Annotated in this window: 90 protein-coding genes and 4 pseudogenes (1 of these 94 running past the window's edge); 50 read left to right on the top strand and 44 right to left on the bottom strand. The window is 71.8% G+C overall.

Features of this window, described 5'->3' with window-relative positions; genetic code table 11:
- The 8 genes from ACH4E7_RS28535 to ACH4E7_RS28500 all read left to right on the top strand — a co-directional run.
- On the top strand, nt 1-8972 hold the 3' end of the coding sequence (locus tag ACH4E7_RS28535; protein WP_396251924.1) for a non-ribosomal peptide synthase/polyketide synthase. Its footprint begins 15334 nt before the window's first position; the window shows 8972 of its 24306 coding nt (coding positions 15335-24306); its start codon lies off the left edge, out of view; it ends in the stop codon at nt 8970-8972.
- Nucleotides 8973-8975: 3 nt separating this feature from the next.
- The gene (locus tag ACH4E7_RS28530; protein ID WP_380615536.1) at nt 8976-9191 is read left to right on the top strand and encodes an MbtH family protein; all 216 of its coding nucleotides are present in this window, start codon (nt 8976-8978) and stop codon (nt 9189-9191) included.
- Between the two features lie 10 nt (nt 9192-9201).
- Nucleotides 9202-10461, top strand: a complete 1260-nt coding sequence (locus tag ACH4E7_RS28525; RefSeq protein WP_396251923.1) for a cytochrome P450 — start codon at nt 9202-9204, stop codon at nt 10459-10461.
- A gap of 30 nt (nt 10462-10491) precedes the next feature.
- Nucleotides 10492-11241: an SRPBCC domain-containing protein gene (locus tag ACH4E7_RS28520; protein ID WP_396251922.1), complete on the top strand. Its 750-nt coding sequence runs from the start codon at nt 10492-10494 to the stop codon at nt 11239-11241.
- 8 nt (nt 11242-11249) lie between these two features.
- Nucleotides 11250-11462: a hypothetical protein gene (locus ACH4E7_RS28515; protein ID WP_396251921.1), complete on the top strand. Its 213-nt coding sequence runs from the start codon at nt 11250-11252 to the stop codon at nt 11460-11462.
- Between the two features lie 268 nt (nt 11463-11730).
- Nucleotides 11731-12183, top strand: coding sequence for a cupredoxin family copper-binding protein (locus ACH4E7_RS28510; RefSeq protein WP_396251920.1), 453 nt, complete (start codon nt 11731-11733; stop codon nt 12181-12183).
- A gap of 163 nt (nt 12184-12346) precedes the next feature.
- Complete coding sequence (locus ACH4E7_RS28505) at nt 12347-14023, top strand: FAD-dependent oxidoreductase (protein ID WP_396251919.1); 1677 nt, start codon at nt 12347-12349, stop codon at nt 14021-14023.
- A complete protein-coding gene (locus ACH4E7_RS28500) occupies nt 14020-15477 on the top strand; it encodes an ATP-binding protein (RefSeq protein ID WP_396251918.1) in 1458 nt (485 codons plus the stop codon). The genes ACH4E7_RS28505 and ACH4E7_RS28500 overlap by 4 nt, the downstream gene beginning before the upstream one ends.
- Before the next feature lie 264 nt (nt 15478-15741).
- Here the strand turns inward: ACH4E7_RS28500 and ACH4E7_RS28495 are convergent, their stop codons facing one another.
- The 3 genes from ACH4E7_RS28495 to ACH4E7_RS28485 all read right to left on the bottom strand — a co-directional run bounded on the left by ACH4E7_RS28495 (nt 15742) and on the right by ACH4E7_RS28485 (nt 18695).
- The gene (locus ACH4E7_RS28495; RefSeq protein WP_396251917.1) at nt 15742-16137 is read right to left on the bottom strand and encodes a plastocyanin/azurin family copper-binding protein; all 396 of its coding nucleotides are present in this window, start codon (nt 16135-16137) and stop codon (nt 15742-15744) included.
- Between the two features lie 400 nt (nt 16138-16537).
- The gene (locus ACH4E7_RS28490) at nt 16538-17965 is read right to left on the bottom strand and encodes a sensor histidine kinase (protein WP_396251916.1); all 1428 of its coding nucleotides are present in this window, start codon (nt 17963-17965) and stop codon (nt 16538-16540) included.
- Between the two features lies 1 nt (nt 17966).
- Entirely contained in the window at nt 17967-18695 is a 729-nt protein-coding gene (locus ACH4E7_RS28485) for a response regulator transcription factor (RefSeq protein WP_396251915.1), read from the bottom strand.
- 177 nt (nt 18696-18872) lie between these two features.
- Here ACH4E7_RS28485 and ACH4E7_RS28480 point away from each other — a divergent pair, with 177 nt between their 5' ends.
- From ACH4E7_RS28480 to ACH4E7_RS28460, 5 genes and pseudogenes are all read left to right on the top strand, one after another.
- A complete protein-coding gene (locus tag ACH4E7_RS28480) occupies nt 18873-20072 on the top strand; it encodes a cytochrome P450 (protein ID WP_396251914.1) in 1200 nt (399 codons plus the stop codon).
- A gap of 67 nt (nt 20073-20139) precedes the next feature.
- Complete coding sequence (locus tag ACH4E7_RS28475) at nt 20140-20334, top strand: ferredoxin (protein ID WP_396251913.1); 195 nt, start codon at nt 20140-20142, stop codon at nt 20332-20334.
- An 8-nt stretch (nt 20335-20342) separates the two neighbouring features.
- On the top strand, nt 20343-21593 hold the full coding sequence (locus ACH4E7_RS28470; RefSeq protein WP_396251912.1) for an NAD(P)/FAD-dependent oxidoreductase: 1251 nt from the start codon (nt 20343-20345) through the stop codon (nt 21591-21593).
- A pseudogene (locus ACH4E7_RS28465) lies at nt 21551-21754 on the top strand (putative T7SS-secreted protein); the annotation flags it as partial. The gene ACH4E7_RS28470 and the pseudogene ACH4E7_RS28465, both read left to right, overlap by 43 nt.
- 175 nt (nt 21755-21929) lie before the next feature.
- Nucleotides 21930-22226, top strand: coding sequence for a hypothetical protein (locus ACH4E7_RS28460; RefSeq protein ID WP_396251911.1), 297 nt, complete (start codon nt 21930-21932; stop codon nt 22224-22226).
- A 58-nt stretch (nt 22227-22284) separates the two neighbouring features.
- Here the strand turns inward: ACH4E7_RS28460 and ACH4E7_RS28455 are convergent, their stop codons facing one another.
- Nucleotides 22285-23847 carry a Mur ligase domain-containing protein gene (locus ACH4E7_RS28455; RefSeq protein WP_396251910.1) on the bottom strand — a complete coding sequence of 521 codons (1563 nt, stop codon included), beginning with the start codon at nt 23845-23847 and terminating at the stop codon, nt 22285-22287.
- Between the two features lie 1489 nt (nt 23848-25336).
- Here ACH4E7_RS28455 and ACH4E7_RS28450 point away from each other — a divergent pair.
- From ACH4E7_RS28450 to ACH4E7_RS28425, 6 genes are all read left to right on the top strand, one after another.
- Nucleotides 25337-26767 (top strand): hypothetical protein, encoded by a 1431-nt coding sequence (locus ACH4E7_RS28450; RefSeq protein WP_396251909.1) that lies wholly within the window; start codon nt 25337-25339, stop codon nt 26765-26767.
- Between the two features lie 175 nt (nt 26768-26942).
- Nucleotides 26943-27953 carry a ricin-type beta-trefoil lectin domain protein gene (locus tag ACH4E7_RS28445; RefSeq protein WP_396251908.1) on the top strand — a complete coding sequence of 337 codons (1011 nt, stop codon included), beginning with the start codon at nt 26943-26945 and terminating at the stop codon, nt 27951-27953.
- A gap of 336 nt (nt 27954-28289) precedes the next feature.
- Entirely contained in the window at nt 28290-28475 is a 186-nt protein-coding gene (locus ACH4E7_RS28440; protein WP_396251907.1) for a hypothetical protein, read from the top strand.
- A gap of 464 nt (nt 28476-28939) precedes the next feature.
- Complete coding sequence (locus tag ACH4E7_RS28435; protein ID WP_396251906.1) at nt 28940-29245, top strand: hypothetical protein; 306 nt, start codon at nt 28940-28942, stop codon at nt 29243-29245.
- A 267-nt stretch (nt 29246-29512) separates the two neighbouring features.
- Nucleotides 29513-30058 carry a hypothetical protein gene (locus ACH4E7_RS28430; protein ID WP_396251905.1) on the top strand — a complete coding sequence of 182 codons (546 nt, stop codon included), beginning with the start codon at nt 29513-29515 and terminating at the stop codon, nt 30056-30058.
- Between the two features lie 265 nt (nt 30059-30323).
- Nucleotides 30324-31652, top strand: a complete 1329-nt coding sequence (locus ACH4E7_RS28425) for a hypothetical protein (RefSeq protein WP_396251904.1) — start codon at nt 30324-30326, stop codon at nt 31650-31652.
- Between the two features lie 272 nt (nt 31653-31924).
- On the opposite strand, the gene ACH4E7_RS28420 is transcribed toward ACH4E7_RS28425, so the two are convergent.
- From ACH4E7_RS28420 to lepB, 5 genes are all read right to left on the bottom strand, one after another.
- Nucleotides 31925-33622 carry an RICIN domain-containing protein gene (locus tag ACH4E7_RS28420; protein WP_396251903.1) on the bottom strand — a complete coding sequence of 566 codons (1698 nt, stop codon included), beginning with the start codon at nt 33620-33622 and terminating at the stop codon, nt 31925-31927.
- 369 nt (nt 33623-33991) lie between these two features.
- Nucleotides 33992-35407 (bottom strand): sensor histidine kinase, encoded by a 1416-nt coding sequence (locus ACH4E7_RS28415; protein ID WP_396251902.1) that lies wholly within the window; start codon nt 35405-35407, stop codon nt 33992-33994.
- On the bottom strand, nt 35404-36117 hold the full coding sequence (locus ACH4E7_RS28410) for a response regulator transcription factor (protein ID WP_396251901.1): 714 nt from the start codon (nt 36115-36117) through the stop codon (nt 35404-35406). Before ACH4E7_RS28410 ends, ACH4E7_RS28415 begins: the two co-directional genes overlap by 4 nt.
- A gap of 450 nt (nt 36118-36567) precedes the next feature.
- Nucleotides 36568-38415 (bottom strand): hypothetical protein, encoded by a 1848-nt coding sequence (locus ACH4E7_RS28405; RefSeq protein ID WP_396251900.1) that lies wholly within the window; start codon nt 38413-38415, stop codon nt 36568-36570.
- 266 nt (nt 38416-38681) lie between these two features.
- The gene (gene lepB / locus ACH4E7_RS28400) at nt 38682-39620 is read right to left on the bottom strand and encodes a signal peptidase I (protein WP_396251899.1); all 939 of its coding nucleotides are present in this window, start codon (nt 39618-39620) and stop codon (nt 38682-38684) included.
- A 211-nt stretch (nt 39621-39831) separates the two neighbouring features.
- Between lepB and ACH4E7_RS28395 the strand changes: the two genes are divergently transcribed.
- From ACH4E7_RS28395 to ACH4E7_RS28375, 5 genes are all read left to right on the top strand, one after another.
- On the top strand, nt 39832-41514 hold the full coding sequence (locus ACH4E7_RS28395; protein WP_396251898.1) for a protease pro-enzyme activation domain-containing protein: 1683 nt from the start codon (nt 39832-39834) through the stop codon (nt 41512-41514).
- Between the two features lie 439 nt (nt 41515-41953).
- A complete protein-coding gene (locus ACH4E7_RS28390) occupies nt 41954-42409 on the top strand; it encodes a hypothetical protein (RefSeq protein ID WP_396251897.1) in 456 nt (151 codons plus the stop codon).
- Nucleotides 42410-42588: 179 nt separating this feature from the next.
- Entirely contained in the window at nt 42589-42987 is a 399-nt protein-coding gene (locus ACH4E7_RS28385; protein WP_396251896.1) for a hypothetical protein, read from the top strand.
- A 169-nt stretch (nt 42988-43156) separates the two neighbouring features.
- Complete coding sequence (locus ACH4E7_RS28380) at nt 43157-44587, top strand: hypothetical protein (protein ID WP_396251895.1); 1431 nt, start codon at nt 43157-43159, stop codon at nt 44585-44587.
- Complete coding sequence (locus ACH4E7_RS28375; RefSeq protein WP_396251894.1) at nt 44584-46095, top strand: NADH-ubiquinone oxidoreductase-F iron-sulfur binding region domain-containing protein; 1512 nt, start codon at nt 44584-44586, stop codon at nt 46093-46095. Before ACH4E7_RS28380 ends, ACH4E7_RS28375 begins: the two co-directional genes overlap by 4 nt.
- Nucleotides 46096-46356: 261 nt before the next feature.
- Here ACH4E7_RS28375 and ACH4E7_RS28370 read toward each other — a convergent pair whose 3' ends face one another.
- Nucleotides 46357-47493, bottom strand: a complete 1137-nt coding sequence (locus ACH4E7_RS28370; protein ID WP_396251893.1) for a PP2C family protein-serine/threonine phosphatase — start codon at nt 47491-47493, stop codon at nt 46357-46359.
- A gap of 596 nt (nt 47494-48089) precedes the next feature.
- On the opposite strand from ACH4E7_RS28370, the gene ACH4E7_RS28365 reads away from it, so the two are divergent.
- Together ACH4E7_RS28365 and ACH4E7_RS28360 are read left to right on the top strand one after the other, a co-directional pair.
- Nucleotides 48090-50750, top strand: coding sequence for a SpoIIE family protein phosphatase (locus ACH4E7_RS28365; protein ID WP_396251892.1), 2661 nt, complete (start codon nt 48090-48092; stop codon nt 50748-50750).
- On the top strand, nt 50747-51889 hold the full coding sequence (locus ACH4E7_RS28360) for an ABC transporter substrate-binding protein (RefSeq protein WP_396251891.1): 1143 nt from the start codon (nt 50747-50749) through the stop codon (nt 51887-51889). The genes ACH4E7_RS28365 and ACH4E7_RS28360 overlap by 4 nt, the downstream gene beginning before the upstream one ends.
- Nucleotides 51890-51992: 103 nt before the next feature.
- On the opposite strand, the gene ACH4E7_RS28355 is transcribed toward ACH4E7_RS28360, so the two are convergent.
- Nucleotides 51993-52589, bottom strand: coding sequence for a TetR/AcrR family transcriptional regulator (locus ACH4E7_RS28355; protein ID WP_396251890.1), 597 nt, complete (start codon nt 52587-52589; stop codon nt 51993-51995).
- A gap of 115 nt (nt 52590-52704) precedes the next feature.
- On the opposite strand from ACH4E7_RS28355, the gene ACH4E7_RS28350 reads away from it, so the two are divergent.
- Nucleotides 52705-53292: a multicopper oxidase domain-containing protein gene (locus tag ACH4E7_RS28350; RefSeq protein ID WP_396251939.1), complete on the top strand. Its 588-nt coding sequence runs from the start codon at nt 52705-52707 to the stop codon at nt 53290-53292.
- Between the two features lie 53 nt (nt 53293-53345).
- On the top strand, nt 53346-54407 hold the full coding sequence (locus tag ACH4E7_RS28345; RefSeq protein ID WP_396251889.1) for a lipase: 1062 nt from the start codon (nt 53346-53348) through the stop codon (nt 54405-54407).
- Nucleotides 54408-54512: 105 nt separating this feature from the next.
- Here the strand turns inward: ACH4E7_RS28345 and ACH4E7_RS28340 are convergent, their stop codons facing one another.
- The 7 genes from ACH4E7_RS28340 to ACH4E7_RS28310 form a co-directional block, all read right to left on the bottom strand.
- On the bottom strand, nt 54513-55469 hold the full coding sequence (locus ACH4E7_RS28340) for a helix-turn-helix domain-containing protein (RefSeq protein ID WP_396251888.1): 957 nt from the start codon (nt 55467-55469) through the stop codon (nt 54513-54515).
- A gap of 120 nt (nt 55470-55589) precedes the next feature.
- Complete coding sequence (locus ACH4E7_RS28335) at nt 55590-56408, bottom strand: carbohydrate ABC transporter permease (RefSeq protein ID WP_396251887.1); 819 nt, start codon at nt 56406-56408, stop codon at nt 55590-55592.
- Nucleotides 56409-56419: 11 nt separating this feature from the next.
- Nucleotides 56420-57343, bottom strand: a complete 924-nt coding sequence (locus ACH4E7_RS28330) for a carbohydrate ABC transporter permease (RefSeq protein ID WP_396251886.1) — start codon at nt 57341-57343, stop codon at nt 56420-56422.
- On the bottom strand, nt 57315-58568 hold the full coding sequence (locus ACH4E7_RS28325) for an ABC transporter substrate-binding protein (RefSeq protein WP_396251885.1): 1254 nt from the start codon (nt 58566-58568) through the stop codon (nt 57315-57317). The genes ACH4E7_RS28330 and ACH4E7_RS28325 overlap by 29 nt, the downstream gene beginning before the upstream one ends.
- A gap of 64 nt (nt 58569-58632) precedes the next feature.
- Nucleotides 58633-59370, bottom strand: coding sequence for an alpha/beta fold hydrolase (locus tag ACH4E7_RS28320; protein WP_396251884.1), 738 nt, complete (start codon nt 59368-59370; stop codon nt 58633-58635).
- Between the two features lie 102 nt (nt 59371-59472).
- Nucleotides 59473-62220, bottom strand: a complete 2748-nt coding sequence (locus ACH4E7_RS28315) for an ATP-binding protein (protein WP_396251883.1) — start codon at nt 62218-62220, stop codon at nt 59473-59475.
- A gap of 124 nt (nt 62221-62344) precedes the next feature.
- Nucleotides 62345-62803, bottom strand: a complete 459-nt coding sequence (locus tag ACH4E7_RS28310; protein WP_396251882.1) for an SsgA family sporulation/cell division regulator — start codon at nt 62801-62803, stop codon at nt 62345-62347.
- A gap of 625 nt (nt 62804-63428) precedes the next feature.
- Here ACH4E7_RS28310 and ACH4E7_RS28305 point away from each other — a divergent pair.
- Complete coding sequence (locus ACH4E7_RS28305; protein ID WP_396251881.1) at nt 63429-64292, top strand: helix-turn-helix domain-containing protein; 864 nt, start codon at nt 63429-63431, stop codon at nt 64290-64292.
- Nucleotides 64293-64527: 235 nt separating this feature from the next.
- Nucleotides 64528-65583: an alpha/beta hydrolase gene (locus tag ACH4E7_RS28300; RefSeq protein ID WP_396251880.1), complete on the top strand. Its 1056-nt coding sequence runs from the start codon at nt 64528-64530 to the stop codon at nt 65581-65583.
- Nucleotides 65584-65629: 46 nt separating this feature from the next.
- On the opposite strand, the gene ACH4E7_RS28295 is transcribed toward ACH4E7_RS28300, so the two are convergent.
- Together ACH4E7_RS28295 and ACH4E7_RS28290 are read right to left on the bottom strand one after the other, a co-directional pair.
- Nucleotides 65630-66550 (bottom strand): VOC family protein, encoded by a 921-nt coding sequence (locus tag ACH4E7_RS28295; protein ID WP_396251879.1) that lies wholly within the window; start codon nt 66548-66550, stop codon nt 65630-65632.
- A 160-nt stretch (nt 66551-66710) separates the two neighbouring features.
- On the bottom strand, nt 66711-67547 hold the full coding sequence (locus ACH4E7_RS28290) for an alpha/beta fold hydrolase (RefSeq protein ID WP_396251878.1): 837 nt from the start codon (nt 67545-67547) through the stop codon (nt 66711-66713).
- 252 nt (nt 67548-67799) lie between these two features.
- Here ACH4E7_RS28290 and ACH4E7_RS28285 point away from each other — a divergent pair, with 252 nt between their 5' ends.
- Together ACH4E7_RS28285 and ACH4E7_RS28280 are read left to right on the top strand one after the other, a co-directional pair.
- Nucleotides 67800-68354, top strand: coding sequence for a Dps family protein (locus ACH4E7_RS28285; protein ID WP_396251877.1), 555 nt, complete (start codon nt 67800-67802; stop codon nt 68352-68354).
- Between the two features lie 173 nt (nt 68355-68527).
- Complete coding sequence (locus ACH4E7_RS28280) at nt 68528-68989, top strand: SsgA family sporulation/cell division regulator (RefSeq protein ID WP_396251876.1); 462 nt, start codon at nt 68528-68530, stop codon at nt 68987-68989.
- A 146-nt stretch (nt 68990-69135) separates the two neighbouring features.
- On the opposite strand, the gene ACH4E7_RS28275 is transcribed toward ACH4E7_RS28280, so the two are convergent.
- The 4 genes from ACH4E7_RS28275 to ACH4E7_RS28260 all read right to left on the bottom strand — a co-directional run bounded on the left by ACH4E7_RS28275 (nt 69136) and on the right by ACH4E7_RS28260 (nt 72841).
- Nucleotides 69136-69903, bottom strand: a complete 768-nt coding sequence (locus tag ACH4E7_RS28275) for a GPR1/FUN34/YaaH family transporter (protein WP_396251875.1) — start codon at nt 69901-69903, stop codon at nt 69136-69138.
- Between the two features lie 191 nt (nt 69904-70094).
- A complete protein-coding gene (locus ACH4E7_RS28270) occupies nt 70095-71519 on the bottom strand; it encodes a dihydrolipoyl dehydrogenase family protein (protein WP_396251874.1) in 1425 nt (474 codons plus the stop codon).
- Nucleotides 71520-71665: 146 nt separating this feature from the next.
- Nucleotides 71666-72148 carry a DoxX family protein gene (locus ACH4E7_RS28265; protein WP_396251873.1) on the bottom strand — a complete coding sequence of 161 codons (483 nt, stop codon included), beginning with the start codon at nt 72146-72148 and terminating at the stop codon, nt 71666-71668.
- A 30-nt stretch (nt 72149-72178) separates the two neighbouring features.
- Nucleotides 72179-72841: a hydrolase gene (locus ACH4E7_RS28260; RefSeq protein WP_396251872.1), complete on the bottom strand. Its 663-nt coding sequence runs from the start codon at nt 72839-72841 to the stop codon at nt 72179-72181.
- A gap of 294 nt (nt 72842-73135) precedes the next feature.
- Between ACH4E7_RS28260 and ACH4E7_RS28255 the strand changes: the two genes are divergently transcribed.
- The 12 genes from ACH4E7_RS28255 to ACH4E7_RS28200 all read left to right on the top strand — a co-directional run bounded on the left by ACH4E7_RS28255 (nt 73136) and on the right by ACH4E7_RS28200 (nt 87425).
- Nucleotides 73136-74218 carry an LLM class flavin-dependent oxidoreductase gene (locus ACH4E7_RS28255; RefSeq protein WP_396251871.1) on the top strand — a complete coding sequence of 361 codons (1083 nt, stop codon included), beginning with the start codon at nt 73136-73138 and terminating at the stop codon, nt 74216-74218.
- 17 nt (nt 74219-74235) lie between these two features.
- Nucleotides 74236-74859, top strand: a complete 624-nt coding sequence (locus ACH4E7_RS28250) for a CE1759 family FMN reductase (protein ID WP_396251870.1) — start codon at nt 74236-74238, stop codon at nt 74857-74859.
- A gap of 65 nt (nt 74860-74924) precedes the next feature.
- Nucleotides 74925-76802 (top strand): amidohydrolase, encoded by a 1878-nt coding sequence (locus tag ACH4E7_RS28245; protein WP_396251938.1) that lies wholly within the window; start codon nt 74925-74927, stop codon nt 76800-76802.
- 83 nt (nt 76803-76885) lie between these two features.
- Nucleotides 76886-77593, top strand: coding sequence for a YoaK family protein (locus ACH4E7_RS28240; RefSeq protein ID WP_396251869.1), 708 nt, complete (start codon nt 76886-76888; stop codon nt 77591-77593).
- 360 nt (nt 77594-77953) lie between these two features.
- Nucleotides 77954-79636: an ABC transporter substrate-binding protein gene (locus ACH4E7_RS28235; RefSeq protein ID WP_396251868.1), complete on the top strand. Its 1683-nt coding sequence runs from the start codon at nt 77954-77956 to the stop codon at nt 79634-79636.
- Nucleotides 79633-80514 (top strand): ABC transporter permease, encoded by an 882-nt coding sequence (locus ACH4E7_RS28230; protein WP_396251867.1) that lies wholly within the window; start codon nt 79633-79635, stop codon nt 80512-80514. Before ACH4E7_RS28235 ends, ACH4E7_RS28230 begins: the two co-directional genes overlap by 4 nt.
- Nucleotides 80511-81503 carry an ABC transporter permease gene (locus tag ACH4E7_RS28225; RefSeq protein ID WP_396251866.1) on the top strand — a complete coding sequence of 331 codons (993 nt, stop codon included), beginning with the start codon at nt 80511-80513 and terminating at the stop codon, nt 81501-81503. Before ACH4E7_RS28230 ends, ACH4E7_RS28225 begins: the two co-directional genes overlap by 4 nt.
- Complete coding sequence (locus ACH4E7_RS28220; RefSeq protein WP_396251865.1) at nt 81500-82312, top strand: ABC transporter ATP-binding protein; 813 nt, start codon at nt 81500-81502, stop codon at nt 82310-82312. Before ACH4E7_RS28225 ends, ACH4E7_RS28220 begins: the two co-directional genes overlap by 4 nt.
- Before the next feature lie 90 nt (nt 82313-82402).
- The gene (locus ACH4E7_RS28215) at nt 82403-83437 is read left to right on the top strand and encodes an ABC transporter ATP-binding protein (RefSeq protein ID WP_396251864.1); all 1035 of its coding nucleotides are present in this window, start codon (nt 82403-82405) and stop codon (nt 83435-83437) included.
- Nucleotides 83434-84717 (top strand): alpha/beta fold hydrolase, encoded by a 1284-nt coding sequence (locus ACH4E7_RS28210; protein ID WP_396251863.1) that lies wholly within the window; start codon nt 83434-83436, stop codon nt 84715-84717. Before ACH4E7_RS28215 ends, ACH4E7_RS28210 begins: the two co-directional genes overlap by 4 nt.
- Nucleotides 84718-84760: 43 nt before the next feature.
- On the top strand, nt 84761-85924 hold the full coding sequence (locus ACH4E7_RS28205; protein WP_396251862.1) for a M6 family metalloprotease domain-containing protein: 1164 nt from the start codon (nt 84761-84763) through the stop codon (nt 85922-85924).
- A gap of 283 nt (nt 85925-86207) precedes the next feature.
- Nucleotides 86208-87425, top strand: a complete 1218-nt coding sequence (locus tag ACH4E7_RS28200) for a M6 family metalloprotease domain-containing protein (protein WP_396251861.1) — start codon at nt 86208-86210, stop codon at nt 87423-87425.
- A gap of 25 nt (nt 87426-87450) precedes the next feature.
- Here ACH4E7_RS28200 and ACH4E7_RS28195 read toward each other — a convergent pair whose 3' ends face one another.
- Nucleotides 87451-88410, bottom strand: coding sequence for a LysR family transcriptional regulator (locus ACH4E7_RS28195; RefSeq protein ID WP_396251860.1), 960 nt, complete (start codon nt 88408-88410; stop codon nt 87451-87453).
- Between the two features lie 402 nt (nt 88411-88812).
- On the opposite strand from ACH4E7_RS28195, the gene ACH4E7_RS28190 reads away from it, so the two are divergent.
- Both ACH4E7_RS28190 and ACH4E7_RS28185 read left to right on the top strand, forming a co-directional pair.
- On the top strand, nt 88813-90231 hold the full coding sequence (locus ACH4E7_RS28190) for an APC family permease (RefSeq protein ID WP_396251859.1): 1419 nt from the start codon (nt 88813-88815) through the stop codon (nt 90229-90231).
- A 36-nt stretch (nt 90232-90267) separates the two neighbouring features.
- Nucleotides 90268-91905 carry an amidohydrolase gene (locus tag ACH4E7_RS28185; RefSeq protein ID WP_396251858.1) on the top strand — a complete coding sequence of 546 codons (1638 nt, stop codon included), beginning with the start codon at nt 90268-90270 and terminating at the stop codon, nt 91903-91905.
- A 103-nt stretch (nt 91906-92008) separates the two neighbouring features.
- Here ACH4E7_RS28185 and ACH4E7_RS28180 read toward each other — a convergent pair.
- A pseudogene (locus ACH4E7_RS28180) lies at nt 92009-92588 on the bottom strand (FAD-dependent oxidoreductase); the annotation flags it as partial.
- Nucleotides 92589-92740: 152 nt separating this feature from the next.
- On the opposite strand from ACH4E7_RS28180, the pseudogene ACH4E7_RS28175 reads away from it, so the two are divergent.
- A pseudogene (locus ACH4E7_RS28175) lies at nt 92741-93208 on the top strand (class II fructose-bisphosphate aldolase); the annotation flags it as partial.
- 68 nt (nt 93209-93276) lie between these two features.
- On the opposite strand, the gene nagA reads toward ACH4E7_RS28175, so the two are convergent.
- Nucleotides 93277-94464, bottom strand: coding sequence for an N-acetylglucosamine-6-phosphate deacetylase (gene nagA / locus ACH4E7_RS28170; protein WP_396251937.1), 1188 nt, complete (start codon nt 94462-94464; stop codon nt 93277-93279).
- A gap of 73 nt (nt 94465-94537) precedes the next feature.
- Between nagA and ACH4E7_RS28165 the strand changes: the two genes are divergently transcribed.
- Nucleotides 94538-94678: an alpha/beta hydrolase family protein gene (locus tag ACH4E7_RS28165; RefSeq protein ID WP_396251857.1), complete on the top strand. Its 141-nt coding sequence runs from the start codon at nt 94538-94540 to the stop codon at nt 94676-94678.
- Between the two features lie 6 nt (nt 94679-94684).
- Here ACH4E7_RS28165 and ACH4E7_RS28160 read toward each other — a convergent pair whose 3' ends face one another.
- From ACH4E7_RS28160 to ACH4E7_RS28095, 14 genes are all read right to left on the bottom strand, one after another.
- Nucleotides 94685-95104, bottom strand: coding sequence for an arsenate reductase ArsC (locus ACH4E7_RS28160; protein WP_396251856.1), 420 nt, complete (start codon nt 95102-95104; stop codon nt 94685-94687).
- A gap of 43 nt (nt 95105-95147) precedes the next feature.
- Nucleotides 95148-95894 carry an aquaporin gene (locus tag ACH4E7_RS28155; RefSeq protein WP_396251855.1) on the bottom strand — a complete coding sequence of 249 codons (747 nt, stop codon included), beginning with the start codon at nt 95892-95894 and terminating at the stop codon, nt 95148-95150.
- Nucleotides 95891-96271, bottom strand: coding sequence for an ArsR/SmtB family transcription factor (locus ACH4E7_RS28150; protein WP_396251854.1), 381 nt, complete (start codon nt 96269-96271; stop codon nt 95891-95893). The genes ACH4E7_RS28155 and ACH4E7_RS28150 overlap by 4 nt, the downstream gene beginning before the upstream one ends.
- A 255-nt stretch (nt 96272-96526) precedes the next feature.
- Entirely contained in the window at nt 96527-96811 is a 285-nt protein-coding gene (locus ACH4E7_RS28145) for a hypothetical protein (protein WP_396251853.1), read from the bottom strand.
- A gap of 11 nt (nt 96812-96822) precedes the next feature.
- Nucleotides 96823-97260, bottom strand: coding sequence for a hypothetical protein (locus ACH4E7_RS28140; protein ID WP_396251852.1), 438 nt, complete (start codon nt 97258-97260; stop codon nt 96823-96825).
- Nucleotides 97261-97409: 149 nt separating this feature from the next.
- Nucleotides 97410-98927, bottom strand: coding sequence for a sensor histidine kinase (locus tag ACH4E7_RS28135; RefSeq protein WP_396251851.1), 1518 nt, complete (start codon nt 98925-98927; stop codon nt 97410-97412).
- Nucleotides 98924-99661, bottom strand: a complete 738-nt coding sequence (locus ACH4E7_RS28130; RefSeq protein WP_396251850.1) for a response regulator transcription factor — start codon at nt 99659-99661, stop codon at nt 98924-98926. The genes ACH4E7_RS28135 and ACH4E7_RS28130 overlap by 4 nt, the downstream gene beginning before the upstream one ends.
- A gap of 533 nt (nt 99662-100194) precedes the next feature.
- A complete protein-coding gene (locus tag ACH4E7_RS28125) occupies nt 100195-100674 on the bottom strand; it encodes a hypothetical protein (RefSeq protein WP_396251849.1) in 480 nt (159 codons plus the stop codon).
- 106 nt (nt 100675-100780) lie between these two features.
- Complete coding sequence (locus ACH4E7_RS28120; protein WP_396251848.1) at nt 100781-102073, bottom strand: protein kinase; 1293 nt, start codon at nt 102071-102073, stop codon at nt 100781-100783.
- Nucleotides 102074-102699: 626 nt separating this feature from the next.
- A complete protein-coding gene (locus ACH4E7_RS28115) occupies nt 102700-104754 on the bottom strand; it encodes a glycoside hydrolase (protein WP_396251847.1) in 2055 nt (684 codons plus the stop codon).
- Nucleotides 104755-104867: 113 nt separating this feature from the next.
- On the bottom strand, nt 104868-106244 hold the full coding sequence (locus ACH4E7_RS28110) for an ATP-binding protein (RefSeq protein ID WP_396251846.1): 1377 nt from the start codon (nt 106242-106244) through the stop codon (nt 104868-104870).
- A complete protein-coding gene (locus ACH4E7_RS28105; protein ID WP_396251845.1) occupies nt 106241-106927 on the bottom strand; it encodes a response regulator transcription factor in 687 nt (228 codons plus the stop codon). The genes ACH4E7_RS28110 and ACH4E7_RS28105 overlap by 4 nt, the downstream gene beginning before the upstream one ends.
- A gap of 190 nt (nt 106928-107117) precedes the next feature.
- Entirely contained in the window at nt 107118-108581 is a 1464-nt protein-coding gene (pntB, locus tag ACH4E7_RS28100) for a Re/Si-specific NAD(P)(+) transhydrogenase subunit beta (protein WP_396251844.1), read from the bottom strand.
- A 5-nt stretch (nt 108582-108586) separates the two neighbouring features.
- Nucleotides 108587-110158, bottom strand: coding sequence for a Re/Si-specific NAD(P)(+) transhydrogenase subunit alpha (locus ACH4E7_RS28095; protein WP_396251843.1), 1572 nt, complete (start codon nt 110156-110158; stop codon nt 108587-108589).
- 487 nt (nt 110159-110645) lie between these two features.
- Here ACH4E7_RS28095 and ACH4E7_RS28090 point away from each other — a divergent pair, with 487 nt between their 5' ends.
- The gene (locus tag ACH4E7_RS28090) at nt 110646-110858 is read left to right on the top strand and encodes a hypothetical protein (RefSeq protein ID WP_396251842.1); all 213 of its coding nucleotides are present in this window, start codon (nt 110646-110648) and stop codon (nt 110856-110858) included.
- A gap of 96 nt (nt 110859-110954) precedes the next feature.
- Here the strand turns inward: ACH4E7_RS28090 and ACH4E7_RS28085 are convergent, their stop codons facing one another.
- Both ACH4E7_RS28085 and ACH4E7_RS28080 read right to left on the bottom strand, forming a co-directional pair.
- Complete coding sequence (locus ACH4E7_RS28085; RefSeq protein ID WP_396251940.1) at nt 110955-111719, bottom strand: hypothetical protein; 765 nt, start codon at nt 111717-111719, stop codon at nt 110955-110957.
- Nucleotides 111720-112001: 282 nt separating this feature from the next.
- Nucleotides 112002-112217: pseudogene (locus tag ACH4E7_RS28080) on the bottom strand (helix-turn-helix domain-containing protein); the annotation flags it as partial.
- A 322-nt stretch (nt 112218-112539) separates the two neighbouring features.
- Between ACH4E7_RS28080 and ACH4E7_RS28075 the strand changes: the two are divergent.
- Entirely contained in the window at nt 112540-113799 is a 1260-nt protein-coding gene (locus tag ACH4E7_RS28075) for an Ig-like domain-containing protein (RefSeq protein ID WP_396251841.1), read from the top strand.
- Between the two features lie 221 nt (nt 113800-114020).
- On the opposite strand, the gene ACH4E7_RS28070 is transcribed toward ACH4E7_RS28075, so the two are convergent.
- Nucleotides 114021-115343: IS200/IS605 family accessory protein TnpB-related protein (locus ACH4E7_RS28070; protein ID WP_396251840.1), on the bottom strand; the 1323-nt coding region annotated here is incomplete at its 5' end.

Here is a 115343-nt window from a genome sequence, read left to right as displayed (position 1 = left end):
GCGACCTGGTGCGGCGCCGGGCTCGGGCCGCTGGGGGAGGCGAGCTGGAGTACGTCGGCCGCGCCGACGAGCAGGTGAAGGTCCGCGGCTTCCGCATCGAACTCGGCGAGGTCGAGGCGGCGTTGGCCGAGCACCCAGCGGTCGCCCAGGCCGCCGTCCTCGCCCAGGACGACCGGCTCGTCGGCTATGTGACGGCCCGTCCCGACGCGGCCGTCCGACCGGGGGAGCTGGCGGCGTACCTGCGCGAGCGGCTGCCCGACTACCTGGTGCCGTCGGCGTTCGTGCTGCTGGACGTGTTGCCGTCGACGCCGAACGGGAAGCTGGACCGGGCGGCGCTGCCCGCGCCCGAGGCCGGTCCCGCCGGGAGTGGCCGGGCGCCGCGCACGCCGCAGGAGCAGATCCTGTGCGAGCTGTTCGCCGAGGTGCTGGGCCTGCCGGGGGTCGGGGTCGACGAGGACTTCTTCGACCTGGGCGGGCACTCCCTGCTCGCCACCCGGTTGGCCGCGCGGGTGCGCTCGGTGCTCGGCGTGGAGCTCGGGCTGCGCGCGCTCTTCCAGGCGCCCACCGTGGCGGGCCTGGCCGAGGCGCTGGCCGAGGCCGGCCACGCCCGCCCGGCGCTGACCGCGCACGAGCGGCCGGAGGCCGTGCCGCTGTCCTTCGCCCAGCGCCGGCTCTGGTTCCTGCACCGCATGGACGCCGCCGCCGCGACATACCACATCCCGCTGGCGCTCCAGCTGACCGGGACACTCGACCGGTCCGCGCTGGACGAGGCGCTGGCCGACGTGGTGGCCCGGCACGAGAGCCTGCGGACGGTGTTCCCGGAGGTCGACGGCGTCCCGTGCCAGCGCGTCCTGGACCAGGCCGCGGCCCGGCCCCGGGCCCGGCTGACCGAGGTGTCGCGGGCCGAACTGCGGGAGCGGCTCGCCGAGTTCGCCCGACAGCCCTTCGACCTGGCGGCGGAACCACCGCTGCGGGCGGAGCTGTTCGCGCTCGCGCCGGACGACCACGTGCTGCTGCTGGTCATGCACCACATCGCCGGTGACGGCTGGTCCACCGGTCCGCTGGCTCGCGACCTGGCGGAGGCCTACGCCGCCCGGAGCGAGGGCCGCGCACCGCGCTGGTCGGACCTGCCGGTGCAGTACGCGGACTACACGCTGTGGCAGCGCGACCTGCTCGGCGACGCCGCCGACCCCGGGAGCAGGTTCGCCGAGCAGCTCGACTACTGGAAGCGGCAGCTGTCCGACCTGCCGGAGCTGCTCCGACTGCCCGCCGACCGGCCGCGGCCGGCCGTCGCCGGCTGGCGCGGGGACCACGTCGGCCTGGAGCTGAGCCCCGAACTGCACGCGGCTCTGACGGAGTTGGCGCGACGCACCGGCACCAGCCTGTTCATGGTGCTGCAGGCGGCGCTGGCGGCGCTGTACACGCGGTTGGGTGCGGGGACGGACATCGCGATCGGGAGTCCGATCGCGGGGCGTACCGACGAGGCGTTGGACGATCTGGTCGGGTTCTTCGTCAACACGCTGGTGCTGCGCACCGACACGAGCGGTGACCCGAGCTTCGCGGAGCTGTTGGGGCGGGTGCGGGAGACGGCGCTGTCGGCGTACGCGCACCAGGATGTGCCGTTCGAGCACCTGGTGGAGGTGCTGAACCCGTCCCGGTCGCTGTCCCACCACCCGCTGTTCCAGACCATCCTGGCCGTGCAGAACGCGCCGATGGGCCGGTTCTCACTGCCCGGCCTGGACGTCGCCACCTACGCGGTGGCCACCGGAACCGCCAAGTTCGACCTGGGTGTGAGCCTCGCCGAGCAGTTCGGTCCGGACGGCAGCCCGGCCGGGATCGTCGGCGCGGTGGAGTACGCCACCGACCTGTTCGACCGCTCGACGGTCGCCGCCCTCGCCCGGCGCTGGACGCTCCTCCTGGAGGCGGTCACCGCCGACCCGGACCAGTCCATCGGACGGATCGACCTCCTTGACGCCGACGAGCGGTACCGGCTGCTGGAGCGGGGCAACGCGACCACCCGCGAGGTGGCGGCCGTCCCGGTGCCGCAGGCCTTCGCGGCGCAGGTGGCGACGGCGCCGGAGGCGGTCGCGCTGGTCTGCGGTGACGTCGAGTTGACGTACCGCGAGCTGAACGCCCGGGCGAACCGGTTCGCGCACTCGCTGATCGCCCGGGGTGTGGAGCCGGAGCAGCTGGTGGCGGTGGCGTTGCCGCGGTCGGTGGAGTCGGTGGTGGCGGTCCTGGGTGTGCTGAAGGCCGGGGCCGCGTACCTGCCGGTGGATCCGGCGTATCCGGAGGCGCGGATCGCGTTCATGCTGGCGGACGCTCGTCCGTCGGTGGTGGTCGATGACCCGGCGATGGTGGCGGAGGTGTCCGCATGGCCGGAGACCGACCCCGTGGTCGCGCTCGACGTCCGGCATCCGGCCTATGTGATCTACACGTCGGGCTCGACCGGCCGCCCCAAGGGCGTCGTGGTCGGCCACGGCGGTGTGGCGAGTCTGGTCGCCGGACAGATCGAGCGCTTCGCGATCGAACCCGACAGTCGGGTGCTCCAGTTCGCCTCGCCCAGCTTCGATGCCTCGGTGTCGGAGATCTACACCGCCCTGCTGCGCGGTGCGGCCCTGGTGCTGCCCCCTGCGGCCGAGCCGCTCACCGCGCTGACCGACCCGGGCCTCAAGGTCACCCACGTGACCGTGCCCCCGTCCGTCCTCGCCGCCGTGCCGGAAGGCTCGGTGACCGTGTCGACGCTGGTGGTGGCGGGGGAGGCGTGCCCGTCGGAGCTGGTGGAACGCTGGGCACCGGGCCGGCGGATGATCAACGCGTACGGTCCGACCGAGACCACGGTGTGCGCGACCATGAGCGACCCGCTGTCCCCGGGGGAGGGCGTGCCGCCGATCGGCCGTCCGATCGCCAACGCCCGGGTGTACGTGCTGGACGGGCGACTGCGGCCGGTGCCGCCGGGCGTGGCGGGGGAGCTGTACGTCGCGGGCGCCGGGCTGGCGCGCGGCTACCTGAACCGGCCCGGCCTGACGGCCGGACGGTTCGTCGCCTGTCCGTTCGGCCAGGACGGCGAGCGCATGTATCGCACCGGCGACCTGGTGCGCTGGCTGGGTTGGGGGTCCCCCCAGCCTTCGGCCGGAGGGACTCCCATGGCTGGGGGCGCTGGGGGAGGCCGGCTGGAGTACGTCGGCCGCGCCGACGAGCAGGTGAAGGTCCGCGGCTTCCGGGTCGAGCCCGGCGAGGTCGAGGCGGCGTTGGCCGAGCACCCCGTCGTCGCCCAGGCCGCCGTCCTCGCCCAGGACGACCGCCTCGTCGGCTACGTCGTGCCGCGCCAGGACGCGGCCCGGGACAGCGGCCTGGAAGCGGACCACGTGGGCGAGTGGCAGGACATCTACGACGCCCTGCCCATCGTTCCCGAGGAAGCCGCCTTCGGTCAGAACTTCGTCGGCTGGAACAGCAGTTACGACGCGAGCCCGATCCCCGTCGAGCAGATGCGGGAGTGGCGGGACGCCACCGTGGCCCGCATCCTGTCCCTGCGCCCCCGCCGGGTGCTGGAGGTCGGCGTCGGCACCGGTCTGCTGCTCTCGCAGATCGCACCGCACTGCGAGACGTACTGGGCGACCGACTTCTCCGCCACCGCGATCGACGCGCTGACCGCGCAGGTGGCCCGGCAGGAGGACCTGGCCGGGCGCGTCGTGCTGCAGACCCGCCCGGCGCACGACACCGACGGACTGCCGGCCGGGCAGTTCGACACCATCGTGATCAACTCGGTGGTGCAGTACTTCCCGTCCGTCGACTACCTCGCCGACGTGATCGACCGGCTGATGGGGCTGCTCGCCCCCGGCGGCGCGCTCTTCGTCGGCGACGTCCGCAACCTGCGGCTGCTGCGCCCGCTGGCCACCGCCGTCCAGCTGCACCGGACCGGTGACGGCTCCGACCTCGCGGCGGTGCGCCGTGCGGTGGAGCAGGCCGTGAGGGTGGAGAAGGAGCTCCTGGTCGACCCGGACTTCTTCACCGTCCTGCGGGAGCGCGGCACGGACATCGGCGCGGTGGCCGTGGAGGTCAAGAGCGGCCGGCACCACAACGAACTGACCCGCTACCGCTATGACGTGACGCTGCACAAGGCGCCGGTCGGCCCGGCGGCCCCGAGCCGGTCCGTCGAGCTGGAGTGGGGTCGGCAGGTCGCCGGACTGGACGAGCTGCGCGAGCTGCTCGCCCGCCCGCGCGCGGACGTGCTGCGGATCACCGGGGTGCCGAACCGCCGCGTGGTGCGGGAGTCCGCCCTGGCCCGGGCGGTGCAGAACGGGGACGGGTCGCTCGCCGAGCTGCTGGAGCGGCTGCACGCCCCGGAGGAGGGCGACCTTCCCGACCCGGACGACTTCCAGGCCCTCGGGCGGGAACTCGACCGCTGGGTGGGCGTCACCTGGTCGGCCACCGCGGCCGACGCCCTGGACGTCGTCTTCGCCGACCCCCGGGCGCACCACGGCTCCCCGGTCGAGCCGTACCGGCCGGCCCGGGCCACCGGCAGGGCGCTGTCGTCGCTGACCAACCGCCCGACCGGCAGCCGGGGCACCGGCGCCCTCATCGGCGAACTCCGCGACTGGCTGCGCGGGCGGCTTCCCGACTACCTGATCCCGTCGGCGTTCGTGGCGCTGGAGGCGCTGCCGCTGACGGCCAGCGGCAAGCTCGACCGTCGCGCGCTGCCCGCTCCCGACCTCGGCTCGGTGGGCGTCGGGCGGGCGCCGCGCACCCCGCAGGAGCAGCTCCTCGCCGAGCTGTTCGCCGAGGTGCTCGGGCTGGCCCAGGTCGGAGTGGAGGACAGCTTCTTCGACCTGGGCGGGCACTCGCTGCTGGCGACCCGCCTGGCCTCCAGGGTCCGGGCGACCCTCGGCGCGGAGCTGGAAGTCCGGACGCTGTTCGAGGCACCGACCGTGGCCGGGCTGGCGGCTCGCCTCGACGGCGCCGGAACGGCGCGGCCCGCGCTGACCGCCCGGCCGCGGCCCGAACGAGTGGAGCTGTCCTTCGCCCAGCGCCGCCTGTGGTTCCTGCACCGGATGGACGGGCCGAGCGCCACCTACAACATGCCGTTCGCGCTGAGCCTGACCGGCGGTCTCGACCGGTCGGCCCTGCACGCCGCGCTCGCGGACGTGGTCGCCCGGCACGACAGCCTGCGGACGGTCTTCCGCGAGACGGACGGTGTGCCCTACCAGGTCGTGCTGAGCGCTGCGCAGGCGCACCCGGCGCTGCCGGTGGTCGAGCTCGACGAGAGCGTGCTGGCCGAGCGGCTGGCGGACGTGGCCCGGCGCGGCTTCGACCTGGCGGCGGAACCGCCGGTCCGGGCGGAGCTGTACGCGCTCGCACCCGACCGGCACGTCCTGCTGGTCGTGGTGCACCACATCGCCGCCGACGGCTGGTCGATGGGCCCGCTCTCCGGTGACCTGGCCACTGCCTATGCGGCGCGCTGCCGGGGCGAGGAGCCGCAGTGGTCCCCGCTGCCGGTGCAGTACGCCGACTACACCCGCTGGCAACGCGACCTGCTCGGCGACGCCGCCGACCCGGACAGCCTGTTTGCCCGGCAACTGGCCTACTGGAAGGGTGAGTTGGCGGGAATTCCGCAACAGGTACAGCTGCCCGCCGACCGGCCCCGGCCGCCGGTGGCCTCCCAGCTGGGCGGCCGGGTGGCGGTCCGGCTGGACGCCGAACTGCACCAGGCGCTGCGGGACCTGGCCGCCGCGCGCGGCGCCAGCATGTTCATGGTGCTCCAGGCCGGCCTCGCCGCGCTGCTCACCCGGCTCGGCGCCGGCACGGACATCCCGATCGGCAGCCCGATCGCCGGGCGGACCGACCAGGCGCTGGACGAGCTCGTCGGCTTCTTCGTCAACACCCTGGTGCTGCGCACCGACACGAGCGGCGACCCCGGTTTCGCCGAACTGCTCGGCCGGGTGCGGCAGAAGGCGCTCACCGCGTACGACCACCAGGACGTGCCGTTCGAGTACCTGGTCGAGGTGGTCAACCCGACCCGGTCGCTGGCGCACCACCCGCTGTTCCAGATCATGCTGGCCCTGCAGAACGCGCCGCTCGGCGAGTTCGGGCTGCCGGGGCTGGAGACCGGCCACCTGGAGGCGCCGACCGGGACCTCGCGGGTCGACCTGACGTTCAGCCTGGCCGAGCAGTTCCGCCCGGACGGTCCCCCCGGGCCTGGCGGCCCGGGAGGTGCCCCCAGCCCCGACGGCCTGGTCGGCGCGGTGGAGTACGCCACCGACCTGTTCGACGCGCCCACCGTGGAGCTGTTGTTCGAACGCTGGGCACGGCTGCTGCGCGCGGCGGTCGCCGACCCCGACCGGCCGATCAGCCGGATCGACGTCATGTCCGGCGAGGAACGCCGTCGGCTGCTGTCCGATTCCAATGGCGCCGCAGTCGAACTGCCCGAGGCGGCAGTGCCGGAGCTGTTCGCCCGCCAGGTGCGGGCCACCCCGGACGCGGTCGCGGTCGTGGCGGGCGGCACCGAACTGACCTACCGGGAACTCGACCGGCGGGCCAACCGCCTCGCGCGGGCGCTGATCCGCCAGGGCGTGCGGCCGGAGACACCGGTCGCGGTCATGCTGGACCGTTCGGCGGAGCTGGTCGTGGCGATCCTGGCGATCATCAAGGCGGGCGGCGCCTACGTGCCGCTCGACTCGCGCTTCCCCTCCTCCCGGATCGAGCTGATCCTGCGGGAGACCGGGGCCGCGCTGGTGCTCACCGAGGACGTGCTGACCGCGCTGATCCAGGCCGAGCCCGACTCGTCCGACGTGGAAGTCCCGTGTGACCAGCGGCAGTTGGCGTACATCATGTACACCTCCGGCTCGACCGGCCGGCCGAAGGGCGTGGCCGTCACCCACCGCGACGTGGTGGGCCTCGCGCTCACCCCCGAATGGCACGGCGGCGGACACGAGCGGGTACTGATGCACTCCCCGACCGCCTTCGACCTCTCGACGTACGAGCTGTGGGTGCCGCTGCTGGGCGGCGGCCGGGTCGTGGTCGCACCGCCCGAGCGGCTCGACCTCGACCTGCTCCAGCACACGGTCACCGCGCACGGGGTGACCGGACTGTGGCTGACGGCCGGCCTGTTCCGCCTGGTCGCCGAGGAACGACCGGGCCTGCTCGCCGGGGTGCGCGAGGTGTGGACCGGCGGTGACGTGGTCTCCCCGGCCGCCGTCGCCCGGGTGAAGGCGGCCTGCCCCGGCATCGAGGTGGTCAACGGCTACGGACCCACCGAGGCCACGACCCTGGCCACCTGCCACCCGGTGCGCACCCTCCCCGAGCACGCCGCGACCGTGCCGATCGGCGGGCCGATGGCGAACATGCGCGCCTACGTGCTCGACGACCACCTGCGGCCGGTGCCGACGGGCCTGGTCGGCGAGCTCTACCTCGCCGGGGTCGGCGTGGCCCGGGGCTACCTCAGCCGGCCCGGCCTGACGGCGGAGCGCTTCACCGCCGACCCGTACGGGCCGCCCGGGAGCCGGATGTACCGCACCGGCGACCTGGCGTGGTGGCCGGCTTGGGGGTCCCCCCAGCCTTCGGCCGGGGGAGCCACGCTGGAGTTCGCCGGACGCGCCGACCACCAGGTCAAGCTGCGCGGCCTGCGGATCGAGCCCGGCGAGATCGAGGCGATCCTCGCGAGCTGCCCGGGCGTCGCCCAGGCGGCCGTCGTCGCCCGCGAGGACCGGCCGGGCGACAAGCGGCTCGTCGCCTACCTGGTGCCCGCTCCCGAGCGCGCGCCCGAGGCGGGCGAGCTGTCCGAGCGGCTGCGCCGCGAACTGCCCGAGTACATGGTGCCGTCGGCGTTCGTCACCGTGGACGCACTGCCGCTGACCGCCAACGGCAAGCTGGACCGGGCCGCCCTGCCCGCCCCCGAGTACGGGGCGCCGGGTGTCGGACGCGGCCCCCGGACGCCGCAGGAGCAACTGCTGTGCGACCTCTTCGCGGAGGTCCTCGGCCGGGAGCAGGTGCGCATCGACGACAGCTTCTTCGAACTCGGCGGGCACTCGCTGCTGGCCGCCCGGCTGGCCTCCCGCGTGCGCGAGACCCTCGGCGTGGAGCTGGGCCTGCGCATGCTGTTCGAGGCGCCGACCGTGGCCGGGCTCACGGAGCGCCTGGTCATGAACGACCCCGACGACGCGTTGGACGTGCTGCTGCCGCTGCGTTCGACCGGGACCGGCACGCCGCTGTTCTGCATCCACCCCGGAGGTGGCATCAGCTGGTCGTACGGCGGGCTGCTGAACCACGTCGGCCCGGAGCACCCGGTCTACGCGATCCAGGCGCGCGGCCTCGGTCGGCCCGAACCCCTGCCGACGTCCTTCGAGGAGATGGCGGCCGACTACGCCGACCAGATCCAGAAGATCCAGCCGGAGGGCCCGTACCTGGTGCTCGGCTGGTCCGCCGGCGGGCTGATCGCCCACGCGGTCGCCTGCGAGCTGCAGGCGCGAGGCGAGCGGACCGGCATGCTGGCGATCCTCGACGCCTACCCGGTGAAGGACGTGCAGTTCGAGGAGGTGCCCGTGCCCACCGAGCGGGACGTGCTCGTCGGGGTGCTCGACGTCGACCCGGACGAGCTGGGCGACCGGGCGCTGACCTACGGCGAGGTCGCCGAGGTCCTGAACCGGCGGGGCAGCGCGCTGGCCGGCCTCACGGAGGACCAGATCGAGGTCATCGTCCAGATCATGATCAACAACGCGAAGCTGGCGGTCGACTTCGTCCCCCGCAGGTTCGAAGGAGACCTGCTGCTGTTCAACTCCACGATCGACCGGGCCGAGGACAACGCCGGGCCCGGAATCTGGCGCCCCTACATCGCCGGGCGGATCGAATCCCACGAGATCACCACCCGGCACGACCGGATGACCCAAGCCGGCTCGCTGGCCCAGATCGGACCGATCCTGGCCGCCAAGCTCGCCGAGGCCACCGGTGACACCACCCTTTCCCACCAGGAGGACTGACCCATGACCAACCCCTTCGACGACCAGGACGGCACCTTCCTCGTGCTCGTCAACGACGAGAACCAGCACTCGCTCTGGCCGCAGTTCGCGGACGTTCCGGCCGGCTGGACCGTCGCCCACGGCCCCGACACCCACGCCGCCTGCCTGGAGTACGTCGAGCAGGCCTGGACCGACATGCGGCCCAAGAGCCTCGCCGACGCCATGGACGCCCAGCGGTAGCAGGGCCGACGTGACCTCCACCGACACCCGGGACGAGGCCCGCGACAGCGCGGGCCTCGCCCGGCCCGACGACCTCGCCGCGGCGCTGCGGACGCCCGAGGCCGGTCGGGACCCGTACCCGTTCTACGCCCGCATGCGGCGCGAGAGCCCGGTCCACCGCAACGCCCAGGGCATCTGGCACCTCACCCGGTACACCGACGTCGAGGCGGCGCTGAGCGACCTGCGGCTGTCCAACGACCGGGACCGGATGACCCGCGCCTACGGCGCGCTCGGCGGCGACCTGAAGGCCTTCAGTCGACTCACCGACCGGCTCGGCCGGGTGATGACCAACACCGACCCGCCGGACCACGCCCGGCTGCGCAAGCTGGCCAACCGGGCGTTCACCGCCCGGCGCGTCGAAGCCCTGCGCGACGGCATCCAGCGGATCGTCGACCAGCTCGTCGACGAGGCGGTCGCGGCGGGGCCGACCATGGACCTGATCGAGGCGGTCGCCTCCCCGCTGCCGCTGTCCGTCGTCTGCGAGCTCTTCGGCATCCCGCCCGAGGACCGCCCGCAGGTCAAGGCCTGGTTCCGTCGCTTCGGCCGGATGAGCGAGGACATCGACAAGTCCGAGGCGGCGATCGAGCAGTACGAGGAGTACCTCGCCCGGCTCGTCCGCCGACGACGGGCCGACCCGGGCGACGACCTGATCAGCGCCCTGGTCGCGACCCAGGCCCAGGACGACCGGCTCACCGACTCCGAGCTGCTGTCCACCTGCTTCGTCCTGATCACCGCGGGCGATGAGACCACCACCCATCTGGTCGGCAACGGCACGCTCGCCCTGCTGCGCCACCCCGACCAGCTGGCCCGGCTGCGCGAGGACCCGGCGCTGATCCGCACCGCCGTCGAGGAACTGGCCCGCTACGACACGCCGACCCAGGCGATCGTCCGGGTCGTCGCCGAGGACGTCGCGATCGGCGGGCGGACGCTGCGCGAGGGGGACCTCGTGTACCTGTTCCTCGCCGCGGCCAACCGCGACCCCGAGCGCTTCGAGGACCCGGACCGGCTCGACCTGACCCGCCCCGGCAACCGGCACCTGAGCTTCGGCAACGGCCCGCACTTCTGCCTCGGCGGCCCGCTGGCCAAGCTCCAGACCGAGGTGGCGATCGGCACGTTGGTCCGCCGGCTTCCGCAGCTGCGGCTGGCCGACGAAGCCGCCGGCGGGGCGGCCCTCGCATGGCGGCCCAACCCGCTGCAACGGCGGCTGAGCGCCCTCCCGCTCACCTACTGACACATGACCGATGACGAAGGAGAACTGACCATGGCCCGAGAGTTCGAGGTCCGCCGGGAGCAGGACCTGCCCGCCACGCCGGAGCAGGTCTGGCACGCGGTCGCCACCGGCGCCGGCAACCTCGGCTGGCTGTACCCCATGGAGGTCGAGCCGCGCGTCGGCGGAAAGGTCACCCGGGGCGACGGCACCGTCGTGGCATGGGAGCCGCCGACGCACTTCGCGGTCCGGGTGTCCATGGACAACGGGTTCTCCAACACGCTCAGCTACCGGATCGCGCCGCTCGACGGCGGAACGGCCCACCTGCGCATGGGAATCCACTGGGTGCACACGGGCGTCGTCGACGACACCTGGAACTGGGACACCAAGTCGGACGCGGCCGAGAAGCACGTCGACTTCTACCAGCACGGCCTCGCCGAGTACCTCCGGCACTTCGCCGGCCGCCCCGCCGTCTACGCCAAGGCCCAGCGCCCCGAAACCACCACCGACCCGGCCGACTTCGCCGCGCTGCGCCGACGCCTCGGCCTCCCCGACGACGCGGCCGTCGGCGACCGGTTCCCACTCCTCGTCCCCGGCCCGGACGGCGGCCCGGAGGAGGTGGTCGTGGACTGGCTCAGCACCGACTTCGTCGGCCTGCGCGGCCCCGACGCGCTGTACCGGTTCTTCAACGGCAGCTCCTGGAACTGGCCGATCTGGCTGGGCCACCACCTGTTCGCCGAGGACGCCGACGAGGAGCAGGCCACCAAGGCGTGGACGGCCTGGCTGAACGACACCCAAGCCTAGGATCACCGATGGAAACCTCGATGGACACCTCGATGGAAACACTGCTCTACGCCGCCGAACTCGTCGAGGAGAACGGCACCTTCACGCTCGTCATCCAGGACGTGAGGCGGGGCACCGTCCAGACCACCCCGGTCCCCAAATCCATGGTCGACAAGCTCCCGACCTTCCTCTCGGCGCTCAGCGCCAAGCTCAACCCGGTGCCGTCGCGCGACCGTTGGTAGGCCTTTCCGGCTGAAGCGCGGCCGGTGCCGTCCGGCACAGCAGTTCCCGGACGGCACCGGCCTCGTGTCGAAGGTGGGGTTCTCGCGGGTGCCCGCCGGCCTGGGAGGTGGTTGGTTCCCATGTGCCGCACACGTACCGGGGCGAGGCCGGGCGTGGCACCTGAGGCAACGGTCCTGAGCGGTCAACCCGCTGAGATGCCCATCCGGTAGCGCGGGGGATACGCTGAAAGAGCCCTGCGTAAAAGCCAACACATGTCGGGTGGGCATCATGACTGAGACATCACGCAGGAATACCAAGAGCAACGACAATGCGCGCCGTCGGATCGCGAGACCCCTGGTGGCCGCTGCGGTCGCCGCGGGATTCGGCGCGCTCGGCGCAGGCGGCGCGGTGGCCGCGCAATCGCACAGTGTCGCCGCGTCCGCGGTGCCGCAGACGGTCCTGACGGCCGTGCCCAAGGCCCCGGCCGCCGGAGCACAGCAAGTCACCATAGCGAACTACGCGTTCGCGCCCAGCACACTCACGGTCAGCGCGGGCACCACTGTCACCTGGACCAACAGCGACAGCGACACGCACACGGTGACCAGCAGTGGTTCCGGCCCGCTCGACTCCGGGACGCTGAACCATGGCGCCTCGTACAGCTACACCTTCACCACGCCCGGGACATACGCGTACATCTGCTCGATCCACCCCTTTATGCACGGCACGGTTGTGGTGCAGTAGATCGTGGCGATGGAAGCCGGCTGAGTGGAATGCCGCGTGCCGAGGCCACCTCATGACCCTACTCGACTGTCCGTTACCGCATGGGTCGGTAGCGGGCAGTTCGTCGGCTGACAACCATGCCTGACCAGTCCGGTCGTGCGTGGACAATCCCGGGTGGTGAACCATGGCAGAAGCCACCGGCGCGGCGCGGTCCGTGATCTTGACCGTGGACGACGATCCCGCCGTATCACGTGCTGTGGCCCGGGACCTCCGCCGCCGTTACGGGGACCGGTACCGGGTGGTCCGCGCCGAGTCCGGCGCGTCGGCGCTGGAGGCGCTGCGCGAGCTGAAGCTGCGGGGCGCGTCGGTCGCGGTGATCCTGGCCGACTACCGGATGCCGCAGATGAACGGCATCGAGTTCCTGGAGACGGCGCTCGATCTGTACCCGGGGGCCCGACGGGTGCTGCTCACCGCCTACGCCGACACCAATGCCGCCATCGACGCCATCAACGTCGTCGACCTCGACCACTACCTGCTCAAGCCGTGGGAGCCGCCGGAGGAGAAGCTCTACCCGGTGGTGGACGACCTCCTGGAGACGTGGCTGGCCACCGACGGTCGAGCCGTGAACATCACCAAGGTCGTCGGCCACCGCTGGTCGGCGCGCTCCTCGCAGATCCGGGAGTTCCTCGCCCGCAACCAGGTGCCGTACCGGTGGTACTCCAGCGAGGAGCCGGAGGGCAGGCGGCTGCTGGCCGCCGCAGGGCAGGACGGGCGGCAGCTGCCGTTGGTGGTGCCCCCGGACGGCACCGGGCTCGTCGAGCCCACGGAACGGGACCTGGCCGCCCACGTGGGGCTGTCGACGACACCCGCGGCCGACTTCTACGACCTGGTCATCGTCGGCGGTGGCCCCGCCGGCCTCGGCGCGGCCGTCTACGGAGCCTCGGAGGGGCTACGCACCGTCCTCGTGGAACGCGAGGCGACCGGCGGCCAGGCCGGCCAGAGCTCCCGCATCGAGAACTACCTGGGCTTCCCCGACGGAGTCTCCGGCGCACAGCTCACCGACCGGGCACGCCGCCAGGCCACCAAGTTCGGGGCGGAGCTGCTCACGGCGTGCAAGGTGACCGGCCTGGAGGTGACCGGGTCCGCCCGCACGCTGCGCTTCGCCGATGGCTCCGCCGTCTCGGCCCAGGCCGTGATCCTCGCGACGGGTGTGTCGTACCGGCAGCTGGACGTGCCGGGGGTGGCCGAGTTGACCGGGCGCGGGGTCTACTACGGCTCGGCGCTGACCGCGGCGGCCGCGTGCCAGGGACAGGACGTGTACATCGTCGGTGGGGCGAACTCCGCCGGCCAGGCCGCGATGTTCCTCGCCCGCACCGCCCGGCGGGTCACGCTACTGGTACGCGCGCCGCAGCTGGCCGCCTCCATGTCGTACTACCTGCTCCAGCGGGTCCAGGAGGCCCCCACCATCACGGTGCGCACGGACACGGTCGTGGAGGCCGCGCACGGCAAGGACCACCTGGAAGGGCTGACCCTGCGCAACAGGGCGACCGGGCGGACCGAGACCGTCGACGCCCAGTGGCTGTACGTCTTCATCGGCGCCGCCCCGCTGACCGACTGGCTGGAGGGCACCGTGCTCAGGGACTCGCACGGCTTCGTGCTGACCGGGCCCGACCTGAGCGCCGACGGGGGCCCGCCCGCCGGATGGGCGCTGGACCGGCCGCCCTACCACCTGGAGACCAGCGTGCCGGGGGTGTTCGCGGCCGGAGACGTGCGCGCGGAGTCCGCCAAACGGGTCGCCTCGGCCGTCGGCGAGGGCGCCATGGCCGTCATGCTCGCACATCGCTACCTGGAGCAGTCATGACCACCCGCCCGGCCAAGTGCGAGGAGCGGGAGCTGCGGACGCTGTTCCTGTTCGAGAAGCTGCCCCCCGACCAGCTCGCCCGACTGTGCCGGGACGGCCATGTGGAGTGGTTCGACCCGGGCCCGGTGTACCGGGAGGGCGATCCGGCCGAGAGCTTCTACGTGCTCTTCCAGGGCACCGTGGTGCTCTCGCGTCGCGTGGGGGGCCAGGAGGTGGACATCAGCCGCACGTCCGCGCCCGGGGTGTACGCCGGGGCCTTCCAGGCCTACCTCGGCGACCAGGTGCCGCAGGTGTACAACAACTCGCTGCGGGTGACCGAACGGTCGAGGTTCTTCGTGCTGCCCGCGGAAGCCTTCGCGCGGATGATGCACGAATGGTTTCCGATGGCCGTCCACCTGCTGGAGGGCCTGTTCTTCGGGTTCAAGAACACCCAGGAGGCGATCGGCCAGAGGGAACGGCTGCTTGCCCTCGGCTCCGTGACCGCCGGACTCACGCACGAGCTCAACAACCCGGCCGCCGCCGCCATGCGCGCCACCTCCGCGCTGCGGGAGCGGATCGCCCGGGTGCGCCGCGACTTCGGCGAACTCGCGGCCGAGCCGCACCGAGGCGAAGACCTGGCCCACCTGAGCGAGCTTCAGGACATGACCGTCAGCCGGATACGGCAGGCTCCGTCCCTCAGCCCGCTGCAGGCCGCGGACCTCGAGGACGAGGTCGACGACTGGTTGGAGGCGCACGACGTCGTCGACGGCCGGCAGCTGGCCGCGGTCCTCGTCCAGGCGAGCCTGGGCACCGACTGGTTGGACGACATCGCGGGCGCGGTCCCCGAACACCTGTTGGGCAGCGCACTGAACTGGCTGGGCTGCACGGTCGAGGCCGACCTGCTGCTGGGCGAGATCGAGGACGCCACCCGCCGCATCTCCGCGCTCGTCGGTGCGGCGAAACAGTACACGCAGCTGGACCGGGCCCCCTACCAGAACACGGACGTCCACGAGCTGCTGGACAGCACGTTGCTGCTGCTCGCCGCGAAGCTCGGCCCGGACATCACCGTCGTGCGCGACTACGACCGCACGTTGCCCGGCATCCCCGGCTACCCCGCTGAGCTGAACCAGGTCTGGACGAACCTGATCGACAACGCCGCCTCGGCCATGCGCGGCGACGGAGCCGGGAGCGGCACGCTCACGGTGCGCACCGCACGGGACGGGGATCGGGTGCTGGTCGAGTTCCGCGATACCGGCCCCGGTGTGCCCGCCGACGTCCAGAGCCGGGTCTTCGACCCGTTCTTCACCACCAAACCCGTAGGCGAAGGCACCGGACTGGGCCTGGACATCTCCTGGCGCATCATCGTCAACCGGCACGGCGGCGACCTACGACTCGAGTCCGTCCCCGGCGACACCCGCTTCCAGGTCCGACTCCCGATCAACCCCGCACCGTCCGATGCCCCGCAGGAGCGGTGATCCGCGGCTGCGAAGCGGGCGAGAGCCGATTCCGGAACGACGACACCTCGGAGCGGGAGGCGCCGGTCACCGGCTTACCGGCTCAGGCCGTGACGTTCGCTCAGGCCGTGACGTTAGCGCCCTGCGGGGCGGGGAGCCGCCGGGACGTGCGGCCGGTGCGGGAGCGTCCCGCACCGGCCGCGGCCATGCCCGCTCGGCGGAGGATCACCTGAGCGAAAACCCTCGTTCGATCGCCGGCCGAATTCTTGATTGAACAACGGGTTATCACCTCACAATGACCTTGGCGAGCATGACGGAGGCGTGGAAGCAGCAGTAGTAGCTGTAGGTCCCGGGCGAATCGAACCGGAAGCTGTAGGACTCTCCCGGACTCAACGGCCCCGAGTGCAGCGGACCCCGACCGTCGCTCTTCACCGAGTGCAGAACCGCGCCGTGGTTGGTCCAGGTGACCGTGGTGCCCTGGCTGACGGTCAGCGTCGACGGGGAGAAGGCGAAGTCGACGATGCCCACCTGCACGGCGGAAGGTACGTCCGGGGCGTTGAAGGAGACGGTGGACGCCACCGCAACCGCTGCCGGGGGCGCCTGCTGAGCGGCTGCCTGGGCGGCGTCACTCCCGTAGCCTGCGCCGAGCATGGAAACGGCCCCCACGGTGGCCGCAGCCACCAGTAATGTGGTGATGCGGCGTTTGCCCGCTTTCCTCGGTGTGCCTGTATCTGAGTGAAGAGTCATGATGTCGACCCATTCCTTACGCGCGGATCCTCGTGCGACCCGGCAGATGCGGGTCGCGCATCCGGATATTGCCCAGCGTACTCCTTGGCTTTGATGGATATGGGGCCGTCTGCCGCCATCCTGAAAGAGGTCGCTCGGGATGGCGGCAGCGGTGTACCACGGGTATCCTGCCCGGTCGAAACGGCCTGGCCGCCGCCCGGTCCGGCCTGGTGGGCGACTGCCCGCCCACGTGCGACGACCGCGTCATGGGACCGGTACCGATAGTTCCGTGACGTTCCGTTACGACAACCGCGTGGTCGCCACGGTTCTCGGCTGACCGGTCGGTGCGGGCGGCTCACCGGGCAGCGGGCAGGGTCACGGTGAAGGTGGTGCCCTGTCCTGGTGCCGTGCGCACCGAGACGGTACCGCCATGCGCTTCGGCGATCGACTTGACGATGCCGAGGCCGAGTCCGGCGCCGCCGGGACCGCGGGCTTCGTCGCCACGGTAGAAGCGTTCGAACACGCGGCTCGCGGTCTCACGGTCCATGCCGGGACCTTCGTCGGTGACCGCCAACTCTATGGTGCCGTCGGGGAGCGAACGCACCGTCACGGCCGCCGGCGTTCCCGAAGGGGTGTGTCGCAGAACGTTGTTCAGCAGGTTGCGCAGCACCTGCCTCAACCGTTCCTCGTCGCCGAAGGCCGTGATCCGGCCCGGGACGTCCACGGCGATCGGCCGGTCGGGGGCGAGGAGGCGGGTGTCGGCGACGGCGTCCGTGATCAGGCGGCCCAGATCGAACGGGGATCTCGCGAGCGGGCGGCCCTGGTCGAGCCTGGCGAGCAGCAGCAGTTCCTCCACCATGGCGTGCATCCGAGCGGCCTCGCTCTCGATCCGCAGCATGGCTCGGTCGAGCAGCACGGGGTCGCGGGTCAGTCCGTGCAGGTGCAGCTGGGCCCATCCGCTGATCGAGGTCAGCGGGGTGCGCAGCTCGTGCGAGGCATCGGCCACGAACTGCCGGAGCCGTTCCTCGGAGCGCTGCCGCTCGTCGAACGCCCGGTTGAGGGCGGTGCCGACCTCGCCGAGCTCGGAGTCGGGCCGCGCGACCTGGATACGCTGGCCGGGATCACCGTCGGCGATCGCGGTGGCGGTCGCGGCCATGTCCCGCAGCGGGTGCAGGCTCACCCGCAGCACGCCGCGGCTGAGGAGGGCGATTCCCATCAGCACGGCGAGGGTCGCGATCGCATCGGCGCCGATCAGCCAGTACACGATGTCCTCGCCGGGCCCGAGGCTCGTGGCCGCCACGACGGTGCTGAACGTCGCGGGGGGCGTGCCGGGTGTCGTCCGGACCTCGGCCGGGGCACCGGCGGGGAAACCCAGGGTGCGGTACCTGAGCGTGGGTGCGCCCCGGCCCGAGACCGTGACGGCGTGCCGGGCGAATCCGGCGGGGACCGGCGCGGGCAGGTCGGGCTGCGGTATGGGGCGGCCGTCGAGGCCTCCTGCCGCCGTCTGTGCGACCACTGCGCCGTTCTGGTCGAGCAGCGCGAGGTAGGTGCCGCCGGGCAGCAGCGAGTTGAGGTCGGCCGCGCTGATCGGGGTGGTCCGGCTCGTGAGGTGCTGCTGGATCGCGGTACGGGCCTGGCCGAGCTGGGCGTCCGCGGCCTCGATGAGGTACAGGCGCAGGGCTATCAGTGAAGCGGCGTTGACGGCGACCATGCCCAGGGCCGCGAGCAGGATGACCCCCGCGATCAGCCGCGCCCGCAGTGAGCCGCGCCAGGCCCGGGCCACGTCAGTCGCCTTCGGGCAGCCGAAGGCTGTAGCCGAAGCCGCGCACCGTGTGGATCAAGGCCGGCGGTTGGACGTCCACCTTCGCCCGGAGCCGGGACACGAGCTTCTCGACGACACCCTCGCTGAACCGGTGCTGCCAGACGTGGTGCGTGATCTGCTCCTTCGACACCACGTGGTCGGCGTTGACCAGCAGGTACCGCAGGAGCCGGTACTCGGTCGGCGACAGGCCGACCAGGCGGTCTCCGCGGTGGACCCGCCGGCTGCGCTCGTCCATGGTCAGATCGGCGAAGCGCAGGACCGGAGCGGGCCCCGCCGTCGTACCGGCTCTGCGCAGCAGGGCGTGCACCCGGGCGAGCAGCTCAGGAACGCTGAACGGCTTGGTGAGGTAGTCGTCGGCACCCACGGCGAGGCCCGTCACCCGGTCCTCGACCGAGTCCCGTGCCGTGAGGAACAGCACGGGCAGCTGTGCCCCGCTCTCGATCAGCCTCCGGCAGACGGCGAAGCCGTCCAGGTCGGGCAGCATCACGTCCAGCACGAGCAGGTCCACCGGCGTCGCCCGGTAGGCCCGTAGGGCGGCGGCGCCGCTGTCCGCCGTCACGACCCGGTACCCGGCAAGGCCCAGGGTGGTCTCCAGCAGCTCCGAGAGCATCGGGTCGTCGTCCACCACCAGCAGCCGTTGCCCGGCCCCTCGGAGCAGCGGCAGACCGTGTGCCGACGAATCGGAGTGCATAGCAGGTACCCATCACAAGATCGAGTTGTCCACGGCGACAACGCGCCGCGGCGCCCTCGGGTTCCACACGCCCGGATCGCCCGCTGTCAGGCAACGGTCAGGTTGTCGACCGGGCGAGGTCAGCAGCGTCGGGTTGGCTCGAAGCACGGGGGACGCCGAGGAGAAAAGGACCCACTCATGACCGGAACCGAGCCCATCAGCGGGACGCAGCCCCTGGCGCGGAGCTGCCCCTTCGACCCGCCGCCGGAGTACCGGACGCTGCGGGAGCGGAACCCGATCGCGGAGGTGACTCTGCCCGACGGCCTCCCCGGAGTGCTGGTCACCCGGTACGCGGACATCCGGACCATGCTGGCCGACCCGCGGTTCAGCTCGCAGCGCCGGACGGTACGGATCGGCGCGGCCGAGCCGCTGGACGCACCGGTGCCGCCACCCGCCCCGGGAATGTTCATCATGATGGACGCGCCGGAGCACACCCGGTTCCGGCGGCTGCTCACCGGCCAGTTCACCGTGCGCCGGATGCAGCAGCTGGCCCCGGCGGTGGAACGGATCGTGGCCGCGCAGCTGGACGCGATGGCGGATGCCACGGGCCCGGTCGACCTGGTCGAGGCGTTCGCGCTGCCGATTCCCTCGCTGGTGATCTGCGAGCTGCTCGGTGTGCCCTACACCGACCGGGAGGAGTTCCAGCGGGGTTCGGCCATGATGCTCAAGGTCGACGGCGACCCGGAGGAGTCCCAGCGGGCGCAGCTGGAGATGCGGGAGTTCATGCACCGCCTGGTGCTCGCCAAGCGGGCCGAGCCCGGCGACGACATCCTGAGCGGTCTGGTGCGTTCCGGTGAGCTCTCGGACGAGGAACTGGTCGGTGTCGGCGTGCTGTTGCTGGTCGCCGGGCACGAGACGACCGCCAACATGATCGCGCTGGGCACCATGTGCCTGCTGCGCAACCCCGAACAGGTGGCGGCGCTGCGGGCCGACCCGTCCTTGCTGGACGGTGCCGTCGAGGAGTTGCTGCGCTACCTCAGCGTCATTCAGTTCGGAATCCGCCGCACCGCACGCGAGGATCTGGAACTGAACGGCCACCGGATCAAGGCCGGCACGACGGTGGTCGCCGCGGTCCCGTCCGGGAACCGTGATGCGGAACAGTTCCCCGACGGCGCCGACGAGTTGAACGTCGAACGCCCGTACAGCCCGCATGTGGCGTTCGGCCACGGAATCCACCAGTGCCTCGGACAGCAGCTGGCCCGGGTCGAGATGAAGGCCGCCCTCTCCGCCCTGTTCGACCGGTTCCCGACCCTGCAGCTGGCAGTGCCCGTGGAGGAGGTGCCGATGCGCGACGGCATGGTCGTCTACGGCGTCCACGAGCTGCCCGTGACGTGGTAGGCGACACCACCACGGCGGTCGATCACCGCATCCTGAACCAGACCACACCGACACGGAGCGAACACCGATGAAGATCACCGTAGAAGAGGACAGGTGCGTAGGAGCCGGCCAGTGCGTGCTCGCCGCGGCCGAGGTCTTCGACCAGCGCGAGGAGGACGGCATCGTGGTCCTGCTCGATGCCAACCCCTCGGATGAGCTGGCGGCCCGGCTGCGGGATGCCGCCGCCCGCTGCCCCGCCATGGCCATCACGGTGGCCGAGTAGTGCCTGCCATGGACCGCATCGTCGTGGTGGGCGCTTCCGCCGCGGGGCTGACGGCGGCCGACACCCTGCGGCGCGAGGGCTTCACCGGCACACTGACCATGGTCGGCGAGGAACCGCACCTGCCCTACGACCGACCACCGCTGTCCAAGCAGGTGCTGGCCGGCGACTGGCAACCGCACCGCACCACCCTGCGCCCGGCGGCCGACCTCCAACGGCTCCAGGTGGACCTGCGGCAGGGCTGCCGGGCGGTGGGCCTGGACCCGATCGCCCGCACCGTCACCCTGGCCGATGGCGAACGGCTCGGCTACGACGGTCTGATCATCGCCACCGGGCTGCGTCCACGCCGTCTGCCCTTCGGCCACGATCTGGCCGGCGTGCACGTGCTGCGCACCCTGGACGATGCGCTGGCCCTACGAGCGGAGCTCCTGGCCGGGCCGAGGCTCGTGGTGATCGGTGCCGGATTCCTCGGCAGCGAGATCGCCGCCACCGCGCGCGGTCTCGGCCTCGATGTCGTGCTGGTCGATGTCGAACCCACCCCGCTGGCCCGGCAAGTCGGAACATCGGTAGGAGAGTTGGTGGCCGACCTGCACCGCGGACACGGTGTCCGCCTGCAGCTGCGCCGCCGCGTCGCCAGCCTGACCGGCGAGCGCGGCCGGGTTACCGCGGTGGTGCTCGACGACGGCACCCGCCTGCCGGCCGACGCGGTCGTCGTCGCCATCGGTTCGGTGCCCGCCACCGACTGGCTGGCCGGCTCCGGGATTCCGCTGGGCGACGGGGTGCTCTGCGACCACACCTGCCGAGCCGCGCCCGGCGTCTACGCGGCAGGAGACGTCGCCAACTGGCCGCACCCCACGGCAGGCGGCCGGGTCCGCCTCGAACAACGCACCAACGCCACCCAGCAGGCCGTCACCGCCGCCAAGAACCTTCTCGCCGGACCGGATGGCGCCACCCGCTTCACACCGACCCCCTTCGGATGGACGGACCAATACGACACCAAGATCCAGATCCACGGCTGGGCCCCCGCTGACTCCCAGGTCGACGTGGTCGACGGCGACCCGCAGACGGGCAGATTCGTCGCCCTCTACCGCTCGGACGGCCGCGTGGTGGGTGCCCTCGGCTGGAACAGCCCACGCGCGCTGCTCCACCACCGCGAGCGGATCGCCGACCCCGACGCCGCAACTTCCGCCGGGACTTCGACCCCCAGCCCAAGCAGTGGCTGGCCGCGGCGGACGCCATCGCGAAGGCCGGCACCGCCCTGACCACCTACGCCCACACCGTCGGCTGGGCGCAGGACCAGGCCAAGGACGCCGTCAGGATCTGGAAGGAGGCGCAGAAGAAGTCCGACGCCGCCGCGAAGTCCTTCATGAACGACGCAATGACCTACGACCTGCGGCTGAAGGCCTACAACGCGACACCGGCCGACCAGCGCCAGGGCGACTCGCCGGCCAAGCCCGGCGAGTTCACACCCCCCCGCGGACGCGCTCGCCCGGTTCAAGAAGGCCGAGGACAAGCTCGACGCCGCCCGCACCCAGCGCGACTCGGCCGCCCGCACGGCACTGGCGGCCGTCAAGGCCCTCGTGGACTCCGCCCCGGCGATGCCGAGCCGCACGGAGATCCTCAAGGCCGACCTGATGGACACCGCCACGTCCGTCCCGCAGCTCGCCGAACACTTCGGCGGCGGCGTCGTGAAGAGCGTCGTCGCCGGTCCCAGGGGATGTGCACGTCTCGCTAAGCTTGATTTTCAAGCTGCGCGCCGCGATCTCGGCGAGGTGGGTTTCGAGCGTGGATTCGCGTTTGACGGTATTTCCGACGTCGTAGCGAGGTGCTGGTCCGTGGTTCTTCGTGCCGGGTGGGCGGCCGGGGCCTGGGGCGCGCGGGGGAAGTGGTGGTAGAGCGTGGCCGAGCCGACGCGGCGTTCGGCGTCGGTGAGGTGGGGCGGAGTGCCGAAGGTCACGGCGTCTTCTCCGTCGGGGTGGTTCGGGCGGGTCGCAGCTGCTGCGGGATCGGTACGTTCGGGGCGGCGAGGTGGAACAGCAGCCTCGGTCCGAGCCGTTCCGCCTGATCGGTCCCGACGACCAGGACGAGGTCGCCCTCGGCGGTCGTCCCGAAGATCCGCTGCTCCGGGCCGGGTTCGCGCGGTCCGGAGCGGACGCGGTGGACGGCTCCTGCTCCGAGCGCCCGGAGGGCGGCCTGCTCGACAGCGTCCAGGGGATCAGGTACGAGGTGGGCGGCAAGCGGGGTGCTGACCGGCAGCAGCACCGCGTGGTCGGCATCGCCGAGAGCGGCGCCGAGTTCGACGGCGTGCGCGCTGGTGCGGGCGATGCCGTCCGGCTCCAGGACCACGACCAGCGAGCCCTCGGTGAGCATCCGGGCGGCCGTGACGTCCTGGGCGATCTCGCGCGGGTGTCGGGCACGGGAGTCCACCACGGTGATGCCGGACTGCGTGCCGACCGTGGCCATCGAACGCTCGACGCCGTGGAACGCGCCGGCTCGCTCGGCGAGGGCCTGCGGGTCCTCGCCCAGGATCAGGGCGGTGGCGATGGCGGCGCACACGGCCAGGGCGTGGTGGCGGCCGGTGACCGGGAGGACGAAGGCGTGGTCCCTCCCCTCGTGTCGCAGGGTGACGCGGAAGTCCTCGCCGGTCCAGCGGGGCCTCATGACCCACACGGTGTCGGCCGGGTCGGTGCCGACGGTGACCACATGCGGTCCGGGCCGGTCGCCCAGGCGCTCGCGCAGGATCCTCACGCCGTTGTCCCAGGTGGGCAGGACGACGGTGCCGGCGCGGCGGGCGAGGCGCTCGGCGGCGTCGAGGCCGGCGATGTTGTCCTCGTAGTGGGGGGCGTTCGCGCCGGTGGACAGGATGAGCGCGGCGGCGAAGTGGGGCTCGTGGTGGAGGAAGTGCGGTGTGGGGCGGTGCTGCCAGGCGCCGGGCGGAGCGGCTTCGTGGGTGGCGGTGTCCGGGCAGAAGTCCGCGACGATGCGGCCCTCCCCGGCGTGGCCGGCGCTGCCGCCGCCGGCCGGGGCGTTCAGGACCCAGCCCGTCCGGCCGTCATCCAGCACGGCCGCCAGGGCGGCTGCCGCGCTCGCGGTGCTGTGACTGCCCGCCACCGCCACCGCCTCGGACCCCGCCTGGGCACAGATGGCCATGAGCGCGACGGCCCGGCCGAGAATCGGCAGCCGCAGCACCTGGGCGTGGTCGAGCTCGGGATGTGCCCCGGCGAAGACCCCCGACCACACCACGGCCGTCCGGTCGGTGCGCACGTGCGCGGCCTCGAAGCCCACCCGCACCTGGACGCCGACAGCCTTCAGCGCGGCCACCGCCGGGCTGTCCCGGTCGGCCTCGGGGACGCTGCCAGTGACGTCGGCGCCACTGCCGGCCAGCCACAGGGCCAGGCCCTCCATGCCGGGAGCGGCGACATCGACCAGGTGCACGGCCTTCAGCAGATCGGGCACGGCAGACGTGGCCGGGCCCTCGACGGGGAGGCTGTCGGGGTGGGTGCTGGTGTCCATCATGGTCTCCAACCGGAAGTCACTGGAAGGAAGTCGGGCGAGGCTGGGAGGGGGCGGCGGCCCGCCGCCGAGGCGGGGCTCATGCCGGGGTGAGACCGCATTCCAGCTCGGCTCGGTGACGCGGGCGGTGTGGTGCTCCAGGTCCAGGCGCGCGACACCGGCCAGGCGGGCGACAACCTGCTCGCCGAGCGCAGCGGAGGCGAGCCGGCCGGTCTCGAACGCGGTGAGTGCCTGGGCCGGCTAGCGCGGCAGCCGGCGGTGGGTGGCGGCGCCTTTCGTCTCCGGGGCTCCGCCTGCGCCAGGGACGCATGGCCGGCGGCGGATCTGTGCCGGACCGGAGCGCGTCCGGTCGCTGGACCGTGCTGTGTTGCCTTGGTCTTCCGCTGATCGCCGTTCAGCGTGGCGAGGAAGTCGGTCCCGCGTTCATTGCCCCTGGTGGGTGAGGCATCGTCAATATGCGCATGTCTCCATCGCATGTCTCCATCGGCAGGGCTTCTCGACTTTCTGCCGACGGGACTCCTCATCCGCCGACAGTCGAACGGGCGCGCGGACACCACGGCAATCACTCCGAAGTGCACGGATGAACAGAGCATCAGATGCCAGTCCATGCCGGGCCTGATCCGGGGTTCGATCTCACGAGGGTCAGATGCCGAACTGGGCGTCGTACGGCGGGCCGACGGAGGAATCCGGCGGGTAAAAGGTGTTCTCGTATCCGTTGAAGGCAGTGGCTGGGGCTGGGGCCGGGGAGGCCGGTCCTCATGATCTTCATACCTCCTGGCGGAATCGACTGTGGCGGGCCGGCGTCGTGAGTGCAGGTGCCGTCCGTGGCCGGTGCGCCGTGATGGGTGGAAACCGGGTCGGTGTCCGGCCCGGCGGATCAAGTACCAGTCGTCACCTCGGGAACGGCGGCGGGAGGCCGCGACCCGGATGGCAACTGCGGGACGGGGCAGGACGTTTCCGGCCTGCGGTACGCCGCTGAGCGTATAGGCATAACGACGTCAAGGTCCGAGGGCGGCATATGCCTTAAGAGGCTGCTAAGGATTCGCTCAGTCTCGCCCGTGGCCCGCAACGGGCTCGCTGTGTCAGGGCGCCCCAGGTCAAGGCCGATGTGCTGGTGGCTACGACGCCCTTGTCGCGATGAAGTGGATCACCGGAAGTGTGCCGAAAATGTCGGCCGTGCCTATCGGACTGGGTGGGAACGCTCCTGAATGAGCGAAACCTTATGTGTCGTTTAGGAATGGCGCTGAACGGAGCATCGAGCGCGTCGATCTCCTAGCATCCATGTCACCAGCGACCGATCTGCCGGGCCGTCAGCTGGTAGCCGTCCTGCCGGCCATCGCCGGAGAACGACCACGATTGCGATCCCCCGTCAGTAATCGCCTTCTCCTTCCTCCCCCGACGAGGCATTCGCCGCGCCGATGCCTCCTTCAGGAGTACTGACATGAAACACGATCCACTTCACCATCGCGCCCGCGGCCGAAGCCGCAAGGTGATGGCACTCAGCCTCGGCCTGGGCGGCGTGCTGACCGCCGGCGCCGCCGCTCTGGGGGTGTCCTTCGCCGCCACCACGCCCGCGCCGCCCGCCCAGCCCAACATGAACTGCACCCTGAAAGTGCCCGCCGACCCGCTCACCGCGAAGGGTCTGGCCACGCCGTACGTCCTGTCGGCCACCAACGCCGCCCAGGGGGCGTGCCACGAGGCCAACGCCAACCAGTCGGCGTTCGTCCAGGCCACCGTGGTCGACCCGGCCACCGGAGCAGTGTCCGTCTACAACCCCCTCGTGGTGGACAAGGGGACCAAACCCGCCGCCGCGCCCGTCGTTCCGGTCCTGCCGGCCGGTGCCGTCGTCGGCATCTGGTTCGGATTCAACGGCAACGTCCTGACCATGGCCGGGCAGACCGCCGCCGGAAGGTGCGTCGGCGGCACCCCGGGCGGCCAGCCGTTCGGGCAGTTCGCCTACTGCAACGCTCCCGCCTTCTTCACCGCGGCGAATGCGGCCGACAAGGCCGGCAAGCTGAAGATTCCGGCGCTGGGTACCGCCAAGGACGGCAAGCCCTGTCCGACCACCCGCGATTACGGCGTCGTCGACCAGGACCAGAGCGACAACGTCACCTCCGAGTACCTGGCGACGGCGAAAGGCACAACAGCGCAGAAGACCAAGAAGAACTCCGCCGCGTTGAGCGGGGGGATGAAGAAGATGCAGCCCACCGCGTTGCTGAACGGCAGTGACAACCTGCTGCTCGACAACTTCATCGACCCCGCCCTCGGCTGCACCCCGTGGACCGCCCCGGACCTCGCCGACCCGGGCAGCAACGTCACCTCGCTCGCGCTGAACGAGCTGCAGGCGGCCAAGTTCCAGGCCGCCCCGATCGCCCTGGTCCCGCTCAGTGACCCCATGGTCCAGGAGAGCGGCAAGCAGAACCCGGCCAAGGTCAACCTGTACCGCGCGGGCGTGGACCAGCCGCCGCTGGGCGCCGCGGCCAACGGTGACTCGGCGGCGTACTGCGCCGGCATGGCCACAGCCGGTGCCCGACGTATCGCCCTCGACAGGCAGTTCACCAGCGCTGCGGCCTCGCCGCAGGCCGGGCAGAACCTCTTCGACTTCCTCAGCCAGCGCTACACCGCCTCGCTCACCAGCCTTGGCTGCCAGCAGCCCGCCCCGACTCCGACCGGCAAGCCGAGCCCGAGCACGAGTGGCAAGCCCACCGCGAACCCGAGCCCGAGCATGAGCGGCAAGCCCACCGCGAACCCGAACCCGAGCATGAGTGGCAAGCCCACCGCGAACCCGAACCCGAGCATGAGCGGCAAGCCCACCGCGGTTCCCACGGTGTCCACCAAACCCACGGTCCCGCCGACCACGAGCGCCATGCCCACCACCACACCCACCAGCCAGTTCCCGCCCTGCTGCAATGCCGGGCAGTAGGACCAGCCACCGGGCCCGGTCCCTCCGCCCGGTGGCGCCCCTGCTCGTCACCCCGGACGAGCTGCCGGGGTGACGAGCAGCCCGGGTGATCGCGTCGGCGCCGGGCGTGGCCGGCGCGCTGCCGGCCACCAGCGCCGCGCCTGCCAGCGGCATAACAGCGAAGAGAGCTGTGCCAATGCACTCCAGACCACGATGTCAGCGCTGCGGTTTCGACGGGCCTGGCACCGGCCACATCTGCAATCCACAATCCGACGCCCCGTTCCCGCCGGACTTCCGTCTCGATCTGCGCATCCCGCCGTACCTCCTGGAACTCGATGCGCCGGAGGCGGGAACCGAGGCGGAGACGGCCGTGCTCCCGGTCATCGGCGAACTGGATCCGACCGCCGAGCGCAGTGCCGGTGATCCCGGTCCCGGAAGGCGCCGACATCCACAGTCGTCCGGGGCTACCGCCCGCCGGCTCACCCGCAGGACGGCGCTGATCGTCGCGCTGGCCTTGACGGTGGGGGTGGTCCTGTATACGCAGATATCGGGACTGACCGCGCCGGCCGGCTCCGGAGACGGGACGGCGGTGGCCATCCCCGGCGGCCCGGTCGGGCAGAACGGTCTCTCGCTCTCGCCGTTCGCGTCGTCCTCCCCGCGCGGGGCGCCGTCCCCGCAGCCGGTCGGTAGCACACCGGGCTCCGTCGTGCCCGCGCCGGCGGGCACCACGCCGAGCCCCGCCGTACCGGCCCCGGCGGGCACCACACCGGGCTCCGTCGCGTCGGCGCCGGTCGGCGCCATGCGCTCGGCCCCGCCCGTAGCCCCTGCCGCCCAGGTGCTGGTGGACGCCGCGTCCGGCAACTGCCTGACGGCCGGCGCGGACGGCAGTCTGCAGATCTGGACCTGCGACGGGCGCGCGACGCAGCAGTGGACCCGTACCGCCGCTGACGAACTGCGCACAGCCGGCAGCACGCTCTGCCTTGCTCCCGCACAGGACTTCGGGCAGGACGGCACCCGGGTGATGGCCATCCGCTGCACCGGATCGGACAGCCAGAAGTGGACCGTGCGCCCGGACGGCAATCTGGCCAACGCCAGATCCGGGCTGTGCCTGGACGTACTCGACGGATACCGGGCCAACGGTACCCCGCTCCAGCTGTGGACCTGCCCCGGCCCGGCCGGCCCGGCCAGCCCGGCCAGCCGGGCCTGACAACGCCGTTACGGCACAACGTCGTTGGCAATCGGTTCCGGCACGTCCCGAGGCGCGGCGAAGCCAGGGGTGAGCGCTCCCTTAGCGGAACCGAAAGTTCCACGGAGGCGGTGTTCCGGAGAGCGGACGGGCCTTAGTGTCGGTCTCAGTCCGCCCGGCTCTGAGGGCTTTTCGTACCGGGCTCGCGGTTTCCCCGACCGTTCCGCCCGCACGGTCCGTCTGGCAGACGGACTCCGGGCTTCACGCCCCTGGCGCACACCGCGCCGCCGGCCCCCGACTTCCTGCCGATCCGCTGCGGCTCCTCGCGTCCCCGACCCGCACAGTGAGGATCACTCCTTGAACGACATGACCGACCCCATCGGGCAAGCCGCCCCGGAACGAGCCGCCGAGCCGAGTCGCACGGTCCGCCCGCTCTGGGAACACATCGCCGAAGTCGGTGACCCCGCGGCGGTATCGGCCGCCGAAGCGCTGCGGCGGGTGGCCACCGACGAAGCCGGTGAGCCGCCGGCAGGGGTCCCGTAGTCGCCCGGTGGCTCCGGCCCACGACACTCCTGGCACCGTGGCCGGCGCTGCCGTTGCCCGGCGTGGTCGTCGAACCGCCGTTCCGGGCACCCGCGGTGGTGGGCGGACCGGCAGCGCCGGCCTCTCCGGAGAGCGGCATCCCGGCCCGGTCTGCGGCCGTTGTGGCGGTCCTGCGCTCGGTCGGGCAGGCAGCCGTGCCGACGTCGACCGACGGCGAGAACGCGTACCGGCTGGCCACCGCTGGATGACCGGCCGACGGGCCCGACCAGGTCTTGAATCGGCGCACCCGGCTCCGCCACCTGCCGCACCGCACCCATCGGATCACCCATCCTGGAGGAACACAGCATGGCACGTCCATCCCCAACTCCCGCTCTCCGCCCCCGCAGTGGCCTGCGCCCCCTGACCGGCCGCAGGCCGGTGTTGTACGGCCTCCTGGCCGCGGGCACGTCGGTGCTTGCCGTCGCATGCGTCCCGACCCTTCCGGCGGCAGGTTCTTCCGGCGCTCCGGTGCCGTCGGTCAGCATGACCGGAACCCCGACCGGTATGACCTCCGGTACGCCGACCGGTATGCCCACCGGCGGAAGGTCCGGTGTGCCGATGCCCAAGCCCACCGGAATGCCTTCCGGTGTGTCGGCGCCGATGCCGACCGGTATGCCCACCGGCGGAAGGTCCGGTGTGCCGATGCCCAGGCCCACCGGAATGCCTTCCGGTGTGTCGACGCCGATGCCGACCGGTATGCCCACCGGTACGCCGACTATGACGGGTTCTGACCCCACTCCGGTCTTCGGCAGCCACTGGTAGGCCCGCCGCCGCAACGTGCCCGGAAGTTCACTCGTGCACCCAAGGCGGCCGCTCATCCGCGCAGGTCTCCGGTGTCGCCGGGAAGTACGTGAACCGGTCTGCCATGAGATCAGGCGGCTGCCACTCGACGAGGAGAGACCTTGAGGAAATCGAATTCACCAAGCCGTCGTTCGGCGGCGGGGGCGTTCGGGCGGCTTCGCGCCGCAGTCGCCGGGGAGGCCTCGGAGCTGCCGCGGTTGCCCGTTCCGATCCTGGCCGTCGGGCTGGTGGTGGTCCTCGGTGTGGTCGCGACCGTGCTGCAGGCGCTCCAGCTCCCGGCGACGGCGCACAACCGCAGCGGCACGGAGGCGGTGCACCGGTTCGTCGACTTCTTCTTCGGCGTACTGACCCTGATGGCCCTCAGTGGCAGCGTCACCCTCGGCCTGCTCGCCGCCGATCGCACGGTCCTGACACCACGTCACCGGGTAGTCGTCCAGGCGCTGCATCGCGCGCAGGCCGAGCAGATGGCGCTCCAGCAGCAGTACCAGGCCATGCCCCAGATACCCGCCACGTTCTGGGCCCCCTGGACGATCGCCCCCGCGCTCGACCTCCGACAGCAGCAGGCGTACCCCCAGCCGTACCCACTCCAGGCCTTCCCAGGCCAGCCCGGGTCCGGGTATCCGGCCGGCGTCGAGGCGCAGTACCCATCCACGGACCTGACCTGGACCACCGGTGTCCAGTGGCCGCAGCCCACCCGGCCCCAGCCTCCCATGTACCTCATCGACTCCCGGCAGAACCGCTGACGGGCGTCAGCCAATGCCCTGCGCTGGCCCGGCGCTCCACCGCGACCGACAACTCGTCTCGCTCCGCACGATCGGGTCCACCGCGCTCGTGTTCCGGCTGTCGGGTCGACGCCCACTCCTTCGCGATCGGCAGGCCCGGTCCAGGAGTCGGATCGATGCGCTGTCGATCGTGTCCGTACCGCCACCTCCTTCGACGTCCGACGACAAAAGGATCAATGTGCGCAGAACACTGAACAGACACCAGTCCCGGGTCACCAGAGACCGGGTGGCCACGCTCAGCCTGACCCTCGGTGGGCTGCTCGCGGTCGGCGCGTCCTTGCTGAGCGTCTCCTTCGCCGACACCGTCCCCGTCGCTGCCCCGCCCGCCCCCTCCGACCCGGACTGCACGCTCACCGTGCCCGAGGCACCACTCACCGCCCGCGGGCTGGCCACTCCCTATGTCCTGACAGCCACCGACCCCGCCAAGGGCCCTTGCCGCGAGAGCAACTCGCACCAGGCGGCCTTCGTGCAGGCCACCGTGCTCGACCCGGACACCGGAACGGTCTTCGTCTACAACCCGTTGGTGACCGACAAGGGCAGTGAGCCCGCCGTCGCCCCGGTTCTGCCCAAGCTGCCCGAACACGCTGTCGTCGGCATCTGGTTCAGCTTCGACGGCAACACCCTCACCCTGGCCGGCCATGCCGCCGCCGGGAAGTGCGTAGGCCGATCGCCGATGCAGCCGTTCGGCCAGTTCGCCTCCTGCAATGCCGCCGAGTTCTTCAGTTCTGCGTGGTCCGCGCAGAGCTCCGGTCGGCTCGTCGTGCCGCCGCTGGGCATGGCCCGTGACGGCCGCCCCTGCCCGACCACCCGCGACCTGGGCATCGTCGGGCAGGACCACGACGGCAACGTGACCACCGAGTACCTGATCACCGCACGCGGTGCGACAGCACAGCGGACCGCCGCCACCACCGGCCGGCTGACCGGCTCGACCGTGGCCCGCAGCGCCGTCGCGCCGCCCACCGGCAGCGACAACCTGCTGCTCACGAACTTCATCGACCCGGCGCTCGGCTGCACCCCGTGGACGGCTCCCGACCTGGCAGACCCTGGCAGGAGGGCCACCTCGCTCGCCCTGAACGAGCTCCAGGTGGCCAACTTCAAGGCATCCCCCGTGGGCCTGGCCCCGCTCACCGGAAGCCCCACCGGCCCGCCGCCCGGGGGAGGCAAGGACCGGACCCGGCAGTTCCCCGCTGACGGCAACCCGCCGCCGGCCGATCACGCCACCACCGCCGATCTTCGCACCTACTGTCAGGCCCTCGCCACCGTGGACACCCAACGGCTTCTGAGGGACAGGGAGTTCACCGGCAAGGCCGCCTCGCCGCAGCCCGGACGCACGCTGTTCGACTTCCTGAACCAGCGGTTGGCCGACTCCTTCACCGACCTCGGCTGCCGTCAGGTCCTCGCGCCGGCCCCCAGCCCGACAGCCGGTGGAACGCCGACCGCCATGCCCGGCCCCACGGCTGGCGGAAAGCCGATCGCCACGCCCGGTCAGACAGCCAGCGGAACGCCGACCACCATGCCCAGCCAGATCCCGTCGGCCTTCGGCAACCACTTCTGAGCTTGTTGTTCAACCTCGCCGGTCACTCGACCTGCTGAGATCCCCGGGAACCGGGGACAAGCGACGCGGCCGTTCTCCACGCTTCGAGATGTCCGGTAAGGAAGTGCGGGAGAACGGCCGCCGCCGGTGGGTCTCCCAGCCGACGAGATGCCGGTCGTCATGGACTCCGGCTACGACGTCGCTGGTGGTGAGCTTGTCGAAGGCGGCGCGCAGCTGCGGTTCGCGGTTGGACACCGTGCCGCGGCGCGCGGTGCCGGTGTCCGGGTCCCTGGTCAGCCCATGGTGAAGAGGAAGCTGTCGGAGTTGTAGTAGTTCGGCAGGTGCGTCAGAAGTGATCCCGGGTGCGGTGGATTCGCCTTCGTCCAGTCTTGGGGGCCCAGGAGGTGCGCGGGATAGTCGCTGGAGGGGACCGGTGGAATGAACAGGAGGCGGAATGCGGCTGTCCGGGCGTCCGGAGCGAATCGCCAGAGTTGCTCGGCTGTATCGGATCGGCAGGCCGTGAGGGTGACGGTGACACTGTTTCCGCCCGTGGTGGTGCCGTCGAGACATGTCCCGGTGCCGGCGTTGCGCAGCTGGTAGGTGTCCTGTCCGGCCGGTAGCCGCTGCCAGCGCTGGGTGGCCTGGCCGTTGCATGGCTGGAGCTGAAGCGGGCCGGCGGTCTGTGCGGCGGCCTGTGCGGCGGTCGCGAGGCCGACGCAGAGCTCCGAGCCGTGGTTGACGAGCGGAAGCCCCGCGGCGACCGGTTGCGTGGGTGAGGGGGTGGTGTTGGTGGGCGGGGCGGTCACCGATCGGGTGGGCGATGGGGAGGTGCCGGGGGGAGTCGCGGAGGAGGCGGAAGCGGAGGCGGTGGGCGGAAGGGAGGACATCGCGGCCGGGCCGATTTCCGGGGGCGCGTCGTCGGAGCCGTTGGTCGGCAGCGGCCTGCCGGGAATGGGCAGGGTCGGGGCGTCGACCGGCTGCGGGTGTTCTCCGGTCCGCTCCACTGTGGTGAGGAGCAGGCCGGCGATGGCGAGTGCGGCCAGGGCACCGGCGCCTGCCGCGGCGAGGGGCATGAGCAGGCGCCGGCCGGTTCGGCCGTCGGTGCGTGCCGCTCGGGGCAGACGCCGGCTCCTGTCGTGGGCGCCGGGGTCGGGATCGTCGGATTGCGGATTGCTGGGCGCCGCGTCCTGGGGCTCCTGCCCGGGTGCGGGGGCCATGGCCGATGGCGGTGATCCCGCGTCCCACAGCACCAGTGCCTTGAGCAGGGCGGGCCGCTGCCAGGTTCGGACGGTGTCCAGGTCCGCCCGGGCACTTCGGCAGCTCTCGCACCTGGCGAGGTGGCGGTCGAGGTCGGTGGGTTCGCCGCTGGTGGCGTGCCGGACGTGGTCGACGAGTCGTGCGGCCAGGTGTCGGCAGGAGCGCCGGGGCGCGCGGGAGGCGTACGTCCGGAGACAGGCGTCCTGAAGGCGGCGCTCGGCAGGGCTCTCGGCCCGCGGCGTACGGGCCGGCGACCCGGCCGTGTCATCGAGGCGCTGCCACAGATCCTCCTGCCGTGCCGCGGGCAGGCTCTCGAACGCGCTCAGGATGAGCGAGTCCGCTTCCGCGACGGTGAGCGCCGCACGCGCCGACGCGTCTCCGTCGCCAGGCCGGGGAAGGCCCGCGAGCCAGGCGGTGAAGGCCGGGCTCAGAGCCGATCCGCGTCCCGTATCCGCCCACTCGGCCGCAGTCCTGGTCACCTCGGCCAGAAGGTGCAGGCGGCTCGGGCCCGGGTGGCCGCCGGGGCCGCAGGCGTCCACGGTGCGCTGCCACGCCTCGTTCGCGAGCTCCTGCGCGGCGCGGCTGTCGGCGCAGCACGTGTTGGCGTACGCCGACACGGCCTGCTGGTGGCGGTTCGTCGGCTGGGTGGCGCTGGGTTCGTCCGGCCGGCGGTTGCCCGGGAGCCGGTGTGCGGAGTCGGCTTCCGGGATCGTCGCGGTCCCCGAATGTGGCATCTTCACTCCTGAGCATGCCGGTGGGAAGGCAAGTGGTCGGACAGTCGCCGCTCGGCCCGGCGCGCGTGCGGGGCCGGGCACTGCGGGCCGGCCGGAGGATGCCGTGGGTGAGGCACCCCGCGCGGCGCCGTGACCAGTGGATTCAATGGCGGGCGTTCCCCGAGGGGATCTCCGGACCCGGCGCCGCCGAGGTCCACCGGTGGCGACCTTGGCGGGAGGGGGAATTTACCAGCTGGTAGCGGTCAGCAAAAGGTGATGAGGTGTCAGTGCACGAATTATCTGTGAGACGTTCCGTCAGCAACGGGTTCTTTCAGGGCTCTGTTCGAGCTGCGTGCGGAATGGAGTCGAACCTCGCTGTGCCCCGGTCCGTCAGCCGTGTCGGCCGCGCGGCTTCTGTGCTCCCCGCCGGCGGTTGCGCCAGGGGCGGCTGAGGGGCCGCCGGTCCTGGGCCGCCAGCGCGAGGTCCACCTCCACCCGTGCTCCGCCCAGCGGGCCGGGCCCGATGCGGAGGCGGCCGCGGGTGGACTCGGCCGCGCTGCGCGCGATGTCCAGGCCGAGGCCGGTCGATCCGGCGCCGCTGGCTCCTCGGGAGAGCGCGACGGCCGGGTCCGCGATGCCGGGTCCGTCGTCCTCGACCACCAGGACGACGCTCTGGGCTGTCCGCCGTACGCTCACGGCGAAGCGGGTGCCATCCGGGGTGTGCCGGAACACGTTTCCCACCAGGGCATCGACCACGGCCGCGACGTGATCGCCCGGCAGCTGAACGGGCGTCGGCTCGTCCGTCGCCTCGAAGGTGCAGCCCCGGCCCTGTTGCTCGGCGAGGACAGCCCAGAAGCCGACGCGGTGGGCGGCGACCTCGGAAACCTGGCATGACTCACCCGAGGCCGGGCCGGGCAGTCCGGTGCCCGTGCCGCGTGGCGCGACGCCGGACTCGGCCCGGGTGGACCTGGTGGACAGGGGCGTGCGGGCGGCGACGATGATCGCATCCAGTTCGTCCTCGAGTTGCTCGACCGCCTTCGCCAGCTGGGGCGCGGCCGGTGTGGGGCCGATCCGTTCGGCTGCGAGGCGCAGTGCGGTCATCGGGGTGCGCAGTCGGTGCGACAGGTCGGCCACCAGCTCCCGCTCCGTCGCCAGCAGCTGCCTGACCCGGTCGGCCATGGTGTTGAAGGCGTCGCCGACCGCCCTGAGGTCGGGCGGGCCGGTGGGTTCGACGCGGATGTCGAGGTCGCCCGCGCCAAGGGCTGCTGCGGCGTGGGACAGCTTGCGGGAGGCGCGTACCACGCGGGCGCCGAGGCGGTCGGCGACCAGTACCGATCCGACGACCAGGCTCGTGGCGAGCACGGCCATGATGGTCCAGGCCCGGGCCAGTCCGCGGTTCAGCTCCGAATCCGGCACGAACTCCTCGACCACGGCGATCTGGTCGTGCCCGAGCAGTACGGGTTGGAGGTAGTCCCGGCCCCCGGGAACGTCGCCGATCAGAGCGGTCCTGCCCTGCACAGCCCGGTTCAGCAACTGCGTGCCGGAATGGGTGGTGCCCAGCCGGCTGCCGTCGGGCAGATGGATGCAGAGCCGGCCCGTCGTGTTCGCCCGGGCCACCGCCACGGCGAGATCGGCCTGGTCCGGGACCAGCGTCAGCAGCGGCATCGTGGTGGCCACGCGCTGCTCGGCGGCGAGCATCGCCTGGGTCTGGACGTGGGTGCGCAGGAGCAGGGCCAGCGGGACGAGGAACGACACGGTGACCATGACCGTCACGGCGAGGGCGACCGTGGCGAGGGCGGATCTCACCGGGGCGACACCAGTTTCACCCCGACGCCCCGGACGGTGTGCAGGAAGCGCGGCCGGGCGGCGCGCTCGCCCAACTTCCGGCGCAGGCAGGACAGGTGCACGTCCACGGTCTGCTCATCCACGTACGTCTGCCGCCACACCTCGGCGAGCAGCTGTCGTTTGGAGACCACCCGGTCGGCGTTCAGTGCCAGGAACGACAGCAGGTCGAACTCGCGTCGGGTCAGGCCGATCTCCCGGCCGGCGAGATGGACCGTCCGGGCGAGCGGGTCGATCCGCAACTCGCCCAGCACCAAAGGTTCGTGGTGCATTCCGGGGGCCCCGCCCCCAGCGGCGAGCGTGCGGGCCGGACCGGCGCAGCGACGCAGGACGGCGGTCAGTCGGGCGAGCAACTGCCCGCCGGAGAAAGGCTTGACCAGATAGTCGTCCGCACCCGCGTTGAGCAGTTTGATGATCTCGGCGTCGTCGTCCCGCGCGGTTGCCACCAGGACGGGGACCTGGGAGAGTCCGCGGATCATCTTCAATGCGTCGGCGCCGTCGAGGTCCGGCAGGCCGAGGTCCAGCACCACCGCGTCCGGCTGCCACTGGGCGACCTCGCGCAGTGCGCCGAACCCGTCGGGCGAACTGCGCACCACCATCTGGTGGCCGGCCAGCAGTTCTATCAGCGAGGCACGGATGGCCGGGTCGTCTTCCACGACGAGAACGGACGTCATGGCGCACACCGTAGCCGACGGGCCGATCCGGCTGACAGTGTCTTCGAACCGGTGGGCGGGCAGATGCGGGCGCACCGGGCCATCCGGTCGGCCACGGCCCTGCCCGTCATGTATTTCCGCTGGTCAGCGAGGTAATGCGGACGGGATTCGGGGAAGTTTAGCGGAGGCTTAGGGCTTCCTTAGCGGAGGTGCAGCGAGCGGTCTCGGCTGAGCGGCCGCGGGTGCCGGAGTACGATGGCCCGCCCTCGGGAACTGCCGGCACACCATCGGCGGCGGCATCGGTTGGCACCGGTCGTGGACGGTTCCGGCGGGCGCGGCTGTATGCCGCGCCCGCCGGGGCGGTGTTCGGATGGGAGCGGTGTTCGGACGGGGGTGGGCGACACGGCGGTCGGCAGGTGCTCCGGTGCGTGCGTCCGCGGGCCCGTTCGCCCTGATCGCTCGCCGACGTGGTCAGGAGACGTTGAGCACGGTGTCGTCGATCACGAAGCTGGTCTGCTCGGCGCCCGTGGCCTCGACTCCGGTGAAGGTGATCGTCACCTTCTGACCTGCGAAGGCCGAGAGGTCGAGGGTCTTGTGCACGTAGCCGTCGGACGCGTCCCGGTTGGTGTAGGTGGCCAGGGTGGTCGAGTTGGCCTTGACGGTCAGGGTGTCGGCGCCGGTGGACGGGTTGCAGCTGGCGACGTGCAGCCAGAAGCTGAGGCTGGCCTTGCAGCCGGCCGGGACGGTCACCTGCTGGGACAGGGTGTCGGTGGCGGCGTAGGGGTAACCGCCGAGCCACGCGTCCCAGTTGCCCGAGCGGGGCTGCATTCCCGTGGAGTCGTAGATCACGTAGTCGGTGGCCGTCCAGGGCGCGGCCGCGCCGGTCTCGAAACCGGGATTGCCGAGCAACTGCGCCGGGGAACAGGTGGCGGAGGCCCGGGTGGGGGTCGGCTTGCCGGTCGGGGTGTCGGTGGGCTTGGTGGTCGGGGTGGTCCTGCTCGATGGGGAAGCACCGGTGGCGGTCGGTGTCGCGGTCGCCGTGGTCCTGCTCGACGGGGAAGCACCGGTGGCGGTCGGTGTCGCGGTCGCCGTGGTCCTGCTCGACGGGGAAGCACCGGTGGCGGTCGGTGTCGCGGTCGGCGTCGGCTGCTGGCAGCCGAGGCCGGTGAGGGACGCGGCGAGGCGCTGGGTGAGGAAGTCGAAGAGGTTCTGGCCGTCCTGAGGCGAGGGGACGGCGGCGGTGAACTGTTTGTCGAGGTTGATGCGCTGGGCGCCGAGTGTGGTGAGGCTGGTGCAGTAGGCCGTCGGATCGCCGTTGGCCGTGGCGCCGAGTGCGGGCTGGTTCACGCCCGCGCGGTAGAGGTTGGTCTTGTTCCGGTTCTGCTGGTTGTTCTCGTTGACCATCGGGTCGCTGAGCGGGACGAGCGCGACGGGCGCCGCCTGGAACTTGGCGGCCTGGAGTTCGTTGAGTGCGAGCGAGGTGACCTTGCTGCCCGGGTCGGCGAGATCGGGGGCCGTCCACGGGGTGCAACCCAGGGCGGGGTCCAGGAAGTTGTCGAGCAGGAGGTTGTCGCTGCCGTTGAGCAGTGCGGTGGGTCGCGCCGCCCCGCCGCCCATGGTGGCGAGATTCTTCGCGGTCTTCTGGGCGGTCGTGCCCTGGGTGGTGGACAGGTACTCGGTGGTGACGTTGTCGCTCTGGTCCTGGTCGACCACGCCGAAGTCACGGGTGGTCGGGCAGGGTTTGCCGTCGCGGGCCGTGCCCAGGGGCGGCACCGCGAGCTTGCCCGCCGCTTCCGCGGAGTTGGCGGCGGTGAAGAAGGCCGGCGCGTTGCAGTAGGCGAACTGGCCGAAGGGCTGCCCGCCCGGGGCGCCGCCCACGCACTTCCCGGCGGCGGACTGGCCGGCCAGGGTCAGGACGTTGCCGTTGTAACCGAACCAGATCCCCACCACGGCGTTGGCCGGTAGCGTCGGGACGACGGGCGCGACGGCGGGGGCGGATCCCTTGTCGATGACCAGGGGACTGTAGACGGATATCGCGCCGGTGGCCGGATCGAGGACGGTGGCCTGGACGAACGCCGACTGGTTGCCGTTGGACTCGTGGCAGGCTCCCTGTGCCGGAGCGGTCGCCTCCAACGTGTAGGGCGTGGCGAGGCCTTGGGCGGTGAGCGGATTGGCCGGAACCTTGATGGTGCAGTTCGGGTTGGGCTGGGCCGCCGCGTCGGCGTGCGGCGCGGCCGGCGTGGTGGCGGCGAAGGACACGCCCAGGACGGCGGCGCCCGCGCTGAGTAGGGCGGCGAGGCCGAGGGCGGGCCTGGTCACCCGGCGGCTTTGGCCGGCGGAGCGGTGATGAGCTGATCGTGAGGTCATGTGGGTCCTCCGGCAAGGGTGCCGTGACGGCGCAATGAGAGGCTGGGGAATAGCCGCACGCGGACCGGTACTCGGGTCCACGCGGAAGTCCGCTTCGGGGGTCGCAGGCGGGGAACGGGTCTCAACCTGCTTCGAACAGCGGCGTGTTCGATCGTATGAGGCGGAAGGGATCGATGGCGCCGGCAGCGAGATCCCCTAAAAGTCGCCTAAGGAGCAGCTCATCTGACGGACCGCTGCCGATGCCTCCGTCTCCCCTGCCACCACCTGACCGGGAGCACGAGCGCGCCCAACGCGCCCGGTGTGGACGGGGACTGCACCGGGAGGTGGTCGGGATCGGGAGACGGTCGAGCGTGCCCCCGGCCTGCGGCCGCGGCCGGCAGCGAGGAGAGCGAAGCGGGTGCGTCCAGGCCTCCGATCCGCGAGACCGGCCAGACGATCGCGACCGCCCGACCCACCACACTCGTCAGCGGAATGGTCCCTCGGCCCGGACTCCCCATGTGGAAACGGGAGTCGGCGGACACCTCGCGGTGATCACCCAGCACCCAGAGCCGTCCCGCGGGCACGGTGACGTCGAAGGTCTGTTGAGAAGGCGCATTGCCCGGTGCCAGATAGGGCTCGTTCACCGCCACGCCGTTGACGGTGATCCTGCCGTGATCGTCGCAGCAGGCCACGGTGTCGCCGCCGACCCCGATCACCCGCTTGATCAGGTTCCGCTTGTCGTCCGAGGGGAACAGGCCGACGAAGGAGAACGCCGTCTTCACCGTGCGCAACACCGGGCCGTCCGAGGCGTTCTGTCGATCTGTGTCCAGCCAGCCGCCGGGGTCCTGGAACACCACCACGTCACCGCGGTGCGGCTGGTCGCCGAACCAGGGGCTGAGCTTGTCGACCACGACCCGGTCGCCGATGTCGAGCGTGTTCTGCATCGAACCTGACGGAATCACGAACATCTGCGTCAGGAAGGTCTTCAGTAACAGGGCCAGCACCAGTGCCACCAGTGTGATCAGTGGCAGCTCGAACAGGCGGGCACGTCTCTTCCGGCGCACCGCGCGCCGGGCGACCCTGCGCCGCTCGGCCCGCCCCCGAGCGGCACGTTGGCGCACCCGAGCGGTCCGGTGGCGCACCCGCCGCCGCGAACCGCGAAAGGCTTGAGTACTCATCGGCCAGAGCTTAGCGACTGTCTGCGCGGTAAAGCCGGTGGCTGTTCCATCATTTGAATTCACTGACCCGCTCGCAGTCCATCCGTCTGCGGCGAAGGCGAATTCACATCACTTGCCGATAAAGCTGCGCTAAGTCTTCTCTAACTGGTTATCAGCAATGCTCGTTCGCATGTTCCCGAACCCGGAACGTTCCCATTCTCCGGAGGAGCCTGTGCAGTCTCGATCGTTCGTCCTGTCCGCTGCTCTGGCCGTGGTGTCACTGGCCGCCGTCTCGTTGAGTGCCAATGCCTCGCTGACGCCGCAGGCTGCGGCCGCCCGAACGGCACTGCCGGACACCATGTCCCCGGCCGTGTCCCATTCCCAGCGGCAGGACACCGTCGCTGCCGGCCAGCCGTTGACGGTCTCCGTCAACCTCAAGCTGCGCAACGCCGCCGCCCTCGACCGGTTCCTCACCGCGGTCTCCACCCCGGGTGACCCGCTGTACGGGAAGTACCTGACGCCCGACCAGTTCGCGGCCGAATTCGGCCCGACCCAGGGCGACGTGGACAGGGTCACCCGTTTCCTCACCTCCCAGGGCCTGACCGTGACCGGGGTGAGTGCCAACCGGCAGGTGGTCAACATCGGCGGCACGGCCGACCGGATCGCCGCGGCCTTCGGGACCCACGAGAGCATGTACCTCGACGGCGAGCAGCACCGAAGCTTCCACGCCAACGACACCCCCGCGTCGGTGCCGTCCGACCTGGCCGACGTTGTCGCGGGGGTCGTCGGCCTCGATGACCACACCAGCCGCACTACCCGCATAGCCGCACCGGACGCCTCGACCCCGGCCGCCACGCCGGGCGGATACGGCCCGGCCCAGTACGACGGCGCCTACAACCTGGACAAACTCGGCACGAACGGAGCCGGCACCACGGTCGCCCTCTGGGAGTTCGACGGCTACCGCTCCTCCGACCTGACCGCCTACGACCGCAGGTTCGGACTGTCCGGCCCGGCCGTGCGAACCGTCCCGGTGGACGGTGCCAACTACGACGCCCACCCCGGCGAGGGCCAGGGCGAGGTCGAGCTGGACAGTGAGATCGTGCGCGGCGTCGCCCCCGGCGCCCAGCAACTGGTCTACGAGGCACCCAACAGCGACCAGGGCGAGGTCGACATGGCAGCCAGGATCGTCGCGGACAACAAGGCCTCGGTCATCTCGATCTCCTGGGGCTCCTGCGAGCCGGACACCACCGTCTCGATCATGACCGCGGTCAACAACTCCTTCAAGCAGGCCGCCGCCCAGGGCATCTCGATCTTCTCGGCCTCCGGCGACGACGGCTCGCGCGACTGCACCCGCTCCGCCAGCGGCCCCGGCGTGGCCGCGGTCGACTTCCCGGCCTCCAGCCCGGACAACACCGGCGTCGGCGGCACCAACCTGAGGCTGAACGGCAATACCTACTCCGCGGAGACCGCCTGGAAGACCTCAGGCGGCGGCACCTCCAAGGTCTTCGCCAAGCCGGCCTGGCAGAACGGCACCGGTGTCAACGCCGCCAGGCGCACCGTACCGGACGTCTCCTCCAACGCCGACCCGGCGACCGGCTTCGCGATCTTCACCCAGGGTCAGGCCGGCCCCAGCTGGCAGATCATCGGCGGCACCTCGGCGGCCGCTCCGCTATGGGCCGGCTTCACCGCGCTGTACGACCAGAAGGCCAAGGCAGCAGGCCGGGCAGCGCTGGGAGAGGTGAACCCGAAACTCTACGCGCTGGCCAACTCCGGCGCCGGCCAGTCGGCGTTCCACGACGTGACCACCGGCGGGAACCAGGACTTCCGTGCCAGGACCGGCTACGACCAGGTCACCGGCTTGGGCACCCCGGTGTCCGACCAGCTGGCCGACCGACTGCTCGCCGCCCACCGCTGATCGGGACGGCCCGAACGGGACAGCCCCGCCCGACCTTGAAGCCGCGTACGGCGAAGGCCGCTGACGAACGCCGCTGACGAACGCACGAGGTTCCGCTCGCCCGGCGGCCCGGTGGCTCCCGGTGGCCTCCCGCTCAGCGTCGTCGAAGCGGTGCTGAGCGGGGGCCCGGCGGTACCGATTGAGCCCGGAGTGAGCGCTCCCTTAGGGAAGTCGAAAGTTCTGCGCTGACGGTGTTTTCGACGGGCCGACAGGCCGTACGGTCTCTCTCACCGAGCCCGGTACGGGCAGCACGGCACCGGGCCCACCCCACCCGTCTGCGCCGCCACGCCGCCTGCCGGGCGGCCGGGCCACGGGCCCACGCCGACACACGCCGGGCCGGTGGCCACGGCCATCCGCCGACGCGCATCCCCCCGCCACAATCCCACCGTAAGGATCGCCCGTGAACGACATGGCCATCCCGGCTGTCACAGCCGCCCCTGAAGGAGGCGCCGAGCTGCGTCTCGTGGTCCGTCTCGACTGGCAACGCGTCGCCGAACTCGGGCTTCTCGCGTCCGAGTTGGCCAGTGAGCTGAAGCGGCCGATCACTCTCGACGAAGCGGTGAGCCACCAGCTGGCCTTCCGTACCCGCCCGGTGGCTCCGGCTCACGGCACCGTCGGCACCCTCGCCGGCATCACGCCGGCGACGACGGTGGTGCCGCTGTCCGGCGCGGCAGCCGTCGACCCCCCTGGCCAGGCACCGGTCGCGGCGGGCAAGCAGGCCGGACCCGCGTTGGTGGAGAGCGGTCCGTCGAGCCGGTCCGCAGCCGTTGCGTCCGGCCAGTCCCCGGCACAGCAGGCAACCGCGTCGGCACAGATCAGCGACAAGAACGCTCATCCGCTGGTCGCCGCAGGGTGACCGCCGAGGCCGGACAGGTACCGCCCTCATGGTCCGGTTCGTCCGGCTCCGGCCCGTACCGCACTCACAGCACTCATCGGAATCGCTCACCCCGGAGGGACCGCAACATGGAACTCTCATCCCGGACCACTTCTCTCCGCCTCCGCGGCGGAGGCGGCCGAGTACCCGTCCGCAGGCGGATGTCGTACGGTCTCCTCGCCGTCGGGACCTCGCTGTTCGCCGTGGCGTGCGTGCCCACCGCCCCGACGGCCGCGCCCTCCGCCGTGACGGCGCCGTCGGATGCCAGGACGACCGGAGTGCCGAGCGAAATGCCGGAGAACACGCCGTCCGGCACGCCGATGTCCGGGGCCATGGGCACGCCGACCGGGGCGCCCGCCACCACGCCGGTCGGAACGCCGACGCTGAAGTCGGGTGGAAAGCCCGCCACCGGGCCGGCCGCAATGCCCTCTGGGCGGCCGCCCGCCGGTTCGAGCGGCATGCCGACCGCCATGCCGATGTCCGGCCCGGCCTACCCGCCCACCGGCATGCCGAGCGCGGCAGGCAGTGCCCCCGCCCCGGTCTACGGCGGCCACTGGTAGAGCGCCACCCGCCGGGCGCGGAGGCGCGCCGGCACACAGGCGGTGGGTCTCCCACCGCTCTCCCCGGCGCCACACGGCTGATGTCGTCTGTCGCCGGGGAACCCTCGCCCATGTGCACCGGGTCCGCGCCGACCGCCGGGCCACCATCACTATCGGACAAGGACAGAGCTTGAGGAATTCGACAAGGCCACGTCGCAAGTCCCCGCGGGACACCGTGGTGCGGCTTCGCGCGGCCGCCGCTGGCACGGCACCGGAGCTGCCGAGGCCCCCGGTCCCGGTCCTGGTCGCCGCCGTCGTGGTGGTGCTCGCCGTGGTCGCCACGGTGTTGCAGGCTCTCCAGCTCCCCGCGACGGCGCACAACCGCAGCGGCACGGAGGCGGTGCACCGGTTCGTCGACTTCTTCTTCGGCGTGCTGACGCTGATGGCGCTCAGCGGCAGCGTCACACTCGGACTCCTGGCCGCCGAACGACGCTTGCTGACGCCACGTCACCGGGTCGCGGTCCAGGCTCTGCACCGCGCCCTCTCCGTGGCGGCTGTGGTGACACTGGTGATCCACATCGCCAACAAGGTCGTCGAGGGGCATGCCGCTCCCGCGGCGGCGGTGGTGCCGTTCGCTTCCGGTACCAGCTTCGTGGTCGGCGTCGGCACCGTCGCCGCGGAACTCCTGGTCCTGGCCGCGGCGACCGGTGCGCTCCGCGGCCGCTTCGCCGACAACCCCCGTCTCACCCGGCTGTGGCGACCGCTGCACTGGGTCGCCTATGTCTCGTGGCCGCTCGCCCTGGCGCACGGGCTGGAGGCCGGGCGACCGGCCAGGGGCTGGGTCGTGTGGTCGTACGGCGTCAACATGGCCGCAGTGGCGCTCGTCCTGCTCATCAAGTTCCTGCACGGAGCCGGACGCAATACCACCGGCGTCAACGCCAACCGCCGCCTGATCGCCGTGGACCTGATCGGCCCTGGCGAGGAGGCGAACCACCCGACAATCGGCGACCAGTTGCCCGTCTTCGGCGAGTCCTCCGCACTGCTGGCCCTGGACGTGGAGCTTCCGGACGTCCGGCCGGCAGCGACGCCGGAACCCGCCTCGCCTGCCGCCATGTCCGCCCCGGTGCCCATGGACCCAGCCGCTGCCGCCATGCCCGCCCCGGTGCCCATGGACCCGGCTGCCATGCACTGGGACACCGGCGAGCTGAACGCCCTGCTCGACGCCGGCCGTCAGCAGTACCTGGCCGAGCAGGCGGCGTTCCAGCAACAACAGCAACAGCAACAGCAGCAGCAACAACAGCTGCAACAGCAGGCCCAGTTCACGATGGATGCCTGGGACACCGGCGAACTCAACGCGATGTTCTACGGAGGGGGTCAGCAGTACCTCGTGGAGCAGACGTCGTTCCAGCAGCAGCGACAGCAGGCCGAGTACCCCCAGCAGCCGTATGCCCAGGAGTACCCGCCCCAGGCGTACGCCGGCCAGCCCGGGTACCCGCAGGCCCCCGACATCGGCCCGCAGTTCCCTCCTGCGGAAGGGCCATGGTCCAGCCCCGGCTACTGGTACCAGCCCACGCGGACGCAACCCTCCGGGTACGTCGTCGACTCCTGGCCGAACCGATGACGGCCGGCACCGTGGACGTCCCGGAGGTCATCCGAATGGGACCGCCCCGGCTCACCGCCGGGCTCGACCAGTACATCCGGATGGGCTACGAGGCTCATCTCGCCGTCCACGGGCCACTGCCCCGGTACGGCGCGCCGGAGCTGGTCGACCTCGCCCAGCGGATCGCGCTGGCCGGAAAGGGCGGCGCCGCCTTCCCCTTCGCCCGAAAGCTCAAAGCGGTGATCGACTCCGCCCGGCGCCGACGTCTGCCCGCAACCGTCGTGGTCAACGCCACCGAGGGCGAGCCGGGCAGCGCCAAGGACCGGATGCTGCTCGCCCGTGCCCCGCACCTCGTCCTGGACGGGGCGCTGCTGGTCGGCGAGGCGCTGCGCGCCGACGGCATCGCCGTCGGCGTGGACGAGGGCAGCCCGGGCGTCACCTCGATGCCCGCGGCGGTCGCGGAACGCCGCTCCCGGCTGCCGATCCGGGTCGTGCAGCAGCCGGCCCGCTTCGTCTCCGGCGAGTCCGGTGCGCTGATCCGCGGCGTCAACGGCCTGGTCGCCCTGCCGCCGAGCCGCAAGGTCCGCTCCTCCGACGGCGGACTCGGCGGCGTCGACGGGCTGCCGACGCTGCTCTCCAACGCCGAGACGTACGCCCAACTGGCCGTCGCCGCCCGACTCGGAGCGGAGGCGTACTGCGCCGTCGGCCCCGACGCCGAGCCCGGAACGGTGCTGCTCACGGTCAACCGGCCGGGGGCTCGGCGGCCCGTGGTGGTGGAGGCCCCCGCCGGTACCCCGCTCGGTGCGGTGTTGGACGCCTGCGGGACCGGACCGGGGCAAGGAGTGCTGGTCGGCGGCTACCACGGCATGTTCCTGGACACGCAGTCGGCGGTGACCGCTCCCTGCTCCCGGGCCGGCATGCGGCAGTCCGGCGGAACGTTCGGTGCCGGGATCGTCATCCCGCTGCCCGAGGACGCCTGCCCGCTGGGCGAGGCGTACCGGATCGTCCAGTGGCTGGCCGCGGAGTCGGCGGGCCAGTGCGGTCCCTGCCGACGCGGACTGCCGGAGTTGGCACGGGCCTTCGGCGCGATGGTCGCCGGCGGCGGTGCCCGCGCGGTGGAGGAGGTCCGCCGGCTCGCCGCCGCAGTGGTGGGACAGGGCGCCTGCGCCCACCCCGACGGATCCGCCGGGTTCGTCCGGTCCGCGCTCAGCGCCTTCCCCGAGGACGTCCGCGCGCACACCGAGGGCGCCGGCTGCGGACGGCGGGTGCGCGCACTGCTGCCGACCGTGCCCTGGAGCCCGGACCGGGACATCGGCGAGGTCGGCCGGGTGAACCTGACGGTGGACTGGGCCCTGTGCGACGGGCACGGACTGTGCGCGGACATCGCCCCGGAGCTGTTCACGCTCGACCGGCACGGTTTCCCGGTGGTCAGTGAGGGCCCCGTGCCGGTCTGGCTGACGCTGTCCGCCAAACGGGCGGTCAACCAGTGCCCGGCCTTGGCCCTTCGCTTCGCCGTGTCCGGCCGCTGAGACGGATGGCCAGGTGATCGAAGGGCCGGCTGACGAGGCTCCCGCAGGAGGAGAGCCTCGCCTGCCAGGAGCGATTCGACGAGGTGCACGGCGCCGTGCACCGCTGGCCGTACCTGGAGGGATGTCCGGGTGGGCCTGTCCGGCGGATCATCCGCCGGACAGGCCCTAGGGCGCAGAACGCGGCTGTCGCCTCCGGCTCGGAACCGACGGCACCTCGAACGGGTTCCGGTGCCTGGAACCTGCGCAGGTCAGAGCCCCGTCTCAGGGCCAGCGGCCTGGGCGCCGCCGGGCGACGAGGGCGGCGATGTCGTCGTCGAGCTCGCCTCCGCTGTAGGCGATCAGGTCGCGATGGAGGTGGTCGAGGAGCTGGTGGGGCGCCTCGCCGCTCCACGAGCGGATGCGTTCGGCGAGGGGGTAGAAGGCGCCGGAGCGGTCGCGGGTCTCGGTGACCCCGTCGGTGTACAGCAGGAGCTGGTCTCCGGGGTGGAAGGGTGCGAGGTCGACGTGGTAGCCGTCGCTCACCAGCATGCCCAGGTTGAGTGGCGGCGAGGGAGCGGCGGGCCGTAGCGTCCGGACCCCGCCGCAGTGCAGCAGCAGTGGGGGCGGGTGGCCGCAGGTGACGGTCCGGACGACCGGTTCGTCGTCCGGGATCTCGGCGAGGAGTGCGGTGATGAAACGTTCGGCGATCTCCGAACCCGGGACTCCCGGGTATTGGGAGGCGCGGCGGCTCATGCTCGTCTCCAGGCGGTGCGCGAGGTCGGGCAGGTCGGGCGCGTCGTGGGCGGCCTCGCGGAAGGCGCTGAGTAGTGCCGCGGCCGTCTGCACCGCGAGCAGGCCCTTTCCGCGTACGTCGCCGATGAGCAGCCGTACGCCGTGCGGGGTGCGTATCGCCTCGTACAGGTCGCCGCCGATCCGGGCCTCCGCCGCGGCGGCCAGGTAGAGGCTCTCGAGTGTGACGTGCCCGAGGTGGCGCGGTACCGGATGCAGCACCGCCAGCTGGGCCGCCTCAGCCACCGAGCGGACCTGAGTCAGCTGATGGGCGCGTCGGCCCAGCAGGCGGTTGAGGAAGACGGCGAATGCCGCGATCACCGCGAGGGTGGCCAGCTCGGAGTAGGCGGTCGCATCTCGCAGCGCATCGAAGTCCACCATGAGGCCGACGAAGATGGCGCATGCGCCCACGGCGGTGAGCACGGTTCCCCACAGGGGCAGCAGCGCGGCGCCAGCGACCATGGCCGTGGCGAGGAAGGCGTCCGGCCTGACGGCGCGGGGCGTGAAGAGGCCGATGAGCAGGCCGATGAACAACAGCAGGGCGGGCAGCGCGGGCAGCAACCTGGCCCGCGCACCAGCGCTGTGCGGGACTCCGCGTTTCTCACCGCGTTCCTCAGGAGACCTCGCCACCGCGCCGCTCCCCGGCGTCACACAGGTCGAGCGGCGGCCTGGGCCCGGAAGCCTGGCCACCGGTTTGGGTAGTTTGATCGGTTTGGCTAATTTTATCGCCGTTCGCCCGTGGTCCACGCGCAACCCGCTTCTCGCCATCCCCCGTCCTCCGGGAAGGAAGACGAATCCCCGGGCGTCCGGGGCCTCGCCGCGAGCCGTCGCACGGCGCGGGCCGGAGCGACGGTGATCTCGAAGTCCCCGGCCCGCGCCATGGGGCGCCCCGTGGGTCGGCACTCCGCCTCTCACCTGCACCGATTCGTTCTCTCACCCGCGCCGACCCGCCCCCTCACCCGCGCCGACCCGCCGCTGATCCGCTTGGAACGCAGGCTGGCGGTCGAGATCGGTCCGTTTGGCGTCAACAATGGGATTTGTCCCTGTTGTTCTGGAGCGAGGCTGGGCCTGGCTTGGTCGACGTGCAGAGAAGTCCTGATGTGCCCGGGCGGCTTCCTCGTCCGAGGCGCAGGGGGCAAGGACGCCAAGAACACGGCCGGCCGTATGCGGGAAGGCTGAGGCGGCTGTTCAAGGGCCTGCTGAGCCTGCGCAGCCTCGCCGGCCCGGTGTTCCTCCTGCAACTGGCGGTGATGCTGCTGATCGCCGTCGCCGCGCTGGGGGTGCTCGTGGTCGGGGCTCGGCGCGACGCCACGGCGAATGCCCAGAGCCGGACACTCGCCGCGGCGCAGGCGTTCGCGAACTCTCCGGGGATCCTGACGGCACTGAGCGGACCCGACCCGAGCGCAGTCCTGCAGCCGTACGCCGAGGCGGCCCGGAAGGCCGCCGGCGTGGACGCCATCATCGTCTACCGGGTGGACGGGATCACGCTCACCCACAGCGACCCGAACCAGATCGGGAAGCACGTCATCGGTCCCTACGCGCAGGCGGCGACCGGCAAGCCCTTCACCAGCACCTTCCACGGAACGCTGGGTCTCTCCGTGATCTCGGCGGTACCCGTCAAGGCCGCCGACGGCTCCGTCGTCGCCATCGTCTCCGTCCCGGTCACGGTCGGGAACGTGCAGCACAGGGTGAACCAGCAGCTGCCGGTCCTGTTCGGCGGTGCCGCGGTGGCTCTCGCCATCGGCGCGGGCGGGGCGAGCCTGGTGAGCCGCCGGCTGCAGCGGCAGACCCATGGCCTGGGCCCGGCCGAGATGACCAGGATGTACGAGCACCGCGACGCCGTGCTGCACGCCGTCCGGGAGGGCGTGCTGATCCTCGGCGAGGACGGCCGCCTGCTGCTGGCCAACGACGAGGCCTCCCGGTTGCTCGGCCTGCCCGCCGACTGCGAAGGCCGTCCGATCACCGAGCTGGGCCTGGGCCACCTGGTCGCCGAGCTGCTGGCCTCGGGGCGAGTGGTCACCGACGCCGTGGTCGGGTCCGGCGACCGCCTACTCTCGGTGAACATCCGGGCCACCGACCGCAACGGGGGACCGCCCGGGCGGGTCGCGACCCTGCGCGACTCCACCGAGCTACGCGCCCTGTCCGGCAAGGCCGAGACGGCCCGTGAGCGCCTCAGGGTGCTGCACGAGGCCGGCGCCACGATCAGCACCACACTCGACGTGGTGCGCATCGCCCAGGAACTCGCGGAGGCGGCCGTCCCGAGCTTCGCCGACTACGCCACCGTCGACCTCGTGGAGCCCGTCCTGCACGGCGACGAGCCCACCGGTACCCGGATCCTCCGACTGCAGCGCGCCGGGCTGAGCGGCGTCCACCCGGACACGCCGTTCCAGCCCGTCGGTGCGACCATTCCGATCGTTCCCACCGCCCCGCTCGGCCGCAGCCTGCAGCACGGCCAGTCCGTGATCGAGGCGGATCTGGCCAGCGCCGGCGTCTGGCACGACGACGCCCCGGACCGGGCCCGGCGCGCGGTCGACCACGGCATCCACTCGCTGCTGAGCGTGCCGCTGCGCGCCCGAGGCCAGGTCCTCGGCGTGGCCGTCTTCTGGCGCGCGGCCTCACCGGAACCCTTCGACGAGGACGACCTCTCGCTGGCCGAGGAGCTGGTCGCCCGGGCCGCCGTCTCCATCGACAACGCCCGCCGCTACACCCGCGAGCACCGGATGGCCGTCACCCTCCAGCACAGCCTGCTACCCGGCGGACTGCCCGAGCAGAGCGCCCTGGACGTCGCCTACCGCTACCTGCCCGCCGAGGCCGGCGTGGGCGGCGACTGGTTCGACGTGATCCCGCTGCCCGGCGCCCGGGTCGCCCTGGTGGTGGGCGACGTGGTCGGCCACGGCCTGCACGCCGCCGCCACCATGGGTCAGCTGCGCACCGCCGTGCACAACTTCTCCTCCCTCGACCTGCCCCCGGACGAACTGCTCGGCCACCTGGACGACCTGGTCAACCAGATCGACCAGGACCGGGCGGCCAAGGACGGTGACGCCATCACCGGCGCGACCTGCCTCTACGCCATCTACGACCCGGTCACCCTGCGCTGCGTCATGGCCCGGGCCGGGCACCTGCTGCCGGCCCTGGTCCACCCGGACGGCTCGGTGGAGTTCCCCGAGTTGCCCGCCGGGCCGCCGCTCGGCCTGGTCGGCCTGCCGTTCGAGAACGCCGAACTGCAGCTGCGGGAGGGCACCCGGCTGGTCCTCTACACCGACGGGCTGGTCGAGGACCGCTCCCGGGACATCGACGTCGGCCTCGAACTGCTGCGCACCACTCTCGGCCAGGGCGACCGCAGCCCCGACGACACCTGCGAGGCGGTGCTGAACGCCCTGCTGCCGGCCAACCCGACCGACGACATCGCCCTGCTGGTCGCCCGGACCAGGGCGCTGCCCGCCGACCGGTTCGCCGTCTGGCACGTCCCGGCCGACCCGGCCGCCGTCGCCCGGGTCCGGGCCGGCGTCGCGGAACGGCTCACCGCGTGGGGGCTGGACGAAATGGCCTTCACCACCGAACTGATCGTCAGCGAGCTGGTCACCAACGCCATCCGGTACGCCATCGGGCCGGTCCGGCTCCGGCTGATCCGTGACCGCGCACTCATCTGCGAGGTCTCCGACGGCAGCAGCACCTCCCCGCACCTGCGGTACGCGGTCAGCACCGACGAGGGCGGGCGCGGGCTGTTCCTGGTCGCCCAGCTCTCCGAGCGCTGGGGCACCCGCTACACCCCCACCGGCAAAGTCATCTGGGCCGAACAGCACCTCCACGAGAGCGCCACCCCGGCAGTGGAAGGTCCCGGCGAGATCCCGCCGGTGACCACCGAAGGACGTCTGGAGTCATCGTGACCGCATCTCGTGCCCGAACGGCGATCGTCTCCGGCTGCCTGGTCCTCCTGGCCATGGGCCTGGGCGCGTGCGGCCACACACCGCCCGCCACACCCAAAGACCCGTCGGTGGCCACCTCCGCGAAGGACGTGGGCGGCATGGACGCACTGACCGCCGCGGCGAAGAAGGAGGGCACGCTCAGAGCGATCGCGATCCCCCGTGACTGGGCCTACTACGGCGGCCTGATCGACGGCTTCGAGAAGAAGTACGGGATCACGGTCACGGTCGACGATCCTCTGGGCCACAGCCAGGACGAGATCGACGCCATCAAGAAGGACGGGAGACAGCCGATCGCCCCCGACGTCATCGACGTAGGGGACACGTTCGCCCGGGCGGCAGGCCGACAGAACCTGCTCGCGCCGTACAAGGTCACCGCGTACCGCTCGATCCCGAGCAACCAGAAGGACCCGCAGGGCCGTTGGTCCAACAACTACGGGGGCTACATCTCCATCGGCTGCGACGCGAACCGCGTCGAGGTCTGTCCCGAGACCTTCGCCGATCTGCTGAAACCCGCCTACCAGGGCAAGGTCGCCCTTGAGGGCGACCCCACCCGCTCCGAGACCGGATTCGCCAGCGTCTACGCGGCGGCCCTGGCGAACGGCGGATCGTTCGACAACATCCAGCCCGGCCTCGACTTCTTCGCCAAGCTCAAGCAGGCGGGCAACCTCAACCCGGTCGATGCCACCTCGGCCACGGTCGCGAGCGGCCAGACGCCCATCAGCATCAACTGGGACTTCGTCAACCTCAACTACACCGACCAGCTCCGCGGCAAAGGCGTCAACTGGCAGGTCTCGATCCCCTTCGACGGCAGCTTCGCCCAGTACTACGCGCTGGCGATCAACAAGGACGCCCCACACCCGGCGGCCGCCCGCCTGTGGCAGGAGTACCTCTTCAGCACCGAGGGTCAGAACCTCCGGCTCAACGGCTACGCCCGCCCGGTGCTGCTCGACGCCATGAGGAAGGACGGCACCCTTGACGAGGCCGCCTTCGCACGATTGCCGACGGTTGAGGGAACGCCCGAGTTCCCGACGGATGCGCAGACCGAGAAGGCGAAGGAGACGGTCGCCGTGGGCTGGGCGAAGGTCATTGCGGACGGCTGACGTCGGGGGCGTGTCCAGCCGACAGGGGATGAGGGCTGTGCCGGTGGCACGCGTGAACGCAGGTCACGGCCGGTGCAGCGGCAGACCTGGAGTTAAATTCGAATCAATTCGATTTTGAGGGCCGAGCTGAGGCGCTGTCAATCCCCGCGGTCGCGGCGAGCCGACCCGTTCGGCCGTCAGGTCGGTCGCCGGGGGCCGGGGGCGCGTACGTCTCCAGGTGGGCGGTGACGAGGCGGCGGGCTTCGTCCACCGTCGCTGCGTCGCCGCGCCGGGAGCGCTCGAAGGCGACGTCGAAGAGCCGGTCGCCGGCCTCGAAGGCGAGCTGTACGGCGAGGAGCGGAGGGCCGGGGCGGATCAGTGCGCGGTCGACGAGCACCCGCAGGGTCTTCTCGGCGAGCGACTCGTCGAACTCGCGCCCCAGCTCGACCAGGGGTGCGGTCTGCTCCCGCCACAGCTGGACGAAGGCCGGGTTCCGGCGGCCGTGGGCGAGCAGCGGGTCGATGACGGCGTCGACGGTGTCGCGTACGGTCCGCAGCTCGTGCCCGTTCGGTCGGGCGGCGATCCGCTCGCGCAGTGCGGCCAGGTGACGCCGCAGCAGCTCGGCGTCGACCTGGTCGCGGTCTCCGAAGTGGTGGTAGACGGACGAGAGTGTCTGCCGACCGACGCTCGGGTCCTTCAGTCCGTCCTGGAGGTCGGACACCGGATGCGTCGGCGGTCCGCCTGGTGCGAGCTCCGGATCCGCAACTCGGCGTTCAGGCCGCGAAGTTGCAGAGGGCCGTAAGAGCCGCGTGGACCTCCCGTTCGATCTTGGCGTAATGCCCGGGCGGGCTGCCGTAGTTGGGGTGGAATCCGGACTCCTCCTCGTGCCCGGTCTCGATGGTGAAGGCGAAGACCGGCGCTCTGGTCGGGTCGTCGAACTGCCGGCGGAAGGCGTAGTCGCCGCTCGGCAGCCAACGGGGCGCGGCCGGCGTGCAGATCGACGGCCCGTCCGACGCGCCTTCGTGCCCCCGGCCCGCGCCCGGGCGGGAGGCGGAATGCCGGTGGCCGCGCCGTCGTGTCAGAGTGGCGCACGGCCGGCAGGTGGCGGCCCGGGAGAACCGCGGCGGGGGCGGCGTCGATGCTTCTGCACGACGACGAGGAGGACGCTCTCCCGCTGCCGCGCGGCGAGCGGGACATTCCACCACCCCGTCCACCTGCACCTGAACCACTTCCGGGTGCTCTCCCGCAACGGCGCTTCGCCCGGCCGCTTCGATGCGGGTTGGAAGGACACCGTCGATCTGCGGCCGGCCGAGGCTGTGGAACTCGTCGTCCGGTTCACCGACTACGCGGGTAGGTTCATGCTGCACTGCCACAACCTGGAGCATGAGGACATGGCGATGATGGGCGACTTCGTCACCGCATGAATCCGTCGTCAACCGTGGCGCAGCAGTCAGGTTCGTTACCTAGCCTTGGGTGCGTGACAGTCGAGATGCGGCAAGTGCCACTGCTGGATGGCCCGGTGGAGTTCCGGGGCGCGCTGGATCTGCAGCGTACGGAGACGGGTGTACTGCCCTGGCGGTTGCCGCGGTGGACGCGGGCACAGTTTCCGAACGAGGCGGTGGCCCGGATGGCGGCCTTGCCGTCCGGGGTGCGGATGGCCTTCCGGACCGCCGCGACGGTGCTGGAGGTCGAGGCGCTGGCCGCGGACATCGGGGTGCTGGAGCTGGTGATCGATGGAGTCCGGACCGGGCGGGCCGAGTTCGCGGCCGACCGGCCCGCGCGGGTGCGGTTCGACGTGCTGAGCGGTGGGGAGAAGGACGTTGAGGTGTGGCTGCCGCAGCGCGCGCGGACCGAGCTGATCGGTCTGTGGGCGGACGCCGAAGTCGCACCGCCGCGCCGGACGGGCCGTCGGCGCTGGGTGCACCACGGCAGCTCGGTCAGCCACTACCCGCAGGCCGACTCTCCCTTCGACACCTGGCCGGTGCTGGCGTCGGTCCACGCCGGGGTGGAGCTGACCAATCTCTCATTGGCCGGCAATGCCCGGCTCGACCCGTTCGTGGCCCGGGCGATCCGGGACGAGCGCGCGGAGTTGATCAGCCTGAAGCTGGGGCTGAACGTGGTGACCGGCGCGGACTTCAAGCTGCGGTCCTTCCTCCCGGCCGTGCACGGATTTCTGGACACCGTCCGAGAGGGACACCCGGACACGCCGGTGCTGGTGGTGTCCCCGATCAGCTGCCCGCCACTGGAGGAGGTGCCCGGACCCGCGGGGACGGACAGCGAGGGTCGGTTCACGGCCCTCGGCGATCCGGCGCAGGTCGCGTCCGGGGCCCTCACGGTGGGCGTCGTCCGCGCCGAGCTGGCCCGCATCGTGGCTGCCCGGCGCGACCCGCATCTGCACCATCTCGACGGCCGCGAGCTGCTCGGTCCGGGCGATCTGGCCGAGCTGCCGGACCTGTTGCACCCGAGCCCGGCCGGCCACCGCCGGATGGCCGAGCGCTTCGCCGCCCGCGCGTTCGGCCCTGACGGCCCGTTCGCCTGACCCGTCGGGGCCCGCGGCAGGGCCCCGGACCGGCGCGGCCGCGCGCATTGCGGGCGCGCCGGACCTGGGCCTGCCCGGGGCGGAGGTGTCGCGGGCGGCGGAGGGTCATCGCCCCGGGTTGCCGCCGACCTGCCAGTCCCTCGGTGTCATGCCGTAGGCCGCACGGAAGGCGCGGCTGAAGTGGCTGGAGTTGGCGAAGCCCCAGCGGCGGGCGACCCCTGCTACCCCGAGTTCCGTGGCCACCGGGCGGAGGAGGTCCCGGCTGCACCGCTCCAGCCGCTGGGTCCGGATCCACCCGCCGACCGTGGTGCCCTCGAGCTGGAAGAGCTTGTGGAGTAAGCGGAGCGACATGAAGTTCGCCTCCGCGATCGTGGACGGCGACAGGTCCGGATCGCGGAGGTTGCGCAGGATGTGCTCCTTGACCCGCTCCAGCGAGGCCGCGCTCCGCGAGGCCTGCGGCCGGGAGCGCCCGGACCGGTCGTCGACCAACAGCGCCAGCAGGTCGAGCGCGGTGGCTGCGGCCCGACGGCCGACGGCCTCGTCCAGCACCTCCGCCTCGCGCGCCATCTGCGAGAGGTAGGTCGCCACCAGTGCGGCGCTGCCCTCGGCCCCGCTGAACGAGGTCGCGGTCAGCGCCCGCAGGTCGCGCTCCGGGACGTCCAACTCCGCGCGGGGGAAGTGGAAGGACGTGAAGACGAACCCCTCCTCCATCTTCTTCCGGAAGACCCGGGAGGTGTCGGTGATGGAGAACTCGCCCGGCCGGATGACCGACTCCCTGCCGTCCTGCTCCTTGAGCGCGGTGCCGCGCTCCTGCAGGCTGAGGATCAGCGACGGGGGGCCGCCGTCGGCGATCATGCGCCGGCTGCGCGTCACCACCTGCGGCCCCGCCTGGACCCTCCATATCCGCACCGGGCCGAGCTGGTGGCCGACGATCGCCCCGGGCGACGGCACCTCCTCCAGGAGGTCCACCGCCATCGGTACGAAGGCGTGGGACACCGCCTCGTGCCAGCTCTCCGCCCGGTCGGAGGCGGACAGTCGCGCGGTGGAGAGAGATGCGGGCACCGGGTTCCTCTCGGGTCGGTCGGCCGGCGGTGGTCCCGTCCACCGCTGTGCCTTCCGGAACACCATGCCAGCGGGCCCGGGGCGGGACATCGCGCGAACCTACTAGATCGGGGGTGACCCTCACTTGACGGCCGCACCGGTGGCGGCGCCGGTGACGTGGCGCTGGGCGACGACGAGCAGGACGGCGGCGGGCACGGACGCCAGGACGGTGGTGGCCATCACGGCGTTCCACTGGTCGGTGTGGGCGCCGAGGTACTGGTAGACGCCCAGGGTGATCGGCCGGACGGTGTCCGTGGTGGTCAGGGTGAGGGCGAAGAGGAAGTCGCTCCAGGCGAAGAGGAAGGTGAAGACGCCGGCCGTGATCAATGCGTTCCGGCTCAACGGGAGTACCACGGAACGGAAGACGCGCAGCCGGCCGGCGCCGTCCACCCGCGCGGCCTCGATGATCTCCGCGGGGATGCCCCGCATGAACGAGTGCAGGATGACGATCGCGAAGGGGATGCCGGCGGTGGAGTCGGCGAGGATCAGCCCGAGGTGGGAGTTCAGGAGCCCCAGGTCGTTGTAGGCGCCGTAGAGCGCGTTGGCCACCACGATGCTCGGCACCATCTGGGTGGTCAGGATGCCGAGGAGCACGACGTTGGTGCCGCGCAGGCGGAACCGGGCCAGCGCGTGTGCCGCCGGCGCGGCGAGTGCCAGGCTGAGCACCGCGCTGCCGAGGGCCACCACGAGGCTGGTGACGAGGTTGCGCCCCTGGTCGCGCAGCGCGGTGGCGTACCCGCTGAGGTCCGGATGGAGTGGGAACCACCCTCCGCGCAGGGTGTTGCCGGCCGGCTGGAGGGAGGCGTTCACCATCCAGTAGACGGGGAACAGCATCAGTGTGAGCAGGACGATCCCGACGAGGGTGGACAGCCGGCCCCCGCGGCCGGGCGGGCGCTTCACGGGATCGCCTCTCAGACGGTCCGGGCGCGTCGGTCGGCGCGCAGATAGAGGACGGCGAACACCAGCGACAGGACGATGAGCAGGTTGCTCATCGCGGCGCCGCGCCCGAAGTCGTACTGCCGGAAGGACAGTTCGTAGGACTGGGTGGCGATGGTCTCGGTGGCGCCGGCCGGTCCTCCGCCCGTGACCACCAGGATGATGTCCAGCACCTTGACGGTGTAGACCACGCCCAGCACGAGCACCACGCTCACCACCGGCCGCAGCAGTGGCCAGGTGATGTGGCGGAACGAGGCCAGCGGGCCGGCGCCGTCCAGCTTCGCCGCCTCGTACAGGTGCGGGGGGATGTCCTGCAGACCGCCGTACAGGATCGCGGTGTTGAAGGGGACGCCGACCCAGATGTTGACCAGGACCACCGACAGGAGCGCCTGGGAGGTGCCGGTGAGCCAAGGGATGCCGGACGTCCAGAGGTGGAGGCCGCGCAGCACCGCGTTGACGACTCCGGTGTCGGGGTCGAGCATCCACTTCCAGGTGGTTCCGGAGGCGACCAGCGGCAGCAGCCACGGCAGCAACAGGAGCGATCGCAGCACGCCGCCGAGCGGGAAGCGGCGCCGGAAGAACAGGGCGAAGGCCAGGCCGACGGCGAACTGCCCCAGGACCGATCCGACCGTGAACACGGCCGTGGTCAGCAGGGTTCGGGGGAAGCGGCTCGACGAGAGGACCGCCGCGTAGTTCCGCAGCCCCACGAACGGGGCGTCACCGGTGTAGAAGGTCGTGACGGTGTACCGCTGGAAACTCATCACGACGTTCTCGACGATCGGGTAGCCGAAGAACAGCAGCAGGTACGCGGCGGCGGGCGCGATGAACAGCCACCGTGCCCATCGCTCCCCGCTCCGAACCGGCAACGGGTCAGTGGCCGGTCGCGGTCTGCTGCGCATGGCTGAGGGCTTCCTCCGGTGTCTGCTCACCCGTCAGCGCGGACTGGATCGCGGTGTAGATCCCCGTCGCCGCCTTGGGCCACTCGACGCCGAGCTCGCTGGTACGGGCGCGCGCCGCCGCCACGCTCTGGGCGAAGGCGGCCATCGACGGGTTCTCCTCGGCGTGCTTGGCGGCCACCGAGGTGCGGGAGGGCACGGTGCGGTGCTCCTGGGCCAGGGTGAGCATGTTCGAGGGGGAGTTCAGGCAGGCGAGGACCCGGGCGGCCTTCTCCTGCCGGGCCTTGGAAGGGCTCTGCGGGACCGTCCACACCTCGCCGCCGAGCGGGGTGACCGGGCTCTGTCCCAGCCGGGGGACGGGCACGGGGGCCACTCCCCAATGCAGGTTCGCGTCCTTCTCCAGGGCCGGGATGCGCCACGGGCCGTTGATCATCATGGCCGTCCGTCCGGCGACGAACTGGTCGTGGACGTCGGCCTGCGTCCAGTTCAGCACCGACTTCGACATGGATCCGCTCTTCACCAGGTCGACCCAGAGCTGGAGCGCCTGCGCGGCCTGAGGGGTGTCCAACTGCCGCTCGTCAGCGCCGTTGGACCACAGGAAGGGCAGGAACTGCCAGGTGCCCTCGAAGGTGGCGTTCGCGTCGACCGCCATGCCGTAACGCCCGGGACGGGTCAACGCGGCCGCGGCCGCCTTCAGTTCGTCCCAGGTCCTCGGGACGGCGACGCCGGCCTCGGCGAGCATGTCCTTGTTGTAGATCAGGGCGACGGTGCTGACATTGGGGGCCAGTCCGTACACCTTGCCCTGGTAGGTGCCCGCCGACAGGATGCCCTGGGCGAAGCCGTCGGCGTCGATGCCGTAGCCGTCCAGCGGGGTCAGTGCGCCGGTCCGGGCGATCTGCTGGAGGTCGGGGTTGTCGAGCATCAGCAGGTCGGGGAGGGTCCGCGAGGACGCCTGCTGCAGGACCTTGGGGATCAGGGACGCCCCCGGGACGCTCGTCTGCTCGACCCGCACCCCGACCGTTCGGCCGCACGCGGTGAGCAGGTCGCCCCATTGGGCGTGTTCGGCTTCGTCGGTGTAGTAGTCGAGCGCGGTGATGGCGGTGACCTCGCCTCCGGCCGACCCGGAACCGGTGCTGTGACCGCACCCGGTGGCGGCCGGCACCAGGAGGAGGAGCCCGGTCAGGAGGGCGGCGATCCGCCGAGCCGACGGTCTGGCCGGTGAGATCATGCTGGTGCCTTTGCGGGGTGCCTGGGCGTCGGGGTTCGATCGGACACTTCCGTTCGAACGCACATTAAACACCCCCGGGAGCACCCGTGGTGTGCCCGGTGGCCTCCCGGATCATCGCCACCACGGCGTCGGGCCGCGAGAGCGGGACGGCGTGCGAGGCGTCCAGCACGTACTCGGTGGCCGCCATGCGCTGGGCCATGAAGCGCTGGGCGGCAGGGTTGAGCATCCGGTCGGCGGTCGCGATGGCGTACCAGGACGGCTTGTCCGCCCAAACCGGCGAGCCCGACCTGTCGGTCAGCGCGCCGCAGGCGATCGGGCGTTGTGCCGCGGCCAGCGCCTGCTCGACCGCCGGTGGCAGGTCGTCGGCGTACACCTCCCGGAACCGTTCCGCACGGATGGACACCGCACTGTCAGGGCCGGCGGGCAGTGCCGTGGTGATGGTGGCGTCGGCCAGCGGGGAGGGGGCGAAGCGGTTGGTGATGTCCAGCACGCACTCGCCGGCGTCGAGGCCGAACGCGGCGACGTAGCACAGGGCCACCACCTGGTCGGCGTCGTCGGCCGCCTGGGTGATCACCGCGCCGCCGTAGCCGTGGCCGACCAGGATGACGGGGGTGTCGAGCTCGCGCACCAGGCTCATGACGCACGCGGTGTCATGCTCCAGACCGCGCAGCGGGTTCGGCGGGGCGTGCACCGCCATTCCGGCGGCGTGCAGCAGGTCGACGACAGCCGCCCAGGACGAGGCGTCGGTGAATGCCCCGTGCACCAGCACGACGGTCGGCGGAACGGGGGTGGGGCTGTGCATGCCGGTGGCCTTCGACTGGGCGGGGGAGTGGGACGGGTCATGTCCCAGCCAAGCGGGTCCGGCCGTGGCGGGGCATCGCGTGAACGTACCAAGGAGGCGCGCTCAGGCCTCGGGGAGGGAGGCGACCAGGTTGGCGAGTTGGACCCGGGAGCCGATCGACAGCTTGCGGAACACGGCCGTCAGATGGGTGTTGACGGTGTGCGGGGACACCACGAGCACGTCGGCGGCTGACCGGTTGGTGTGGCCCTGGGCGATGAGGCGCGCGACCTTCTCCTCCGAGGCCGTGAGGGCGCCCCAGCCCCGGACGGGGCGCTGCACGGTCGCTGCCCGGCGGCTGTCGGCCCCGGCGCCTTCCAGGGCGCGTTGGACGCGTGCCGCGGCGGCGTGGGCACCAGCCTCGGCGAAGGTGCCCCGCGCGTGGGCCAGCGCGGTCACCGCCCGGCCGCGCCGCCCTGCGGCCAGCAGTGCCAGGCCGAGATCGGCGTGGGCGGCGGCCCGGGTCAGCGGGCGGGGGCTCGCCCCGAGCAGTTCCACGGCGTGTTCGAGGACGGCGGGGTCGTTCCGTACGAGCCCGCGGGCCTGCGCCGCGATGCCGGTGGCGGTCGGCACGGACGGGTTGCGTTCGGCGTGGGCCTCGGCCTGCGCGGCCAGGTCCTCGGCGAGCTGCTGCTCCCCGCCGCGCAGGGACATCCGGACCGCGGCGTCGACCCAGTCGCGCAGCAGCCGCCACCGCATGAAGGGTCCTTGCCGCTGCACCTGGCGGATCCGGTCGACGGCGAGTCCGACGTCCCCGTCGGCCTCGGCGTGGACGGCCTCCAGGAAGCGCACCGCGGCCGTGTTGCCCGGGTTGGGTTTGACGGCCAGTCCCTCCTGGGCGGCGAGCAGGTGCTCCGCGGCCGCCTCCCGGTCGCCGCGCAGCAGGGCGATCCGGGAGCGGATCACCCGGCCGTTCACCTGCTGGACGGGCACCCGTACCTCGTCCTCCAGGCGTTCCATGGTCACGAAGTCGGCCTCGGCGTCGTCGAGCCGGCCGAGCCCCAGGTCGTGCTGGCCCTGGGCCCACAGCAGCATGGCCTGACGCACCACACCGGCCCGGTCCGCCGCCCGGAGGAGCAGGCGTGCACCGGAGGCGAAGTCGTCCGCGTGCAGGTGCGCGACGACCTCCTCGGGGAGGAAGGCGGAGTCGATGGTGCTGAGCGCGGCGAAGCGCTCCAGCGCGACCGCGTTCTCCCCCGCGTTCAGTGCGATCTCGCCCAGCCCGGACAGGGCCAGCACATGGGCCTCCCGGTCGCCGATCGCGGTGGCGGCCCGCAGCGCGGTCTCGCCGGCCTCCCGCGCCGCGGCCAGGTCACGGCCCCGGGACAGGGCCAGGGCGCGCAGGGCGGCCAGCCGTGCGCAGATCTCCGGGGCGGAGCCGCCCGCGGCGAGCGCGGCCTCGGCCCGGCGGCGCAGTTCGTCGGTGAGGTCCATGGTCCACAGCGCCCCGCCCAGGGCGGACTGCAGCCGGCCGAAGGTCTCCAGCGGCGGCCGGTCGCCCAGCAGCCGGTCGCCGGTCGCCAGTGCCTCGCGGTTCCGGCCGGCCCGGGTCAGGCAGAGGATCGTCTGCTCGCCCACCTCGAACTTCAACTTCCCTGCCGACGGCGCAAGTTCGAGCGCGCGCAGCATCAGGTCAGCCGCCGGACCCGGGGTGACCGCCAGCACGTCGTCGGCTGCTCGCCGCAGAAGCGCCACGGCCTCCTCGTCCCCGGGCACGGCGCCCCGGAGGATGTGCGGCACCGCGTCGATCGGCTGCCGCCCCGCGGCGACCAGTCGGCGGGCGGCCTCGCGGTGCAGGGCCTTCCGGGCCGACGGTGGGATGTCGGCGTAGACCGCCTGGCGCAGCAGGTCGTGCCGGAAGACCAGGTGGTCGCCGTCGTCGTCCAGGAGTCCGGCGCGCACCGCTTCCTCGAGCGCCGGGAGCAGGGCGGCGGCCGGGCGGTCGCAGAGCGCGGCGGCGTCGTCGAAGCCGAACCGGCGGCCCAGCACCGCGCCCATCTGGAGGAAGCGCAGCGTGCCGGGCTGCAGGGACCGGAGCCTGCCGCGCACGCCCACCACGAGCCGGGAAGGCACGACCTCCTGCGAGGCGTCGGCGGTCCGCAGTCCGGCCAGCATCTCGACCGCCAGGAACGGGTTCCCGCCGGCGCCGTCGAGCAGGTCCCGCACCCACGTGTCGACCGCCGGTCCGAGCGTGTCGTCGGCCAGTTGACCGATGGCCGTGCCGGACAGCGGGCCCAGGGACACCGTGACCGTCGGAAGGTTGCCGGCGGCGGCCGCCACGATCTCCTCCGCCGGGCCCGCGGGCTCCCGGCGCCCGGTCAGCATCCACAGGACCGGCGAGGTCCGCAAGCGGGTCGGCAGCTGCTGCAGGGCGAACCGGCTCAGCGCGTCGGCCCACTGCACGTCGTCCAGACCGATCAGCACCGGTGCGTCGGTAGCCCTGGCCTCGATCGCCTCCGCCAGGCGCTCCACCAGCCAGATCCGCTGGTCGTGGTTGCGGGCGAGATCGGTGAAGTCATCGTCGGACAGCAGCGGCCGGTCGCCGCGCAGGGTGCTGGCCGCCAACGACGAGAACGGCACGAGGTGGTGCAGCTCATCGGCCTTGCCGAGGCCCACGGAGAACCCCGCCGCGCCGGCCCGGGAGACGGCCTCGGCGAGCAGGGTGGTCTTGCCGATGCCCGGTTCTCCCTGGATCAGGGCCAGCCCCCCGCTCCCGGTGCGGGCCACCGAGGCGATCAGCGCCTGGAGCTCTGCGAGCTCGGCCTCCCGGCCGCGCAGGCCGCGATGGGACAGTGGACCGCCTGACCCTGCCATTCGAGCTTCTTCCCGTCCGCCCACGCCTGCCGAAGCCGGGCTCCGTCCGTGCCGCTGTTCCCGGCTCCAGAGGGTACGCCGTGGGTGGTCGGCCGCTTCACCGAAGGTGGCGGCGGTCCGGCCGTCAGCCGGTGGGGCGGGGCAGTTCGGCGTCCCAGTCGATCGCGTCGGCTTCGGTGCCCGGGGGGACGAGGGCGAAGGTCTCCCGGCGGAGCCAGCGGCGCACCTGGCGGGACGGGAGGTCTATCAGGACGACGTCGTCGCGGTTGCGGAGCATGATGCGCAGGGCCGCCCGGCCGTGGCAGGTGCAGGGTGGCCAGATCCGGACGTCGCCGGCGCCGGCCGGCCGCTGCAGTCCCTCCCAGAGGAGGTCGCGGGAGAACTGCCAGACGCCTGCTTCGGCGGCCGGCCCGAGGAACTCGAGCGCGACGGCGAGCGGGTCGTCGCCGCGGTAGCCCAGGCGCACGGGGACGTCGAGGGACTCGTGCTCGCCCAGGACGAGTCGGGCGGCGAGGAGGATCTCGGTGCTGGTGACCTCCGGGTGGGGCTGCGAGGAACTGGGCAGCGGCTGGTGGGCGGGCATGGGGTCTCCTGGGTCGGTGTCGGGGCGGATGTCTGCGCCGGTGCGCGTGGGGTGGGGTGGGGCCGTGCGGGGGGCGCGGTGGTCCCGCCTCGGGCCCCGGGAGCTGCCGTGGACCGGGGGCGGCGGATCCGCCGTCCAGGCTAGGGAGGGGGATCGGCGGGGATGTTCCGGTGGTGCACGCCGACGTGACGGTCCGTGCACCTTCCCGGTCGTCGGGTCGGCCGGGAAGTGGGCTCGCCCCGGCCGTGCCCGTGGTCGGGGAGCGGTGCGGTCAGGTGGCTTCGCTGATCGTCGTCGCTTCGGTGTCAGTGGCCCGAACTTCATTGTCCTGCAAGCTCTTTGATCTTCCGGGAAACGTGCCGGCGGGGCCTTCTCCGAGGAGTGGATGCTACTCGGGGTGAGCGCCGTCCGGGTCGGGCGGAGCCGCCGGAACCTCGGCTTGTTGAATGTTTGTCCAGCCGTTCCACTCCTTGTATGAATGGCGCCGGAAGGACTTCCCCTCCTGAACGCCCCGTTGCCGGTGGCGCCGCCGCCCAGCCGTGCGGCGAGCCACCCTCGCCAGCATCCGCACAGCACCACTTCCAACCGGTCGGAGCCTCCCGTGAGCCAGTCGGGTCCCTCGCCCATGTCCGAAACCCCCGCGCCCGAAGTCGCGGTCCACCAGCTTGACCAGGCCGCCCGCGACGGCGGCAACGGCTGCATCGACATCCTCTCCCCGCCGCCCGGGACCGACCCCGAGGACTGTCTCTACGTCGTTCTGCACGTCCACGGCGCGGCTTCCGTCCGACGCGGCGGGGCCAGCACCGTGCTGGCCCCGGGGGACCTGCTGATCGGCACCACCCCGCATCCGGCGGGCCTGTTGCAGGACTCCGAGTGCCGGATGCTCCGCTTCCGGGTCCCCTGCTTCTACCTCGGCGTCCGGCACGGCGATGTCCGGCGCGCGGGCGGGCTGCTGGCACGGGGGAGTGAGGGGATCGGCTCGCTCGCCTCCCAGCTCCTCCGTACCCTCGCCGCCCAGGCGCGGGCCCACCGGGCCCGGCCGGGCAACCACCTCGCGCGCGGCGTCTCCGACATCGTCGCCATCCTGGTGACCGAGCTGCTCGACCGGGAGAACCCGGAACACCCCACCGGCGCGGCCGAGTTGCTGTCCCGGATCCGCGCCTACATCGAGCAGAACCTCGCCGATCCGGACCTCTCGCCCGAATCGATCGCCCGCTCGCAGCACATCTCGGTGCGTTACCTGCACAAGCTCTTCCAGCAGGACGGGGTGACCGTGGGCCAGTGGGTGCGGCGGCGTCGGCTGGACGCCTGCCGTCGGGAGCTGGGGCGGCCGTCCCGTCGGCAGACCAGTGTGTCCGCCGTCGCGCACCGCTGGGGCTTCGTCAGCCACTCCCACTTCAGCCGGGCGTTCCGCGACGCCTTCGGCGTCTCGCCCCGCGAGTGGCAGGCCTACGCCACTCGGACCGAGGGCCACAACCCTGCCTCCTGATCCCTCCACTCGGTGCCATCCGAAAGGCCGCCATGCCCACCACCAGGCCGACCGTCGTGCTCGTCCACGACGGCTGTTCCGACGCGACCAGCTGGTTCGGTGTCATCGCCGAACTCCACCAACGCGGCCTGACCGTCCTGGCCTTCGCGAACCCGCTGCGCGGACTGGCCCACGACGCCGCCAGGGTCGGGCGAGGTCCGGCCGAGGTATCTCCCGGGCGGAGGGACCGCGCCCGATGAACGACGAAACGGACGTCGCGGGGGCGGTCGAGGATGCGTTCCCCGGGTGCTGCCCGTCCGAGCAGGTCGGAAGCGGTTCGTGCGGCCGGCGCCCGGTGCTGGAGCGGGAACTCGCGGAGTTCCTGGACGGCGGAGCCGGCCGGTCCGCGACGGAACTGCCGGACCTCGCCGTCCTCACCTCCGACGGCCGCTCCGACGGCGGGCCGGAGGAGTACGAGGACGATCCGTACGGCACCACGTCGGAGTGGTTCGCCCTGCCGTGCGAACCGCCCGGGCGGGTGCGGGTCCAGGTGACCAGGCCCGTCGGCGGCGCCGAGCTGAGCCCGGTGGTGCTGTTCCTGCCGGGTCTGGGCTGGTCGCTCGGGGACGCCGCCTGCTACGGCCCGTTGATCCGGGACTTCGCCCTGGGCACCGACGCCGCCGTCGTGTACGTGGAGTACGACCGGGCGCCCGCCGCGCGTTACCCGGTGGCCGTCGAGCAGTGCTACGCCGTGGCCCGCTGGATCCGTGCGCACGGCCAGGAGATCGGGCTGGAGGGGGACCGGATCGCCGCCGTCGGGGACTCCGCGGGGGCCAATCTGGTGGCGGCCCTGACGTTGCTCGCCCGGGAGCGCGGAGACGTACGGCTGGTGCACCAGGTGCTGCTGTGCCCGGTGACCGACGCGGACTTCGACACCGCCTCCTACCACCGGTTCGCGACCGGGTACTTCCTGCACCGCGACCACATGCGCCGGTTCTGGGACGACTACCTGCCGGAGCCGCACCGGCGGCGGGAGGCCGTCGCCGCGCCGCTGCGGGCGACCCTGGAACAGCTCGCCGGGCTCCCCCCGGCACTGGTGGTCACCGCCGAGGCCGATGTGCTGCGGGACGAGGGCGAGGCCTACGCCGCCCGGCTCCGGCTGGCGGGCGTCCCGGTGGTGGCGACGCGCTACCAGGGGGTGCCGCACGGCTTCCTGCTGCTCGGCGCGCGCTACCCCACCGGCACCGCCCGGGCCGCGCTGCTGCAGGTCGTCGACACCGTGCACATGGCGCTGCACCGCCGGTCGTGGTGAGGGCGGGCGGTGCAGCGCCGGGTACGGGCGTGACCTGCGGGGGCGGTCACCGGTCGGTGTGGATCTCCGCGACGTAGCCGCCCGGGAACCGGACCATCGCGCTCTCCCGGCCGCCCGCGCGGACCGGCCCCGACAGCACCGTGGCGCCGGCCGCCCTGGCCCGGTCCAGGGTCGTGCCGAGGTCCGGCACGCCGTAGCCGGTGGTCTCCAGGCCGAACGGGTGGGGCAGGTGGCCGTCCGTCACCGTGACGGTGGTGGCGCCGAAGCCGGAGGTGAGCCGGATAAGCCGGTACGTCGTCCCGGGCCGGCCGAGCGCGGCGCCGTCGGCGTGCCGGTCGTCGGACACGATGTGGCCCTTGGTGAAGGCGAGGTAGCTGTCCAGGAAGGCGCCGACCGAGTCCGGCGACAGGTAGAGCCGGTTCTCCGGCACGCTGGCCAGAGCCGGGTACGACGTCGGGGCGTTGTGCACGTAGAGCTGGGCGTTGATCCCACCGGGGAACTGGACGACGGCGTCCCGGCCGATCGGGTCGGCGAACGGCGCCACGGTGACGGCCGCGCCGTCGGCGCGGGCGGCCCGGACCGCCTGGTCGAGGTCGGTCACCAGCCAGCCGGTGCGCTCGGTGCCGAACGGATACGGGACGGGCGTGGTGTAGTCGAACACCGACAGCGTGCCGACCGGCGACACCACCAGCTCGGACAGCGTCCGGCTGGGCGTCGGGGTCACCTGGGTGGAGACCGGCCCGATCGTGGTGCCGCCGAAGGTGGACGTCCAGCTGGTCACGAAGGCTTGCTCGGTGCCGGGTGCGACGTAGACGTGGGTGGTGTCGTACTGCGGGCCGACGGCGAACTGCTGGTGCGAGCCCGGCTTTGCCGAGGTGCTCTGGGTTGCCGAGGCGGTGGGGATCGCCGTCAGCGCGGCGACCGCCGCCACCAACGGGACCACGCGTCGGACGAGTTGAAGCTTCACGGGTGACCTCCTGGTCATGGTTCGCGTCCGGCGCCCGCTCAAGCGAGCGCCGGGCGCGGGTGTGTGGCCGGTACCGCCATCGCCGTCTGGGCCTGGGGCGGCGACGGCGGTACCGACGATGGGACGGACGGCCGCGGTCGTGGAAGGGCGGCCGTCCGGGTCACTTCGCGAGGAAGGCGAGCAGCGCGGTGTTCACCTCCTCGGCGTGGGTCCAGAGCAGGCCGTGCGGCGCGCCCTCGATCTCCACGTACTCGGCGGAGGGCAGCGCCTTGTGGAACGGCCGCGCGGTGTTCTCCACGGGCAGGATGCGGTCGCCCGTGCCGTGCAGGATCAGGGCGGGGACGTCGATGCGCGGGATGTCGGCGCGGAAGTCCGTGTACCAGGTGGTCGGGGCGGCCGAGGCGGCGAAGGAGCCGCCGCTCGCCGCGACGTCCCAGCTGTTGCGGACGGCCTCCTCGCTGATCCGGCTGCCGAGGTTCTCGTCCAGGTTGTAGAAGTCCTGGTAGAAGGCGGTGTAGTAGGCGTACCGGTCGGCCTTCACGGCGGCGACGACGCCGTCGAAGAAGTCCTTCGAGGCGACGCCGTCCGGGTTGTCGTCGGTCTTGAGCAGGAACGGCTCCAGGGACGCGAGGAAGGCGACCTTGGCGACACGGGCGGAGCCGTACTCGGACACGTACCGGGCGACCTCGCCGGTGCCCATCGAGAAGCCGACCAGCACGGCGTTCTGGACGTCGAGGGTCTCCAGCACGGTGTTGAGGTCCGCGGCGAAGGTGTCGTAGTCGTAGCCGGTGGTCGGCTGGGAGGACTGGCCGAAGCCGCGGCGGTCGTAGGTGATCACCCGGTAGCCGGCGTCGAGCAGCGCGGTGCTCTGCCGCTCCCAGGAGTGCCCGCTCAGCGGGAACCCGTGGATGAGGACGACCGGCTGCCCGGTGCCGTGGTCCTCGTAGTAGAGGTCGATGGAGGTGGAGTTCTCCTGGCCAACGGTGATGAACGGCATGGGGTTTCCCTATCTCTCGGACAGCGTGTGGCTGCGATGGGGCTCACGCTAGGGGCGGCCGGCGCCGGCTTGTTGCCTCGGAGAGCACCCGGTGTCGTCCGAGAGTGCTCCGCGTGCGCCCGGCGGTTCACATGGGCTCAACTCCCGCGCGGGTGCACGGAAGGACCGCAGGCGGTGCGCCGTCGGAACAGGCCGTCGGCCCGAGCGTTCCTAGTCTGATCCCCGAACAGTCCAGCTATCCCCAGGAGCGCCATGACCAGCCAGCCACACCTCCACCAACACGCCGCCGAGATCCAGGAGTTCGGCACCGTCACCCAGTTGCCGATCGCGCTCTCCCACGACGCCCGGCAGTACTCGTGCCAGCGGCTCAACCGCGTCCTCGCGGACACCCAGTTCCTGTACGCGCTGTACAAGAAGTGTCACTGGGGCATGCGCGGGCCGACCGCCTACCAGCTGCACCTGCTCTTCGACAAGCACGCCCAGGAGCAGCTGGAGCTGGTCGACGCGCTCGCCGAACGGGTGCAGACGCTCGGCGGGGTCGCCGTGGGTGACCCCCGGCACGCCGCGCGGATCACCGGGGTGCCGCGCCCGCCGGACGGCATCGAGGACGTGCACTCGATGCTCTCGCGGCTCCTCGACGCGCACGAGACCATCCTCGCCGACGTCCGCGACGCCGCCACCCGCGTGGCGGGGCTCGGCGACGACGGCACCCAGGACCTCCTGGTCTCCCAGATCGTCCGCACCGGTGAGACCCAGGTCTGGTTCCTCGCCGAGCACCTGGTCGTCACCCCCGAGACCGGGGCGTGACCGCGGGCCGGGCCTGTTCGTCGGCAGGCCCGGCCCGCTCTGTGCCGGGCCCGTTCGTCGGCGGGCCCGGCACTTTTTCGTGTCGTTCACCGGTTCCGGCGTCGCCCGCGCGATCGCGGCAGCCGCGCCCGGTGGGCGGCCGTATCCGTCCACCCGTCGTCCTTGGAGGTACCGTGCCCGGACGCCATCCGTTCCCCGACCAAGGCCCCACGGCGGGCGCGGACTCCGTCACGCCCGTTCTGAAGGCGCAACTCAACCTCGGGGACGGGAAGTTCATCGATCTGCCGGTACGCTTCGCGTACTGCGGTGACGCGCCGTTCTCCGTGGTCATGGAGTTCCCCGACTCCGGCCCGGCGGTCGGGACGTGGGAGTTCTCCCGCGACCTGCTGTGGAAGGGCCTGCACAAGCCGGCCGGGATCGGCGATGTGAAAATCTCGCCACCGTGCCGCTGCCACGGCCGCCGGCAGCTGCGGATCACGCTCAGGGGGGACGACGGCACCGCCTCGATCGACGTGCCGGTCGAGCCGGTGCACAGCTGGCTGCGCGAGCAGAGCTTCGTCCTCGTGCCCCGCGGTAGAGAATCCGAACTGATCGACTGGGACGCCGAACTGAGTCGACTGGTCAGAGACCGCTGAGGCGATCGCGGCCGGGGAGAGGTGCCGCGAACCCCGCAGACCGTGGACGAAACGCGACTCGGCCGTGCTCGTACCCGAGGACCGGGAAGGAGCACGGCCGAGTCGCGTCCCGCCATCGGATCCGGGCGGTCGGACGGGGCCACCGACTACAGGGTCCGGCGCACACCCGCCTGCTGTTCCAGCCGGTTCAGCTGGCCGGCCAGTCCCGCGTGCATGGCGTCCCGCACGGGACCGCTGCGCCCGATCCACAGCACCTCCCTGCCTCGGAGCTCCTCCAGCATCAGGGCGTAGGCGGCGTACATCGCGACCGCCGCGAGGAGCATGCCGAGCGCCCCGGCGGCGTGGCCCAGCCAGGCCGCGCCCGAGAGGCCGTAGATGCCGGCGACGAAGTAGCGCGGTACGGCGATCAGCAGGAGCAGCCACAGCACCTTCTTCGGCCTGGCCACCGATGCCATCAGAGCGGCGAAGACCGTGAACGCCAGGTTCATCACACCCAGCACCTGTGCCCCGCCGTGGGCGTCCGTCGACGTGACCAGGCCGTTGGCCAGCCAGGCGCCGGCGAATCCGCCCATCAGCGTCGCCGCGATGACGTCACGGGCGCCGAACGCGAGGATGCTGACCAGCAGTTGGAGAGCGAAGGCGGAGAAGACCGTGAGCGCCACGGCCTGCCGGTTCGCACTGTCGATCAGGCCGAGCTGCAGGCTGCTGGTCACGACGGAGGAGATGGCCACCGTGAAGAAGCCCAGGGGCATCGGCGAGGCGATGGGCCGTAGGGTGATCCGTGTCATGGCGTGCAGGTTCGGCTCGGCTCCGGTACCGGCCATCGGATCCGTGCTCGTGGGCGTCTCGATCCCGGCCACCGTCGGGTCCGGCTCGCGCACGCGCTCGTCTTCCCTCGCCGCCGCCACCATCATCTCGCTCCTTGCTCTCGGTACTTCGCGTCCTTGGGACGGCCGCCAACAGGGCGGCCGTCCGCTTGCTTTGCGACGCGCCCCCCGGTTGGTGGGCCGAAATCGCTCCAGAAGGCTATGAGTTGGGATGAGCCAGGACTTGTCCCGATGTGTACGGTCGCTGTTGCGCCCGTGCCCTCCGAGGAAACCGCGCCTCAGCCGCGATAGGTCTCCAGCAGGCGCAGCCAGACCTCGCTGATGGTCGGGTAGGCGGGTACCGCGTGCCAGAGCCGGCTGAGCGGCACCTCGGCGGTGACGGCGATGGTCGCCGAGTGCAGCAGCTCCGTGACCCCGGATCCGACGAAGGTCGCCCCCACCAAGGTTTCCCGGTCCAGATCGATGACGGCCCTTGCCCGGCCGCGGTATCCGTCGGCGTGCAGCGAGGCGCCCGCCACGTCGCCGATGTTGTAGTCGACGGCCCGTACCCGCAGGCCCCGTGCGGCTGCGTCGGCGAGGGTGAGGCCGACCGAGGCCACCTCCGGGTCGGTGAAGACCACCTGGGGTGCGCCGGCCCGGTCGGCGGTCGCGACGCTGCGCCCCCAAGAGGCGACGTCCAGCTCCCGGCCGGCCGCCCGGTCGGCGATCGCCGTGCCGAACACCCTGGCCTGGTACTTGCCCTGATGGGTCAGCAGCGAGCGCCCGTTCACGTCGCCGGCGGCGTAGAGCCAGTCGCCGTCCACGTCGACGGCCAGCCCGGTGTCATCCACTGCTATCCACCCGCCGGGTTCCAGGCCGACCGTCTCCAGGCCCAGGTCTCCCGTGGCGGCCCTTCGCCCGGTGGCGAACAGCACCTCGTCGGTATGCAGTTCACCGTGTTCCCCGAGGTCCAGGACCACCTCGCGGTCGCGCGTCAGGCCGCTCACCGACACCCCGGTCCGTACGTCGACACCGGACTCCCGAAGGGCGGCGGCGACGAGGTCGCCCGCGAAGGGTTCCATCCTTGGCAGCAGCCCGGACCCGCGGACGAGCAGGGTCACCCGGCTGCCCAGTGCGCTCCAGGCCGTGGCCATCTCCGCGGCGACGGCGCCGCCGCCGACGACGGCCAGCCGGGCGGGGACTTCGGCGGCGCTGGTCGCCTCACGGCTCGTCCACACGTCTGTGCGCTCGATGCCCGGCAGGTCGGGCAGGGCGGCACGGGTGCCGGTGCAGACCGCCACGGCGTGACGCGCGGTCAGGACGCGGCGGGTTCCGTCGGCGCCGTCCACCACCACGCGCCGCGCGCCCTCCAGCCGGCCGTGCCCGCGGACCAGCGTGATCCCGGCGGAGTCCAGCCAGGCCACTTGGCCGTGGTCCTGCCAGTGCGAGGCGAAGCCGTCGCGTCGACGCAGCACCGCCGCGGCGTCCGGAGCGCCCACGACCGCCTCCCGGGCGCCGCGCAGCCGCCGGGCGTCTCGCAGGGCGGCCGGCGGGCGGAGCATCGCCTTGCTCGGCATGCAGGCCCAGTACGAGCACTCGCCTCCGACGAGCTCCCGCTCCACGATCGCCACACTCAGCCCGCCGGCTCTCGCGCGATCGGCGAGGTTCTCCCCGGTCGGACCGGCGCCCAGTACCACGACGTCGAACTCTTCGGATCCACTCATCTGTCAGCCGCCTCCTCGTCACCCCTGAGGAATGACAATCGTTCACAATTGAATGAGTCGCCGTCGGCGTTCCTGCATGCCGACGGCCTCGGGCCCCTGGGCAGGAGAACTGTCCAGGGGCCCGAGCCCGTTCGGTCGCGGCCGCCTCAGGCGCGGTGCAGGGCGAGCCGTGTGGCCAGGCCGCCGCCCACACCGGCGATGACGGCCACAGGCAGCCACCACAGCGGCCAGTGCGCCAGGCCGAGGGCCCCGTCGACCGACCACTGTCCGGGGCCGGTGGCGGTCAGCGCGGCGCCGACGACGATCAGGACGAACGGGAACTCGTACCCGTCGTGCTGCACCCACAGCCCGTGGGGCCACTTGACTGTCAGGGCGACGGTCATCACCCCCATGACACCCGCGCCGGCCAGCGGAGTGAGCAGGCCGAGGGCCAGCATCAGTCCGGCCCCGATCTGGGTGCCACCGGCGGCTATCGCGGTGAGCTTGCCGCCGCGGAAGCCGTCGCCCCGGAACTCGGCGCTGCCACCCTCCAGGCCGCCGCCGCCGAGGTGGAAGCTGACCTTCTGAACGCCGTGGCCCGCGATCAGCAGACCGGCGACCAGGCGCAGCAGGAGAAGGCCCGTGTTCATTTCGGACTCCGTTTGGGTTGGTGCGGTCCGTCAGCCGGCGGCGTGCGGGTTGATCATGGACTGGGCGTAGACCAGGCCCATGCCGTAGGCGCCGCCGTGCTCCTTGACCAGCTCGGTCACCGGGACGTAGGTCTCGGTGCGGGCCCAGTCGCGCTGGAGCTCCAGCAGGACCTGGATCCAGGTGACGGGCACGGCGCCGGCGGCGGTCATCCGCTGCAGGGCGTGCTCGTGGGCCAGCGGGCTGACGCCGCCGGAGGCGTCGGCGACGACGTAGACCTCGTAGCCCTGGTCCAGCGCGGAGAGGGCCGGCAGGACGAGGCAGACCTCGGTCCACAGGCCGGAGAGGATGATCTTCTTGCGGCCGGTCGCCTTGACCGCCTCGACCAGGGCCTCGTCCTCCCAAGCGTTCATCGTGGTGCGGTCGACGACCTCCTGGCCGGGGAAGACGGCCTTCAGCTGCGGCAGGATCGGGCCGGAGAAGGACTCGGCGGCGACGGTGGACAGCACGGTCGGCACGTCGAAGATCTTCGCGGCCTTCGCCAGGCCGACGGTGGCGTTGATGATCGCGGTGCGGTCGCCGCTACCGGTGCCGAAGAACATCTGCGGCTGGTGGTCGACGAACAGCATCATCGCGTTGTCGGGGGTCAGCAGGTCCGGGCTCGGAGCGGCGTGAACGTTCGCGAAGTCGACCATTTGTCTTCTCTTTCCTTGTGAATGCAGGGAATTGACGTTGAATCAGACTTTCCCGGATCACCGGGGCGCCTCGTTCAACGACGTTAGTGCGCGGCGGCCCGGGTGTTCTGCTCGCTGTGCGCCCGGGATTGTCCTGACAACGCACGACCGGCCGAACCGAGCCGGACGACCGCTTCAGTGCGCTACGGGGCCATCGGTCATGCGCTGCGGAAGTCCTTCGCGCGTCGCCGGCTGCCTAGGTTTCGCCGGGTGGCCCCGTCGGGCCGCGATCAGCCAGCGGAAAGGCGGCAACCCATGCAGTTCGGGATATTCAGTGTCGGTGACGTGACGGTCGATCCGACCACGGGACGGGCGCCGAGCGAGCGCGAGCGCATCAAGGCGATGCTGGCCATCGCGCTCAAGGCCGAGGAGGTCGGCCTGGACGTCTTCGCCATGGGCGAGCACCACAACCCGCCGTTCGTCCCGTCCTCCCCGACGACCATGCTCGGCTACATCGCCGCGCAGACCGACCGCATCATCCTCTCCACCTCGACCACGCTGATCACCACCAACGACCCGGTGAAGATCGCCGAGGACTACGCGATGCTGCAGCACGTCGCCGACGGTCGCGTCGACCTGATGCTCGGGCGCGGGAACACCGGCCCGGTCTACCCGTGGTTCGGACAGGACATCCGCCAGGGCATCCCGCTCGCGGTGGAGAACTACGCGCTGCTGCACCGGCTTTGGCGCGAGGACGTGGTCGACTGGGAAGGCCGCTTCCGCACCCCGCTGCAGGCCTTCACCGCCACGCCCAGGCCGCTGGACGGCGTGCCGCCGTTCGTCTGGCACGGCTCGATCCGCAGCCCCGAGATCGCCGAACAGGCCGCGTACTACGGCGACGGCTTCTTCCACAACAACATCTTCTGGCCCCAGGAGCACACCCGGCGGATGGTCGAGCTCTACCGCGAGCGCTACGCCCACCACGGCCACGGCACGCCCGAGCAGGCGATCGTCGGCCTCGGCGGGCAGGTGTTCATGCGGAAGAACTCCCAGGACGCGGTGCGCGAGTTCCGTCCGTACTTCGACAACGCGCCGGTGTACGGGCACGGCCCCTCGCTGGAGGAGTTCACCGAGCAGACCCCGCTGACCGTGGGCAGTCCGCAGGAGGTGATCGAGCGCACCCTCGGCTTCCGCGAGACCGTCGGTGACTACCAGCGCCAGCTGTTCCTGATGGACCACGCCGGCCTGCCGCTCAAGACGGTGCTGGAGCAACTCGACATCCTCGGCGAGGAGGTCGTGCCCGTCCTCCGTGAGGAGTTCGCCAAGGGCCGGCCCGCGACCGTTCCCGACGCCCCCACTCACGCCACGCTCCGGGACAACGTCCCCGCCGCCTCCTGACCAGGACGGAGTCCCCCATGGAAACGACTTCGCCGATCACGCTCGCCGTGATCTCGGGCGGGCTCAGCCAGCCCTCGTCCACCCGCCTGCTCGCGGACCGCCTCACCGAGGCCACCACTGGCCACCTGGCCCGTGCCGGATGTGAAGTCCTGGTGCGCCTGCACGAGTTGCGCCCACTGGCCACCCCCATCTCGCACCACCTGCTCTCCGGCTTTCCCACGCAGGCACTGGGCGGCGCGCTGGAGGAGGTGAGCACGGCGGACGCGCTGATCGCCGTGTCCCCGATCTTCTCGGCCTCCTACAGCGGCCTGTTCAAGTCGTTCTTCGACCTGCTCGAACCCGGCGCCCTGGCGGGCAAGCCGGTGCTGATCGGCGCGACGGGCGGCACCGCGCGCCACTCCCTGGCCCTGGAACACGCGATGCGCCCGCTCTTCACCCACCAGCGCGCGCTCGTCGCACCGACCGCGGTCTTCGCCGCCTCCGAGGACTGGGGCGGGACGGGCGACACGCACACCGACAGCCTGCCGGCGCGGATCGAACGGGCCGGGGGAGAGCTCGCGGCGCTGATCCTCGCGGCCCCGGCGAATCCGCGGCCGGCCGGCGGCCCGGCAGTGACTCCCTCCGCGCTCGGCTTCCACTGACCCCGCGCACACCCTCAACCCCCACGGCCGAACACCACCGAACGAAGGGACCTCCCTTGTCCACCATGCCCGTCGCCGGAATCCGTCCCGGCACCCCCGACCAGCCCGCCGACCTCGTCGTACGCAATGCCAAGGTGTACACCAACGACCCGCGCCGCCCCCAGGCCACCGCTGTGGCCATCCGGGACGGACTGATCCAGGCGGTCGGCGACGACGCGGACGTCGTCCCGCTGGTCGGCCCCGACACCCGGGTGGTCGACGCGCTCGGCCGCCGGGCCGTTCCCGGACTCAACGACGCGCACCTGCACGTCATCCGCGGCGGCCTCAACTACGTGCTGGAGCTGCGCTGGGACGGCGTCCCGACGCTGCGCGAGGCCCTGGCGATGCTCCGGCTCCAGGCCGAGCGCACCCCGCCCGGCCAGTGGGTGCGGGTGGTCGGAGGCTGGTCCGCCGACCAGTTCGCCGAACGGCGCCTGCCCACCCTGGAGGAGCTCAACGCCGCGGCGCCCGACACCCCCGTCTTCGTGCTGCACCTCTACCAGTCGGCGCTGCTCAACCGGGCCGCGCTGCGCGCCGCCGGCTTCACCCGGGACACCCCCGACCCGGCGGGCGGCCAGATCGTCCGCGGACACGACGGCGAGCCCACCGGCCTGCTGATCGCCGCCCCCGGCGCGCTGCTGCTCTACTCCACCCTGGCCAAGGCACCGATTCTGGACGTGGCCGACCGCATCGGCTCCACCCGGCACTTCCTGCGCGAGCTGAACCGCTTCGGCCTGACCTCCGCGATCGATGCCGCCGGCGGCTTCCAGAGCTTCCCCGAGAACTACGGCACCGTCATGGAACTCGCCCGCCAAGGCGAACTGACCCTGCGCATCGCCTACCACCTCTTCCCGCAGACCGCGGGGCAGGAGCTGGACGACCTCACCCGCTGGGTCAACACCGTGCGCCCCGGGGAGGGCGACGAGTGGCTGCGCCTCAACGGCGCGGGGGAGAACCTCACCTGGGCCGCCGCCGACTTCGAGAACTTCACCGAACCCAGGCCACAACTGGGCTCCTACGAAGGCCAGTTCGAGAAGGCCGTCCGCCTTCTGACGGAGAACGGCTGGGGCTTCCGGCTGCACGCCACCTACGACGAGACCATCCGCCGCGACCTCGCCGTCTTCGAGAAGCTCGCCGCCGAGGGCCTCTTCCCGCAGGGCAACCGCTGGCTCTTCGACCACGCCGAGACCGTCAGCCCGGACAGCCTCGACCGCATCGCCGCCCTGGGCGGTGCCGTCTCCGTGCAGAACCGCCTCTCCTTCCAGGGTGAGGCCTTCGTCGCGCGCTACGGCGCTCCGGCCGCAGCCGAGGCGCCGCCGCTGCGCGCGATGCTGAACCGCGGCCTGACCGTCGCGGCGGGCACCGACGCCACCCGGGTCTCCTCCTACAACCCCTGGGTCGCCCTGCACTGGCTGGTCTCCGGCCGGGCGGTCAGCGGTCGGCGCCTCGCGGCCGAGCACAACCGGCTCAGCCGCGAGCAGGCCCTGGAGCTCTACACCCTGGGCGGTGCCCGCCTCACCGGCGAGGAGGAGGTCAAGGGCCGTCTGGCGGTCGGCAGTTACGCGGACCTCGCACTGCTCAGCGCCGACTACTTCAGCGTGCCCGAGGCCGACATCGCGCACATCGAGTCCGTCCTCACCGTCGTCGGCGGACGCATCGTTCACGCCGCAGCGGAGCACCAGGGGCTGGCCCCCGAGCTGCCCGAGGTGTCGCCGTCCTGGAGTCCGGTCACCCGGTTCGGCGGCTACCACGGCACCCCCGCCCCCAGCCTGACCGGCGTCCGCCAGGCCGAGGGCGTGCTGGAGGCCGTGGCAGCCTCCGGCGAGGAGCACGCCTGGCGCGCGGCGCGCGGCCTCGCCCTGCCCGGGCAGTCACAGGTGCCGCTGGACCCCTGCTTCCTCTGACCGGAAGCCGATTCCGCCTGGGGGCACCGCCCGACCACGGCGGCGCCCCCACCCACATTCCCCCTACCGCCCGAGGAACCGTCGTGACCACGCCCGCAGCCGATTCCCGCAGCGCACCCCCGCCGCCGGTGCCCGGACCGAAGATCCACGACCGGCACCCGCTCGCACTGGCCCTGTTCGGCCTCACCCTGGTCAGCGGTCTGATCGACGCCGTCAGCTACCTCGGCCTCGGCCACGTCTTCACCGCGAACATGACCGGCAACGTCGTCGTCATCGCCTTCGCGCTCGCCGGAGCACCCGGATTCTCCGTCACCGGCTCATCGACCTCCCTCGCGGCCTTCCTCCTCGGCGCGCTCCTGGCCGGCAGACTCGCCACCCGACACGCCGGAACCCGGCGCCCCGCACAGCTGCGCACGGTCTTCATCCTGGAGGTCGCGCTGTACGGTGCGGCAGCCGCCGTCGTCTTCGCCTGGAGCGCGGACGGGCCCGCGCAGTACGCCGTGATCGCCCTGCTCGCCCTGGCGATGGGCATCCGCAACGGCACCGTACGCGGCCTCGGCGTGCCGGACCTCACCACCACCGTGCTCACCCTCACCCTGACCGGCCTGGCCGCCGACTCCCGCCTCGCCGGCGGCACCGCCCCCCGCCAGCGCAGGAAGGTCCTCTCCGTCGCCACCATGCTCGCCGGCGCCGCCCCGGGCGCCGTCCTCGTGCTGCACGGACAGACCGCCTGGGCCCTGGTCGCCAGCGCCGTCCTGGCCGGCGGCACCCTCCTGCTCTACCGCGAGTGACGGCGCTCCGGCACCACCTGTCGCAGTAGGTCCGTCGCGACCTCGGTACGCGTGCGTGACGACATGCACGCACAGGTCAGCCGGCATGTGGCGCGGGGCAAACGCGGGACGGGAACGCGTTCATGATGAACCGACAGGTCAGGGCCGCCGGCCTCCGTACTTCCAGAGCGGGGTACGGGCTGCCGTGCGGCCGTGGTGCGGAACTCGTACGGGCTCCGCACCACGGCCGGGGGCCTGTCGCGGCCGTCCTTGCCGGAGCTCCATAACGCGATGTGATGGGGTGCTGGGATCTTCTGGGAGGTCCCTCGGTCGGCCAATCTTCTCCCACGCATGAAATGTCACATCATGCATGGAGGAGACGTGGGACAACGAAGAGTCGGGCTGGCCTTCGGGGCGGCCCTGGGGCTGCTGTCGGTTGCCGGTTGTACGGGATCCGGTGGCGGCGCCACCGGATCGAACGCGGCAGCGGTGAAGGGCGGCACGCTGCACGTGCTGTCCACCCTCGACCTGGAGCATCTCGACCCGGCGCGCAACTACGTCACGTCCTCGCAGGACGTGAGCCGACTGATCTACCGGACGCTGACCACCTTCGCCGCCGCGCCGGGCCAGGCGGGCGGGAAGATCGTGCCGGACCTGGCCACCGACACCGGCCGCCCCAGCGACGGAGCGAAGACCTGGACCTTCACCCTCAAGCCGGGCGTGAAGTTCGAGGACGGCCGCCCGATCACCAGCGAGGACATCAAGTACGGGGTCGAGCGGACCTTCGCCGCCGAGCTGCCCGAGGGCCCGCCGTACGCCCGGATGTGGCTGGCCGGCGGCGAGTCGTACAAGGGGCCCTACAAGGATCCGGCCGGGCTGGCCTCGATCGAGACCCCGGACACCGGCACCGTCGTCTTCCATCTCAACCGCCCGGTGGCCGACTTCGGCTCGGCGGTGTCACTGCCGATGTTCGCCCCGGTGCCGCGGGACAAGGACACCGGTGTCAACTACGACTCCCGGCCGTTCTCCTCCGGCCCGTACAGGATCGGCGGCTTCGACCCCAAGAAGCAGCTCACCCTGGTCCGCAACACCGACTGGGACCCGGCTACCGACACCATCCGCAAAGCCCTGCCCGACAAGGTCGTCATCGACCTGGGCCTTGACGCGGCGGTGGTCGACCAGCGGCTGATCGCCGGCCAGGGAGAGGACGCGAACGCGGTCTCGCTGGAGCCGGTCGGCCCCGCCTCGGTCGGGCGGGTGCTGAATGACCCGCAGTTGAAGAGTCGGCTGGTCACCGGCGACTCGATCAACACCCGCTACCTGAGCATCAACACCAAGCACAAGCCGCTCGACGACGTCCGGGTGCGCCAGGCCATCGCGTACGCACTGGACAAGGACGCGCTGCGCACCACTCGCGGCGGTCCGATCGCCGGTGACCTGGCGACCAGCCTGCTGCCGCCGTCCCTCGGCTACCAGGCCGAGGACCCCTATCCGAGCAAGGACGGCAAGGGCGATCCGGACAAGGCCAAGGCACTGCTCGCCGAAGCCGGCCACGCCTCCGACCTCACCCTGACCCTCGACGCCCCCGCCTCGGCCGCCGGCAAGGCGCAGGCTGAGGCGGTGCAAGCCTCGCTCAGCCGGGCCGGCATCACCGTGAAGATCAACGAGATCAGCTCCTCCGCCTTCTACAGCACGGTCGGCAACACCGACCAGGAGCACGACCTGGTGATCGCCGGCTGGTCCCCGGACTGGCCGGGCGCCTCGACGTACCTGCCGATCGTGTTCGACGGCCGCCTGATCACCAGTCAGGGCAACAACAACTACTCGCAGTACGACTCCCCGGCCGTCGACGCGCAGATCGACAGGATCGCCGTGATGGGCGACCCGGCAGTGGCCCAGGCGGCGTACGGGCAGCTGGCCCAGCAGATCACGCAGGACGCTCCGGTGGTGCCGTTCCTCTGGGACAAGGCACCGATCCTCGTCGGCCCGGACGTCGCCGGAGCGTACGGGCACATCGCCTACGTCGGCCGGCTCGACCTGGTCTCCCTGGGGCTGCGCAAGTGACCGTGATCCGACGATTGTCGGCCCAGCGCTCGGCGGCCCTCGCGCTGGTCGTGGTGGCCGGGCTGGTCCTGGTCGCGGTCGCCGCGCCGCTGATCACCTGGATCGCCGGGAACTCGCCGACCGCCTTCCACGGGGATGCGGTGGACCCGGCGCTCGGCGGCCTGCCGCGCGGCGCGGCGGGCGGGATCAGCACCCGGCACTGGCTTGGCGTGGAGCCGGTCAACGGCCGGGACCTGCTCGCCCGGGTGGTGTACGGCGCGCAGGTGTCGCTGCTGATCGCCGTGCTCGCCACTGTGCTGTCGGTGGTGCTGGGAACGGCGCTGGGCCTGGTCGCCGGGTTCTTCGGCGGGTGGGTCGACACAGTGATCGGGCGCACCATGGACCTGCTGCTGTCCTTCCCCAGCCTCATCTTCATGATCGCGCTCATCTCGGCGGCGCCCGGCACGGACCGCCGGTTGCTCCTGGTCGTGGTCCTCGGCTTCTTCGGCTGGCCGTACGTCGGCCGGATCGTGCGCGGACAGGCGATGGCGCTCGCGCGGGGGGAGTTCGTCGCGGCCGCCCGGGTGCTCGGCGCCTCCCGCCGGGCGCTGCTGCTGCACGAGGTACTGCCCAACCTGACCGGACCGGTCCTGGTGGTGGCCACGATGTCCATCCCCGGCTACATCGCCACCGAGGCCGGCCTGTCCTTCCTCGGCGTGGGTGTCCAGGCTCCCACCCCGTCCTGGGGCCAGATGATCGCCACCGCCGTCCCCTGGTACGCGGCGGACCCTGCCTACTTCGTGATCCCCGGCGCCTTCCTGTTCGTCACCGTGCTCGCCTTCAACGTGCTCGGCGACGCGATCCGCGACGCGCTCGACCCCCGGAGCCAGCGACGATGATCCTCTACCTGCTGCGCAGACTGGCTGTCACGGCGGCCATCCTGCTGGTGATCTGCGCCGCCACCTTCGCCATCTTCTACCTGATGCCGGCGGACCCGGCGCAGGGCGCCTGCGGCAAGGCGTGCAGTCCGGAGCGGATCGCCGAGATCCGCACCACCCTCGGGCTGAACCACTCGCCGCCGGTCCAGTTCCGCGACTACCTCGTCGGCATCGTCTCGGGGCGGACCTATGGCAGCGGTGCGCAGGCCGTCAACTGCCCGTTCCCGTGCCTGGGTTTCAGTTTCCAGACGAACCAGCCGGTGTGGCAGATGCTCACCAGCCGGCTGCCGGTCAGCTTCTCGATCGCCATCGGTGCCGCGGTGTTGTGGCTCGTCGTCGGCGTCGGCGCCGGTGCGGTCTCGGCCCTGCGGCGTGGCAGCCTGTGGGACCGGGCCGCGATGACGGCCGCCCTCGGCGGAGTATCGCTGCCGATCTACTTCACCGCCCTGGTGCTGCAGTACCTGCTGGTGGTGCAGCTCACGCTGCTGCCGTACCCGCAGGTCGTGCCGTTCACCGCCGATCCGATCGGCTGGGCGCAGTCGATGGTGATGCCCTGGATCACCCTGGCCATGCTGTACGCCGGGATCTACGCCAGGGTCACCCGCGGCGAGATGCTGGAGAGTCTCGGCCAGAACTACGTGCGCACCGCCCGAGCCAAGGGCCTGCCCGAGACCACCGTCGTGCGTCGGCACGCGCTGAGGCCCGCCCTGATGCCGATCGTGACCATCTTCGGCATGGACCTCGGCGCGCTGCTCGGTGGCGCGCTGATCACCGAGTCGGTGTTCGGCCTGCCCGGCGTCGGCAAGCTCGCGGCCGACGCGATCGCCTCCGCCGACCAGCCGGTGATCCTCGGCGTGACGCTGTTCGCCGCCTCCTTCGTGGTGCTCGCCAACTTGCTGGTGGACCTCGTGTACGCGGTCCTCGACCCGAGAGTGAGGGCCGTCGGATGACCCTGCTGACGGTACGTGACCTGGCCGTGGAGTTCCGCTCCGGCGTCCGCGCCGTGGACGGGCTCGACCTCGACCTGGACGCCGGCCGAGTGCTCGGCGTGGTCGGCGAGTCCGGTAGCGGCAAGTCGGTCACCAGCCTCGCGGTCCTCGGCCTGCTGCGCGACGCCCGGGTCAGCGGCGAGATCCGCTTCGACGGGCGACAACTGACCGCCCTCGACCAGCGCTCGCTGCGCCGGCTGCGCGGCGACCGGATCGCGATGATCTTCCAGGACCCGCTGTCCTGCCTCAACCCGTACTACTCGGTGGCGTTCCAGATCGCCGAGGCGTACCGGGCGCACCACCGCGTCGGACGCAAACAGGCGCACCGGATCGCGGTGCGGATGCTGGACCGGGTCGGCATCCCGGAGCCGGAACGGCGCGCCCGCTGCTACCCGCACGAGTTCTCCGGCGGGATGCGGCAGCGGGTGATGATCGCGATGGCCCTGTGCCTGGAACCCGACCTGCTGATCGCCGACGAGCCGACCACCGCGCTGGACGTCACCGTTCAGGCGCAGATCCTCCAACTGCTGCGCGAGCTACGTGAGGAGGCCGGCACGGCCATCATGCTGATCACCCACGACATGGGCGTGGTCGCCGGACTGGCCGACCAGGTTGTGGTGATGCGCCAGGGCCGCGCGGTCGAGCGCGGCCCGGTACGCGACGTGTTCCACCGGCCGCAACAGCCGTACACCCGAGGCCTGCTGGCCTGCGTTCCGCGCGTCGACGGACCTCTGCCGGACCGGCTGCCCACCCTCGGGGCGACCACATGAGCGAGCGGTGGGGGTACCCCCGGCCGGAGGCTGGGGAGAGCGAATCATCAGAAGGCGCGCATGAGCGAGCGAACCACGAGGAGGAGTACCGTGGACGATGGCGACCGGAGCGCGGAGCAGGCACACGGCCGCACCGCCCTGCTCGAAACGCGGAACCTGGTCAAGCGCTTCCCGGTGCGCCACGGCCTGACCCGACGACTGGCCGGCCACGTCGCGGCGGTCGACGGAGTCTCCCTGACAGTCGGGCCCGGCGAGACCCTCGGCCTGGTCGGCGAATCCGGCTGCGGAAAGTCCACCGTCGCCAAACTGATCACCCGCTTGGAGCGGCCCACATCGGGCAGCATCCACTTCGCCGGGCGCGATCTCGCCGGGCTGGACGAGACGGACCTGCGCCCGATCCGCCGTGACCTTCAGATGGTCTTCCAGGACCCCTTCTCCTCACTCAACCCACGGCACACCGTCCGTCAGATCCTCGCCGGCCCCTACCGCTACCAGGGCCTGGAATCCGACCCGCCGGCCGAGGAGTTGCTGGCCCGGGTCGGCCTTCGGCCGGAGCACGCCGACCGTCATCCCCACGAGCTCTCCGGGGGGCAAGCCCAACGCGTAGGCATCGCCCGGGCGTTGGCCCTGCGCCCGAAGCTGGTGGTGTGCGACGAGCCGGTCTCGGCACTCGATGTCTCCGTCCAGGCGCAGATCCTCAACCTGCTCAAGGACCTGCAGGACGAGTACGGACTGAGCTACCTGTTCATCGCCCACGATCTCGGCGCCGTCCGTCAGATCAGCACCCGGATCGCCGTGATGTACCTCGGATCGGTCGTCGAGACCGCCGACCGCGACACCCTGTTCGCCCACCCCGCGCACCCGTACACCCACGCCCTGCTGTCCGCCGTGCCGCTGCCCGACCCGGACCTGGAGACTTCCCGGGAGCGCATCGTGCTCCACGGCGACCTGCCCAGCCCGCTCGACCGCCGTGGGGGCACCTCCCGGCCGAAGGCTGGGGGAGGCTGCCGGTTCCGCACCCGCTGCCCCAAGGCCGACGAACTCTGCGCCGCCGAACGCCCGCTGCTGCGGGTGATCGCCCTCGGACAGCAGGTGGCCTGCCACTATCCCGAGAGGACGCCGTGATCCGCGCCCAGTACCGGCTGCCCGGGCTCGCCGTGACCGACCACGTCTTCGGCGTGCCGCTCGACCACACCGAACCCGGGCGGGGAACCACCGAGCTGTTCGCCCGAGAGGTCGTCGACCCCGTACGGTCCGGTGATCAACTGCCCTGGCTGCTCTACCTCCAGGGCGGCCCCGGAGGAAAGTCACCGCGCCCGCTGAACGCCACGGCCGGCTGGCTCGGCCACGCCCTCAAGACGCACCGGGTGCTGCTGCTGGACCAGCGCGGCACCGGCCGAAGCGCGCCGGTGACGGCGCGGACTGCCTCGCGGTTCGGCTCCGCCCGCGAACTGGCCGACCACCTGGCTCACTTCCGTGCCGACTCGATCGTCGCCGACGCGGAAGTGATCAGGCGCCAGCTGTGCGGCGATGAGCCCTGGGAGACCCTTGGGCAGAGCTACGGCGGATTCCTCACCCTCAGCTACCTCTCCTTCGCCCCCGAGGGCCTGCGCGCCTGCTACATCACCGGCGGCCTACCCGGCCTGGACACCACCGCCTCCGCTGTCTACGCGGCCACCTACCCGCGCGTGCGGGAGAAGACGACCGCGTACTACGCCCGCTACCCCCGCGACCGCGAACTCGTCCGCACACTGGCCGATCTCCTCGACCGGCAGCAGGTCCACCTCCCTGACGGCGACCGGCTCACCGTACGGCGGTTGCGCACCCTCGGCCTGATGCTCGGCATGGGAGACGGAGCCGAGCGTCTGCACTGGCTGCTCGACGAGGCCCTCGAACCGGGCAGCGGGCCATCGGCATCCTTCCTGCAGCAGGTGATGAACCTGACCGCGTTCACCGACAACCCGCTGTTCGCCGTCCTCCAGGAGTCCATCTACGGCCGCCGCGGCATTCCCACCGGTTGGGCCGCCGCACGAGCCATCGCCGAGCACCCGCAGTTCGCCGAGGAGGCCGACCCGCTGCTGTTCACCGGCGAGATGTTCTACCCGTGGATGTTCGAGGAGATCACCGGGCTGCGCCCGTTCGCCGAAGCTGTCCACCTGCTCGCCGAACGCACCGACTGGCCCGACCTGTACGACCCGGCGGGGCTGGCCGCCAACCGGGTCCCAGTGGCCGCGGCCGTCTACCACGACGACATGTACGTGGACGCCGGTCTGTCCCTGCGCACCGCCCGCGCGGTCGGTTCCCTGCGCACCTGGGTCACCAACGAGTGGGAGCACGACGGGGTCGCCGCGTCCGGTGACCGAGTCCTCGCCCGCCTGATGGACCTGGCCGCCGACCGTATCTGACCGAGGACTATCCCACCTCTGCCGTAGGGAAAGGAACAGAGAGATGAGACTCAGATCCCTTGCCGCCGTACTGGCGGCGGCCTTGCCGCTGGTCGCCGCGACCCCGGCCCTCGCGGACACCGCCGCGGCGGCCTCCGCCTGCGCCCTGCCCGGGAAGACGGGCTGGACGGACGAGGGGCGGAGCACCGACTACACCCAGTTCCAGCAGCCGCTGGGCACCAAGCACGTGCTGATGCTCTTCGTCGACTTCCCCGACGCACCGGCGACCGGCTCCCTCGACGGCTACTACCGCCAACTCGCCCCCGCCCAGGAGTGGATGAAGCAGGACTCCTACGGGCGGCTGCGTCTGGACATCGACCCGCTGAAGCGCTGGATCCACATGCCGCAGGCGTCCTCCTCCTACGGCTTCCAGCGCGGCATCACGTTCGAGGCGCACGAGGCGTACGTGAAGCAGGCCGTCGAGGCCGCCGAGCCGTACACGGACTTCTCGAAGTACGACATGTTCTACATCGTCCCGACCGCGTCCGCCTCGGCGATCAGCTTCTCACCCACCTACCTCTACGACCCGACCACCGCCGGGATCACCGCGAACGGCAAGCGGATCAAGTGGGCGGTCACCTTCGGCCAGGACATGTACCACTGGGGCTTCAAGGTCGCCGACCACGAGACCTCGCACACCTTCGGCCTGCCCGACCTCTACGGTTTCACCGGCACCGACTACCACCGCTACGTCGGCGGCTGGGACCTGATGGGCGACATCGCCGGCCCCGCACCGCAGCACATCGGCTGGGAGCGCTGGAAGTTCGGCTGGATCGACGACCGTCAGGTCGCCTGCCTGCCCACGTCCGGCAGCCGGACCGTCCACCTGAAGGCCGTCGAACGCCCCGGCGGAACCAAGATCGCCGTGGTCAGGACCAGCGACACGACGGCCTACGTCGCCGAGTCCCGCCGTGCAGTCGGCGCGGACAGCAAGGCCTGCTCCACCGGCGTGCTCGTCTACAAGGTCGACACCTCCACCCAGACCGGCTACGGACCCGTCCAAGTGATCAACGGCGATCCGGGCGCCACCGCACCGACCGGTTGCACCGTCCTCGACATGGCCGCCTACCAGCCCGGCCAGTCCTTCAGCGACCCCGCCACGGGAGTCACGATCGACGTGCTGCGCCGCGGGCCGCTGGCAGACACTATCAAGATCACCAAGCAGTAGAGCCGGCGTGATCATCCATCAGCTCGCGTCGTGAAGCTGCTGGGCGAGCCCCGGCAGCAGCTCCGCTCCGCCGGAAGAGGGGTCACCGCATTCATAACGCGACGTGATGGAGAGCCGGGAGCTACCGAAGCTACCGATCGATCCGCACGATAACCTGCACGCGCTTCCCGCACGGCGGCAGTCGCCGACCGTACGCGGGCCGCTCAGGGAACCCGGCCGGCGCCGCCCGCGAGGGCGCAGCCGGCCGGGTTCACAACCCGGACCGATCTCCACGGAGGCTTCCATGGATCCCTCAGTCAGACCCCGGCGCTCGCTGCCGGCGGCGCTCGTCCTCGTCCTGTCCGCGCTGCTCGCCCTGGTGGTCGTCCCCGCCCAGCCCGCCCACGCGTACAACGGCAGCGCCTCCGCGTGTGCTCTGCAAGGCATGACCGGATACACCGACGAGGGTCAGCAGACCGACTACACCCGGTTCCAGAACCCGATCGGCACCAAGCGCATCGGCCTGGTCTACGTGGACTTCCCCGACGCCGTCGGCACCGCCCTGCCCCTCACGTCGTACTACGACACGCTGAAGGGGGCCACGGACTGGATGTGGAACGCCTCCTACGGCCAGACCACGCTGGACATCCAGGTCCCGGACGCCGACTGGGTCCGCATGCCGAAGAACTCCACCGACTACGACTGGGAGCGCGGCTTCTCCTGGACCACGCACCAGGTCTACGTGCAGGACGCGCTCACCGCTGCGGCCAACGCCGGAGTCGACCTCTCCCAGTACGACATGTTCTACGTCGTGCCGACCGCCACCGCGACCGCGATCGGGCACTCCCCGACCTTCATCCAGGACCCGGCCAGCCCGACCTGGGTCTGGAACGCGCACACCAGCAGCTGGGTGCTGATCCACTGGGCGGTGACCTTCGGCCAGGACATGTGGACCTGGGGCTACAAGGTCGGCGACCACGAGACCAGTCACACCTTCGGCCTGCCCGATCTCTACGCCTTCAGCGGCGATCTCAACCAGTACGTCGGCGGCTGGGACCTCATGGGCAGGATCTCCGGCCCCGCCCCGCTCTACTTCGGCTGGGAGGCCTGGAAGTTCGGCTGGATCACCGACACCCAGGTGTCCTGTCTGGACACGGCGAACACGTACACCACCACCCTGACCGGGCTGGAGTACGGTGGCGACGGCTACCGGCTGGCGGTGGTCAAGACCAGCCCCACCACCGCCTATGTCGCCGAGTCCCGTAAGGCGGCCTACAACGACGCCAACGCCTGCGCCACCGGCGTCCTCATCTACAAGGTCGACACCTCCATCACCACCGGCAACGGGCCGATCCAGCTGGTCACCAATCCCAACGCCGCCGCACCCACCGGGAACTGCACCACGACGGACATGCAGACCTGGCAACCCGGCCAGTGGTTCCAGGACGACACCGCCCGCATCCGGATCTACGTGAACGCCTCGGACACGTCCACCGACACGGTCTGGACCTACAAGTGGTGACCGCGTGGCACCGGGACGTTTCCGATCAACGGGCGGTGCGGCGCCCGGTGCGTTCGAGCCAGCCCTGGTAGACCGTGCTGCGGGCGCACGCCGCCTGGTACGCCTCGATGACGTTCCGCACGAGCGAGGGGCCCAACGGTTCCAGCGGTCCCTCCTCGTGCCAGGCGAGCAAATGCCGGTACCAGAGCGGATTCCCGGCGATCGGGCGTACGGCGATGCCGGGCATCTCCTCGAACGTGGCCTGGCAGAAGCTCACCGCGTGGCCGTTGCGGACGATGTCCAGGAGGAGCCGACCTTCCGCCTCGTGGACGACGCGCATGCGATGGCCCAGTATGAGCAGGGTCCTGGACCAGTACTCCCGGATCCGATCGTTGTCCGGACGAGGAGCGGCCCAGTCCTCGGCCTCGAGGTCCTCCAGTCCGACCTCCTCCAGCGCCGCCAGCGGATGGGCTGCGGGCAGTGCCACGAAGAGCGGTTCGGTGGCGATGGGCTCGACGGCAACTCCTGGGGGGATCGCCAGCTCGTAGCCGGGGCTGTCGCCCACCACAGCCGCTTCGAGACGGCCGCCCGCGACGTCCTCGACGAGGGGGACGGGGCATCCCTGGCCCCGCGAACTGATCTCGGCCTCCGGATGATGCGACCTGATCGCCGTGATCAACCCGCCGAGCAGGGGAGCGTTGACGGAGCCGAGCCGGAAACGGTGCGGCGAACAGCCGTTCTGAGCGGCGAGAGCGGATGCCTCCAGCAACTCGTCGACGGTCGGCAGCACCGCCCGTGCCCGGCCGAGGACCACTTCCCCGAACGCGGTCGGAACGACACCCGACTGCGCGCGGGTGAACAGCTCACCACCGAGCATCCGTTCGATCCGCGTCAACTGGGCACTGAGGCCGGGCTGGGTCAGCCGCAACGACGCGGCGGCCCGCGTCAGACTGCCGCTGTCCGCGATGCTGCAGATGATCCGGAGGTGCCGGAGTTCGAGCTCCATGGCGAGATGGTATGGAGATCAGGCCCACATCAATAGGGGTGCGTCGGTAACGACCCGGCCGTCGAACCGGCGGACCGACCAGCGTTCTCGCTCACCGGGGCGACTGCCGGCGGCTCGCCGACCCGCCCGGTCGCGGGGAGCGATCCCGCCAGGGCCTTCCGTGTGGCGATCCCGAGCCGACCGCCGAGGAACCGGCCGGCCTCGGGCCCTGGCGAGCGGGAGCGAGGCAGAGCTCGCGACGCTTATGACAACAGCATTGACGTGTAAGGGTGCCGCCGGTTTCATGGCTCGCACTTCCCCCCCACCCCACCCCCGCACCCCCACGAGCAAGGCGGTGATCCGTTGGCATCCACGGTGAAGGACACGGGCAGCGGTCCGAGAACGGGCGCGAGCCACGGCGCCATGCACAAGTCCATCGGCCTGCTGGACGGAGCGGTGATCGCCGCCTCCAGTACGGCCGCCACCAGCAGCATCGGCATCGGCCTGGGCCTGATGGCCGGGGTCGTCGGCCTGCACCTGCCCGCGATCATGCTGCTGGCCTTCCTGCCCGTGCTCGCCATCGCGGGCGGCTACGGGCGGCTGAACGCCGTCGAGCCCGACGCCGGCAGCAGCTACCGCTGGGTAGGCCGGACGCTCAGCCCCTGGCTGGGCTTCCTCACCGGCTGGGTGAACACCGTCGGCACGGTGGTCTTCATGGCCTACACCACCACCGTCACCGGCTCGGCGATCATCCAGCTCCTCGACCAGGCCCACCTGCGCAGCATCGCCGGCCTGCGACTGGACGCCGACTCCACCGTCCAGTGCACCCTGCTCGGCCTCGCCGTCCTGATCGGCGCCGCACTCGTCGCCGTACGCGGCCTCGACCTCGCCGCCCGCCTGCAGAAGGCGCTGCTGGTCTTCGAGTACGCGGTGCTGCTCGGCTTCTGCGGCTACGGGCTGTTCGCCGGCGACCAGCCGTTCTCCCTCCAGTGGTACAACCCCCTCGACATCCCCTCCTTCGGCGCGGTGGCCCAGGGCATGGTGCTGGCGGTGTTCTGCTACTGGGGCTTCGAGTCGGTGTTCAGCGTCGGCGAGGAGGTGCGCGACCCGCGCGACGCCTCCCGCGGCGGCTTCCTCGCCCTGGTGGTGATGCTGCTGCTCTTCCTGCTGGCCGGCACCGCCTTCCAACGGGTGCTCCCGCTCGACGAGCTGGCCGACAACGGCGCACACGGACTGACCTACTTCGGCACCAGGCTCGCCCACCAGCCGCTGGCCGCACTGCCGTTGATCGCGCTGATGTTCTCCGCCGTGGCCTCCCTGCAGTCCTCGGTGATCCCGACCGCGCGCGGGATGTACGCGATGGGCCGCGACGGCGTGCTCGGCCCGGTCTGGACCCGCCTGCACCGCACACACACCACCCCTGCCGTCGGCACCCTGCTGATCACCGGCATCGCGGTCCTCCTCGCCCTCGCCTCGATCGCCATCCCCACCGTCAACGACCTCATCTCGGCCGCCGTCAACGCGATCGGCATCATCGTCGCGCTCTACTACGCGCTCACCGCCGTCGCGGCCGCCGTCCGCTTCCGCCACCTGCTGCGCACCGACCCGCTCCAGGGACTGCGCGCGGTGGTCGGCCCGCTGCTCGGCGCGGCCGCCCTGCTCGCCGTCGGCGGCTACCTCGCCTGGACCTTCTACGACTCCACCGACCACTTCGAACTCGCCGCCGACAACGGCTGGTTCGAGCTGACCGTGGTGGTGGCGATGGTCGTCACCGGACTCCCGTCGGCGGCCTGGGCCCGCTGGCGGCGGCGCTCACCGTACTTCCTCGACCCGACCGCCTGACCCACCCCAGCACGACCCGAGAACGGAGCACCACCCATGACCAAGGCCGATCTGGTCCTCACCCGCGGCCCCGTCCACACCGGCGACGCCGCCCGCACCCGGGCGAGCAGCCTGGCCGTGGCCGGCGAGCGGATCACCGCCGTCGGGCACGACGAGGTCCGCGAGCTGATCGGACCGAAGACCGAGGTCGTGGACCTGACCGGCAAGCTGCTGCTGCCGGGCTTCCAGGACGCCCACATCCACGCGGTGTACGGCGGCGTCGAGTTGGCCGCCTGCGACCTCACCGGCACGGTCGGCGTCACCGAGTACCTGGAGCGCATCCGCGCCTACGCCGAGGCCAACCCCGGCCAGGAGTGGATCACCGGCAGCGGCTGGTCGCTGGAGAGCTTCGACGGCGGACTGCCGACCCGGCAGCTGCTCGACTCCGTCGTCCCGGACCGCCCGGTCTACCTCACCAACCGCGACCACCACGGCGCCTGGGCCAACACCCGCGCCCTGGAACTGGCCGGCCTCACCCGCGACACCCCCGACCCGGCGGACGGCCGGATCGAACGCGAGCCCGACGGCACCCCGGCCGGCACCCTCCAGGAAGGAGCCACCAGCCTGGTCGCCCGACTGGTGCCGGCCACCACCACCGCGCAGCGCCTGGACGGCCTGCTGCGGGCCCAGCGCCTGCTGCACTCGCTCGGCATCACCGGCTGGCAGGACGCGCTGCTCGGCGTCTTCAACGGCCAGCCGGACCCCTCCGACGCCTACCTGGCCGCCGCCCGCTCCGGCGCGCTGACCGCCCGCGTGAGCGGCGCGCTCTGGTGGGACCGCGACCGGGGCGCCGAACAGATCCCCGAACTGGTCCGGCGCCGAACCGAGTTGAGCCACGGCCGGTTCCGGGCCGGCTCGGTGAAGATCATGCAGGACGGCATCGCGGAGAACTTCACCGCCGCGATGACCAGCCCCTACCTGGACGGCTGCGGCTGCGCCACCGGCAACTCGGGCCTCAGCTTCGTCGATCCGACCGCACTGCGCGGATACGTCACCGAACTGGACGCGCTCGGCTTCCAGGTGCACTTCCACGCCCTCGGCGACCGCGCGGTGCGCGAGGCCCTGGACGCCGTCGAGGCCGCCCGCACCGCCAACGGCCGGCGCGACACCCGCCACCACCTCGCCCACCTCCAGGTGGTCCACCCGGACGACCTCCGGCGCTTCGCCCGGCTCGGCGCGATCGCCAACATCCAGCCGCTGTGGGCCGCGCACGAACCCCAGATGGACGAGCTGACCATCCCCTTCCTCGGCCCCGAACGCGCCGCCTGGCAGTACCCGTTCGGCGCGCTCCAGCGCGCGGGCGCCACCCTGGCGGCGGGCAGCGACTGGCCGGTGAGCAGCCCGGACCCGCTGGCCGGCCTGCACGTCGCGGTCAACCGGATGGAGCCGGAGGCCGTCGACGGCCGGGTCTTCCTGCCCGAGCAGCGCCTCGACCTCGCCTCCGCCCTCGCCGCCTACACCGCCGGTGCCGCGCATGTGAACGGCCACGACGACGCGGGCACGCTGGCCGTCGGGCAGCTCGCCGACCTGGTCGTCCTCGACCGGGACATCCTCACCGGGCCCCCGGAGGAGATCGCCCGGGCCCGGGTGCTGCGGACGTACGTGGGCGGTGAGTTGGTCCACGCGGCCGACTGAACGCGGCGGACTGAATGCGGCGCAGGCCGCCGTCGCCGGGCGCGGGGGCTCGGCGACGGCGGCCTGCGGCGGGTGCGGGTGCGGGTGCCAGGCGGCCCGGGTGTCAGCTGTCGAAGCCCAGGCCGAAACGGTCCAGCGTGCGCAGCCACAGGTTGCGCCGCCCGGCGTCGGCGTCGGCGTCGGCGCGGGTGAGGGCCCATTGGGTGATGCCGATGCCGATCGAGCGGGCGGGCTCGGGTGGGAAGGGCAGCGGCTTGCGGCGGACGAGTTCCAGGGCGGTGTGCTCGGTGCGGGCGCCGTTCAGGAGGTCGAGCATGACCTCGGCGCCGAAGCGGGTGGCGCCGACCCCCAGGCCGGTGAACCCGGCGGCGTAGGCGACCCGGCCGTCGTGGGAGAGGTCGAAGAAGGCGCTGAACCGGGTGCAGGTGTCGTTCGCGCCGCCCCAGGCGTGGCTGAACCGCACACCCTCCAACTGGGGGAAGGTCTGGAAGAAGTGCGAAGGTCTCCGGACGCTGGTCACGCTCCGCCCGTACCCGGCTGCGGTACTGGTGGACGACGTCGTAGCCGCCGAAGAGGATGCGATTGTCGGCGGAGAGCCGGACGTAGTGGAAGTGGTTGGCGCTGTCGGCGAAGCCCTGGCGGCTGCGCCAGCCGACGGAGGTGAGCTGTTCCTCCGTCAGCGGTGCGGGCGGGTGAGGTCGTCGAAGGGGAGGGTGCCGAGAGCGGGTATCAGCTCCCGTTCGATGTGGGCGCGGTGGCGGGAGGTCGACGCGGACGGTGCCGCGCTGGCGGCAGGCCCCGACCTGGTCAAGCCGAACGCCGACGAACTCGCCGCCACGCGGCAGGAGTGTGGGTGGAGGCCGAACTCGGCGAGGTCGGCGGCAAGGACGGCGTGCACGCCCCCGGCGCCCCGACCGACCCCGCCGAGGCCGCCGCCTTCGTCGCCGCCACCGGCGTCGACGCCCTCGCCGTCGCCGTCGGCACCTCCCACGCCATGCTCACCCGCGACGCCGTCCTCGACTTCGACCTCATCGCCGAACTGCGCGGGGCCGTCCCCGTCCCGCTGGTCCTGCACGGCTCCTCCGGCGTGGCCGACGAACACCTGACCCGCGCCGTCGAACACGGCATGACCAAGGTCAACATCGCCACTCACCTCAACCAGGTCTTCACCGGCGCCGTCCGGCGAACCCTCGACGACAACCCGTCGCTCGTCGACACCCGCCGCTACCTCGGCTCCGGACGCGCGGCCATGGCGGCGGAGGTCACCCGCCTGCTGCGCGTCCTCAAGGCGCCGACGGCCTGAGGATGTTGACGAGTCGAGGTCCGTCCCGGGTGGGACGGGCCTCGCTGTCGTGCTGTTCGGGGCGCGGCTCAGGCTGGCTCGACCGGCGTGAGCTTTTCGCCGCCGAGGATCCACCGGCCGCGGCGCATGACGGCGACCAGGTCGTAGGTGCCGGAGTCGAGGACGACCAGGTCGGCGTTCTTGCCGGTTTCGAGGGAACCGATCGAGCCGCCGAGGCCGAGGAGCCGGGCGGGAGTCGTGCAGAGCGATTCGACGGCCTGGCCCAGCGTCAGGCCGTTGACGGTGATCGCGCGCTTGAACGCCACGTCCAGGGTCAGCGTCGATCCCGCGATGGAACTGCCGTCGGACAGCATCGCGACGCCGTCCCTGACCTCGACCTGGAGCGGGCCGAGCGGGTAGAGGCCGTCGCCCATGCCGGCGGCGCCCATGGCGTCGGTGATCAGGGCGACGCGGTTCGCGCCGGCGGTCCGGTAGGCGAGGTCGAGGACGGACGGGTGCAGGTGCACGCCGTCGTTGATCAGCTCGACGGTGACCCGCTCGTCCTCCAGCAGGGCCACCACCGGGCCGGGAGCGCGGTGGCCGATGCCGGGCATGCCGTTGAACAGGTGGGTGGCCACCGTCGCCCCGGCCTCGATCGCCGCCAGCGCGGTGGCGTAGTCGGAGTCGGTGTGGCCGACAGCAGCGATCACGCCGAGGTCGGCCAGCATCCGCACCGACTCCAGACCGCCCGGCAGTTCGGGGGCCAGAGTCACCATCTTCGCGTGACCCCGGGCGGCGTCGACCAACTCACGCACCAGCGACGGATCCGGGTCACGCAGCAGGTCCGGCCGGTGCGCACCGCACCGGTGGTGCGAGATGAACGGGCCCTCGAAGTGGATGCCTGCGAGCACACCCTCCTCGACCAGCTCGGACAGCATGGCCGCTTGGCGGGCGATGTCGTCGATCTCCCCGGTGACGGTGGAGGCCACCGTCGTCGTGGTGCCGTGTGCCAGGTGGGTCCGGGTCACCAGCAGCGCCTCCTCCGCGACACCGGAGGCGTAGGAGGCACCGCCGCCGCCGTGGACGTGCAGGTCCACGAAGCCGGGGACGACCGTGTAACCGGTCAGGTCCAGGTCGCCGGGCTCGGTCCCGCCTCCGCTCGTGCCGTCGGTGATGGCGGCGATGCGCTCGCCCTCGACGGCGATGCGGCCGTCCTCGACGACGCCGCCGGGCAGGACGAGTCGGGCGCCTGCCAGAGCGATGCGGTCCGCGACGATCACGACCTTCTCCATTGCTGCTTGAAGTTGCTTGAATCTAAGGAATTATAGTCACTTGTAAGCAATGGGTCCGGTGTGGCCCGAGGCTGAGAACGCCGCCGACGCCAGCCCGCTCCAGCTCGTGGGACCCGACGCCGCACCCGTACTCCTCATCCACGGAGCCGAGGACACCCTCGTCCCGGTCGACAACAGCGAGCGCCTCGCCGCCGCCTAGCCCGGCTCATGCGGCGGCCTCGATGCCGAGCTCGGCGAGCAGGCCGCGGATGCGCTGCTCGATTTCGTCGCGGATCGGGCGGACGGCGTCGACGCCCTGGCCGGCCGGGTCGTCCAGCTTCCAGTCGAGGTAGCGCTTGCCGGGGAAGTACGGGCAGGCGTCGCCGCAGCCCATGGTGATCACGACGTCGGACGCCTGGACGGCCTCCGCGGTCAGCACCTTCGGGGTTTCGGCGGAGACGTCGATGCCGACCTCGTTCATGGCCTCGACCACGGAGGGGTTCACGGTGTCGGCCGGGGCGGATCCGGCGGAGCGGACCTCGACCCGGTCGCCGCCGAGGCGGGCAAGGAAGGCGGCGGCCATCTGGGAGCGGCCGGCGTTGTGCACGCAGACGAACAGGACGGACGGGACGGTGGAGGTGCTCACGGCAGGGTGCCTTCTTGATCGTGCGGATGTGGGGGTGGAGCGGTCAGCGGTCGCTGGTGGCGAGCGGGTAGTCGGGCTGCAGGGCCGTCATGCCGGCGGCTGCCGGGGCCGGTCGGCCGAACAGGACGGTCACCAGGGTGAGGCCGATCGCCAGGCCGGTCAGTTGGGCGGCGATGAACGGAAGGACGGAGGCGGGGGCGATGCCGGCGAAGGTGTCGGTGAAGGTCCGGCCGATCGTGACCGCCGGGTTGGCGAAGCTGGTCGAGGAGGTGAACCAGTACGCGGCGCCGATGTAGGACGCGACGGCGACCGGTGCCAGGTGTGCGCGGCCGATCCGGCCGAGGCCGAGGATCAGCAGGACCAGGCCGGCGGTGGCGACGATCTCGCCCAGCCACAGGTGTGGCGCCGAGCGGTCGTGGGTGGACCAGCGCATGAGCGGTTCGCCGAACATCGCGTCCGCCAGCACTGCGCCGCCGATCGCCCCCATGACCTGGGCGGGCACGTAGGCGACGGCCTCGCGCAGGGTGGGGCCGTCGCCGGTGCGGCGGCCGGTCCACCAGGTGGCGAGGGTGACGGCCGGGTTGAAGTGCGCGCCGGAGACCGGGCCGAGCAGGGTGATCAGTACGCCGAGGCCGAAGACGGTGGCGAGGGAGTTGGCCAGCAGCTGCACCCCGACGTCCTGGGAGAGCTTGGTGGCCTGGATACCGGAGCCGACGACGACGGCGACCAGCGCGGCGGTGCCGGTGAACTCGACGGCGGCCCGGCGGGCGAGCGGTACCGGTTGCATCATCTGGAGGCCCCCTCGGCGACCGGGGCCTGGAGCAGGGAGGAGAGCTTGGCCAGGGCGGTGGGCAGCACCCAGTAGTAGACCCAGGTCCCGCGCCGCTCCGAACCGACCAGGCCGGCCTCGCGCAGCACCTTCAGGTGGTGGGAGATGGTCGGCTGGGAGACGTCGAACGGTCCGGTCAGGTCGCAGACGCACGCCTCGCCGCCCTCGTGCGAGGCGATCAGGGACAGCAGCCTCAGCCGCACCGGGTCCGAGAGTGCTTTGAACATCCGGGCCAGGTCGACGGCTGTCTCCTCGTCCAGCGGCTCGCGGACCATCGGTGAGCAGCACACGGCCGGCGCCTCGTCCTGGTCGAGCACCTTCAGCTCCAGATTCGACATGCGTCTATGTTGACGCCCATCTAATCCGGTGGCAACCTCGCCTGTATCGACGAGAGCAGGGACCGGATGCCCTCGGCCGGGTTGAGCTCGGGAGCATTTCCATCGGCATACCGCGACGATCGCAGAACGTCACTACCGCGGACACTGCGAGTTCAACCTGAGTAATCCCCCTCCGCCGCAGGCCCGTTGTCGGGCCAGGCGCGCCCGACGGCGCGTGGCGGAGGGGGATGAGGCACTCGGTCGGTCCCACAGGGTTCAGGGCGAGGGGGTGTCCGAGGGGTCCTGGGCGGCGTCCGATTCGGCGGCAGTGGCCGCGCTGTCGGCGGCGTCCACCTTCCGCTTCATCTCGCCGAGCTGGTCACCGCTGGCCGCGGTGGTGGCGGGCGCGGCGGCCGGCTGGGAGGCGGTGCCCGTCCCGCCCGTGTTCCCGCCGCATGCTGTCAGGGCGAGCGAGGCGAGCAGGACTGCGGCGGTGAGACCGGCGGCCCGCCGCAGCGAGCGAGCGGTGGCCGGACGTGCGGCCGCTGCGCGGGCGGTCATGGTGCGAGCGGTCACTGCGCGGTCGCGGTGCCGAGGCCCTGCGAGGAGCACCAGGTGGCCACGTCCTTCAAGTCGTTCTGCCGCTGGGTGAGCGTGGGCACCAGGCTCTTGCGGTAGGTCAGGCGGTCGTTGAGGTAGCTGTAGACGGCGGTGTGCCCGGCGGCCTTGGCGTTGTCCACCCGCTGCTCCAGACGGGCGACCGAGCCGACCTCGGTGTTCGGGCCGTTCAGGCGGTTCAGCGCGTTCTGGATCCGCTGCTCGGTCTTGGGCAGGCGCTTGCAGATGTCCTTCGCGCCGTCGCCCTTGGGCGCCGGCAGGGTCTTCGGGGTCACCGTGGCCACCGGGGTGGCGTTGGTGGTCGCCGCCTGGGCGGGGCCGGCGAACGCGAACAGGGTGCCGCCGAGGGCGAGAGCACCGGCCGCGGCGGCGGCCTTGCGGTAGGAGCGCATGGTGAGTCCTCCAGTTGCCAGGGGGTGGCAGATCCGGCCGGACCGTCGGGCGGCCCGGCTGAGCAGGACGGTAGAGGGCCTCTTTGTGGATTCCTTGTGAGCCGTGGACTCCTTGTGAGTCGCCGGGTCCGCGAGCCTCCGCCGCCCGCTCAGCCGCTCGCCCCCGTGGACCTGATCCAGTGGCGGCGGGTCGGCAGGGGCAGGGTCGGGGCGTCCGGGGCGACCAGGGGCAGGCGGATCTCGATGCGGCAGCCGCTACCGCTCGGCGGCTCGGTGACCGTGACCGTGCCCCGGTGCAGGGCCACCTGCTGGGCGACCAGGGTCAGTCCCAGACCCGAGCCGGGGCTGTCGCGGCGGCGGTGGAACCGGTCGAAGACCGCCGCGCGGTCCTCGACCGGGATGCCCGGCCCGTCGTCGTCCACGGTCAGGACTGCCTGTCCGGCCTCCCGGTGCAGCCCGAGCACGATCCGGGCCGGCAACCCCGGTCGGTGGCCGTGCACGGCTGCGTTGGCCAGCAGGTTGTCGCAGACGATCCGCAGCCCGGCCTCCCAGCCGTGCACCCGCAGCCCGCCGCCGTCCGGCCCGGTGAGGTCGGGAGCGGCCAAGGCGATGACCGCCAGCTCCGGCCGTCGTCGGCGAAGCTCGGCGACCGCCGCCGCGGCCGGCTCGGCCAGGTCCAGCGGTCCGAACGCCTCCTCCTCGACCAGGTCGCCGCGGGCCAGTGTGCGCAGCGCGGTCAGCAGGTCGAGCAGCCGTCGGTGGTCGTCGCGCAGGTCGGCGGTGATCTCCGCGCGGTCGCCCGGCGGCAGGTCGGGGTGCGCGCTGAGCACGTCCAGGTTGGTCTGCAGGCCCATCAGCGGGGTGCGCAGCTCGTGCGAGGCGGCGGCGGAGAACGAGCGGGCGGTCTCCAGCGCCTGCCCGGTGCGGGCGACCTGCTCGTCGTAGCGGGCCAGTGCGCTCTCCAGCGCGACTGCGAGCTCGTCCACCTCGCGGATCCCGCTGCGCCGGTGCCCGAAGCCGGCGGCGCCGGCGCGTGGGTCCAAGGCGGCGGCCCGGCGGCCGAGCCGGCTGAGCGGGGCGGTGGCGCGCCGGGCCAGGGCGTAGGCGAGCAGGCCGGAAACCGGTGCGGCCAGCACGGCGGCCCACAGGATCCGTCCGCGTACCGCGTCCACTTGCGGGTCCGTTGCGGACACCGGCGTCGCGACCCAGAGCGTGCCGGGGTCGGCGCCGGTCACCTGCCGGGCCAGCACCCGCCAGGCGCGGCCCTGTGCGTGCACGGTGACCGGGCCGCCGGTGTTCCCGTGAGCGGGCTGCGGCAGCACCGAGGCGGGGCCCGGCATCGGGCCGCCCTGGGTGACCTGGTTGCCGTTCGCGTCCGTCACCCGGATGCCGACGTCCAGCGCGTCGTCCAGCAGGTTGCGGCGCTGGTTCTGTTCGACCCGGAGCCGGCCCTGTTGCGTCGCGTTCAGCAGCGCCCGGGAGGCGGGCAGCACGGCGTCGGCGCGGTCGCGCAGCTTGGTGTCCTGCTGGGCGCGCAGGTCGTGGGTGACCAGGCCGAGCAGCAGCGCGCCCGTGCCCAGCACCAGCAGCGGGACGAGCAGCGCGGCGCCGATCGCGATCCGGGTGGCAAGGCTCATCGAGCGCAGGGCGGGGGTCGCGCCGGTCACTGGTCCGCCTCCGGCATCCGCAGCACGAAGCCGACGCCGCGCACGGTGTGGATCAGTCGGGGTCGGCCGCCCTCTTCCAGCTTGCGGCGCAGGTAGCTGACGAAGGTGTCGACGGCATCGGTGCGGACCTCGAAGTCGTAGCCCCAGACCCGGTCCAGCAACTGGTCGCGGGTCAGTACCAGGCCGGCGTTGCGGGCGAGGTACTCCAGCAGCTCGAACTCGCGGCGGGTCAGCCGCACCGGCCGGCCGTCCCGGCGCACCTCGCGGGTAGCGGGCTCGATCTCCAGCGGTCCGACCCGCAGCAGCTCGCCGCCCGGTCCGTCGAGTCGGCCGCCCGCACCCGCGCCGGCCGGCGGGCGGCGGCGCAGCAGGGCGTGCAGCCGCAGCACCAGTTCCTCCAGTGCGAACGGCTTGATCAGGTAGTCGTCCGCGCCCGCCTGCAGGCCGGCCACCCGGTCGGCCAGTTCGTCCAGTGCGGAGAGCATCAGCACGGGCGTGTCGACGCCCTGGTCGCGCAGTCGGCGGCAGACCTCGGTGCCGGTCAGGTCGGGCATCGAGACGTCGAGCACCAGCACGTCCGGCGGCTCGGTGGCTACCAGCTCCAGCGCCGCCCGCCCGCCGTCCGCCGAGCGCACGGTGAACCCGCTCAGCCGCAGGCCGCGCTCCAGCGACCGGCGGATCGTGTTGTCGTCGTCCACCACCAGCACCGTCCCGGTGCTGTCACCGACCGCCATCGGCCCTCTCCTCGCTGCCGCCCGGCCGTTTGCCGGGCCCCACGATGGCACGGGCTGATGAGAGTTTTCTCATCGAAGTCGGGGCCCGTGTGAGCGCGTGGGGTGGTGTCAGCGGGATGGGCGGCAGCGGGCTGGTCGAGGACGGATGGTCGCTGAGCTCGACTCTTCTCGGCTGGTGTGACGGGTCTTGGCTGTCGTGAGGTGAACAAGTGGCTGCCATGGCCGCGCCCACCGACGTCCGCCCCGGCTCGCCCGATGCGGCGGGATCGGGCGAGCACCGCATGGCCCTGCGACACCTCGCGCTGCTCCCTTCCGTCGGCCGTGGCCGACCGTCGCTGCCGGGCCGGACGGCACGGCACGGCGCCGGGCGGTTGCGCGGGTGCGATCGGCGTAGCACTGGCGCTGACCTGCGACGGGGAGTGTCAGGCCGGCCGACTCACCACCACGTCCGACGCGATTGCGCAGCCGATCGCAGTGCGGCACCGGCTGCGCAGTGGTGCCGGTTGTGACTGCGACCCTTGGCGCTTTGCATGTCACCACACCACAGCACGCTGGGGCGGCGTCGAAACGCCGGGGCCTGCGGCCGGTGTGGCGGACGCGGCCCACGGCAGCGCGTACCAGGAGAGCGTGGCGAGAACGGCTGCGCTCGGCAACTCGGCGACGTAGGCGAGTAGTTGCGCGAGTTGGTAGTCGGAGCCACGATGTGCCGACCACAGGTCGAAGAACGCGTCCAGGCCCAGCAGGACGGCGGTGGCCGAGGCCATCGGACTGGTGGCCGGGTGGCGGCGACGTACCAGCCGGGCCAGCAGGAACAGCGCCGCGACCTCCATGACGTCCAGCCACACCCAGGAGTTGGAGAGGTTTCGTGTGCCGAAGCGCCCCTTCACCGACATCGCGAGCACGACGATCCATGGCATCAGCAGGACACCCGCCGTATGGAACGCCATCGGCAGCCAGCGCCGGATTGCCGCCTCGCGGGCTGCGATCCGCCTCCGAAAGGTGTGCGTCGGCATCGTTGTGTGCCTTTTCCTTCGTGGTAGTTGGGTTCCAAGCGGTGTGTCGGCCGATCGGCCTGCCGATCCTACGTGAAATACCTACTCGGGCGACGTCCTGCCCGGTTCACCGTTGCGCGGGCGGGCTCGACGGCGCCGGGACGTCGATCACGACGGCGCTGCCCCGGGCGACCGCGTCGCCGGAGGCGGGCAGTTGGCCACAAACGCGACGAACGGGCAGCCCCGGTGTGGGGCAGGCGCCCTCCACCACCCTGGACACCCGCAGTCCGGAGCTCTGCACGCTCAGTCTGGCGTCGGCGACACTCTTGCCTGCCAGATCCGGCATTCGGACGGCTCGCCCCCCGGGTGGCGAGTCGGCCGCCGAGTACGCCCCGGCGGCCGCGCACACGGCTGCGCACAGCACCACGGCAAGGACGACGCGTCTCGCCCGTCTGCCTTGCCGCGGACCGCGGGTGCGCTGGACCCGGTCGGGCGTGGGCTCAACCGGTGCCGAGGCATGGTCCGAGGCAGACGGAGTCCGACAGGTCGTGAGCACGTCGCTCGCGTGCGTGCGGGCGACGACGGCGGCCAGCGTGTGGGCTACGGCGATGCGCATCTCGGCGGCGGTCTGGTAGCGCTGGTGACGGTCCTTCGCCAAAGCCGGCAGCACGAGACCGTCGCACACGTCCGGCAGCTCCGGCGCGTATGTCGAGGGTGGCTGCGGCTCCTCGTTGACGTGTTGCCATGCCACCGCGACGGGCGTCTCGCCGGTGAACGGCGGCCTCCCGGTCAGCAGCTCGTAGAGCAGGCAGCCCGCGGAGTACAGATCTGAGCGCACGTCCACCGACTCGCCGCGCGCCTGCTCGGGCGACAGATACGCCGCCGTACCGATGACCATGGAGCCCTGGGTCAGGGCCATCGCGTCGATCGCGAGGAATTGGGCGATGCCGAAGTCCATGACCTTGGTCCTCCCGTCCCAAGTCACCATCACGTTGGCGGGTTTGACGTCACGGTGCACGATGCCTCGGGCATGGGCGCGTTCCAATGCCTCCAGCACGCCGAGCGTCAGTTCCAGGGCCCGCGCGGCCGGCAAGGGCGGACCCTGGCGCAACATCTCGTCAAGGGTGCATCCCTGGACGTACTCCATCACCAGGTACGGCAGCACCCCCTCACCCAGCGCCTCCTCGCCGCTGTCGAAGACCGCAACGATCGAGGAGTGGTTGAGCGAAGCCGTGGAGAGCGCCTCCCGCCGGAACCGGAGCAGCGAGGTGGGGTCGGTGGCCAGATCCGGTCGGAGGGCTTTTACCGCCACCAGGCGGTCAAGGCGCTGATCTCGAGCCAGGTGCACCTCTGCCATACCCCCGCGCCCCAAGAGCGCCAAGACCGTGTACCGCCCGCCCAGGACATGCCCTGATTCCATCGCACCTGTCCTCACTCGTGTCGAGACGTGAGCGCCGCCGTCTCACGCCAAGCAGGTCCGGGCACGGTACGAGGCATTCTTGTGAGATCTCTGTGAAAGCGCCGGTGCCAGTGGTGCCCCCGGCCGGGCTCTTTCCCTCCCCTTTCGCGGTTCCCGAACGTAGCCGTCACCGGCACCAGCCGCCGGCCCGAGCTGCCGCGACGCACGTCACAGGATTTCCACAAGGATCGCTCTTACCGGGTCGTGGTGGCGGCGAGGGTGGCCGGGACACCGTTGCCCCAGGACTTCCGTGCAGTTCCGGGCCGGTGTCCAGGGCCTGCCCCGTCCCGCCTCCGCGTGCGTTCGTGGTAGCGGGGTGGCGAACGGGACACGCCCGACCTCGTGGACCTCACGCCAGCCGAGATTCGCCCTCTGCTGGCAGCCGGAACCCGCCGCCGTGCTCCGGACCGCGTCCACGCCGCGACGTGGTTACGCTGCCGTCGCCACCACAGGCGCGAGCTCTCCGCTGTCACTGCACGCGGCGCGGTCAGCCGTTGGGGTGGCGAAGAGCGCCCGGCACTCGTTCCCACCTCGCGCACTCCCTGCCCCCGGGCCGGTCACCAGCGGTCATGGAGAAATGCTGCTGGCTACTTGAGGGGCGCCTGCGGCAGCGTGCTGGGGCAGAGTCGGCGCGGCTGCTTGTCGCCCTTGAGCTTCGCGTCGACGCAGCCGCCCGGCAGTGCGCCGGGGCCGTAGGTGCTGGTGCCGAAGTTGGCGGTGACCTGGAGAACGCCGTCGCCGAAGCTGGTCTGCTGCACCTGGTGGTCCGCGCTCAGGTAGCTGAAGTCGGTCATCGGCTGCGTTCCGGCGGCCTCGTGCAGTGGCGCGAAGTACTGCTGCAGTGCGGCGAGTTGCTTGCCGTCGGTGTTGAGTGTCGGGCCGTTGAGGACCAGGTTCAGCGGGGTGTTCTGCAAGATCGCCTGCAGTGCCCGGGTGGTCTCCAGTGCCGGGAACTTGGTGTAGGACAGCTCCCACCGGTCGAGGTTGACCTGGGCATCGTGCAACGCGGTCTCCAGCAACGGGATCCGGTACGTCGGGTCGAACATGGCCTTGGTCAGATCATTCGGCAGGGTGACCGGTTTGAAGAAGACGCCCGGTGCGGTGGCCGGCGCATAGCCGCCCCAGACCTCCTTGTTCTTCTCCAGCGGCCACAGCCCGTCCGCCGGCGGAGTCAGCGAGCCGTGACTGAAGTCGATCACCGGGCTGGCCCAACCGTGCGCGGCCTCGGATCCGAGCACCAGCTTGTCCGGGCCGGACAGTTGGCGCATCCGGGCGATCCGGTTGGCTTCGTCCTGCTGCTGGTTCATCGGGTGGTCGGCGCTGAAGTCGTCGTACAGCTCGCCGGCCGCGTCGACGTCCAGGAAGTAGCTGTTCGATCCGTTGGCGGTCATCCGCACGGTGCGCTGAGTGAGGAACCCGTCGTGCTGCGCGAATGCCTGCGAACTGAGGTAGCAGCCGCGATCGTGGAAGCCCGCGAGCACGGAGCCGTCCTGCTGGTGGATGCAGTAGCCCGGGTAGACCGGCGCCGGCCAGGCGGACGTGGGGGCATCGGCGGTGGCCGGGTCCTGCCCGTTGGCGAACGAGTCGTACGGGCCGACCAGGTAGCCCGCCTGCTTCGCGGCGGCCACCGCCTGTGTGTCCATCGGCTGGTCGTCGGCGTCGTAGCCGAGCCAGAGCCGGGACAGGCCCAGCGCCTGCATCTGCTGAACGCCCTGCGCGGTGCGGGCGCTGCCCCAGGTGTAGGCGTGGAAGGCACCGAGCAGCTTGCCGACCTCGGGATTGGCGGCGATCTTGCTGCTCAGCGTGACCAGTTGGCCTTGGTCGCTGAGCCAGCGACGGTAGTCCTGTGCCGGGGCGACGGGAGAGGGCGCGGTGAGGGCGAAGGTGACCGTGTAGTCCCGGGTGGCCTCCCGCTGGGAGAACGTGTGCACGGCGATGCCGTGCAGACGGCCGTCCTGGGAGCTGAAGCCGAGTGAGGTGCCGATCGGCTGTGGCACCAGGTAGCTGACGCCCGCTCCGGCCAGTGTGTAGCCCCACAGCGGCATGCTCAGGTCGGTTTCGAGGCCGTAGCTGGCGCCGGCCACGCCGTTCTGGGTCGAGTTCCAGAACGGGTCGGCAACCGGAATGCCCAGACCCTCGCCGCGCGGCAGTTGCATCTGCGTGGCGGACGGATCGGTGCCGGTGACCGGCCAGGACAGCGTGGCGCCGTCCTGCTCGCTGTGCACGGTGACCTGCAGCCGACCGCGCACCGCGGCGGCGGTGACGCTCAGGCCGTGCTCCGGCAGCGTCCAACTCGCCGTGCCTCCCTTGACGGTGACCGGACCGGGCGCACCCAGTGGCTGCGCCGCGGGTGCGGAGAGGGTCAGCGGCCGCCCGTCGTGGCCTCGCGCGGTGATGGCCAGCGAGTCGGTCTGCAGCTGTGCGACGCCGCCGTTCACCGGGATGTCCAGGAGGTTGCCGTGCCGTCGGATCGAGAGGTCGGCGGGCGCCGGGCCGACCGGGTGGGTGGTCGCGCCGTGGGCGGTCGACCAGGTCGCGCTGACGAGGGTGGCAGCGCTCACCAGCGCGAGCGCTGCCACCATCGCGCGGCGGTGGTGGGTGCGTCGCGGGTGTTGCGGGAAAGGCGGCGGAGTCGAGCTCATGGTCGTCATGCTGTGGAAGGGTGTCGGCAGGTCATAAGAACACTTCTTATGAAGCGTCGGCGGGGCTGTGGCACGAGCAACTGTCAGCGCGCTGACCGCCCTGGCGGGCACGCTCAGCCGGGCAGGGCCAGCCGGAACAGCGCGCCGCCGTCCGGGGCGTTCTCGGCGGTGAGGGTGGCGCCGTGGGCGCGGGCGATCTGCCGGGCCATCGCGAGTCCGAGACCGGAGCCGGGCAGCGCTCGCGCGGCCGAGGCGCGGTAGAAGCGGTCGAAGACGTACGGCAGGTCCTCCGGCGTGATGCCGGGGCCGTGGTCGCGCACGGTCAGCTCCAGGCCGGCCGTGAGGTGCACCTCGACCGTGCCGCCCGCCGGGCTGAACTTGGCCGCGTTGTCCAGCAGGTTGGAGACCAGCCGGGCGAGCCGGGCCGGCACGCCCGGGACGGTGCGCTCGCCGGCGGTGTCCACCAGGGTGAAGCCGATCGCGGGCCAGTGGCCGCGGGCGGCGTCCACGCAGTGCGCGACCAGCGGGCCCACCCGGACCTCTTCGAGTAGCGGCTGCGGCTCCTCGTCGCGGGCCAGCTCGATCAGGTCGTTGACCATGCCGGTCACCTCGCGCAGCTGGCGGCTCAGCGCAGCGGCCGCCCGCTCGCGCTGGCTGTCGCTCAACCGGTCGGCGCGGGAGAGGAGTTCGGCGTTGGTGCGGAGCGCTGTGAGCGGGGTGCGCAGCTCGTGCGAGGCGTCCGCGACCAGTCGGCGCTGGGCGGTCACGGACTGTTCCAGCTCGCCCAGCATGGTGTTGAAGCTGCCCGCCAGTCTGGTCAGTTCGTCCTCCCGGCGGCCGGGCGGCAGCTCGATGCGCAGGCTGGCGTCGCGGGTGTCGGCGATCCGTTCGGCGGTTCTGGTCAGCCGGGCCACCGGGGCCAGTCCGGTGCGGGCGACCGTGTGGCCGAGCGCGGCGGCCAGCAGCACCCCGGCCGCGGCGACGGCCGCCATCAGCTCGCCGGCCTGTCGCACCCCCTCCTGCACGGTGTCGGCGCGCAGCGCCACCTGGACGGCCTGCCGGGTGCCGGCGGGCGCCGTGAGCATCGGGGTGGTGAGTGTCCGGGCCGGGTGGTCGCCGATGGCGAGGTCGGTGAAGTAGCCGCCACGCTCGCGGGCCGCGACCTGGCGGGTGGCGGGGGTGACCGGCAGCAGGTACGGCTGGGCCGGGTCCCTGGCAGGGTCGGCGGGCACGATCTGGGCGCACGCGGGAGCGGCCAGGTAGCCGCACTCGCCGTAGACCACCTGCGGGCCCCGGTCGCGGTACTGCTGCTGGAGCAGGGTGGCCTGCTGGGTGAGGTGCAGGTCGAGCTGGTGCTCGAGCTCGTAGCGGACGAGGGTGAAGGCCGCCGCGCTGACGCCGACGGCGACCAGCGCGACCGCGGCCGTGCAGGCCAGCGCGAGGCGGGTGCGCAGCGGACGGCGTCGGCGCCAGCGGGCGCGCGCCCTCACCGCTCCTCCAGCCGGTAGCCCACCCCGTGCACGGTGTGCACCAGCCGCGGCTCGCCGCCTGCCTCCAGCTTCCGGCGCAGGTAACCGATGTACACCGCAAGCGAGTTGGAGTCGGGGCCGAAGTCCGATCCCCATACTCGCTCCATGATCACCTCGCGCGGCAGCACCTGGCCGGGGTGGCGCAACAGGACCTCCAGCAGTGCGAACTCGGTGCGCGAGAAGTCCAGTGGGCGGCCGCCGCGGCTGCCGGTGCGGGTGATCGGGTCGACCACCAGGTCGGCGAACCGGTATTCGGCCTCCTCGACGGCCGGCGCGCTGCGGCGCAGCAGAGCGCGCAGCCGGGCGGTCAGCTCGTCCAGCGCGAAGGGCTTCACCAGGTAGTCGTCCGCGCCCGCGTCCAGGCCGTCGACCCGCTCGCTCACCGAGTCGCAGGCGGTCAGCACCAGGATCGGGATCCGGTCGCCCAGGGCCCGCAGCCGACGGCAGACCGCCAGGCCGTCGAGCACGGGCATCATCAGGTCGAGCACCATGGCGGCGGGCTGCCAGCGGGCCACCTCACCGAGCGCCGCCAGCCCGTCGGCGGCGCCGCGCACCTGGTAACCCTCGACCGCCAGCCCGTCCTCGACGGCGGCGCGTACCTCCGGGTCGTCGTCCACGACCAGCACCTTCTGCCCGTTGCTCATGCGGACAACCCTCTCAAAGCGACTCTGAGAACTCTCTTACATCCGCTCGCCAGGCTGCCGGGCATGCGGACAGAACACGGGGACTCGCACCGCTTGTTGGGGGACATCAGGCGCCCGGCCGCTGCCCCGGCGCCGTCGGGCACCGGGGCGGCGGGCTCGGGACGATGAGGTCACCCCGGGCGTGGCGGTGCTACCGCGCCGCCGCCGCCCGCCTGGCGGCTGGGACCGCACCCTCGCGGTCCTGGCCGGGCAGGGCCCGCAGGATCGCCTCGACGCTCTGCTTGGCGTCGCCGAAGAGCATGCCGGTGTTGTCCCGGAAGAACAGCGGGTTCTGCACCCCCGCGTAGCCGGAGGCCATCGAGCGCTTGAAGACGATCACCTGCTCGGCCTCCCACACCCGCAGGACCGGCATCCCGGCGATCGGGCTGCCCGGGTCCTCGGTGGCGGCCGGGTTGACGGTGTCGTTGGCGCCGATGACGAGGACGACCGAGGTCGCGGCGAAGTCGTCGTTGATCTCGTCCATCTCCAGGACGATGTCGTAGGGCACCTTCGCCTCGGCCAGCAGTACGTTCATGTGCCCGGGCAGGCGCCCGGCGACGGGGTGCACCCCGAAGCGGACCTCGACCCCGCGCTCGCGTAGCCGCTGCGTCAACTCGGCCACCGGGTGCTGGGCCTGAGCCACGGCCATTCCGTAGCCGGGGGTGATCACCACTGATCGGGCCTGGTCGAGCAGCCCGGCGACCTCCTCGGCGTGGACCTCGCGGTGCTCGCCCTGCTCCTCGCCCCCACCGGACGGGGCCTCGATGCCGAAACCACCGGCGATCACGGACAGGAAGGAGCGGTTCATGGCCTTGCACATGATGTACGAGAGGTAGGCACCGGAGGAGCCGACCAGCGCCCCGGTGACGATGAGCAGATTGTTGTCGAGCAGGAACCCCGAGGCGGCCGCGGCCCAGCCCGAGTAGCTGTTCAGCATGGAGACGACCACGGGCATGTCGCCGCCGCCGATCGAGGCGACCAGGTGCCAGCCCAGGGCGAGCGCCAGCACGGTGACCGCGACCATCAGGGCCGGGCCGGGGCTGGCGGTGAACCAGACCGTCAGGCCCATGAAGGCGGCCAGCGCGCCCAGGTTGAGGGCGTTCTTCCCGGGCAGCGTCAGCGGACGCGAGGCGATCCGGGCGGACAGCTTCAGAAAGGCCACGATGGAGCCGGTGAAGGTGACCGCGCCGATGAAGACGCCGATGAAGACCTCGGCGTGGTGGATGCCGAGCAGGTCACCGGCGATCCGGGTCTGGCCGGACCCGTGGGACTCGACCTCCAGGTAGCTGTTCCAGCCGACCAGGACGGCGGCGAGACCGACGAAGCTGTGCAGGACGGCGATCAGTTCGGGCATCTGCGTCATCTCGACCCGCCGCGCCCGCCACAGCCCGGCCGCACCGCCGATCGCCATCGCGATCACGATCAGCGCGACCGCGCCGGCGGTGATGCTCTGCGCCGCCACCACGACGGTGGCGACCAGCGCGAGGGCCATGCCGGCGATGCCGTAGACGACACCGGCCCGTGAGGTCCGGTGCTGGGAGAGCCCGGCGAGGCTGAGGATGAACAGCAGCGCGGCGACCAGGTCCGCGGCGTGCGAGGCCGTCGTGGAAGTCATCGGGCTCAACGCCTTTCGGGGGAGGTCGAGAACATCGACAGCATGCGGCGGGTGACGGCGAAGCCGCCGAAGATGTTCACGCTGGTCAACAGAACGGCGATGAAGGACAGCCCGGTGACGACGCGGCTCTCGTGGCCGATCTGCAGCAGGGCCCCGATCACCACGATCCCGGAGATCGCGTTGGTCACCGACATCAGCGGGGTGTGCAGGGCGTGGTGCACCTTGCCGATGACGTAGTAGCCGATGACCACGGCGAGTGCGAACACCGTGAGGTTCTGGGCGAGTTGGGCCGGCGCGAAGGCGGTCAGCAGGAAGGTCGCGAGCATCCCCGCGCCGATCAGGCCGAAGCGCGCCGCGGGGCCGAGGCGGGGCCGTCCCGGTTCCACGGCCGCGGACGCCGGTGCGGCGGGTTGCGCGGCCGGAGCGGCCGACACCGCCACGGGCGGCGGCGGCCAGGTGATCTCGCCGTCGCGGACGACCGTCACGGCCCGCTGGACCACGTCGTCGAAGTCGAGGGCCAGCCGGCCGTCCCGGTCGGGCGTCAGCAGCTTCAACAGGTTGACCAGGTTGGTGCCGAACAACTGCGAGGCCTGTGCGGGCAGTCGGGCCGCCAGGTCGGTGTACCCGATGATGGTGACGCCGTTGTCGGTGACCACCGTCCGGCCCGCCACGGTGCCCTCGACGTTCCCGCCCTGCGCGGCGGCCATGTCGACGATGACGCTGCCGGGCCGCATCGCCGCCACGTCCTCGGCCGTGACCAGCCGCGGGGCCGGGCGGCCGGGGATCAGCGCGGTCGTGACGATGATGTCCACGTCCTTCGCCTGCTCGTGGTACAGCGCTGCGGCGGCGCGGTCGTACTCGGCGGAGGTCGCCCTGGCGTACCCGTCGGTGCTCGCCTCGTGGGCGACCTCCACGGCCAGGTACTCGCCGCCCAACGACCGTACCTGGTCGGCCACTTCGGGCCGGGGGTCGGTCGCTCGGACGATCGCACCCAGGCTGGACGCGGCGCCGATGGCGGCCAGGCCGGCCACGCCGGCACCCGCCACGAGGACCTTCGCCGGCGGGACCTTGCCCGCGGCGGTGACCTGGCCGGTGAAGAAGCGCCCGAACACGTGGGCCGCCTCGATCACCGCCCGGTACCCGGCGATGTTGGCCATCGAGCTGAGCACGTCCATCGACTGCGCCCGGGAGATCCGCGGGACGGCGTCCAGCGCCAGCGCGGTGACGCCGTGGGCGGAGAGCGCCTTGAGTAACTCGGGGTGCTGTGCGGGCGCGATCAGGCCGATCAGGGTGGTGCCCTCGCGCAGCCGGGCGATCTCGTCGTCCGTCGGGGCGTTGATCTTCAGGACCACCTCCGCCGCCCAGGCGTCGCCGATGCGCGCCCCGGCCTCGGTGTAGGCGGCGTCGGTGAAATCGGAGGCGGCACCGGCCTCCGGCTCGACGATGACGTCGAAGCCGAGACCGAGCAACTGCCGCACCGTCGCCGGTGTCGCCGCGACGCGGGCGTCCCCGCTGGACGACTCGGCGACCACGCCGATGGACTGGGGCGAGGGTCGGGTCGGGACAAGTGCAGACATGTCTGGTGTCTCTCTCGTCGAAAGCGCTGCTGACCGGGGGACGCGCGGCCGGGGGAGGATCCCCGGCCGTTGGTCGAAGGAACGTACTCCTACCCAGTCTGCGAACCGATGGCGCGAACCAGTGATGAGCCTCACTCGCCCGTACGGAGGATGGCTGGATGTGACCGGGCGCCCGCCGCCTCCCGAGGGTGGTACGTCCCCTCACGCCGGCTGCCCGTTGCCTCTACCAGCGCGGTCGGCGGCTCCGGGCGGAATTCCGAAGGAATTCACATCCTTCGACTCAAAAACACTGCGGCCGGGTGTTTCCGGTCGGTCCCTTGACTCCCCGGCGACGGCCCACGATGAGCACGTTGCGGCCGTGAACGATTCGATGTGCGAGGGGCGGCGAAGTTTTCGATCCCGTATTCCGGGGCGGCGCCCATCGCGCCGGGGCGCTTCCTGGGCACCGTGCTGCCCGCACCGATCGCCTCCTCACCCGTGCTGGGACGTGCTGGCCCTGCTGCGAAGCCCGGACCAGCTCGCCGCCCTCCGCGACGACCCGGCAATCACCGCCACGGCGGTGGAGGAGCTCCTGCGTCATCTCGCGATCCCCGCGCCTCTGCTGCGCACGGCCGTGGCCGACATCGAGCTCGAAGCCGCCCTCCGCTACCGCCGGGGCTCGACGGTCTACGGCGTCGAGGCGCTCCCGGTCACCTGGTGATCGGCGTCCGATGTGCTCCCGCCTGCCCCCGACGCCCGGACGCCCGGCAGGCGCGGGTGGACGTCCTCCGCCGACCGGTCGGCGGAGGACGTCCCGTCACTGCTGGAAGGGGCTCGGCTCCCAGGCCCTCCCGCCGATCGGGTAGCGGTAGAGCGGCCGGCCCTTGACCGCGCTGGTACGGAACGGCGCGCCGTCACGGACGCCGATGGGCAACGTGCCCGTCCGGTTGCCGCTGGACCACTCCAGTTCCAGGTACCAGCTGACGTCGTGGGAGGTGGTCTGGGCGGTCACCTCGATGACCTCCGGGTCCCGCTCGCTCACCTTGAGCGGCAGGCCGGTGCTGCCGTCGGTCACGACCGGACGGGGGCGGGCCGCGTCCAGGTCGAGGTCGAAGGAGTGGACGGCCATTCCGCCGCCGCAGCCCTCGAACATGGAGTAGGCGTTCCAGGCCAGCGGGGCCGCGATCCGGGCGATGCGGACGTTGAGCGCGGTCAGCACGACGGTGTCGCTGCCGGTGCCCTGCACGGTGAGCTCGATCGACTGGTAGTGGCCGGGGACCGCGCCGACCTTGGCGGCCCAGGCGGGGGCGTCCACCACCGCGGGTGGACGGGGGACTTCCGACGGCGGGCGGTCGATCACGTACTGGTCGCACTCGGCGTCCCGGTGCGGGCGGACCGTGACGGTGATCGGGGCACTCGCACCCCGGTCCACAGCGCCGGGGGGAGAAAGCGGGGCCGGGGATCCGGCGGACGGCCCGGCGTCCGCCGCCGGGGCCGGAGCGGACGTGGGGTCACCGCCCGGGTGAGTCTTGAGTCCGATGGCGACGGCCCCGAGGGCGGTGAGCACCGTGGTGGCCGTCACGGCGGCGAGTAAGCCCCGGCGTACTCGCCGCCGTGACGGCACGGCGGGGGTACGCGCAGGGGCGGCCGTCCCGACCTCCACGACGCCTTCCGCGGCCGGTCGCGCTTCCGGTTCCGGTTCGGGAACCGGAACCGTTTCCGGTGCCGTTTCCTGTGCCGCTTCCGTTTCCGGTGCCGTCACCGGAACCGCTGGCGGGGCCTTCGGCGCGGGGGCGGGTGCGGACGCCTGCCGGTTCCCCCGCGACGTGTGGGCGACGACCCACAGCCGGTAGAGCTCGGTCCGCTCCTCCGGTGTCGCCCGGCACAACCGCGCGAGACGCTCCAGCGGATCGAATTCCACCGGCATCACGTCGCCGGTGCAGTAGCGGTGCAACGCCGACGTGCTCACGTGCAGCCGCTTCGCCGGCGCGCCGTAACTGAGACCCGAACGGCTCTTCAGTTCCTGGAGCAGCCGTGCGATCTCCTGTGCCTCCCTCAACTCCCCGGTCCCCTCCGACACTGATCCCTCCACCCGCTCGCGAACCCCCTCGGAGCTACCGCCGCGGTGATCCGGCCCGTCGCCGGCAACCGGATCGCCGGGACGCCGACCCGACGTGAGCTCCGGCAGACAAGCACGCCGCAGACCGTCTCACGGTTCCCCCGAGGTCGCCGGCGGCACCGGCCGCGCCATCCCGAGCCCCTGCCGGCGCGTCCCAGGAAGGTTACGTCTTCCCAGCTCAAACAGGGTAGAGGCGTCCCCGCGTCCCAGATCGCCGGCCCACCGTTGCGGCTGGGACGAACCGGCGCACAAGCTGACGGCGAAACACCGAGAGGGAGCAACTGTGAGCACTGTTCGGGCGGCCCGGGCCGCGATACGCACCAGCGACCGATTCCACCGCGGTGCGGTGGCACTGGCGGTGGGCGGGGTCCTGCTGATGTCCGCGGCCTGCGGCGACGGCGACGGCCAGGACAAGGGCGCTGACGCCGCCGGCCCCGTCACCTCTGCCACCCCCGCCACGCCCGGTGGGACGGCGGCCACGGCCGCGCCGAGGACGTCGACCGCCGTGCTGGACGTGGAACCGAAGGACGGGGCCCGGGGAGTCGCACCGACCGCGCTCCAGGTGTCGGTGTCCCACGGCAAGCTCACCGCCGTCGACGTGACCGACAAGGACGGCAAGCCCGTCCAGGGGTCGATCACGGCGGACGGCACCGGCTGGAAGCCCGCCGCCGCGCTCGCCCCCGGCGCGGCGTACTCGGTGAACGCCCAGGCCAAGGACGCCGAGGGTCTGGTAGCCGCGGCCACCAGCGCCTTCACCACCGCTTCGCCCGGCAAGCAGGTGTCCACCAACGACAACATCGCTGACGGCCAGACCTACGGCGTGGGCATGATCGTCAAGGTGGACTTCAGCAGCGGGATCGTGAACAAGGACGCCGTCGCCAAGGCCATCACCTTCGAAACGGACAACGGGACGGAGGTGAAGGGCCACTGGTTCGGCGACAACCGGATCGACTTCCGCCCGGCGGAGTACTGGAAGCCGAACACCAAGGTCACCATCCACTACCGGCTGAAGAACGTCGAAGTCGCCCCCGGTGTGTGGGGCGACGTCGACAAGGACGAACCGTTCACCATCGGCCGGTCCCAGGTCTCCACCGCGGACGCCGCCACGCACCGGATGACGATCGTGCGGGACGGCAAGTCCACCACCGTGCCCGCCACCCTCGGCGACGACGAGCATCCCTCCTGGGGCGGGACCATGGTCATCATGTCCAAGGAGAAGGTCACCCACATGAACTCCCAGACCGTCGGCATGGGCGACGAGTACGACATCCCCGCCGCCCCGCACGCGATGCGGCTGACGAGGAGCGGCACCTACCTCCACGGGAACTACTGGTACAAGGTCGACCTGTTCGGCAAGGCCAACACGAGCCACGGCTGCGTCTCGCTCAAGGACGTGGAGGGCGGCAGCGACACGTCCCCCGCAGGGTCGTTCTTCAACAGCTCGCTGATCGGCGACGTCGTCACGGTTGTGAACACCAAGGAGAAGACCGTTTCTCCCGACAACGGCCTCGGCGGCTGGAACCTCCCCTGGGCCAACTGGTAGCACCCGCCCGCTGAGCAGCCGTCCTCCGCCCGGCGCGCCGGGCCGGCCTGGCGGCCGTTGAGTCGATCGAGGTCCTCATGAATCGATCGATCACGTGACCGATCAACGGCCTCGACGGCCCGTGTCCTGGTCACGGCCCAGGTCCGCGGCCGGGCCACGGCCTCGCAGGGCAGGCACACCCGGCCGGGCGAGCCGGAACCGATCAGCGTTTCCAACCGTTCCTACTGACTGTGCATGAGTTGCACGGCCGGACGCCCCGAACGGTCTTGGGTGTCCTGGTCTCCCGCGTTCGCTCCCACGGTCGGCGGCGCGCATCGTGTGCGCGGTCCGGGTAGGGGAGGGCGGGTTCCCTCGCGCTCCCGGTCGCCGGTTCGGGCCTGGGCGGTCCGATGCCCACCGCGATCGCTCTGGTCGTGGTGGGGCGGTGCCGTCCGACGCCTGATCCTGTGTCCGAGGGCGCGTCGTCCGATCGCCACGGCCGCCGCCTGGTGACGGGTGACGGGGCGGTTCGGTGTGGTGAGGGGATTTTGCCAGTGCTCGGCCCCCCACATCGAGGTGTAGGCGGGGTCCACGGCGATGATGTCGATGCCGCGCTCGGCGCTCATCGCGAGGAGCCGGGCGCGCAGCTTGCCGGTGGGGATGCCGGAGATCAGCTGCCGGAACCGCTTGCGGCGGCCGTGCTTCTCGCGGGTCTTGGAGTCGGTGAAGTCCAGATCCTCGATGACGATGGCCCGGCATCCGGTGTCCTTGGCCCAGTGGAGGAGGCGGATGAGGGCGTGCCGGATCTGGGCGTCCCGGTGAGTGGCGGTGCCGGTGAGCCGGTAGTCGAAGGTGTGGGGCTTACCGATCGGGTTGCCGTGGGTGTCCAAGCGCCAGGCGGCGAGGTGGTCGGCGTTCATGTCCACCCCGATCACCTCACCCGAACGCAACGACTCCAGAGGGACGATGGGGAGGTCTTTGCGCTGCCAGCTCGCGTCGAGGTACCAGCGGCTCCGATCCACGTCCAAGTGGATGCGGTAGGCCACCGCCCGGTTCGTCTCGATGCGGTCGCGCCACTCTGCGCCCCGGTGCGGGAACGAGACCTTCGCGGTGAGGACATACCGGCCGTGCTTGCTATTGGCCAGGTGCGCCAGTGGCGCGGGCAGCTTGATGCCGACCTCGCCGTCCGGCGTGACACGGATCGTTTCATTGCCGAACCGCTTGCCGGACTCACCGTCAGCGGACATGAACCAGCGCTCCGCGTCCCAGCGTTCCCGCCACTGATCCTCGGTCAGGTCTGCGGCGTCGAGGTTGTGACGGGTATTGAGCAAGCGTCGGCCACCTCGGACGACGGAGACCTTTCCGGCCTCCCGCTCGGCCTTGACGTGCTCGAACTTGGCCTCAAGGTAGGCCAGACGGCGGGACTTGACGAACCACTCGCGCTCGGACCGGTATCCGCCTGGGGCGCGCTTGGCGCCCTTCTCGCCGATCGGTAGGGACAGACGGTGGCGGATCGTTCCGATACCGGCCCGCAACGAGTCGAGGTGCTGCCACTGGGCGCGGCG

The organism is Kitasatospora sp. NPDC018058 (genome assembly GCF_044327205.1).
Taxonomy (GTDB): domain Bacteria; phylum Actinomycetota; class Actinomycetes; order Streptomycetales; family Streptomycetaceae; genus Kitasatospora.
This window is presented reverse-complemented; position numbering and strand designations above follow the sequence as displayed.

Bases quoted from the DNA above. Each gene is read 5' to 3' on its own strand.
- ACH4E7_RS28530 (WP_380615536.1), top strand. From the start codon at position 8,976: ATGACCAACCCCTTCGACGACCAGGACGGCACCTTCCTCGTGCTCGTC.
- ACH4E7_RS28520 (WP_396251922.1), top strand. From the start codon at position 10,492: ATGGCCCGAGAGTTCGAGGTCCGCCGGGAGCAGGACCTGCCCGCCACG.
- ACH4E7_RS28515 (WP_396251921.1), top strand. From the start codon at position 11,250: ATGGAAACCTCGATGGACACCTCGATGGAAACACTGCTCTACGCCGCC.
- ACH4E7_RS28510 (WP_396251920.1), top strand. From the start codon at position 11,731: ATGACTGAGACATCACGCAGGAATACCAAGAGCAACGACAATGCGCGC.
- ACH4E7_RS28505 (WP_396251919.1), top strand. From the start codon at position 12,347: ATGGCAGAAGCCACCGGCGCGGCGCGGTCCGTGATCTTGACCGTGGAC.
- ACH4E7_RS28500 (WP_396251918.1), top strand. From the start codon at position 14,020: ATGACCACCCGCCCGGCCAAGTGCGAGGAGCGGGAGCTGCGGACGCTG.
- ACH4E7_RS28485 (WP_396251915.1), bottom strand. From the start codon at position 18,695: ATGCACTCCGATTCGTCGGCACACGGTCTGCCGCTGCTCCGAGGGGCC.
- ACH4E7_RS28480 (WP_396251914.1), top strand. From the start codon at position 18,873: ATGACCGGAACCGAGCCCATCAGCGGGACGCAGCCCCTGGCGCGGAGC.
- ACH4E7_RS28475 (WP_396251913.1), top strand. From the start codon at position 20,140: ATGAAGATCACCGTAGAAGAGGACAGGTGCGTAGGAGCCGGCCAGTGC.
- ACH4E7_RS28470 (WP_396251912.1), top strand. From the start codon at position 20,343: ATGGACCGCATCGTCGTGGTGGGCGCTTCCGCCGCGGGGCTGACGGCG.
- ACH4E7_RS28460 (WP_396251911.1), top strand. From the start codon at position 21,930: ATGCCGAGCCGCACGGAGATCCTCAAGGCCGACCTGATGGACACCGCC.
- ACH4E7_RS28455 (WP_396251910.1), bottom strand. From the start codon at position 23,847: ATGATGGACACCAGCACCCACCCCGACAGCCTCCCCGTCGAGGGCCCG.
- ACH4E7_RS28450 (WP_396251909.1), top strand. From the start codon at position 25,337: ATGGCACTCAGCCTCGGCCTGGGCGGCGTGCTGACCGCCGGCGCCGCC.
- ACH4E7_RS28445 (WP_396251908.1), top strand. From the start codon at position 26,943: ATGCACTCCAGACCACGATGTCAGCGCTGCGGTTTCGACGGGCCTGGC.
- ACH4E7_RS28435 (WP_396251906.1), top strand. From the start codon at position 28,940: ATGCGTCCCGACCCTTCCGGCGGCAGGTTCTTCCGGCGCTCCGGTGCC.
- ACH4E7_RS28420 (WP_396251903.1), bottom strand. From the start codon at position 33,622: ATGCCACATTCGGGGACCGCGACGATCCCGGAAGCCGACTCCGCACAC.
- ACH4E7_RS28410 (WP_396251901.1), bottom strand. From the start codon at position 36,117: ATGACGTCCGTTCTCGTCGTGGAAGACGACCCGGCCATCCGTGCCTCG.
- lepB (WP_396251899.1), bottom strand. From the start codon at position 39,620: ATGAGTACTCAAGCCTTTCGCGGTTCGCGGCGGCGGGTGCGCCACCGG.
- ACH4E7_RS28385 (WP_396251896.1), top strand. From the start codon at position 42,589: ATGTCGTACGGTCTCCTCGCCGTCGGGACCTCGCTGTTCGCCGTGGCG.
- ACH4E7_RS28375 (WP_396251894.1), top strand. From the start codon at position 44,584: ATGACGGCCGGCACCGTGGACGTCCCGGAGGTCATCCGAATGGGACCG.
- ACH4E7_RS28350 (WP_396251939.1), top strand. From the start codon at position 52,705: ATGCCCGGGCGGGCTGCCGTAGTTGGGGTGGAATCCGGACTCCTCCTC.
- ACH4E7_RS28330 (WP_396251886.1), bottom strand. From the start codon at position 57,343: ATGCGCAGCAGACCGCGACCGGCCACTGACCCGTTGCCGGTTCGGAGC.
- ACH4E7_RS28325 (WP_396251885.1), bottom strand. From the start codon at position 58,568: ATGATCTCACCGGCCAGACCGTCGGCTCGGCGGATCGCCGCCCTCCTG.
- ACH4E7_RS28320 (WP_396251884.1), bottom strand. From the start codon at position 59,370: ATGCACAGCCCCACCCCCGTTCCGCCGACCGTCGTGCTGGTGCACGGG.
- ACH4E7_RS28315 (WP_396251883.1), bottom strand. From the start codon at position 62,220: ATGGCAGGGTCAGGCGGTCCACTGTCCCATCGCGGCCTGCGCGGCCGG.
- ACH4E7_RS28310 (WP_396251882.1), bottom strand. From the start codon at position 62,803: ATGCCCGCCCACCAGCCGCTGCCCAGTTCCTCGCAGCCCCACCCGGAG.
- ACH4E7_RS28305 (WP_396251881.1), top strand. From the start codon at position 63,429: ATGTCCGAAACCCCCGCGCCCGAAGTCGCGGTCCACCAGCTTGACCAG.
- ACH4E7_RS28300 (WP_396251880.1), top strand. From the start codon at position 64,528: ATGAACGACGAAACGGACGTCGCGGGGGCGGTCGAGGATGCGTTCCCC.
- ACH4E7_RS28290 (WP_396251878.1), bottom strand. From the start codon at position 67,547: ATGCCGTTCATCACCGTTGGCCAGGAGAACTCCACCTCCATCGACCTC.
- ACH4E7_RS28285 (WP_396251877.1), top strand. From the start codon at position 67,800: ATGACCAGCCAGCCACACCTCCACCAACACGCCGCCGAGATCCAGGAG.
- ACH4E7_RS28275 (WP_396251875.1), bottom strand. From the start codon at position 69,903: ATGATGGTGGCGGCGGCGAGGGAAGACGAGCGCGTGCGCGAGCCGGAC.
- ACH4E7_RS28270 (WP_396251874.1), bottom strand. From the start codon at position 71,519: ATGAGTGGATCCGAAGAGTTCGACGTCGTGGTACTGGGCGCCGGTCCG.
- ACH4E7_RS28265 (WP_396251873.1), bottom strand. From the start codon at position 72,148: ATGAACACGGGCCTTCTCCTGCTGCGCCTGGTCGCCGGTCTGCTGATC.
- ACH4E7_RS28260 (WP_396251872.1), bottom strand. From the start codon at position 72,841: ATGGTCGACTTCGCGAACGTTCACGCCGCTCCGAGCCCGGACCTGCTG.
- ACH4E7_RS28255 (WP_396251871.1), top strand. From the start codon at position 73,136: ATGCAGTTCGGGATATTCAGTGTCGGTGACGTGACGGTCGATCCGACC.
- ACH4E7_RS28250 (WP_396251870.1), top strand. From the start codon at position 74,236: ATGGAAACGACTTCGCCGATCACGCTCGCCGTGATCTCGGGCGGGCTC.
- ACH4E7_RS28245 (WP_396251938.1), top strand. From the start codon at position 74,925: ATGCCCGTCGCCGGAATCCGTCCCGGCACCCCCGACCAGCCCGCCGAC.
- ACH4E7_RS28225 (WP_396251866.1), top strand. From the start codon at position 80,511: ATGATCCTCTACCTGCTGCGCAGACTGGCTGTCACGGCGGCCATCCTG.
- ACH4E7_RS28220 (WP_396251865.1), top strand. From the start codon at position 81,500: ATGACCCTGCTGACGGTACGTGACCTGGCCGTGGAGTTCCGCTCCGGC.
- ACH4E7_RS28205 (WP_396251862.1), top strand. From the start codon at position 84,761: ATGAGACTCAGATCCCTTGCCGCCGTACTGGCGGCGGCCTTGCCGCTG.
- ACH4E7_RS28200 (WP_396251861.1), top strand. From the start codon at position 86,208: ATGGATCCCTCAGTCAGACCCCGGCGCTCGCTGCCGGCGGCGCTCGTC.
- ACH4E7_RS28195 (WP_396251860.1), bottom strand. From the start codon at position 88,410: ATGGAGCTCGAACTCCGGCACCTCCGGATCATCTGCAGCATCGCGGAC.
- ACH4E7_RS28190 (WP_396251859.1), top strand. From the start codon at position 88,813: ATGCACAAGTCCATCGGCCTGCTGGACGGAGCGGTGATCGCCGCCTCC.
- ACH4E7_RS28185 (WP_396251858.1), top strand. From the start codon at position 90,268: ATGACCAAGGCCGATCTGGTCCTCACCCGCGGCCCCGTCCACACCGGC.
- ACH4E7_RS28155 (WP_396251855.1), bottom strand. From the start codon at position 95,894: ATGATGCAACCGGTACCGCTCGCCCGCCGGGCCGCCGTCGAGTTCACC.
- ACH4E7_RS28150 (WP_396251854.1), bottom strand. From the start codon at position 96,271: ATGTCGAATCTGGAGCTGAAGGTGCTCGACCAGGACGAGGCGCCGGCC.
- ACH4E7_RS28145 (WP_396251853.1), bottom strand. From the start codon at position 96,811: ATGACCGCCCGCGCAGCGGCCGCACGTCCGGCCACCGCTCGCTCGCTG.
- ACH4E7_RS28140 (WP_396251852.1), bottom strand. From the start codon at position 97,260: ATGCGCTCCTACCGCAAGGCCGCCGCCGCGGCCGGTGCTCTCGCCCTC.
- ACH4E7_RS28130 (WP_396251850.1), bottom strand. From the start codon at position 99,661: ATGGCGGTCGGTGACAGCACCGGGACGGTGCTGGTGGTGGACGACGAC.
- ACH4E7_RS28125 (WP_396251849.1), bottom strand. From the start codon at position 100,674: ATGCCGACGCACACCTTTCGGAGGCGGATCGCAGCCCGCGAGGCGGCA.
- ACH4E7_RS28120 (WP_396251848.1), bottom strand. From the start codon at position 102,073: ATGGAATCAGGGCATGTCCTGGGCGGGCGGTACACGGTCTTGGCGCTC.
- ACH4E7_RS28115 (WP_396251847.1), bottom strand. From the start codon at position 104,754: ATGAGCTCGACTCCGCCGCCTTTCCCGCAACACCCGCGACGCACCCAC.
- ACH4E7_RS28105 (WP_396251845.1), bottom strand. From the start codon at position 106,927: ATGAGCAACGGGCAGAAGGTGCTGGTCGTGGACGACGACCCGGAGGTA.
- pntB (WP_396251844.1), bottom strand. From the start codon at position 108,581: ATGACTTCCACGACGGCCTCGCACGCCGCGGACCTGGTCGCCGCGCTG.
- ACH4E7_RS28095 (WP_396251843.1), bottom strand. From the start codon at position 110,158: ATGTCTGCACTTGTCCCGACCCGACCCTCGCCCCAGTCCATCGGCGTG.